Origin of the sequence: Pseudomonas sp. NY15437, from assembly GCF_048068435.1 — a bacterium.
Classification (GTDB): Bacteria; Pseudomonadota; Gammaproteobacteria; order Pseudomonadales; family Pseudomonadaceae; genus Pseudomonas; species Pseudomonas nitroreducens_B.
Window position 1 is genome coordinate 112,293 of the sequence record NZ_JBLUQC010000008.1, and the last position, 111,998, is coordinate 224,290.

Below are 111,998 nucleotides of genomic sequence, written 5' to 3' on the forward strand. Positions count from 1 at the left end.
CCCAGCAGGCCATGCTCGGCGACGACTTCTCCACCACCAATGCGCTGCTGGCGATCATCACGCTGGTGGTGATGGACGTGCTGTTCTCGCTGATGAAGCTGCGTTTCCCGCGCGTGGACCGGGTGCTCGAAGGCTCGCCGACGCTGATCGTCGAATACGGCCGGCCGTTGAAGAAGCGCCTGGCCGAAGCGCGGCTGCGCGAGGAGGACATCCTGCTGGAGGCGCGGCAGTCCCAGGGGCTGGAGCGTATGGAGCAGATCCGCTTCGCCGTGCTGGAGAAGAACGGCAAGATTTCCATCATCCCCGAGCCCGAGTGAGCGCCACCGGGCAGGAAATCTGAACAGCCGCCCTGCCCGCCTTTCCCACCTACAGGCGCCCGCCCGCCTGCCCCGCCGCGAGCGGCCCCGTCCGCTCGGCCACTCTTCTCGCGCCAGAAGGAAACCACTACCGTGTCACGGCTGATCACCTCGCCGCAGGACCCTCCCGATACCGAGAACACCCATCTGTTCGGCACGCCCAAGGAGCGCCTGGATTTCTACCGGCGCGAAATCCACCACGAAATCGGCCTGCTCTCCAGCCGCACCAACGCCTACCTCACCGCGCAATCCTTCCTGGTCATCGCCTACGCCTCGTCGATGTCCAACCTCAACCCGGCCTGGGGCGAGGTGTTCACCCTGGTGATCCCCGCCGTGCTGGCCCTGCTCGGGCTGGTCAACTCGCTGCATGCCTGGCCGGGCATCCGCGCCTCCTCGGAGATCATCCACCACTGGCACTTCAAGCAGACCCAGTTGCTGCGCAGCGACCCGAGCATGGGCCGCGCCTACGACGAGTCGCCACTGTTCAGCGAGCGCGAGTCGGACCGCGCCAGTTTCGACAAGTCGCTGCTGTTCTCCCGCCGCACGCCGTTCCTGTTTTCCGCGTTCTGGGGCGTGCTCGGGCTGTTCTCGCTATGGGTGCAACTGAGCTAGCGCGTGACCGCCGGGAAAGAAATCTGAACAGCCGTGCCACCCCTCTTTCACAACTGCACGAGCCGGCCTCCCGGTCGACCGCCCGGCGCACCCGCGCCCCATCCGGCACGCGCCTTGCGCCTGCCCCTGCGACAGGAGACTGTCATGCGAGCACTGACCTACCACGGTAGCCACAACGTCAGCGTCGACAACGTTCCCGACCCGGTCCTCCACGAGGCCGACGACATCATCCTCAAGGTCACCGCCACCGCGATCTGCGGCTCCGACCTGCACCTGTACCGCGGCAAGATCCCGCAGGTGGAAAGCGGCGATATCCTCGGCCACGAGTTCATGGGCGTGGTCGAGGAAGTGGGCAGCGGCGTCACCGCCGTCCGCCCCGGCGACCGCGTGGTGATTCCCTTCGTGGTCGCCTGCGGGCAATGCTTCTTCTGCCAGATGAACCTGCACGCGGCCTGCGAGACCACCAACGACGGACGCGGCGCGATCCTCAACAAGAAGCAGATTCCCCCAGGCGCCGCGCTGTTCGGCTACAGCCACCTGTACGGCGGCATACCCGGCGGCCAGGCCGAGTACGTGCGCGTGCCCAAGGCCAATGCCGGCCCCTTCGTGGTGCCCGACGCGCTGGAGGATGAACGCGTGCTGTTCCTCACCGACATCCTGCCCACGGGCTACCAGGCGGTACTCAACGCCGGTGTCGGGCCGGGCAGCAGCGTGGCCATATACGGCGCCGGACCGGTGGGGCTGATGTCCGCGGCCTGCGCGCGGATGCTCGGCGCCGAGCAGATCTTCATGGTCGATCACCACGCCTACCGCCTGCACTTCGCCGAGCAGACCTACGGCGTCATCCCGATCAACTTCGATCAGGACGACGACCCCGCGGCCACCATCATCTCCAAAACCGCCGGCCAGCGTGGCGTCGACGCGGTGATCGATGCGGTGGGGTTCGAAGCCAAGGGCAGCACCACCGAGACGGTGCTCACCGCCATCAAGGTGGAGACCAGCAGCGGCAAGGCGCTGCGCCAGTGCATCGCCGCCGTGCGGCGCGGCGGCACGGTCAGCGTGCCGGGCGTCTACGCCGGCTTCATCCACGGCTTCCTGTTCGGCGACGCCTTCGACAAGGGGCTCACCTTCAAGATGGGCCAGACCCACGTCCACCCGCTGCTGCCGGAGCTGCTGGAAGCCATCGGCGAGGGTCGCCTGCGGCCGGACGAGATCATCACCCACCGCCTGACGCTGGAGCAGGCGGCGCACGGCTACGACATCTTCAATCGCAAGCAGGAGGATTGCCGCAAGGTGGTCCTGCGGCCTTAGCAGGACAACGGCCCGGCGCAAGGCCGGGCCGTTGGTGGTATCAGCCGGGGCGGTTCTCCTCGCCGATGCCGGCGATGTCCGGGTCGCTGGGCGAGACTCCCGGTTCGTCCTGCGGCGGCTGGTCGGCGCGGTCGCCGCCCTGGCGTTCCCATTCCGGATGCAGTTCGCCGGGGATGTTCTGCCGGCCACCCTCGGTGCCCGTGCGCGGTTCGTCTTGCGGGTTCATGTCGGTTCTCCTTCGTTCGGGCCATGCGTGCGCCCGGCACAGCCGGGCAGCGCCGCGTCAGGGCCGTTGGATCTCGATGTCGGTGATGTCCGCCGGGTTCGCCTCGGCATGCCGGGACTGCACGTAGAAGCGCGCCTGGTCCGGCGTCAGCGAGCCGGAAAAGCTGTTCACCTCGATGCTGTAGGGCTGGTCGTGCAGGCGGTAGTTGACGGTGAAGGTGCGGGTTTCGCTCATGGGTGGTCCTCCGTGCGGGCTGTGATCGGAGGACTGGCGCCCCGGTGCAAGGTTCAGCTTGCTGGCTCGGCGGCAACCGCTCGTGCCATCCAGCGGAACCCGGCCGGCGCAAACGCCTCGCAAGCACATGCCCGCGAAACCGAGGAAGCGCCATGAACCTTCGTCCCCGCCACGGCGAAGCGCCAGAAAAGATCGATCGCCAGACCTTCTCCCGGCGTTTTCGCGAGCGCTTCACCGACCCGGCCTTCCGCGCCGAGGATGCCGCCCTGGAACGCATCGAGGCCATCGCCTGGGAGGCCTACCAGGACAGTCGCAAGGCCCCGCTCACGCGCAAGGCGGGCCCCGGCTACGCCGACCCGGACTACGACCTGGCGCTGGACTGGCTCGAGGCCCACCAGGCGATACGCGCCGCCGAGCGGCAACGACTGTCGCGCACCCGGCCCGGCCGCGCTCTGGTGGTCACCGGCTCGGCGCGCAACGACGGCAGTTGCCCCGGCGAGCTGTCCAAGAGCTGGCGCCTGGCAAGGCTGGCCGAGGTGGAACTGGCGATTGCCGGCATCGAGGTCGACCTGCTCGACCTCAGCTTGCTGACCTCCGAGTACGGCCAGCGCATCTTCCCGTGCAAGGCCTGCGTCTCCACCGCCATGCCGCTGTGCCACTGGCCATGCAGCTGCTACCCGAACCACTCGCTGGACCAGGTGGGCGACGTGATGAATGCGCTGTATCCGCGCTGGGTCGCCGCCGACGGCGTGCTGCTGATCACCCCGGTGTACTGGTACCAGTCGCCCAGCCCGCTGAAACTGATGATCGACCGCCTGGTCTGCGCCGACGGCGGCAATCCCGATCCGACCAGCACCCACGGCAAGGACGCCGCCCGCGCCAAGCAGCTGGAGCTGGACGGCTGGGACTACCCCAAGCACCTGGCGGGACGCGCCTACGGCGTGGTAGTGCACGGCGACGTGGCAGGCATCGAGTCGGTACGCCACGCGCTCTGTGACTGGCTGGACTGGATGGGCCTGGTGGATGCCGGGCACAAGGCCCGCCTGGAGCGCTACATCGGCTACTACCGGCCCTACGCCACCAGCCACGGGGAACTCGACGCAGACCAGGACCTGCAGGAAGAACTGCGCAACGTGGCGCGAGCGCTGGCGGTCGCCGTGCGCGACCTGCGCGCGGACAGCCTGTCGCGCCCCGATGCGCGGCTGCGCGACCCTCGCCCCAAGTAGCGCTCACCGCTCGGGGTCGGCCGCCTCGAAGGACACCTCCTCGACGTTGTGCGCCTCCACGCTGCTACGAATGGCGTGGTAGAGCTTCTGGAAACCCTGCAGGTCGTTGATCGGGATGTGCAGGTAGCGCGCCACGTGGCACCACGCGCGGGCCTCGCTCATCGCATCGTCGGCGACCTCGAACTCGAATGCCTGGCCGTCCCGATCAAAGCGCACGCGGTAACGCTTGGCCAACGACTGATCGCCCATGGAGCCTCCGATTCATGCCTGTGCTTGAGCACTGACTGGCGCAGCCCGCAGCGGGTTCCGGGAAATTGCCCGGCGCCGGCTCGCCTGGCTGAACCGCGGAACCACCGGCGGCCGCGGCCGGTCGTCCAGTCATACCCCACACAGGAGCGCCCACCATGGAATCGACCCCGCCCACCCAGACCGGCAGCGGCAACCGCCTGCTCGACGAACTGCTGCTCGCCCGCGGCCCCGGTGGCCAGGAGGACGAAGTACGGGCCGTCTGCCACCGGGAGCTGGTCAAATCCTGCGACCGCGTCTGGACCGACGCGGCAGGCAACCTCATCGTCCTGCTGGACGCGGGCAAGCCCCAGGGGCCGGCGGTGAAGATCATGGCGCACCTGGACGAGATCGCCATGATCGTCAAGCGCGTGGAAAGCGACGGCGCCCTGCGCGTGGTGGCGCTCGGCGGGGCCAACCCGGTGAACTTCGGCGTGTGCCCGGTGGACATTCTCGCCGAAGGCCAGGCTTTGCCCGGCGTGCTGTCCTTCGGCTCGATGCACATCACCAGCGAGTCGCCCCAGGGCAAGGACGTGCAGACGGGCGCGGTGACCTGGCAGGACGTGCATGTGGTCACCCGGCTCAGCGCGGAACGCCTCAAGGCCGCCGGCGTGCGCCCCGGCACCCGCGTGGTGCTGTCGCGCCACTGGCGCCAGCCGTGGCGGGTGGGCGATGCCATTGCGGCGCACTTTCTCGATGATCGCGCGCCACTGGCCGCGTGCATCGAGGCGGCGGCGCTGACCGCCGTGCGCCGCGAGGAACTGGACGCGAACGTCTACTTCGTCTTCACCACCATGGAGGAAGAATCCAACTCCGGAGCGATGTACGCCGCGCGCGCGCTGCCCGGCGAGGTGACCATCGCCGTCGAGGTGGCTCCGGTGATGCCCGAGTACGCCACGCAACTGAGCGTCGACCCGATCATCAGCACCGGCGACCAGAAGGCCTATTACACCCGCGCGGTGGCCGAGCAACTCAACCGCGCCGGCGTGCGCTGCGGCTACCAGCCGCAATTCGCCCTGCTGCTGGATTTCGCCTCCGACGCCAGCGCCGTGCTCGCCAGCGGCGTCTGCCCGCAAAGCGGCTGCCTGGCGATTCCCACGGAAAACACCCACGGCTACGAGATGGTGCTGGCGGACGGCATCAGCGCCTGCGCGCGCACGCTGTCGCAGTACCTGGTGGATTTCAGCTGACCGTTGCGCCTGTATCCCGGCTCGCATGCAGGATGCAATGCAACGCCGCGCTCATCTTGCAGATTCCCGCGGCCGGCGACGGTGCAATGGCCCTTCGCGGGCGGCACCGTCCTGGCCTGCGCTTTGCTGCCTAGAAGGTTTCCACGCACACCTGCCCATCCACCAACGCCGACAAACAAGGGGGCAATCATGCAGGAGTTCATGCTGGCAAAGGACGTACTGGAGGCGTGTTTCGCCCACCTGCAGTGTGAATGCCGGCTGGAGGGCGACACCACGCTGTCGGTGCGCCTGGTCAACAGCCACACCGGGGAGCTTCTGCTGTGCGCCGCGCGGATCCAGCCCGAACACTGGGCCAGCGTCAGCGCGGTGGCCTCACTCGCGCTGACGCTGCGTCGGGCCCTGGCGCTCACCGATTCCGGCGCCGGGCTCGACCTCCCTCACTGACCCGCTCTCAGGCGGCTTGGAGCGCCTTGACCAGCGCCTCGTTGAAGGCCGGCAGGTCGTCCGGGGTGCGCGAGGTGATCAGCGTCCAGCCCTGCGCCGGGCACACCTGCACCTGCGCATCCACCCAGTCCGCGCCGGCGTTGACCAGGTCGGTGCGCACGCTGGCGTAGGAGGTCAGCGACTTGCCGTCGGCCACGCCGGCGTCGATCAGCAACCAGGGTCCGTGGCAGATCGCGGCCACCGGCTTGCCGGCCTCGCGGAACGCCTTCACCAATTGCTGCGCGTCGCCATCCTGGCGCAGGGTGTCGGCGTTCACCGTGCCACCGGGAATCACCAGCAGGTCGTAGTCGCTGGCATCCAGGCCCTGGATCTTCGTATCGGAGTCCACCGTCACGTCCTTCTCGCTGTCCTGCACCCAGGTCTGCGCCTGGCCGCCCTTGACGGTGGCGTAGGTGACGGTGGCGCCCTGCTCCTGCAGCGCCTGCAACGGCTTGAGCAACTCGTCGCGCTCGATGCCGGCGTTGGCGGTGATGATCAGGACGTTCTTGCCTTGCAATTGTGCACTCATGGGAATTTCTCCATTCGGGCGTCGGGCGACGCCGGCCAGGGCAGCGCGGGAAGCACTGCCGACACCAGAGTGGAAACCACGCCGGGCGGAGGAGTTCGAAACAGTTGCCCGAAGGCGTCGTTGGCGCGGACGATGGGACCGGCTATGCTCGCGTAACGCGTTACCAGAATATGCCATGAATAGTCGTAACGCGTTACCAGCCAATCCAGGGGAGTGCCATGAAAGACGCCAAGGACAGAGCCACCCGCGACGCCTTCGAAGCCCCGCGCAAGGGCCGTCCGCGCAAGGAAGGCGCGATGACCAATGCCCAGAAGCAGGCCGCCTACCGCAAGCGGAGGGCCGAGGCCGGCGGCGGCGCGGTGATGCTCAATAACGAGGAAATCTGGCTGATCTGCCATGCCCTGGACGGCAAGGTCTGGGAGGCGGACGCCGAGCAGCGGCAGAAGCTGATCGCGCGGCTGCGCAAGCGCGTGGTGTGAGGGGCTTACATCAGCCCGCAGATGAGTTCCAGGCCCAGGTCCTTCACCTGTCGGTCGGTACGCAGCTCATGGCCATGGATGCCGATCACGGTGGTCGGCGGTGTGGAGGTGTAGCGGCTCTGCAGACTGATGAGATAACAGCCGTCGTCCTGGCGGTCACAGGTGAAATCGAACAGCGGATAGCTTCGATGCAGCAGTTCCGCGACGGATTTTCAGCTGGGCGGGTTCATGGCTTGCTCCTGCGTTGACCTGATCATCCTGAAGCCTTGCCGCCAAAATGGAACCGTGGCCGATGGCCATCGCTTACAGCCTGCCGGCCGCGCCCGACGCAAAAGTCACTCCGTATTAAGCGCTTGCGCCACCCGCTGCCCGCGTTTGCGCCGTTTGCCAATTTAATCACCCTGACCAACGGTCGCGCTTCCGGCTCCGGCACCTTGCTGCATCGGGCCAGCCCCTCTCCCGTCGCGGAAAGGGGCTGAAGTGCCGTCAATGCGCCCGCGCCACCCCGCGCAGCAGGTTGGCGCTCACCTTGTCGGCATTGCAGCTCGCCACGTTGGCGAGGGAGACGATGCCCACCAGGCGTTTTTCGCGGTTGACCACCGCCAGGCGGCGTTTCTCGATCTGCGCCATGTTCTTCGCCACATGGTCCACGGACTCGTCGTCGAAGCAGTAGCAGACGTCCTCGCTCATCACCTCGCTGACCGGCGTGCGCAGGTCCAGCCCGTCGGCCAGGGCGCGCACCACCAGGTCGCGGTCGGTGAGGATGCCGCTGAGGTGGTCGTTGTCGTTCACCAGCAAGGCGCCGACGTCCACCTGGCGCATCAGCAGCGCCGCTTCCTGCAGGGTGGTGTCCGGGCTGATGGTGCGCACTTCGCGGCTCATGATCTCGCGCACGGCCATCGAGCTGCGTTCGGCGGAACGGTCGCTTCGGGCGTGATCTCTCATGACAGGTCCTCCTGTGTCGTGGGTGTCGTTCGGTGGAAAGGTCGATTGGGTGATCGTTCGATGTTTCCGCCGCGGCGACTCAGGAGTGCACGCTCCACTGGCAGCCGTCGAGCGGAATCGGTACGTCGTCGATGGCGTGGATCAGCCCGAAGGCCAGCGCCTGTCGCGGTTCGACGATGTGCGCTTCGGCGGTCAGGGCGTGGCGCACGTCCAGCCGCTGTGGCGCATCGAGGGTGCGCTGGCGGACGATGTCCTCGTACAGCGCCAGGTCATGCTGCAGGCTGGCGGCGTACTCCACCATGCGCGTGTGGTCCACCGAGCCGTGCAGCGTCCAGTGGAACGGGTGGAACAGGAACTTGCTCAGCGGGCAGGCCGTGCGGCGGGCGCCGGCGAGGAAGAGGATGTTGCCCATGGACTCGACGGTGCCGAGGTTGTGGGTGTCCACCGGGATCGGCAGGGCCAGCAGGTAGTTGTACAGGGTGAAGCCATAGGCGCAGTCGCCGCCCATGGTGGCGATGTTCAGCTGCAGGTGGCTGGCGCCCTGCTGCAGCGCCTTGGTGCAGGTGCCGATGAGGTTGCCGCAGGTGGACGAATTGATCGGGCCGGTGAAGTGAATGATGTGCCGGGCCATGGCGGACTCCTGTTCTGGCGGGCGGGGTTTCTTCTGCTGAGTCCCCGCGCGGCGCCGGCACACCATCATCACGACGAACGGTCCCGCGTCACTGGGTGCAGAGCACCTCGCTGACCTGGATCTGCGCCCGCGAATCGCGCCCCAGCGGGCCATGCAACGCCTGGACGAACTTCTGCGCCTGCTCGCGGCTCAGACTCTCCTGCAGCAGCACCGTGCTCATGGGCTGGCCGTCGCGGCGGTAACGAATCAGGTAGGCGTGCATGGCGATTCTCCTGGATGTCAGGGTGGCGGCAGACTCTGTGGCGGGGACTGCCTGTCGACACCGTGTTGCCGGTTGGAATTCGCGGACAAGGTCCGCTCCTACGCCGCCGCAGGGCGCATAACCCGGTTATGCGCCGAAGCCTCGCGGCGCCCCGCCGTCCTTGTAGGAGCGAGCTTGCTCGCGAACCCTGCCCAAAATCCGCTCATAACCGTGGGCGCATAACCGGAACGGGTTACCCGCCGATGCCTGTGGCGGATGACGCTGGCGCGTCATGCGCCCTGCGAATCAACTCGGTACCCGCCGTCCCTGTAGGAGCGAGCTTGCTCGCGAACGCTCTCCCAAAATCCGCTCAGTTAAGCAACCACGGCTGCACCGGCGGATTGCGCAAGGTGCGCTGGATGGCGCCTTCCAGCTCGTCCAGGTCCACCGACTTGGGCAACACCGGGTAGGGCGCGCCCTCCTCGCCTTTTTCCGCCCAGGGCGACATCACCAGCACGCGCATGCGCGGGCGCAGCGGCAGGCAGGCTTCGATCAGCGCGGCGCCGGTCAGCGGGCCGGTGAGCTGTTCGTCGATGAGGAACAGGTCGATCACCGACGACGACACCAGGTGCTCGATGGCCTCCTCTTCGCTGAGGGCGCTGAGCACCGCGTGGCCTTGGTCGAGCAGGTGGTTCTCCAGGCGCTGGAGCTGTTCGGGGGTCTCTTCGAGGACCAACACCATCTTGTTGCTGAACGTCTGCATGTTGCACATCTCCCATGTCGAGGACGGGAGTACAGCAAGTTCCACGCCGCCTTGGCGCTCAGCCGCAAACGCCTGCGGCACAAGGGTTCTAGGGCAACAGGCGGATGACAGACAGCGGCAGAATGCCCGATTGCCCGCGCCAGGCCATGCAGATTGCCTGAGCGCGACGACTCAATCGTCGCTGCCGTCATGGCGCTCCTGGCGCGCTTCTTCACCCTCGGCCACTTTCTGCGGCGAGCCTTCGGCGCCTCGGCCCATTTCCTCGTAGGTCTTGCGCAGCTTCTGCAGCTCTTCGCTGCCCATGTCATCCAGGCACATCAGCACGCTATGGGCGTGGCGCGTGGTGCGCAGCAGTTCGTCGATCTTGATGTGCAGCGCATCGGTATCGCGGTTCTGCGTGCTCTGGATGAGGAACACCATGAGGAAGGTGATGATGGTGGTCGAGGTGTTGATCACCAGCTGCCAGGTGTCGTTGAAATGAAAGAACGGCCCACTCAGCGCCCAGCCCACCAGCAGCACGCAGGCCAGGGCGAAGGTCAGCGGCCGGCCGCTCCATTGCGAGAGCGTCTGGGCGAAGCGCGAGAACCCCGCGTCGGCCTTGTGTTGCTTCTCGGGCTTCTGCCCCTTCTCCGGCCTGCGTTCCTTCGGCGTCCCGGCGCCCTCGGCCTTACTCGGCTGGCGGGACATGGCCGAGGCGCTCAGGAACAGTGATGGTGACATGGCGCGGCGGCGTGGCCGGGGTGGACGGCCGGCGAGTCGGCTGGCCGGCCGGGACGGCGGACGGGGTTCGGGTGGCGGTCATGGTGGGTTCTCCGCAATCGAGGTGCCTATCCGATAGAGGCATCCGCTGGGGGCGGAGTTCAGAAAACCGCAGGGTCTCCGTTGCCGTGCCGATGGGTCGTCTTTTTCCTTCGTAGGAGCGGACCTTGTCCGCGAAATCCAACCGGCGATTTGGCGTTGGCACGAAGGCCTTGTGGTTAGCGTTCCCTGAAAGACCTGCGTTGCGTCGCCCCTCCCCCCCGCCCTGACTGCGCGCCCCGCTCCGAAGGGAGAGGGAGCTATCCGTGCCGCGAAGGGAGCTATCAGAGCGAGCTTCAATGCTGGCGTTACAACGGCGTCCGGCGAGCTGAGTTGATACCCTTTACTCCTACTCCGAACGGTTCCCTCTCCCTTCAGGGAGAGGGTTAGGGAGAGGGCAAACCCGAGCGCCGGGGGTCATTGTAGGAACGGACCTTGCTCGCGGAATCCAACCGGCGGTTTGGCGTTGGCAAGAAGGCCTGGACGGACAGGGCTCCCTGACATATCCGCGCTGCGCCCCCTCTCCCCCGCCCTCTCCCTGAAGGGAGAGGGAGCAATCCGTGCCGCGGGCCAGCAAGGTGTTTCGCTTGACGCCGCTCAGCCCCCTCTTCCTTCGGAGCAGGGCGCGCAGCCAGGGTTAGGCAGCGGGAGGCCCCGACTTCAACGGATGCCAGATGCTTCTGGCGAACAGCGAGGGGCGAGCGCTCTACTATGCCATTGCATATTCCCCCAACCGCAACGGCCTATGCCGACAAGTTGCTTGGCACCCGGCCTCAGCCTGTTAGTCTGGAGGGGCTCCAAGTCTTTCCCCTGGCCCCTTCCGACGGGGCCTTCTTTTTGCCCGACGTTCGGAGCCTGCGCTCAATAGGACTCGGGCGTCGTGCCCTTGTGCTGGGTGTCGTCGTGGGTCTTGCTCTTCTGCTTGTCCTTGCTGTCCTGGGACTGCACCTGGCTGTTGTCGTCGGTGCGGCCCTCATCCTTCTGTTTCTGCTGCGACGCCGGCGGCGTAGGCGCCTGGCCGGGGCTCTGGCCGTGGGATTTTTCGTTGGTGGGCACCTGTGGGGCATCGGCAGCCTGGGCTGGGATCAGGCCGAGGGACAGCCACGCGAGCAGCACGGCGGCGAAAGGACGGGTGAGTCGGGTCTTGTTCATGGTGTCTTCTCCTTGGGGTGGGTCATCGACGCGCCAGCAGTTGCCGCGCGCTCTGGCGCAGCACGCCCCAGCGATGGGGGTCGCCGGGCAAGGCGCCCAGCAGGTTGCGCGCCTGCTCGAAGCTGATGTGTGGCGGCAGCGGTGGCACGTTCGGATCGGTGAGAACCTCCAGCACCACCGGACGGTCGCTCTCGAACGCCTCCTGCCAGGCGGATGGCAGGCGCGCCGCATCGGTCACGCGGATGCCGCGAAACCCCAGCAGCTCGGCGTATCGCGCGTAGGGGAAATCGATCACTTCCTGCGCCGCGGCGAATTCGGGGTCGCCGGCCAGGGCGCGCTGCTCCCAGGTCACCTGATTGAGGTCGCCGTTGTTGAGTACCAGCACGATGAAGGTCGGGTTGTCCCGCCAGCGCCGGTAGTACTGCTGCACGCTGACCAGCTCGGCGTTGCCGTTCATCTGCATGGCGCCATCGCCCACCAGTGCGATCACCGGGCGCTGCGGGTGCGCAAGCTTAGCCGCCAGCGCGTAGGGCACGCCGCTGCCCATGCTGGCCAGCTTGCCCGACAGCGAGCCGAGCATGCCCTGCCGCACGCGCAGGTCGCGGGCGTACCAGTTGGTGTGCGAGCCGCTGTCGCCGGCGAGGATCACATCGTCAGGCAACTGCGCGGACAGCTCCCAGAACACCCGCTGCGGGTTGATCGGTTCGGCGCCCTGCATCGCCTGGGCTTCCAGTTCCTGCCAGCTGTCCTCCACCGCCTTCTCGATGCGGATGCGCCAGGTGCCGTGGCGCTTGGGCTTGAGCAGCGGCAACAGGCGCCGCAGGGTTTCCCCGGCGTCGCCCAGGAGCACCTGGTCGATGGGGTAGCGCATGCTGACGTTGCGCGCGTGCAGGTCGATCTGCACGGCTTTCGCCTGCCCCGGCCTGGGCAGGAACTCGCTGTAGGGGAAGGTCGTGCCGACCATCAGCAGCGTATCGCAGCGTTCCATCAGCTCGGCGCTGGCGCGGGTGCCGAGCAGGCCGATGGAGCCGGTCACGTAGGGCAGCTCATCGCTGATCGCCATCTTGCCCAGCAGCGCCTTGGCGACCCCGGCGGACAGCGCCTCTGCCACCGCCTCCACCTCGGCATGGGCGCCCAGCGCACCGGCGCCGACGAGGATCGCCACCTTGCGCCCGGCGTTGAGAATCTCCGCCGCGGCCACCAGGTCGTCCTCGCGGGCATACGGACGCGGCGCGCTGAAGCCCACGCCTGAATACACGTGGCCGTGCTTGTGCGGCGGCTTCTGCGCCGGCATCTGCTGCACGTCGTTGGGGATGATCACCGTGGCCACCTGGCGTTCGCTGAAGGCCACGCGCAACGCCCGGTCGATCACGTGCAGCAACTGGCCGGGGTGGGCGACGGTCTCCACGTAGTTGCTCACGTCGCGGAACAGGGTGTGCAGGTCGACCTCCTGCTGGTAGTCGCTGCCCAGCGAGGTCACCGCCTGCTGGCCGACGATGGCGACCACCGGCTGGTGGTCCATGCGCGCGTCGTACAGGCCGTTGAGCAGGTGGATGGCGCCGGGGCCGGAGGTGGCGAGGCACACACCCACCTCGCCGGTGAACTTGGCATGGGCGCCGGCCATGAAGGCGGCCATCTCCTCGTGGCGCACGCGGATGTAGTCGAAGTCCTCGGCGCGGCGGCCGAAGGCGCCCATGATCCCGTTGATGCCATCGCCGGGGTAACCGAAGACGCGTTGCACGCCCCACTGCGAAAGGCGTTCGAGCAATTGATCGGCGACGGTCTGGGACATGTTTTCCTCCTGTCGAGATGCGTCTGCGGGCCATGCGCCCCTGTTGCACCGACCGGTGTACGGCAGTGGCGTTCAGAACAATTCCCCGACGGTGCGCCCGGACGCTTGGGCTGAACTCCGCCGCGTCCGGGCGGACGAAACCTTCAGAAGACGCACGCCAGACGACGAACAGAAGGAGCCGCGCCATGCCCGTCACCGCCACGCCGACGTCCGCTTCCGCCATCAAGGCCGTCCTGCGCCGCTACGCCGAACCTCTGGCCGACCCCGGCACAGCGGAGTTCGCCGCCCCCTTCGCGCGGCTGGCCGATGCCCGCGTGGTGCTGCTGGGCGAAGCCAGCCACGGCACGGCGGAGTTCTACCAGGCGCGCGCGGCCATCACCCGGCTGCTGGTGGAGCACCATGGCTTCGAGATCGTCGCCATCGAAGGCGACTGGCCGGACGCGGCGCTGGTGGACCGGCAGTTGCGCGGCAAGGCGCAACCGGCCAGCGAGCCGCCGTTCACCCGCTTCCCGTCGTGGATGTGGCGCAACCGCGAGGTGAAGTCCTTCCTCGCCTGGCTGCGCGAACACAACGCCGGCCTGTCGGCGGACCGCCGCGTGGAGTTTCGCGGGCTGGACATCTACAGCCTGCGCGGCTCGATCAACCAGGTGCTGCGCTACCTCGACCAGCACGACCCGCAGCAGGCCGCCGACGCGCGGCGGCGCTACGCCTGCCTGACGCCCTGGCAGGACAACCCGGTCAGCTACGGCCGCGCCGTGCTCGAAGGCGACGAATCGCCCTGCGAGGAAGCGGTGATCACTCAGCTCAACGAACTGCTGATGGCGCGGCTGGAAGCCCTCGACCCGCACGAGGACTCCTTCGACGCCGCGCAGAACGCGCGGGTGGTGCGCGCCGCCGAGCACTACTACCGCGCCATGTACCGCGGCGGCTCGGCCTCCTGGAACCTGCGCGACAACCACATGTTCGACACCCTGCGCCAGGTGCTGCGTCGGCGCGGCCCGCAGGCGCGGGCGGTGGTCTGGGCGCACAACTCGCACATCGGCGACGCCTCGGCCACCGAGATGGGCTGGAACGGCCAGTTCAACCTCGGCCAGCTGTGCCGCACGCACTGGGGCGACGCCGCGGTGCTGCTGGGCATGGGCACCGACAGCGGCATGGTGGCGGCGGCCGATCACTGGGACGGCGAGATGCAGCTCAAGCCGGTGCGCCCGGCCCGCGCGGACAGCTGGGAGCACCAGTTCCTGGAAACCGGCATACCGGCGTGCCTGGTGGACTGGCGCCACCGCGAGGCCTTGCGTCAGACGTTGGAGGAGCCGCTGCTGGAGCGCGCCATCGGGGTGGTCTACCGCCCCGAAAGCGAACGCCAGAGCCATTACTTCCCGGCGCTGCTGGGCAGCCAGTTCGACGCCTTCCTGTGGTTTGCCCGCACCCGCGCCATCACCCCGCTGGACCGCCACAGCGCGCCGGGCGAGGACCAGACCTACCCCTTCGGGCTGTGATCCGCGAGCAGGCGGGCCAGCGCGGCGCGGTCCACCGCCTGGCTGAAGAGGAAGCCCTGCACCTCGCCGCACTGCTCGTCCTCGAGGATGCGCAGCTGGCCTTCGGTCTCCACGCCCTCGGCGGTGACCGCCAGGTTCAGCGCCTTGCCCAGGCCGATGATGGCCTGGACGATGGAGCGGTCGCGGCCGGTGGTGTCGAGGGTGGCGATGAAGCGGCGGTCGATCTTGATGCTGTCGAACGGGTAGGAACGCAGGTAGCCCAGGGATGAATAACCGGTGCCGAAGTCGTCCATGTTCAGCTTCACGCCCAGCTCCTTGAGCGCCTGCATGGTCTGCAAGGCGCCTTCGACGTCGCCGAGCATGCTGTTCTCGGTAACCTCCAGCTCCAGACGCTCAGCCGCCAGGCCCGACTCCACCAGCGCCTGCTGTACCTGGCCGACGATATCGGCGTGGGCGAACTGGCTGGGCGAGATGTTCACCGACACCAGCATCGCCTCTGGCCAGCCGGCCGCCTCGCGGCAGGCTTCGCGCAGCACCCAGGCGCCGATCTCGACGATCAGGTCGCTCTCCTCGGCCAGCCGGATGAACTCGTCCGGCCCCACCAGCCCTCGCTGCGGATGGTTCCAGCGCAGCAGCGCCTCGGCGGAGACGATGGCGAGGTCGCCGACCCGGTAGCGCGGCTGGTAGTACAGCTCCAGTTGCCCCTCGCGCAGGGCCTGGCGCAGTTCGATTTCGCTGCGCTTCTTGGCCCGCAGCTGCACATCCATGCTCTCGGAATAGAAGCGCCACGCGTTACGCCCGGCGGTCTTGGCTTCGTACATGGCGACGTCGGCGCAACGCAGCAGGTTCTGCGCATCGCCCCGGGCATCGCCGGAGAGCACGACGCCAATGCTGGTGCCGACGTGCAGCAGGTGGCCGTTGTAGTCGATGGGCTGGTTGATGAGGGCCACCAGGCGCCGGCAGAAGGCCTCGGCGTCCTCGCGGCCGTGGGACTGGCTGTCGACGATGACGAACTCGTCGCCGCCCAGGCGCGCCACCAGGTCCTCGCCGCGGATCGATTCGCGCAGGCGCTCGGCAACCATTTGCAGCACGGCATCCCCGGCCGGGTGGCCGAGCGTGTCGTTGATCGGCTTGAAGCGGTCCAGGTCGAGCATCAGCACCGCCATCTGCTGCTCGCGGCCGCTGCCCAGCAGGTCGTCCATGAAGCTGGCGAGCTTGCTGCGGTTCGGCAGGCCGGTCAGGGCGTCGTGCAGCGACAGGTGCTGGATGCGCGCGTGGGCCTCGACCTCGTGGGTGATGTCCGCACTGGTGCCGCGGTAGCCGCGCCCGCCGGCCCCGGAGGCGGTGAACTTGCAGATGCGCCGCAAGCCGTGGGCATCGCGGAAGCCGCAGGTCAGGGTGCTGGAATGGCCTTCAGGGGGGATCTTCTCCAGCCAGGCGATCAGGCTGGTGGTGTCGCAGGTGATCAGGTCGTCGATGCGCCGTCCCACCCACTCGGCGATGCGGTAGCCGGTAAGGATCTCGAAGCGTGCGGACAGGTAGCTCAGGCGGAAGCTCTCGTCGGTTTCCCAGATCCAGTCCGAGCTAGCCTCGGCGATGGCCTTGAAGCGCTGCTCGCTGGTTTCCAGCGCCTGGTTGCTGTCCTTCAGGCTGCGTTGGTAGTGATCCACCACACGGGCGTTGGCCAGGGCGGCGCGGATCAGCCAGACCAGGAAGATCACCACCAGCACCCCCACCGCGGCCCAGGCCCCGGCGAGGCGCCGGAGCATGTCGCTGCCGGGCGTGGGCGTGTGCCAGCTGAGCTCGTAGCCGGAACTGCCCAGGGCCACGGCATTGCCCAGGTTGGGCCGCCGGTCGTCGGACAGGACCTGCAGGCCGTCCACGCCGAAGTCCCGCGCCAGCTTCTGCAGCTTGGTGGGCGTCAGGCGGTCCACCAGGATCATCAGCGGGCCGTCCAGCGCTCCGCCGTCGCGCACCGGCTTGACCAGCGCTGCGCTGGCAATCGCCGGCCCCCCGGCGAGGCTGACGTAGCGACTCACCGCCTTGTCGCGCCGGGCGGCGGCACTGGCGTCGTCGCGCAGCTCGTCGAGGTTGGCCGGCATCAGGCTGGTGCAGTGGCTGCGCGATGGCTTGCCTTCCACCAGCACGTACTCCTCCCCGCCCTGGTTCAGCACGCACACCAGTTCGTAGCCGTTGGCGGTGTACAGCTGCGGGCCGATGTTGTCGTCGTCGAAGGCCCAGGCGAAGTTCAGCGGCGGGCTGAGGTGGCGGTAGGCGTCGTTCCAGAAGGCGTTGCTCTTGAGCAGCGACTCGGACGTGGCGATGCGGTTCTGCAGCGCCTTGCCGACGTAGAAGCGCGTCTGCTCGCGGGCGAGCTGGTCCTGCAGCGAGGCGATATGCGCCATCACCGCACCGCTCACCCCCATCGCGCCGATCAGGAGCAGGATGAACAGCGTCAGGTGCCAGGTGACGGTGCGCTGCGCGGAAATCTCGCGCGGCGCGGCTAGCCGGGTGACATGGGTATTCATCGGCGTGCTTCCGGGAGGACTTATCCGTAGGAGTGGCGCGGCGTTTGGACGTTCAACCCGAAGGCGCGATGGTGAATTTCGTCTGAACCCAAGCGCGGGACTCGCAGTCCGGATGAGTAAGGAACCTGCCTCGGGGATCACCATGACTCAGGATCGTCTGCTCGCCCTGCGCGACCTTCTGCGCGACTTCGAATTGCCGCTGGAGCACGCCCATCAGGGGCCGTTCCTCGGCGCCGCCCTGCGACAGCTCCGCGATGACGGGCTGGACCGCCTGCCGCTGCCCGGCGGCGGCGACACCCTGCGCCGCTGGCAGGCGCTGGCCACGGTGGCCGGCGCCGACCTGTCGCTGCTCAAGCTCTACGAGGGGCATACCGATGCGCTGGCGATCCTCGCTGAACTGGACAGCGACGCGCTGCCCGGCACCTGGGCGGTATGGGCCGCCGAGCCGCCGGGGGTGAGCGTGCGGATCGACACCCGCGAGGACGGCCAGGTGCGCATCAGCGGCAGCAAGGCCTGGTGCTCCGGCGCCGCCGTGGTGGAGCACGCCCTGGTCACGGTGAAGGATGAGCAGCAGCGCTCGCAACTGGTGGCGGTGACCCTCGCCCAGCCGGGGGTGAGCGTCGGCTCGGGCGGCTGGAACGCCGTGGGCATGGCCGCGACCCACAGCGTGACGGTGGACTTCGACAACGCCCTGGCGCGCTGCGTCGGCGGCCCGGAGGAATACCTGCAACGCCCCGGCTTCTGGCATGGCGGCGCCGGCATCGCCGCCTGCTGGTATGGCGCGGCCAGCCGCCTGGCCAGCTACCTGCGCTACGGCCATAGCGACGACCCGCATGCCATGGCCCACCTCGGCGCGGTGGACGCCGCGCTGGCCGGCGCGGCCGGAGCGCTGCGCGAATGCGCCGGGTGGATCGACGTGCATCCCGCCGCGCCCTCGGAGCTGGCCGCCCGGCGCGTGCGGGCGCAAGTGGAAGGCGCGGTGGAGGCGGTGCAGTGGCACGTCGGCCGCGCCCTGGGCGCCACGCCCTTCTGCCGCGACCGCCGCTTCGCCCGGCTGGCCGCCGACCTCCCGGTATTCCTGCGGCAGAGCCACGGCGAGCGCGACCTGGCGCACCTCGGCTTGCACCTGAAGGCGGGCCATGAAGAGGCCTGGGCGCTGTGAACCAACCCGTCAACCTGATTGCCGATTCCTCCGGCACCCCGGCAGCGGTATGGCGCGCCGCGTCGCACCTGCAGCGGCTGCCGCGCCTGCGCCCGGAAGACCTGCTGCCGCCCGGCGAGCGCCTGGTGGTGGTCGCGCCCCACCCCGACGATGAAGTACTGGCCTGTGGCGGTCTGCTCGCCCTCCTCGCCGCCGAAGGCAGGCCGGGCGTGCTGGTGTCGGTCACCGATGGCGAAGGCAGCCACCCCGGCTCGCCGCACTGGACGCCACAACGCCTGCGCACCACCCGCGCCGTGGAAAGCCGCACCGCCCTCGCCCGCCTCGGCCTGAACCTGCCGCGCTGGGACTGGCAGCGCCTGCACCTGCCCGATGCCGGGGTGGACGCCACCGCCCTGGCCGAACGCCTGCGCGCGCTGGTCCGCCCCGGTGACCGGCTGATCAGCACCTGGCGCGGCGACGGCCATTGCGACCACCAGGCCACCGCCCTCGCCTGCGCCGAGGTGGCCGCGCAGTGCGGCGCCCGGCATATCGAAGCGCCGGTCTGGGCCTGGCACTGGGCCGTGCCGGGCGATCCCCGGCTGCCCTGGGAACGGGCGAAGCGCCTGGACCTGACGCCAGCGGCGGCGCAACGCAAGCGCGAGGCCATCCAGGCCCACGCCAGCCAGCTGGAGGGCCCTGACCCGGTGCTCGGCGAGCATCTGCTGGAAACCCTGGCGCAACCCTTCGAGGTGTACTTCACATGAATCCCTCCCACGGGCTGCCGGCCAGCTATTTCGATGAACTGTACGAAGGCGACCCCGACCCGTGGTCGTTCCGCACCCGCTGGTACGAGCAGCGCAAGCGCGAACTGATCCTCGCCAGCCTGCCCCGTCCCTCGTTCCGCCATGGCTACGAGCCCGCCTGTGCCAATGGCGAAACCAGCGCCGTGCTGGCCCAGCGCGTGGACTGGCTGCTGTGCAGCGACTACAGCGCCGCCGCCGTGGCCCTGGCCCGCGAGCGGCTGGCCGCCCTGGAGAACGTGCGCGTGGAGCAGCACAGCCTGCCCGAGGACTGGCCGAGGGCGCGCTTCGACCTGATCGTGCTCGGCGAAGTGGGTTACTACCTCGCCCCGAAGGCCTGGCAGCGCACCGCCGAGCAGGCCCGCGAGAGCCTGTGCGAGGGCGGTGTGCTGCTCGCCTGCCACTGGCGCCACCCCATCGACGGCTGCGCGCGGGCCGGCGACGCGGTGCATGAGGAACTGGCCGACGCCCTGGGCAAGCGCCCGGCGGTGCGCCACCTGGAGCGGGATTTCCGCCTGGAGCTGTGGTTCGACGAGGAGGCTGGATGATCGGCGTGCTGGTACCCGCACACAATGAAGAAAAGGTCCTGGGGGACTGCCTGCGTTCGCTGCGCGATGCCGCCCGCCATCCAGGCCTGAACGGCGAGGCGGTGTGCATCCTGGTGGTGCTCGACGCCTGCAGCGATGCCAGCGAAGCCGTGGCCCGCGCCGCCGGCGTGGAGGTGCTGCAGGTCAGCGCGCGCAATGTCGGCCAGGCTCGCCGCGCCGGCGCCGAATGGCTGCTGCAGCGCGGCGCCCGCTGGCTGGCCTGCACCGACGCCGACAGCCAGGTGAACCATGAATGGCTGGTGCGCCAGCTGGCCTTCGAGGCCGAGGCGGTGTGCGGCACGGTGCAGGTGGGCGATTGGTCGGCCCATGCGCCGCAGGTACGCCGTCGCTACGAGGCGCATTACCAGAGCCGCGAGGACCACCGGCACATCCACGGCGCCAACCTGGGCGTCTGCGCGCGGGCCTACCGGCGCGCTGGCGGCTTCCGCCCGTTGCCCAGCGACGAGGACGTGCACCTGGTGCGCGACCTGGAGCGCAGCGGCGCGCGCATCGTCTGGACGCACCAGACCTGCGTCACCACCAGCGCCCGGCGCGATTACCGTGCGCGCGGCGGTTTCGGCGAGTTCCTCCAGGCGCTTGCCACGCCCTGACCGCTCACCCGGATTTTCCGAACCATCCTCGCGGCCCTCACTCACAGCACAGGCAAGCCACCCAGACTCCGGAGGCACCATGCCCGCACACCGCGAGCCGCCCATGGCGGCGCAGAGCATCAGCCTGATCCTCAATGGCGAAGAACGGCGGCTGGACGTGCTGCCTTGGACCACCACCCTCGACCTGCTGCGCGAACAACTCGGCCTGGTCGGCAGCAAGAAAGGCTGCGACCACGGCCAGTGCGGCGCCTGCACCGTGCTGCTGGACGGCCGCCGGGTGAACGCCTGCCTGCTGCTGGCGGTGATGCTCGACGGCCGCCGCCTGACCACCATCGAAGGCCTGGCCCGGGGCGAGCAACTGCACCCGATGCAGGCCGCCTTCATCCGCCACGACGCCTTCCAGTGCGGCTACTGCACGCCGGGGCAGATCTGCTCCGCCGTCGCCCTGGCCCACGAGCCTGCTCCGTCCGATCGCGCCGACCTGCGCGAGCGCATGAGCGGCAACCTGTGCCGCTGCGGCGCCTACCCGAACATCCTCGATGCCATCGAGGAGGCCCTGCCCGCCAGCCGCCTGGAGGAACTATGACGCCCTTTGCCTACAGCCGCCCTGCCGGCATCGACGAGGCCGTGGCGCTGGCCGGCCCGCACAGCCGCTTCATCGCCGGCGGCACCAACCTGGTGGACCTGATGAAGGAAGAGGTCGAACGCCCCGAGCGGCTGATCGACATCAACGCCCTGCCGCTGCGCGAGATCCGCGACACCGACGCCGGCGGGCTGAGCGTCGGCGCGCTGGTGGACAACGCCAGCCTCGCCGCGCACCCACAGGTCACCGCGCGCTACCCGCTGATCAGCCGCGCCATCCTCGCCGGCGCCTCGCCGCAGTTGCGCAACATGGCCAGCACCGGCGGCAACCTGCTGCAACGCACGCGCTGCCATTACTTCTACGACCGCGCCGTGCCGTGCAACAAGCGCGAGCCCGGCAGCGGCTGCCCGGCGAGGGACGGCCTGAACCGCCAGCACGCCATCCTCGGTGCAAGCGAGCACTGCGTGGCGGTGCATCCCTCCGACCTCTGCGTGGCGCTGGCCGCGCTCAACGCCCTGGTTCACGTGCGCGGCCCGCAAGCTCATCGTTGCCTGACCTTCGAGCAGTTCCACCGGCTGCCCGGCAGCCGCCCACAGGAGGACAACATCCTCGCCGCCGATGAGCTGGTGCTGGGCATCGAACTGCCCGGCGAGGGCTTCCCGCAGCATTGCGCCTACCTCAAGGTGCGTGACCGCGCATCCTACGCATTCGCCCTGGTGTCGGTGGCCGTCGGCCTGCTGCTCGATGGCGACGGGCGCATCGCCCAGGTCAACATTGCCCTGGGCGGCGTAGCGCACAAACCCTGGCGCGACGCCGAGGCGGAAGACCTGCTGCTGGGCTGCCGGCCCGAGGCGACGCACTTCCAGCGCTGCGCCGACCACCTGCTGCGCGGCGCAAGACCCCTGCGCGACAACGCCTTCAAGATCGAACTGGCGCGGCGCAGCATCGTCCGCGCGCTGCACATGGCCGCAGGAGGTGCGCAATGAACCGTCATCCGCACCGCTCCATCGGCACCCCGCTGGACCGCGTCGACGGCCCGTTGAAAGTCACCGGCGGCGCGCGTTACGCCGCCGAATACGGCGCCGAGGGTTTGCTCCATGGCACGGTGGTCAACAGCCGCATCGCCCGCGGGCGGATCATCGCCATCGACAGCGACGCCGCCTGCGCCGTGCCCGGCGTGCGCCTGGTGATGAGCCACCTGAACCGCCCGCCGCTGGCCGCCGACGATGACAGCTACGAGGACGAGGATTCCGCCGACGGCTCGTCGTTCCGCCCCCTGTTCAACGACCGCGTGCTGTACAACGGCCAGCCGGTGGCGCTGGTGGTGGCCGACGACCTGCAGACCGCCCGTTACGCCGCCGCCCTGGTGACCGTGGAATACGCGCCCGAGCCGCACGCCACCGACCTGCGCCGCCAGCTGGACGATGCCCTGCCCGCGCCCGCCGAATTACCCGGCCCGCGCGGCGATGCCGATGGCGCGCTGGCCAGCGCGCCGGTGCGCATCGAGGCCGAGTACGAGCTGCCGGTGGAGCACCACAACCCCATGGAGCCGCACGCCTCCACGGTGATCTACCAGGCGGACGGCAGCCTGCTGGTGCACGACAAGACCCAGGGCTCGCAGAACAGCCAGAGCTACCTGTGCCACGTGCTCAAGCTCGAACCCACCCACGTGCGCGTGCAGGCGGCGTTCGTCGGCGGCGCCTTCGGCTCCGGCTTGCGCCCGCAGTACCAGTTGCCGCTGGCGGCGATGGCCGCGCTCATGCTCAAGCGCTCGGTGCGCGTCGCGCTGACCCGCCAGCAGCAGTTCACCTTTGGCTATCGGCCACGCACGGTGCAGCGCCTGAGCCTGGGCGCGGACGCCGAGGGCCGCCTGCTCGGCCTGGTGCACCAGGTCACCGGGCAGACCTCGCGCTTCGAGCAGTTCACCGCCCACGTCGCCGAATGGTCGGGGATGCTCTACCACTGCGACAACGTCCGTCTCACCTATCGCCTGGTGCCGCTGGACGTCTACACGCCGCTGGACATGCGCGCCCCCGGCGCCGCCGAAGGGGTCTACGCCCTGGAGTGCGCCATGGACGAACTGGCCTGGGCCGCCGGGCTCAACCCGCTGCACCTGCGCCTGATCAACTTCACCGCGCTCAACCAGAACCTCGGCAAGCCCTATTCCAGCAAGGCCCTGCGCGACTGCTACAGCGAAGGCGCCCGGCAATTCGGCTGGCCGACGCAGATGCCCGCGCCCGGCACCTTGCGCGAGGGCGAGCAGCGCATCGGCCTGGGCATGGCCACCGGGGTCTGGGAGGCCATGCAGATGCCCGCCAGCGCCAGTGCCGCGCTGGCACCGGACGGCAGCATTGTGGTGGCCAGCGCCACCACCGACATCGGCACCGGCACCTACACCGCCATGACCCAGATCGCCGCCGAAACCCTCGGCCTGCCGCCGGAGAAGGTGCGCTTCGTACTGGGTGACTCCTCGCTGCCCAAGGCCCCGCTGCAGGGCGGCTCGTTCACCGTGTCCTCGGTGGGCAGCGCGGTGCGCGAGGCCTGCCTGGCGCTCCGGCAAACCCTGCTGGAAGCAGCCCGGCAACTGCCCTCCGGGCCTTTCCAGCACATCGCCGATGACCAGGTGCAGTGCAGCGAGGGCCACTTGCAGGCGGCGTCCAGCAGCCAGCGCATCGCTTTTGCCGAGCTGTTCCAGCGCTACGGCAGCTTGCAGGCCAGCGCCACCGCCCATCCCTCGGCGCTGCGCCAGCGCTACGCCACGGCCACCCACTCGGCGGTGTTCGTCGAGGTGGCGGTGGACGAGGCACTGGGCACGGTGCGCGTGCGCCGGGTGGTCAGCGCCATCGCCGCCGGGCGCCTGGTCAACCCCAAGACCGCGCGCAGCCAGATTCTCGGCGGCGTGGTCTGGGGCGTGAGCATGGCGCTGCACGAGGCCAGCCTGATGGACCACGGCCTGGGGCGTTTCATGAACCACAACCTGGCCGAGTACCACATCCCGGTGCAGGCCGACATCGGCGATATCCGCGTGCTGTTCGTCGACGAGCCGGATGCGGTGGTCAATCCGCTGGGCTCCAAGGGCGTCGGCGAGATCGGCGTCGTCGGCGTGGCGGCGGCAGTCGCCAACGCGGTCTACCATGCAACCGGTAAACGCATACGCGAGCTGCCCATCACCCTGGACAAGCTGCTGTAACTCGGCAAAGGAGGTGCAGATGCCCAGTCCGCGCTATACCAATCGGCGCCACGCCGGCATCGCCCTGGCCATGGTCCTGCGCGACATGCCGCTGGTCGCCCCGCTGATCCTTGCCCTGCCCCGTGGCGGCGTGCCGGTGGCCAAGGAAATCGCCCGTATCCTCGCCGCGCCGCTGGACGTGCTGCTGGTGCGCAAGATCGGCGCACCGGGCAACGAGGAATATGCCCTGGGTGCCATTGTCGACGGCCCCGAGCCGAACTGGGTGGTGGACGAACAGATGCTCGCGCGCTTCGACCCGCCGGCGGAGTGGTTCGAACAGCAGGTGATGGAACAGCTGCGCGAACTGGAGCGCCGCCGTCTGCTCTACCGCGGCGTGAAGGCCCCGGCCCGGGTGGAAGGCCGCGACCTGGTCGTGGTCGACGACGGCCTGGCCACCGGCAGCAGCATGCGCGCCGCGTTGCAATGCCTGCGCGCCCAGCACCCGCACAGGGTGGTGCTGGCGGTGCCGGTGGGCCCGGCGGAAACCGTGCAGCGGCTGCGCGAGGAGGTGGACGAGCTGGTCTGCCTGGACACGCCCTCGCCCTTCCGCGCGGTCGGCGACCACTACCGCGACTTCCACCAGCTCAGCGACCAGGAAGTGATCGACCTGCTGGTGAAATGACCGCTCGCCACCTGTAGGAGCGGGCCATGCCCGCGATCCGTGAGCAGGGCTCACGGAACCGTCGCCGGGTTGCGCGGACTTCGTCCGCGGATCGCGGGCGTGGCCCGCTCCTACACGGGGGCATTCAGCCGCTTTCGCGCTCCAGCACCCGGCAGCCGAGCAGGTTCAGGCGCTCCACCGCGCCCTCCAGCGGCAGCACGCCGATGGATTGCAGCACCCGCAGCGCGGCGATCTCGCCGATCTCGCGGGCCGGCGGCTTGATGGTCGAAAGGCTCGGCAGCAGCATCGGCGCAAAGGGATAGTCGCCGAACCCCAGCACCGCGCACTCCTCGGGAATCTTCAGCCCGGCGCGCTGGCCGGCGAGCAGGCCGCCGGCGGCGAGGTTGTCGTTGGCGAAGACGATCGCCTCGGGGCGCTTCGCACCGCGGGCCATCAGTGCTTCCATGGCCTGGCGCCCGGCCTCGAAGGGCGCGCTCTCGGTGGGCACGAACATCCACGGTTCGCCACCCAGGTCGCGCAGGGTGTCGGCGTACCCGTCGCGGCGGTCCAGGGCGCTGAAGTCGCCAGGCGCGCTGTTCTGCACGAAGGCGATGCGCCGATAGCCCTTGCCGTGCAGGTAGCGCACCGCGTCCACGCCGACCTGGTAATGGGAAAAACCGACCTGGATCGGCGCGCGCTCGGGTTGGTAATCCCAGACCTCGACCACTGGCATGTCCGCCGCGGCGATCAGCTTCTGCGTCGCGGCGGTGTGGAAGTGGCTGGTCAGCACCAGCGCCGCCGGGTTCCAGCCGAGGAAGGCGCGCACGGCGTTCTCCTCCCTGTCCTCGGAGAAGTAGCTGGAGGCCAGCAGCAACTGGTAGCCGTGGGCGGCCAGGGTGTCGCTGACGGCCTGGATGGTGTCGGCGAAGATCGGCCCGGAAATGTTCGGCACCACCATTCCCACCACCCTGCCCCGCGCCGACGCCAGCCCGCCGGCCACCTGGTTGGGCACATAGCCCAGCGCCTCCACCGCCGCGCCGATGCGTTCGCGCAGGTCATCCGACAGCTGCGCCGGCTGGTTGAAATAGCGCGACACGCTGATGGCGGAAACGCCGGCGCGATCGGCCACCGCGGTCAGGGTCACACGGCCTGCGCCACGGCGTTTGCGGGGTGTCTGGTTGGCCAAGCCGGCTCTCCTGCCTGTCGGTCGTGATCTGTGATGTCAGGAATATAAACGTAATTTTTAATTATTTGACGTTCTATCTGGTGATTCAGGATACTCGCCGATGTTAGCGCTAACAACACATACTGTCCGCAACGATTCCAGCCACTCGCACGAGCGAGCGCTCGTGACAGTCCCGCAGATAAAAGGCGCCCCGGCAAAAGACCCGGGGCGGACCAGGGCAAGAAGGAGTGGCTATGCAATCGCAACATCGGGGGACGCTCGGCCGTCCGCACTTCACGGGTCGGCGCAGCGCGCTGGCCCTGGGCATCGCCAGCGTGATCGGCGCCCTCGCCTGCAGCGTGCAGGCCGCCGAATCCAGCGGCGGCGACACTCCATCGGCCGAGGCGGCACCGACGCTCAAGGCCGTGACCGTGACCGCCACCCGCCGCGAGGAATCGCTGCAGAAGGTCCCCGTGGCCGTTTCCGTGCTCGATGGCGAGCAACTGGAACGCGACAACCGCAACAACGTATCGAGCATCGTCCAGCAGGTGCCGACGCTGAACTTCCGCACCGGCGCCTCGAACAAGGACACCTCGCTGTTCGTCCGCGGCGTGGGGACCATCTCCACCTCCCCCGGCGTCGAGCCGAGCGTGTCGACGGTGATCGATGGCGTGGTGCTCGGCCGTCCCGGCCAGGCCACCCTGGACCTGCTCGACGTCGAGCGCATCGAAGTGCTGCGCGGCCCGCAGGGCACGCTGTTCGGCAAGAACGCCTCGGCCGGCGTGCTCAACGTGGTCACCCGCGAGGTGCCGGACGACACCACCGGCTACATCGATTATTCGCATTTTGGCGGCGGCAACGAGAACCGCACCCGCTTCGGCATTGGCGGCACGCTGATCCCCGGCAAGCTCAAGGCCAGCGTCACCACCCTGGTGGGCAGCTACGACGGCAACGTCGACAACGTCTACAACGGCCACGAGGTGAACGGCTACAACCGCGCCGGCGCCCGCACCAAGTTCGAGATCACGCCCAACGACGACCTCAAGGTCACCCTGATCGCCGACTACATGCAGGGCAACGACGACAGCCCCAGCGGCGTCATCACCAGCACCACCAGCCCGGCCTTCGCCAACGCGCTGCGGCCGGTGACGCCGGACAGCGACAACCGCAAGATCAACAGCGACTACCGCACCCACGTCGACGACACCAACAAGGGCCTGTCGGCGCAGCTGGACTGGAACCTGGGCGACTACACCCTGACCTCCATCAGTGCCTGGCGCGGCTGGGACAACACCCAGTGGCAGGATGGAGACCGCCTGTCCCAGGTCACGGCGAGCATCCCCAGCTCCCACGACAAGGGCGAGCTGAACTACGACCAGTACTCCCAGGAGCTGCGCCTGGCCTCGCCCAAGGGCGAGTTCCTCGAATACGTCGGCGGTCTCTACTACATGCACGCCGTGGACGACGAGACCTACCGCCGCGTCGTGACCTCCACCACCGCGCAGAATACCGGCGTGGCCGACTACGGCACGCGCAGCGACACCTACGCGGTGTTCGGCGAGAGCACGCTGAACTTCACCGACGATTTCCGCGGTATCGCCGGCCTGCGCTACACCCACGACGAGCTGGAATATGACCACCGCCGCCGCTCCACCTCGGCCACCGCGGTGACCGGCATCCAGCCGTCCACCTCCAGCTCCGGCGCCACCGACGAAGACGGCTGGTCCGGCCGCCTGGGCCTGCAGTACGACCTCAGCGAGCAGCTGACCAGCTACCTCACCTACTCGCGCGGCTACAAAGGCCCGGCCTACAACGTGTTCTTCAACATGCAGCCGCGCGACACCGAGGCGCTCAAGCCGGAGACGTCCAACTCCTGGGAAGCGGGCCTCAAGGCCACCGCGCTGGACAACCGCCTGACCGCCAACCTCGCGGTGTTCCACACCGTGTACGACAACTACCAGGCGAACTTCTACGACACCGTCGCCGGCCAGGTGGTGACCCGCCTGATCAACGCGGGCAAGGTGAAGACCGAGGGCGCCGAGCTGGACTTCAGCTACCAGGCTACCCGCCAGCTCAAGCTCTCCGGCGCCCTCGCCTACACCAAGGCGCGCATCGACAGCTTCGCCTGCCCCGCCGGCGCGGCGGCGGCGTGCAACGTCAACGGCAAGCCGCTGCCCTTCTCGCCGGACTGGAAGAGCTACGTGCGCGCCGACTACGGCATCCCGCTGGACAACGGCCTGGATGTGGAGCTGGGCACCGACTACAGCTGGCAGGACAAGGTGCAGTACGACCTCAGCCAGAACCCCGACACCATCCAGGGCGCCTACGGCCTGTGGGGCGCCAGCGTCGCCCTGGCCGACTACAACGAAGGCTGGCGCGTGGCGGTGGTGGGCAAGAACCTCACCGACAAGTCCTATTCGCCCCTGCTGGCCAGCGGCGGCAGCTACATCTACCGCATGGTGCCGCGCGACGACGGACGCTACTTCGGCGTCGAGCTGCGCAAGGACTTCTGATCGCTTGAAGCAAACGGCGCCGGCTCGCCCCGGCGCCGCCGACAAGAACGGCACGCCGCCTTGCGTCCCTCCCGACGGACACACAGGAACACCGACATGACACGCACCCTTTCCCTTGGCGCCTTCCTCATGGCCACCGGGCACCACGTTTCGGCGTGGCGCCACCCGGACGTGCCGGCCGACGGCGGTCTCGACTTCCGCCTCTACAAACGCCTGGCGCAGGTGGCCGAAGCGGCGAAGTTCGACGCCGTCTTCGTCGCCGACAGCGTGGCCGCGCCCACCGCCGAGATCGCCAGCCGCATGGCGCGCTCCGACCACTTCGAGCCGTTGACCCTGCTCGCGGCCCTGGCGGCGGTGACCGAGCGCATCGGCCTGATCGGCACCGTGACCACCAGCTACAACGAGCCCTACCACGTGGCGCGCAAGTTCGCGTCCCTCGATCATCTTTCCGCCGGCCGCGCCGGGTGGAACCTGGTGACCTCCGACGCCGCCGCCGAGGCGCTGAACTTCAACCGCCAGGAGCACTTCGGCCACGCCGAGCGCTACGCCCGCGCGCGGGAATTCCATGAGGTGGTCACCGGCCTGTGGGACAGCTGGGAAGACGACGCCTTCACCCGCGACAAGGCCAGCGGTCAGTACTACGACCCGGCCAAGCTGCATGTGCTCAACCACGAGGGCGAACACTTCCGCGTGCAGGGCCCGCTGAACGTGGCGCGCACGCCCCAGGGCCGGCCGGTGATCGTCCAGGCCGGCAGTTCCGAGACCGGCCGCGAGCTGGCCGCGCAGACCGCCGACGTGGTGTTCACCGCGCAGACGTCCCTGGCTGCCGCCCGCGACTTCTACAACGATCTGAAAGGCCGCCTGCCGCGCTTCGGGCGCGGCCCGGACGAGCTGCGCATCATGCCCGGCGTGTTCGTGGTGGTGGGCCAGAGCCAGGCCGAGGCGCAGGAGAAGTTCGAGCAATTCCAGGAGCTGGTGGAGCCGCGGGTGGGCGTCGCGCTGCTGTCGCGCATGCTCGGCAACTTCGACCTCTCCGCCTACCCGCTGGATGGCCCCTTGCCCGAGCTGCCGCTCACCGACAGCGGCCAGCGCAGCCGCCAGTTGCTGCTCACCGAACTGGCCGGGCGGGAGAACCTGACCCTCGCCCAACTCGGCCGAAGCATCGCCGGCGGACGCGGGCACCACAGCCTGATCGGCACGCCGACGCAGATCGCCGACGAATTGCAAGCCTGGTTCGAAGGCGGCGCCGCCGACGGCTTCAACGTGCTGGTGCCGCACCTGCCCGGCGGCCTGGAAGACGTGGCCAACCACGTCGTGCCGGAACTGCAGCGCCGCGGGCTGTTCCGCCGCGAGTACAGCGGCAGCACCCTGCGCGAGCACCTCGGGCTCACGCGCCCGGCCAACCGCTACACGATCTGACGATTCACCGGCCGCCCCCTCTGCGGCCCGCTTTCCAAGGAGTTTGCATGACCTACCTCGCCCACCCCGACCGCTACCAGCGCGTCCCCTACCGCCGCGTCGGCCGCAGCGGGCTGGTGCTGCCCGCCCTCTCCCTGGGTCTGTGGCACAACTTCGGCGACAGCGTTCCGCTGGACCGCCAGCGCGCCCTGCTGCGCACCGCCTTCGACCTGGGCATCAACCACTTCGACCTGGCCAACAACTACGGCCCGCCCTACGGCAGCGCCGAGATCAACTTCGGCCGCCTGCTGCGCGAGGACTTCGCCGCCTACCGCGATGAGCTGATCATCTCCACCAAGGCCGGCTGGGACATGTGGCCCGGCCCCTACGGCCAGGGCGGCAGCTCGCGCAAGTACCTGCTCGCCAGCCTCGACCAGAGCCTGAAACGCCTGGGCCTGGACTACGTGGACATCTTCTACTCGCACCGCTTCGACCCCGACACGCCGCTGGAAGAAACCGCCGGCGCGCTGGCCAGCGCCGTGCAGCAGGGCAAGGCCTTGTACGTCGGGATCTCGTCCTACTCCGCCGGCAAGACCGCCGAACTCGCGGCGTTGCTGACGCAATGGAAGGTGCCGCTGCTGATCCACCAGCCGGCGTACAACCTGTTCAACCGCTGGGTGGAAAAGGACCTGCTGGCCACCACCGATGAGCTGGGCGCCGGCGTCATCGCCTTCACGCCGCTGGCCCAGGGGCTGCTCACCGACCGTTACCTCAATGGCGTGCCGGCCGATGCGCGGGTCAACCAGCCGGGCGGCGCCTCGCTGCGCCCGGAGCACCTGTCCGAGGACAACCTGCGCCGCGCCCGCGCGCTCAACGAGATCGCCCAGCGTCGCGGCCAGAGCCTGGCGCAACTGGCGCAGGCCTGGGTGCTGCGCGATGCGCGGGTGACCTCCGCGCTGATCGGCGCCAGCCGGCCGGAGCAGATCATCGAGAACGTCGCGGCGCTGGACAACCTCGCGTTCAGCGCCGATGAGCTGGCGGAGATCGATCGCCACGCGGTGGAAGGCGGCATCAACCTCTGGGAAAAACCCTCCCACGACTGGAAGGACTGAGCCGGTGAGATTGTTCAATCGACTGCTTGCGGCAATGCTGCTCATCGCGGCCAGCGCCGCCCACGCGCAGGACCCGGCGCAACTGCGCATCGGCTACCAGAAGGCCTCGGTCAGCCTGGTGCTGGCCAAGGAGCACGGGCTGCTGGAAAAACGCTTCCCGCAAACGCAGGTCCAGTGGATCGAATTTCCTGCGGGGCCGCAGATGCTCGAAGCGTTGAACGTCGGCAGCCTGGACATCGGCTCCACCGGCGACATCCCGCCGATCTTCGCCCAGGCCGCCGGCGCCGACCTGCTCTACGTCGGCGTGGAGCCACCCAAGCCGCAGGCGGAAACCGTCGTGGTGCCCACGGACAGCCCGATCCGCAGCGTCGCCGACCTCAAGGGCAAGCGCGTGGCCTTCCAGAAAGGCTCCAGCTCGCACAACCTGCTGCTGCGCCTGTTGCAGAAGGAAGGACTGACCCTCAAGGACATCCAGCCGCTGTACCTGACCCCAGCCGACGCCCGCGCCGCCTTCGAAAGCGGCCGGGTAGATGCCTGGGCGATCTGGGACCCGTGGTATTCCGCGTTGCTGCTGGACGGCCATGCGCGTTTGCTGGCGGATGGCTCGGCGGTCGGCCTCAGCGGGCCGTTCTATCTGTCCAGCCGCGAATACGCCGGCGCCCATCCAGCGTTCATCCACCAGGTGCTGGACACGCTCAACGAGGCCGAAGCCCTGACCCGCAGCGACCAAGCCGGCAGCGTGGCGATCATGGCGCGCGTCACCGGGCTGGCGCCGGCGGTGATCGAGGAAACCTTCAAGCACCGCCCCGCGTCGCCCATCCAGCCGGTGAGCGATGCCGACATCGCCGCGCAGCAGCGCACCGCCGACCTGTTCCTCGCCGAACGCATCCTGCCGCGCGCCGTGGATATCGGCGCGGCGCGCTGGAAGCCCTGACGGGGCGGAGCTCGTAAGAGCAAGTGTCGTCTTCTGAAAATCCGTGCCTGGATTTTCCCTCTCCCCCGCCCTCTCCCTGAAGGGAGAGGGAGCCGACCGTGCAAGTTGGCACCCTGTTTCATCCTGCACCTAACTCGACCCGCTCCTTCGGAGCGGAGCGCGTAGCCGGGGTCAGGGAGAAGGCAGCCCTTGTGCAGGTCATTGTAGGAGCGGGCCATGCCCGCGATCCGTGAGCAGGGCTCACGGTTCCGTCGCCCCGGCTTGCGCGGACTTCGTCCGCGGATCGCGGGCATGGCCCGCTCCTACAGGGTTCGATGCAAAAGGTTATTCAACCATGAGTTTATATTTCTTCCAGTTATGAGCTAGACCAATTCATTCCTTCTCCGCGCCACCGCCTCGCTGCCACACTCGGCGTCGCCGGTGGGCCATCCCCGCCGCTCTGGAACGGGCCTTTGACACCCTCGAAGGCCCGCACTCGATCATCACGGGAACCCGTCGCACGAACGGGGCCCGAGAAGGAGCTGGATGTTCATGAAGAAACTCACTGCCGTTACCGCCCTCGCCCTGGCCGTCCTGTCCGGCCTGGCCCACGCCGACCGCCTGGAGGACATCAAGAAAGCCGGCGTGCTGCGCGTCGCCGCGTTCGACAGCAACCCGCCGTTCGGCTTCGTCGATGCCAAGAGCAAGCAGATCGAAGGTCTCGACGTGGATTACGCCAAGGCCCTGGCCGACAAGCTGGGCGTCAAGCTGCAGGTCCTGCCGACCAACCCGGCCAACCGCATCCCGCTGCTGACCGCGAACAAGGTCGACCTGGTGCTGGCCAACTTCACCATCACCCCCGAACGCGCCCAGCAGGTGGATTTCAGCATCCCCTACTTCTCTTCCGGGCAGCAGTTCATCGTCCGCAAGGGCAGCCTCAAGTCGCCCGACGACCTGAACAAGTGGCGCGTCGGCGTGGACAAGGGCACCGTCAACGAAGGCGTGCTGCGCGAGAAATTCCCCGGCGCCAAGGTCGTCGCCTACGACGACACGCCGTTCGCCTTCACCGCCCTGCGCAACGGCCAGGTCCAGGCCATCACCCAGGACGGCCCGAAGCTGATCGGCCTGCTGGCCAACGTGCCGGACAAGGACAAGTACGAAGTCCCGCCCTTCACCATCTCCAACGACCTGATCGGCGTCGGCATTCCCAAGGGCGAGAAGGCCCTGGGCGAGTTCGTCAACCAGAGCCTCACGGAGCTGGAAGCCAGCGGCAAGGCCCAGGCCATCTACGACACCTGGTTCGGCCCGACCACCAAGACGCCCCTGGCGCGCCTGTACAAGATCGGCGACAAGAGCTGACCTTCGCCGCGCGCTGCGTTCCACCGCACGCCCCACGCTCGTGGGGCGTTGCCGTTCCTACCCTTGATGGATTCCCACGATGTTCGGCGAACTGCTCGCCCCGACCTACCTGAGCTGGCTGCTCGACGGTTTTCTGCTCACCCTCGGTATTTCCCTGTTCTGCTGCGTGGTCGCCACGCTGCTCGGCGCGCCGCTGGCCATCGCCCGGCAGGCGGCGACGCGCTGGCTGTCGTGGCCGGCGCGGGCCTATCTCGCGCTGTTTCGCAACACGCCGCTGCTGGTGCAGCTGTTCTTCTGGTACTTCGGCGTGCCGGCGCTGCTGCCCGAGGACCTCGTTGCCTGGCTGAACACGCCCCATGAGCTGGGTGCCCTGGCGTGGCCGTCCTTCGAGTTCATCGCCGCCGCCTGGGGCCTGACGCTCTACACCAGTGCCTTCATCGCCGAGGAATTTCGCGCCGGCATCGCCTCGGTCCGCCCGGCGCAACGCGAGGCCGGCATGGCGCTGGGCCTGCGCCCGCTCCAGGTGTGGCGCTGGGTGATCCTGCCGCAGGCGCTGCGGACGGCGCTGCCGCCGCTGATGGGGCAATACATGAACGCGCTGAAGAACTCCTCGCTGGCCATGGCGATCGGGCTGGCCGAGCTGTCCTACGCCTCGCGCCAAGTGGAGACGCAGACCTTCAAGACCTTCCAGGCCTTCGGCATCGCCACCCTGCTCTACATCGGCGCCATCGCGCTGATCGAGGCACTGGGCCAGGCGCTGCAGCAGACGCGCCGCTACCGCCAGGGAGCCTGACATGGACTTCACCGTCATCCACGACAACCTGTCCTACTTTCTCCTTGGCGCCTACCCGGACGGCCCGCTGGGCGGCGCCGCGCTGACCGTCATCCTGGCCCTGGCCTCCGGTATCGCCTCAGCGGTCATCGGCCTGGCGCTGGGCATCGCCCTGTCGGTATTGCGCGGCAGGCCGCGCCTCGTGCTGGTGGCCTTCCTCGGTTTCTTCCGCGCCATCCCGGTGCTGATGCTGATCTTCTGGACCTACTTCCTGCTGCCCATCGTCTTCCAGATCGACGTGCCGGCGCTGGCCACGGTCGTCTGCGCGCTGTCGCTGATCGGCGGCGCCTACCTCGCGCACTCGGTGCATGCCGGCATCGACAGCCTGCCCAAGGGCCAGTGGGACGCCGCCCGCGCCCTGGGCCTGCGCCCCTGGCAGGTGCTGACCCTGGTGATCCTGCCGCAGGCGCTGCCGATCATGCTGCCGTCCTTCCTCAACCAGTGGGTGTCGCTGATCAAGGACACCTCCCTGGCCTACGTGATCGGCGTCGGCGAGCTGTCCTTCGTCGCCACCCAGGTGAGCAACCGGGTGATGGTCTACCCCACGGAAGTCTTCCTGTTCGTCGCGCTGCTCTATTTCCTGCTGTGCTCGACGCTGGACCTGGCGGCGGCACTGCTGGCGAGGCTGCGCCCGGCGTATCGCAAGGCCGGGTAAGCGTCGCGCCCGCCGTGGCGATGCCGTGCCCACGCTTCCCGCACCGGCCGCGCGGCCATGGCTAGACTAGCCAGCAGGCCGGCTTGAGGGGAGCGATACGGGTGGCGGGATTTCCATGGATTCGCTGATCACGGCGGCGGCCAGCGCGCTGGCGGCGGGCGACCCGTTCGCGGCGCTGAACCGCGTGGCGCTGCGCGAGGACCCGCCCGCACTGGCCCTGCGCGGCATCGCCATGGCCCAGCTGGGCGACTTCCCCCGTGCGCGCGCCCTGTTGCGCCGTGCCGCCCGCGGCTTCGGCAACCACGAGCCCGTCGAGCGCGCGCGTTGCCGAGTCGCCGAGGCGGAAGTGGCGCTGGCCAGCCGCGAGCTGAACTGGCCGACCGCGCCGCTGGAGCAGGCTACGCAGGTGCTGCAACACTACGGCGATGCCGACAATGCCGCCCACGCGCGCTACCTGCTGATCCGCCGCGCCCTGCTGATCGGCCAGCTCGACGCCGCCAGTGCTGCGCTGGCCACTCTCGAACCGGCAGCGCTGCCGGCGCACCTGCGCGCGGTGCATTGGCTGATCCTTGCCGGCATCGCCGTCCGCCGGCTACAGGCAGCCCAGGCGCGGGCGGCGCTGGGTCAGGCCGCCGACGCGGCTGCTGAATCCGGCATTGCCGCCCTGCGCGCGGAGGTCGACCAGGCCGCGCAGCTGCTTGCCGCCCCGGCCGCCCGGCGCATCGATCGGCAGGCCACGCTTCTGCTGTCGCTGGACCAGGTGGAAGCCCTGCTGCACAGCGACGCGCTGGTGATCGATGCCTGTCGCCACCGCGTCGGCCACCTGTCGCTGGCCAGCCGCCCACTGCTCTTCGCCCTCGCTCGCGCCCTGGGCGAAGCCTGGCCGGACGATGTGGCACGCACAGACCTGATCAACCGGGTGTTCCGCACCCGCCACCCGGACGATACCCACCGCGCCCGCCTGCGCGTGGAAATCGGCCGGCTGCGGCGTCTGTTGCAACCCTTGGCGGGCATCGAGTCGACCCCGCGGGGGTATCGGCTGGTCGCCGCCAATCCGCTGGTCCTTGCGCCACCGCGGGAGGAAGCCAACGCTGATGTGCTGGCGCTGCTCAGCGATGGCCAGGCCTGGGCCAGCTCCGCCCTGGCGTTGGCCCTGGGTACCAGTCAGCGCAGCGTGCAGCGCGCCCTCGAAGCGCTCGCAGGCGCCGGCCAGGTGCAGGCGCTGGGCCAGGGGCGCACGCGGCGCTGGACGCTGCCGCCGGCACCGGGATTCGCGACGACCTTGTTACTCCCCGCGCCCTTCGGTGTCTGAATAGGCTGAAGGCTCCCACCCACCACGTGCAGGGCTACACCATGACCACCCACTACAAGCAATCCCCGGCGCAAGTGTTGCAGGAGTACGGCCCGTTCCCCGGCGTCAGCACCGTCCATGGCCTGACCTTCGATGGCCGGCGCGTCTGGTTCGCCGTCGGCGAGCGGCTGCAGAGCCTTGATCCGCAGGACGGCAGGCTGGAGCGCGCCATCGAGGTGCCCGCTCACGCCGGCACCGCCTTCGACGGCACGCACCTGTACCAGATCGCCGAACGCCGCATCCAGAAGATCGACCCGGCCAGCGGGCAGGTGCTCTCCACCATCCCCGCGCCCGGCAACGGTGGCGATTCCGGCATGGCCTGGGCGGAAGGCTCGCTCTGGGTCGGCGAATACCGTGCGCGGAAGATTCATCAGATCGACCCGGAAACCGGTGAAGTCCTGAGGACGATTGATTCAAATCGTTTCGTCACCGGCGTGACCTGGGTCGAAGGCCAACTCTGGCACGGCACCTGGGACCCGGAATCGACCTACAGCGAGCTACGCCGCGTTGACCCGCAGTCCGGCGCGGTGCTGGAGCAACTGGACATGCCCGAGGGCATGCACGTCTCCGGCCTGGAAGCCGATGGCGGCGAGCGTTTCTACTGCGGTGGCGGCACCAGCGGCAAGGTGCGCGCGGTGAAACGGCCGCGCTGATCGCAACGATCTGGGCTAGTGTTGGCACCTCACTGGACATGGCCGCACTGGCCCGGAGATACCCATGGATTGGCTGGAACACCGTATTCCCCCGCCCCTGGTGGCGATCGTCAGCGGCGTGCTGATGTGGCTGGCGGTGCGTCCCATCGCGCCGCTGGGCGGACGCCTGTGGTTGGCGCTGCTGGTCGTGCTGGCGGGCGCTGCGGTCTGCCTGGCGGGCGTGGCGTCGTTCCGCCGCGCGCGCACCACGGTCAACCCGCTGAAACCGGAAAGCGCCTCGGCGCTGGTGATCAGCGGCATCTACCGGCACACCCGCAACCCGATGTACCTGGGCTTCGCCATCATCCTGCTCGGCTGGTGCGTTCTTCTCGGCTCGGCGTGGGCGGTGCTCGGCGTCGCGGCCTTCGTGCTGTACATCGGACGCTTCCAGATCCGCCCGGAAGAACGGGCGCTGCGCGAGCTGTTCGGCGCCGAGTTCGATGCCTTCTGCAGCCGGGTGCGCCGCTGGGTCTGAGACGGCGTCGCTGAGGCATTGGCAGATCGCCATTGCCTTCCGGCCGCCGGGAGTGAGATATTTGCAAATGCTAAGTATTCTCACCAAAGAAATTCTCAAGGCTCATCGTGTCCCCTTCGCTCTTGCTGGTGGAAGACGATTCCCGTCTTCGCCTGGACCTCGAACGTCATTTCTGTCAGCGCGGTTTTGCTGTCACCACCTGCGCCAACGGTGACCAGGGCCTGGTGGCCGTCCACCAGAACGACTTCGACCTGGTCCTGCTGGACATCCTCCTGCCCGGCATCGATGGCCTGGCGCTGCTGGATACCCTGCGCCGCGCGCGCACCACGCCGGTGATGCTGATGTCCGCCCTCGGCGCGGAACAGGACCGCATCACCGGCTTCACCCGCGGGGCCGACGACTACCTGCCCAAGCCGTTCAGCCTGGCGGAGCTGGATGCGCGCATCGATGCGCTGCTGCGCAGGGTGAGCCTGGATCGCGCCCGCGAAAAACCGCGGCCCCGGGGTTCGCTGCACTTCGACGATGAGCTGCAGGATGTTTCCCACAACGGTGAACAGGCAGGCCTGACGCATTCCGAATACCGCCTGCTGGCCACACTGAACGCACATGCCGGGGAGGCGCTGAGCAAGAGCTACCTCTACCAGAGCGTGCTGCACCGCACCTATACCCGGCTGGATCGCGGGCTGGACGTGCACGTCTGCAACCTGCGCCGCAAGCTGGCGGCCATCGGCGCGCAGCAGGTGCAGATCCAGGCGGTGCGTGGCCAGGGCTACATCCTGGTGGACGCGGACCGTCACTGATGCGCCGCCATCCCCTGCTGTGGAAGATCGCCGCGCTGCAAATCGGTTTCTGCCTGTTGCTCACCTGGCTGATCTGGAGCTGGGGCCTGTCGCTGGAGCGCAGTACGTACTTCCTCGGCCCCGAAGACCGCAGCTACCTGGCGCGTTACGCCGAACAGGCCGAACGGGTCTGGGAGCAACAGGGCACCTTGGGCGTGGAGCGCTTCCGTCGGGAGCTCGCCGCCGCCGAGGACACCTGGGTCGCGGTGATCGACGACCACCTGCGGAGCCTGGGCACCACCCCGCTGACGGCGGAGGAATTCAGCCACCTGACCTTCATGCGCAAGCTGGACTGGCCCATGAGTCGCCGGCTGCAGGACGAGCTGCCCTACGTCAGCATCGAATTCCCTCGGCATCCCGAGCGCGGGCGGCTGGTCATGCAGTTGCCCGAACGCCTGCTGCCCGGCGGCCTGACGCCCTGGACGCACCTGTTCAGCCACGGCGTGGTGCCTGCCCTGCTGGCCGCCCTCCTGGGCCTGTTGATCTACCGTCACCTGGTCGTGCCGCTCAACCGCCTGCGCGCTCGCGCCGATGCCCTGCGCGCCGACGACCTGGACAGCGAAGGCCCCGGCACGCCGCTGGCCCATCGTCGCGACGAACTGGGCGAACTGGCGCTGGCCTTCGACCACATGGCCGACCGCCTGCGGCATAGCCTCGCGCAGCAACGCCTGCTGCTGCGCACGCTGTCCCACGAATTGCGCACGCCGCTGGCGCGCCTGCGCATCGCCCATGACAGCGACCTGCCGGCAGGGCAGTTGCGCGAGCGGCTGGACCGGGAAATCCAGGACATGCAGCGCCTGCTGGAAGACACCCTCGACCTCGCCTGGCTGGACACCGAGCGCCCGCAGCTGGAGCGCGAGCCGGTGCTGGTCCTGTCGGTGTGGGAAGCCTTGCGTGAGGACGCCTGCTTCGAAAGCGGCTGGGAGCCCGGGCGGCTGCCCTGTTCGCTGGGCACCGACTGCGTGGTGCAGGTGCACCTGGACAGCTTCGCCCAGGCCATCGAAAACCTGCTGCGCAACGGCATTCGCCATTCCCCGCGCGGCGGCAGCGTGCGCCTGGATGGCTGGCGCGAGGGCGAATTCTGGCACCTTCGCGTCAGCGACGACGGCCCCGGCGTGGCCGAGCAGGATCTGGAGCGCATCTTCCAGCCCTACCAGCGGCTGCAACCGTCCGAGTCCAGCGGCTTCGGCCTTGGTCTGGCCATTGCCCGGCGCGCCGTGGAGCTGGCGGACGGGCGTTTGTGGGCCGAGAACGGCAGCGGGAACGGCACGGCCGGCCTTTGCCTGCACCTGCTGCTGCCGGCCGCCGCGGCCCGCCAGGACGTGGCAAGTGTTTAGAAAGTTAATGCGCTTTACTAGCAAATAGCATTAATTATCATTTGGCGATCTTTCAGTTGTCGGAGATCACCGATGCCGTCCCGCCCGATGCACTTCCTGCCGCCCTTCCTGCTGCTCTCCAGCAGCCTGCTGTCTTTCGCCGTGCAGGCCGCCAGCGCCGATTCCGAGCCCGTCGAACTCGACAGCGAGACCATCGTCGCGACCGCCGCGGAGGAAGCCAAGCAGATGCCGGGCGTGTCGATCATCACCGCCGAGGACATCAAGAAGCGTCCGCCGGCCAGCGACCTGTCGCAGATCATCCGCACCATGCCGGGCGTCAACCTGACCGGTAACTCCACCAGCGGCCAGCGCGGCAACAACCGCCAGATCGACATCCGCGGCATGGGCCCGGAGAACACCCTGATCCTGGTGGACGGCAAGCCGGTGTCCAGCCGCAACGCCGTGCGCTACGGCTGGCGTGGCGAGCGTGATTCGCGCGGCGACACCAACTGGGTGCCGGCTGACCAGGTGGAGCGCATCGAAGTCCTGCGCGGCCCGGCGGCGGCGCGCTACGGCAACGGCGCGGCAGGCGGCGTGGTGAACATCATCACCAAGCAGGCGGGCCAGGAAACCCACGGCGACGTCACCGTCTACAGCAACTTCCCGCAGCACAGCGACGAAGGCGCCACCCAGCGCATGACCTTCGGCCTCAACGGCCCGCTGACCGACAACCTGAGCTACCGCGTGTACGGCAACGTCGCCAAGACCGACTCGGACGACTGGGACATCAACGCCGGCCATGAATCCAACCGCACCGGCAACCAGGCCGGCACCCTCCCCGCCGGCCGCGAAGGCGTACGCAACAAGGACGTCAACGGCCTGCTCAGCTGGCACCTGACGCCGGAGCAGACGCTGGACTTCGAGGCCGGCTTCAGCCGCCAGGGCAACATCTACACCGGCGATACGCAGAACACCAACAGCAACGCCAACGTGAAGTCCATGCTCGGCCACGAGACCAACCGCCTGTACCGCGAGAACTACTCGATCACCCATCGCGGCGAGTGGGACTTCGGCAGCTCCATGGCCTACCTGCAGTACGAGAAGACCCGCAACAGCCGCATCAACGAAGGTCTGGCCGGCGGCACCGAGGGCATCTTCAGCAACACCGATTTCTACACCGCCACCCTGCGCGACCTGACCGCCCACGGCGAGGTGAACCTGCCGCTGCACGCCTGGCGCGACCAGACCCTGACCCTGGGCAGCGAGTGGGTGCAGCAGAAGCTCGACGACCCCAGCGCCAACACCCAGACCACCAGCGAAGGCGGCTCGGTGCCGGGGCTCACCAGCACCAACCGCGACACCACCTCCCAGGCGCAGATCTTCTCGCTGTTCGCCGAAGACAACATCGAGTTGCTGCCCGGCACCATGCTCACCCCGGGCCTGCGCTGGGACCACCACAGCATCGTCGGCGACAATTTCAGCCCGTCGCTGAACCTGTCCCACGCGCTCACCGACAGCGTCACCCTGAAGGCCGGTATCGCCCGCGCCTACAAGGCGCCGAACCTGTACCAGCTCAACCCCGACTACCTGCTCTACAGCCGCGGCCAGGGCTGCTACGGCCAGAGCACCAGCTGCTACCTGCAGGGCAACGAGGACCTCAAGGCGGAGACGAGCGTCAACAAGGAACTGGGCATCGAGTTCCAGAAGGACGGCCTGATCGCCGGCCTGACCTACTTCCGCAATGATTACAAGAACAAGATCGAGTCGGGCCTGTCGCCCATCGACCAGGCCAGCGGCGGCACCGGCAGCTATGCCAACGCCGCGATCTACCAGTGGGAAAACGTGCCCAAGGCGCTGGTCGAGGGCCTGGAAGGCACCCTGACCATCCCGCTGCTGGAGCAGCTGAAGTGGAGCAACAACTTCACCTACATGCTGCAGTCGAAGAACAAGGAAACCGGCGACGTGCTCTCGGTGACGCCCAAGTACACCCTGAACTCCATGCTCGACTGGCAGGCCACCGATGCGCTGTCGCTGCAGGCCAGCGTCGCCTGGTACGGCAAGCAGACGCCGAAGAAGTACGACTACCACGGCGACCGCGTCACCGGCAGCGCCAACAACCAGCTCTCGCCCTACGCCATCGCAGGGCTGAGCGGCACCTATGTGTTCACCAAAAACCTGAGCTTCACCGCCGGGGTGGACAACGTCTTCGACAAGCGCCTGTTCCGCGAGGGCAACGCCCAGGGCGTGAACGGCATCGAGGGCGCCGGCGCCGCCACCTACAACGAACCGGGCCGAACGCTGTACACCAGCCTCACCGCGTCGTTCTGATTTGTAGAACGAGAAAAGCCTGATGAGAATCCGCCTCCTGGCCCTGGCACTGGCTATCGCCGTGCCGGGGCTGGCAGCGCACGCCGCGCCTGCCCCCGACCAGAAAATGGACACCCACCTGCTGCAACGCCACGACCTGGCCTACCGCTTCAGCGAGCTGAAACTGGACTCCGCCGACGGCCAGCGTCACTACCAGCTGTGGATCGCCCGCCCGAACCATCCCGCCCCTGCCACCGGCTACCCGGTGGTGTGGATGCTCGACGGTAACGCCGCCCTCGGCGCACTGGACGACAAACTGCTGGCCGAACTGAACGACGGCCGCGCCCCGCTGCTGGTCGCCGTCGGTTACCAGACGCCTCTGCGCATCGACCGGGCGAGCCGCACCCGCGACTACACTCCGCCGCGCCCGCAGCTGGCGGAGCAGAAAGACCCGCTCACCGGCGACCCCAGCGGTGGCGCCGACGCCTTCCTCGACCTGATGCGTGACCGGATGCTGCCGGCGGTGGCCGCGCAGGCGCCCATCGACCGTGCGCAACAGACGCTCTGGGGCCATTCCTACGGCGGCCTGCTGACGCTTCACGCGTTGCTCACCCGGCCGCAACAGTTCAGCTTCTACGCTCCGGCCAGCCCTTCACTGTGGTGGGGCGACGGCGCCATCCTCGAGGAGCAGGACGGTTTCGCCCAGCGCCTGGCCGGCCACTCTGCGCAACTGTTGCTGATGCGCGGCGGCGAGGAACCCTTCCGGCCGCGCGAAGGCATCACTCCCAGCGCACCCCGAGCCGCCCAGCAACTGGTGGAAGACGTCGGCAAGGTGCCCGGCATGCAGGCGCAGTTCCATGCCTTCGACGGCCTGAGCCATGGGCAGACGCTGGAGGCGTCGCTGAAGTACCTGTTGCGGCTGCGGTTCGTGGAGTGATACGGCAAAAGGCCCCTGCCTGGCGGCGTTGTTCGCGAGCAAGCTCGCTCCTACAACAGCGCGCGGAGTTTCCCTGTAGGGGCGAGCTTGCTCGCGAACCCGCCCAACGCCCCGCGTAGGAGCGCGCTACGCGCACGGTCGCGGGCATGGCCCGCTCCTACAGGCGTGAATCGCCGTCAGACCGATGCGGCAATCTGCTCCCGCAGCCACCGGTGCGCCGGATCGCGGTGCGAGCGTTCGTCCCAGAGCATCGACATCTCGTACCCCGGCACCTCCACCGGCGCCTCCACCACGCGCAGCGCCGGGTTATCCCGCACCAGCCGCGCCGGCACCATGGCCACCAGGTCGCTGCTGGCCAGGGCGGAGATGACGAAGAGGAAATGCGGCACCGACAGCGCCACGCGCCGGCTCAGGCCGACCGCCGCCAGCGCCTCGTCGGTCACGCCGCTGAAGCCGCCGCCATCGGGCGACACCATCACGTGCTCCAGCTGGCAGAACTGCGCCAGGCTCGGCTTGCGCTTGAGCCTGGGGTGGCCGGCGCGGCCGGCCAGCACATAGCGCTCGCTGAACAACGTGCGGCGGCGCATGCCCGGCGGGCTGCCGTCGGTGGTGTGGAACGCCAGGTCGATCTCGCCCTGCTCCGCCTGCCGGGCGATGCGCGGCGGCGACAGCTCCAGCAGGGCCAGACGGGTGCCCGGCGCGCTGTGGCGAATGGCGTTCAACGCCGGCAGCAGGATGGTGGACTCGCCATAGTCCGTCGCGGCGACGCGCCAGGTGGTTTGCGCCTGGGCCGGGTCGAAAGGCGCGGCGGGCGCCACCGCCTGCTCCAACGCCTCCAGGGCGAGGCGCAGCGGTTCGCGCAGGGATTCCGCCCGCGCCGTAGGACGCATGCCACGGGGGCCAGGCAGCAGCAGCAGGTCGTCGAAGATGTCGCGCAGCTTGGCCAGGTGGACGCTCACCGATGGCTGCGAGAAATTCAGCCGCTGCGCCGCGCGCGTCACGTTGTGCTCGGACAGGAGCACGTCCAGGGTCACCAGCAGATTGAGGTCAAGCCTGCGAAGATTATTCATCCCTATACCTGGAATACCGGATATTCATTTCTACTATACCGGCGGCCATCGCATCCTGCGCGCATCCCTTCTCAACGGAAGCCGCCAGCATGAACGTACTGATCGTCTACGCCCACCCCGAGCCGCGCTCGCTCAACGGCTCACTGAAGGACTTCGCCGTGCGCCGCCTGCAGGCCGCCGGGCATGACGTGCAGGTCTCCGACCTCTACGCGATGAACTGGAAAGCCACGCTGGACGCCGCCGACAGCCTGGACCGCGACCCCGAGGCGCGCTTCGACCCCTCGCTGGACTCCAAGCGCGCCTACGCGGCCGGCCGGCAGAGCAGCGACATCGCCGCCGAGCAGGACAAGCTGCGCTGGGCCGACACGGTGATCCTGCAGTTCCCGCTGTGGTGGTTCAGCATGCCGGCCATCCTCAAGGGCTGGGTTGAGCGGGTGTACGCCTACGGATTCGCCTATGGTGTCGGCGAGCACTCCGATGCCCGCTGGGGCGACCGCTACGGCGAAGGCAACCTGGCCGGCAAGCGCGCCATGCTGGTGGTCACCACCGGTGGCTGGGCGTCGCACTACGGCCCGCGCGGCATCAACGGGCCGATCGACGACCTGCTGTTCCCGATCCATCACGGCGTGCTGTTCTACCCGGGCTTCGATGTCCTGCCGCCCTACCTGGTGTACCGCACCAGTCGCGTGGACGCGGAGCGCTACGCGCAGATCGAGCAGGAACTGGGCGCGCGCCTGGACAGCCTGCAGACCACCGCGCCCATCCCCTTCCGCCGGCAGAACGGCGGCGACTACGACATCCCCGCGCTGACCCTGCGCGAGGAGATTGCGCCGGAGGTCAGTGGGTTTGCCGCGCACCTGGCCTGAGCGCAGTTCGCCAGCACGTTCGCTCCTGCCGGGGTGCGAGCGGGACCCTGCGCAGGCGCCCGCCTGCTGGCGAACCGGGGAGGCGGCCATCGCCTGAACCCGCGGGGCGCTTGCAAAGGCCGGGTTTTCCTGCGAAAACGCACGCCCTTGCGGCACCGCGCCGCCCGTTTCCCCGGAGAACGCCATGAGCAGCGAACTGCAGATCGAAGATATCGTCGTCGGCGACGGCAAGGCCGTGGTCAAGGGCGCCCTGATCACCACCCAGTACAGGGGCACCCTGGAGGACGGCACCGTGTTCGATTCGTCCTACGACAAGGGCCGCCCGTTCCAGTGCGTGATCGGCACCGGCCGGGTGATCAAGGGCTGGGACCAGGGGCTGATGGGCATGAAGGTCGGCGGCAAGCGCAAGCTCTTCGTGCCCGCGCACCTGGCCTATGGCGAGCGCCAGGTGGGCGCACACATCCAGCCCCACTCCAACCTGCTGTTCGAGATCGAACTGCTGGAAGTCCTCACCCGCGACGACTGACTGACGCTCCCCCAGGCTCAGGCCGGAACCGTTTCGACGGTGCGCCGCATCGCCAGGATCGCCGTCGGCCCCTGGGCCTTGCGGGTGAACCAGAACACCCGGCTCACCCCGCGGGTGATCGCCACGTAGGCCAGGCGCAGTTGTTCATCCTGCTGGGCCTGGTCATAGCTGCTGGCGAAGAAGCCCGAGGCCGCGTACAGCGCGCTGCGCAGCGGATGTTTCTCCGGCGGCGCACAGTCATCGACGATGATCGCCACTTCCGCCTGCAAACCCTTGGCGCGGTGGATGGTCATGCCCTTCACCGGCAGTTTGCGGTCCAGCTCGCCGAGGATGCTCTGCAGGGTTTCGTTGCGCCGGCTGAGCACCAACACGGCGGTTTTCTCCCGCGAACCGCGCGCGGCGACGTGCTCGCACTGCTTGCGGATTTCCTCGAGCAGGATCGGCAGGCTGTTGCGCGCGTCGAAGCGCTGCACCAGCTTCACCCCGTGGTCGCCCGGCTCCGCCGACTTGAAGGCGCGACAGGTCTTGGCCTGCTTGTTGGCCACGCCCACCAGCACCCGCTCGCCGTCGCGGATCACCGGGTCGATGCTGCGGTAGTTGGTTTCCAGCAACAGCACGCGGCTCTTGCGCCGGCCCTTGCTGGGGAAGTGCCGGTCGAAATCCATGAACAGCTCCGGCGAGCTGCCGCGCCAGGCGTAGATCGACTGCCAGTCGTCACCGATGGCCATCAGGCTGACGCTTTCGCCGCGCTTGGCCAGGTCGCGGTGCAGCGCCTGCAGCCATAGCACGATCTGTGGCGAGACATCCTGGAACTCGTCGATCAGCAGATGCTGGAACGGCGCCAGTGCCTGTGCCAGCAGCGCACCGTCGCCGAGCTGGTCGGTGAGGCGCTGGAAGGCCAGGTTGAAGGTCAGCAGGCCCTGCGCCTGCAAGGCGCTGTCGAAGGCTGCCCAGAACAGCTGCAATGCCTCGATGAACTGGCGCTCGCGCGGTGGGCAGGCGAGCCTCGATGGCTGCAGCTGGGCAATGCGCAGGCCGATGCTCTCGATGAAGCCCGACTGCGCGTAGAACGCCTCGAACAGCGGCAGCGCCACGAACTCGCCCGGCAGCTTGAAGGCGTCCAGCGGCGCCTTGCCGATGCGCGGTGGCTTGCCGTCCTCGCCGGCTTCGGGCGCTGGCGGCAGCTCCAGCAGCTGGTGCACCAGCGTGCGGAACGCCGGCTGTTCGGCGTAGCACTGCTGGTAAACCTGCTTGAGCAGACGCTGCTGCGCCGGGCGCAGGCGCCCGGCAAGCAAGGGGTTGTCCAGCTCATCGGCCGGGGTGCGCTCGTCCAGTTGCTCGAACCAGCGCGGGTTCTTCAGCGCCACCTTGGCCAGGGTGCCCATGGCCGAATGGAAGGTGCGCACGCACTGCCGCGCCTGGGCCGCGTCGAAGGGATGCCCCCAGTAGCCGAGCACCTTCACCAACTGCTCGCGCAGCTGTGCGCAGGAGGCGTTGGTGAAGGAGATCACCGTGACCTTTTCCGCGTCGATGCCCAAGTGGCAGAGCATGTAGACCACCCGCAGCACCAGCGTGGTGGACTTGCCGGAACCGGCGCCGGCGAAGATGCGCGTCAGCGGCTCGGGCGCAAGGATCATCGCCCATTGCTCGTCGGACGGCAGGCTGACGATCCCGTGGGCCGCCGCCTGGGCCACGCGCTGGCGCATATCCATGGCGTGCTGCTCGTCGGGCGCGGTGGCGCTGCCGTAGATGCCGGCCGCCGCTGCGCGCGGGCGTTTGGGCGCCGGCGCATCGCCGTCCGGTTTGGGCTTGGCGCTGCGCTTGGCCGGCGCCTTGGCCTTGCCTTTCGCCTTGCCGCGGGTGCCAGGCTTGGGCTGCGAGGCTTCGCGCTCGGCGCGCAGGTATTCGGTGGTACGGGGGAAATAACGCGCAAGGGCTTCGGCGACCAGCCGCTTGTAGCGTTCGACAGCAGACTCCATGGGTCCTACCAGATCGTGTACGACGTTGAATCATAAGCGGTTTGCGACAGGGACAGGCAACCCATCCAGCAGTTCCGCGACGCCTTGGAAAATTGATAACCATTAGCGATTGCATTAGAGTCAGGCTCCCGCTTTTTCCGGCCACGCCGCCGAGATGGATGACCCCATGTTCGAACTGGAAAACGTCAGTTTCAGCGTCCCCGGCCGCACCCTCCTGCATCCGCTGAGCCTGCAACTGGGCGACGGCAGGATGATCGGCCTGATCGGTCACAACGGTTCGGGCAAGTCCACCCTGCTCAAGCTGCTGGCCCGCCAGCAACAGGCCAGTGGCGGCAGCATCCGCCTGGATGGCAAGCCGCTGCAGGACTGGGGCAACCGCGATTTCGCGCGCCAGGTGGCGTATCTGCCGCAGCAGCTGCCACAAACCGATGGCCTGACTGTGCGCGAGCTGGTCGCCTTCGGCCGCTACCCGTGGCACGGCGCGCTGGGGCGCTTCACCGGCGAGGACAGACAGCAGATCGACCGCGCGTTGGACCTCACCGACACCCTCGCCTTCGCCGAGCGCCCGGTGGATCTGCTCTCCGGCGGCGAACGCCAGCGTGTCTGGCTGGCCATGCTGCTGGCGCAGAACAGCCGCTACCTGCTGCTGGACGAACCCACCTCGGCACTGGACATCGCCCACCAGGTGGAAGTGCTCTCCCGCGTCCACGACCTCAGCCGCGAACTGGGCCTGGGCGTGCTGGTGGTGCTGCACGACATCAACATGGCGGCGCGCTACTGCGACCACCTGATCGCCCTGCACGGCGGCCGCCTGCTGGCCCAGGGCTCGCCGGCGGAGCTGATGCGCGGCGAGACGCTGGAGCATATCTACGGCATCCCCATGGGCGTGCTGAGCAACCCGGTGGACGGGTCGCCGATCAGTTATCTGCGCTGATATCGGCACTTCGTGCAGGAGCGGGCCATGCCCGCGATTGCCCCACGGGCACGCCTGCACGTCCGCTGCGCACGTGAGCGGACGTCGGCCATGCCGACGGATCGCGGGCATGGCCCGCTCCTACGCAACGCGATGCTTCGGCGCTCTGGCTCCGCCACGCAGGGTGGATAGCGCCTGCGGCCGCAGCATGGCGTCGGTGCCGGGCGGTTCGCGAGCAAGCTCGCTCCTACGAAAAGCGATGTTTCAGTGTTTGCCTGCAGTTGCACATTCCGCCGCGATGGGATTCGCGGACAGGGTCCGCTCCTACGAAACGCACTCCGGCGCCCCCCCTGTAGGAGCGAGCTTGCTCGCGAACACAGCGCCTGCAGACGCGTGATTCACAGGTCGCTGGGTTCGGGCGGCGGCTCGTCGATCAGCGGGCAGTTGTCGCAATGCCCGAGGGTGTCCAGGCGATAGCGGATGCAGCAGGTCCGCCGCTGCCGCCAAAGGCCATCTGGCCGCTGCGCGCAGGACACCTCGACATACCGGACCGGCTGGTACAGCGGGTTGCGCGTGCCATCCGGGCGGCGTTCGGTCGCCAGCAGTTCGCGGCCGTGGCCGAGCAGCGGGGCCAGCGGCGGCAGCTTGGCCATCTCGCCGATGAACCATTCGAAATAGTTGCCGGCATTGCTCCAGAGCACCCTTGGCGACAGGCGCGCCTCGCCGGCGAGGGTCTGGATGAAGGGCTGCAGATGGTCTTCCAGCAAATGGGCGAAGCGCTGGAACGGATCCTGGGGCGGCGCGGCGAACGCTGCGCCCTCCCCCGGCAGCTTGAACGCCTCGGGGATGCCCTGGGCATCCAGCACCACCTCCACCTCATCGAACGCCAGCGGCAACCGGCGGCCAAGCACCAGCGCGGCGGCGACCACGGGCGGGACGAGGCGCACCAGGTACCACTTGGACCACTGCGACGCCAGGGCACGCCTGTCACTGTCGGCGTTGGGAGGGTCGAAGCGGCGCAGCACGCTGTCGAGCATTTGCCGTTCCAGCAGGGCGCGCGCCGGGATCGAAGCACGGGGGTCGTCGCGCGTCACCAGCACCTCGCGGTAGCTGGCGAACTCGCCGAAATACAAGGGTGAGAGGGCTGCGATCACCGGCCGCCCTCGACCCAGCGGCGTACCGCCGTCAGCACAGGCGGCAGCGCTCGAAGAAGGTTTCCCGGCTCTGCACCATCAGGGCGGCGCGCTTGTGCGGGAAGTTGAATTCCTTCTCGCGCCAGAAGCCCAGGCGCTGCATGTGGCCGATCATCTTCGCGTTGTCGGCGCGCGGTTCGGCGACGATGCGCCGGGTGCGCGGGTCGTCCAGCAGCAGGTAGTGCACCAGGGCGGTCATCCAGCTTTCCACCTTGTGCGGGCCGCGATGAGTCTCCTCGCCCACCAGCATGTGGATGCCACGGTCGTAGTCGTCCACCTCATAGAAGGGTGCGATGCGGTCTTCCTTGGCCCAGTAGGCTTCGTAGTAGGCGAAGGGTTCGTCGTCGATGCAGCCGATCAGGGCAGTGGTGTGCGGGTCGGAAGCGCCTTTTTCCAGATAGGCGCGGTGCTGCTCCAGGGTGCCGCCTTCCTGCCAGAACTCCAGCACGCGCGGGCTGTTCTGCCAGCGGTTGAAGCGCTCGAGGTCACGTTCGATATCCAGCGTGCGCAGGGAAATCCACTGGCCCAGCTTGGCGTCGAAGCGGCGATAGACCTCGCCCTGGGGCTTTGGAGCACGCAGCGGATGACGGCGGCCGCCGCTCATGCGGTAGACCAGCGGGTAGTCGGCACGGGCCGCGCCCTTGTGCCACGCAGCGGGCAGTTGCCAGAAGGCGGCGCGCTCGATCTGCAGGCGCCCGCCGACCTCATCGCGATTGACCAGCCCGTGCGCGAAGGCCTCGGCCGGCACATCGGCAGCCGCGAACGGCACCCGCTCGCTCAGCGCGTCGCCGGCAAACGTCCAGTAGGCGAGCGCCCACAGCGCCTCCATGGTGGGCTCGGAGGTCAGTTGCCAGCACTCGCCGTCGCGCTGCGCGCTCAGCAGCGGCTGGCCGTCCAGCAGCAGGGTCAGGCCGTGGGTGCCGGCATCGGCGCCGAGTGTGCGGCCATCGGGCAGCGGCAGGGAAAAATTGGGCGTCATGGTAGGTAGCCTTTGGGTGAATGCAACGACCCCGCTCGTATGACGAGCAGGGTCGGCCGGAATTTAGTCGCCCGGATGTCGATGCCGGGCGCCGTGGGTCAGGCGCTTTCCGCCGCCAGCGGACGCGCCGGCTTGTGCGCGGCTTCCTGGGGCGGCAGGTGCTCGAACAGCGAGGCGGCGATTTCCTGCGCACGCATCGGCAGCACCGACAGCAGCGTGTCGCTCAGGCCGTGGCTGTCCTGGGTGAAGCCCTGCAGGTAGATGCCGGCGTGCAGGCGCTCGTCGGCCAGCACGCGGTAGTCGCGGCCCACCTCGAAGTCCCCCAGGTATTCCTGCAGCGGCGCAAGCAGCTCGCGGTGCGAGGTACGCTCGTAGCCGGTGGCGAGGATCACCGCGTCGTAGCGGTGTGTTTCCACCGCGCCGGTGGCACTGTCGCGCAGGGTGAGCTCGATGCCGTCGGCGTCGGCCCTGGCGGCTTCGACATGGCGGCGGCAGAGGAAGGCGTGGCGGTCCACCCCGGCGACTTTCTGCCGGTAGAAGATGCCGTAGATGCGCTCGATCAGGTCCAGGTCCACCACCGAATAGTTGGTGTTGTGGAACTCCTGGATGAGCTTCTCGCGCTCGGCCTTGGGCTCGTTGAACACCAGGTCGGTGTAGCGCGGGGCGAAGATTTCGTTGACGAAGGGGCTGTCGTCGGCGGGCTTGAGCACCGCGGCGCGCAGCACCATGTCGACCTGCACCGAGGGGAAACTGTCGTTCAGGTCGATGAAGGCTTCGGCGGCGCTCTGCCCGCCGCCGATCACCGCGATGCGCATCGGCTCGTTCTGGTTGCAGCGCTGCTTGGCGATGCACTCCAGGTAGCGGGCGTGGTGGAACACCCGCGGGTCGTCGCGCAGGTGGCTGAAAGCCGACGGGAAGCGCGGCGTACCGCCGGTGCTGACCACCACGCTGCGCGCCAGGCGGAAGCGCTCGTGGCCGCGGGCATCGGTGGACAGCACCTTGACCAGCTCTATGCCGTCCGGCCCCTGCACCGGCTCGACGCGGCTGACGGTCTCGCCGCAGACGCGCTGTTCGGCGAACTGCTCGCTGACCCAGCGCAGGTAGTCGTTGTACTCCATACGGCACGGGTAGAAGGTGCCCAGGTTGGTGAAGTCGATCAGCCGACCCATGGCGTGCAGGTAGTTGACGAAGCTGTACGGGCTGGTGGGGTTGCGCAAGGTCACCAAGTCCTTGAGGAAGGAAATCTGCAGCTCGCTCTGCGCCACCAGGGTATTGCCGTGCCAGCGGTAGTCGGCCTGCTTGTCGAGGAACAGGGCATGGTAATGCCGGCCCTCGCGTCGCGCCTGCTCCTGCAGGGCGATCGCCAGCGCAAGGTTCGAGGGGCCGAAACCGATGCCGAGCACGTCGTAGGTCGGGGTGATCATCTGGGTCATGGTGCCAATGTCCTGTATCGCGATGGCCGAGGGGCGTGACCACGCGGGAGCCGGCGGCTTACTGCTGAGCCCTGCCTGGAGCGCCCCGCCGCGTGGCGGCCGGCACTCGATCCTGCGTGTCGCCGATGATGTGCGCTGTCGAGAGCGCGTTATCTGGAGAGACGAGACAGGTGCGGAGAAATTTAGAATGATTCTCAATAAGTCATGAAAATTTCAGAATGACGAGCCGAGATCGGCAGGGACAGCGGGTGGGGCACGCGGGACTAAATCCGGACGGAGGTGGCGCGTCTTTTCTTCTGGGTGACGGGCTCTCGCAGAGCAGTGGACGGAGTGTGCTCCTGCCTGAACAATCGCGCCGCGGCGTGCCCTCTCAACCGCCCTGGCTGCGCGCCCCGCTCCGAAGGGAAAGGTAGCTAAAGCAGCCGGCTGACACGGCGGGCGCAACCTGCACCGACCGGTCCCCTCTCCCTTCAGGGAGAGGGTTAGGGAGAGGGAAACTCAGGCACGGACTTTCAGAAGGAGACAGTTGCTCCTACCTGAAAATCGAGCCGGGGCGTGCCCTCTCCCCCGCCCTCTCCCTGAAGGGAGAGGGAGCTGTCCGTGCCGACTGAGACCATGGATTCCTCCTGCACCGACCTGCCCCTTCCCTTCGGAGCGGGGCGCGCTGCCAGGGCGAAGAGAGGGCTGAGGCCAGCGCAGGACTATCCAGGTAGGAGCGGACTCCGTCCGCGATGTTTCAGTCCAACTCACCGTCGCACATAACTGCAGTGAGTCGATCGCGGACGAAGTCCGCTCCTACGCACAGGGATGGGCCCTGGCGATCGCGCCTGAAGCCTCGTGCTGACAGCGCCCACCTGGCTTATTTATAATCAGTCGCATCAACACACGAAGAAATTGCGATATCGGCCGCCAGCGGCCCTAGCGGAACACCTGATGACCACCTCCCCCGCCCCGTTCGACGACGACCGCATCAGCGCCGAAGCTGCGCACTGGTGCGCGCGCCTGCACGACGAGGGGTGCAGCGACGCCGAACGCGAGGAATTCGCCCAATGGCTCGCGCGCGACCCGCGGCACGCGGTGGAGTACCAGGCGATGCTGGAGATCTGGGAGCTTTCGGCACGCCTGCCGGCGTCGCCGCCTGTTGCCGTCGCCCCTCTGGCGCATGAGCTACGGCACGGCGCCCGTTCGCGCAGCCGCCGCCCGCGCAGTGGCAAGCGCATCGCCGCGGTGGCCGCCGGCGTGCTGGCGGCCATCGGCGCCGCGTGGTCGGCGGGCTGGTCCGCCGGGTGGCTGCCCTCGCAGGTCGGCTACTACGCCGCCCAGCCCAGCCCCCGCGAAGTCGAGCTGGCCGACGGCTCGACGGTCGAACTCAACAGCCACTCGCAACTGTTCTTCGCCCACTTCCGCGACCGTCGCAGCGCCTGGCTGAAAAGCGGCGGCGAGGCGTATTTCCACGTCACCCACGACACCCTGCAACCCTTCTCGGTCTACACCGACAACGGCAACGTGCGCGTCACCGGCACGCGTTTCAACGTCTGGACCGATCCCCAGCAAATGCTCGTCACCCTGCTCGAAGGCTCGGTGGTGGTCAGCCCGCCGGACAGCGTCGACGGCAACAGCGCCCAGCTCACCCCGGGCATGCAGGCGCGCTACAGCCGCGGCGCCGAGCGCATCGAACTGGCCCAGGTCGCCCCGGCCGGCGCCATCGCCTGGCTCGACGGCAAGCTGGTGATCGACGACCTGACGCTGCAATCGGCCATTCCGCTGATCAACCGCTACCTCCCGCAACCGGTGTACCTCGACGACGCCACCGTTGCCGCCCTGCGGATCGGCGGCATCTACCGCACCGACGACCTGCAGGCGTTGGTGGAGTCGCTGCCCAAGGTCCTGCCGGTGGAGCTGCGCAAGGACAGCCAGGGCCGCACCCTGCTCGCCAGTCGTTACGTGCAGCTCTAACCGGGCTGGCGGATGACCCGGTCCAGGTCATTTGCCCTGCGCCTGGGTTCGGTGCCACGCCCGTTCGCGAGCAAGCTCGCTCCTACTGGGTCCGGGTTAGCCGGGTGCGCAGGAGCGGACTCTGTCCGCGATGTTCTCCGGCGCGATGCGAACCTATCGCGGACGGAGTCCGCTCCTACGCGCGATCCGGCACCGGGCAGGAGCGAAACCTGCGCAGATCACCGGGGCGGTTCATCTCATTTGCGAAAAATTCGCAAATTCTCTTCAGTTTTTCCCGCGCTCATTCGTCTTGATAGGAACGATTCGGATTTGCCGATGATTTCCTGATTCGCGCGCCGTCTCGTCCCGTAGTGCGGCCTGCTCCTTCGCAGGCCGGGTCCAGGAAAAGACGATGCAAACACCCGCTCCAAGCGCCTTTGGCGAGATGCTCAAACTGCTGCGGCCGCACTGGCTGCCGCTGACCGTCGCCACCGTGTTGGGCATGCTCGGCGGCGCCGCCATCACCGCGCTGCTCGCCACCATCAACTACAGCCTGCACTCCGAGGGCGGCATGCCCGCCGGCCTGCTGCTGGGCTTTGCCGGGCTGTGCGTGCTGGCGCTGCTGGGCTCGATCATTTCCGACCGGGGCACCAACTACGTTGGCCAGCATGTGATTGCGCGGCTGCGCAAGGACCTGGGCCGCAAGATCATCGCCGCGCCCATCGAGCAGATCGAGCGCTACCGCAGCCACCGGCTGATCCCGGTGCTGACCCACGACATCGACACCATCAGCGATTTCGCCTTCGCCTTCGCGCCGCTGGCCGTCGCCCTGACCACCACCCTGGGCTGCCTGGGCTACCTCGCCTGGCTGTCGCCGCCGATGTTCCTCGCCACCGCCGTCGCCATCGTCATCGGCAGCGCCGTGCAATACGTCGCGCGGGCCAAGGGCATCAAGGGCTTCTTCGAGGCGCGGGACAAGGAAGACGAGCTGCAGAAGCACTACCGCGCCATCGCCGAGGGCGCCAAGGAGCTGCGCATCAGCCGGCCGCGCCGCTTCCAGCACTACAGCGAGCGCCTGCAAGGCACCGCCGACGAGATCTGCGACATCCAGCTGCGCTCGATCAACCTGTTCAACCTCGCCAAGGGCTTCGGCTCGACGCTGTTCTTCATCGTCATCGGCGTGGCCCTGGCCTACCAGTCGCTGTGGCCGAGCACCGACCGGGCGACGCTGTCCGGCTTCATCCTGGTGCTGCTGTACATGAAGGGCCCGCTGGAAGGGCTGATCGGCCAGCTGCCGGTGGTGAGCCGCGCCCAGGTCGCGTTCCGCCGCATCGCCGAGTTGTCGGTGCGCTTCTCCTCGCCGGAACCGAACCTGCTGCTTGCCGACGACGGGCGCCCGGCGCTGGACTTCCAGCGCCTCGAACTGCGCGACCTGGCCTACCACTACCCCACCGATGACGGCGCGCGCGGCTTCGGCGTCGGCCCGCTGAACCTGACCGTCAACCGCGGCGAGATCCTGTTCATCGCCGGCGAAAACGGATGCGGCAAGACCACCCTGATCAAACTGCTGCTGGGGCTCTACGCGCCGCGCGGCGGCGAGCTGCTGCTCAACGACGCGCCGGTGACCGACGCCAACCGCGACGACTACCGCCAGCTGTTCACCACCATCTTCGCCGACTACTTCCTCTTCGAGGACCTGCTCAAGGGCAGCCAGGATATCCCCGCCCAAGCCAGCCGCTACCTGGAGCGCCTGGAGATCGCCCACAAGGTCAGCCTGGAAGGCCAGGCGTTCTCCACCACCGATCTGTCCACCGGCCAGCGCAAGCGCCTGGCGCTGGTGCAGGCCTGGCTGGAAAAACGCCCGGTGCTGGTGTTCGACGAATGGGCGGCGGACCAGGATCCGGAGTTCCGCCGGATTTTCTACACCGAGCTGCTGCCCGAGCTGCGCGCCCAGGGCAAGACGCTGATCGTGATTTCCCACGACGACCGTTACTTCAACGTCGCCGACCGCCTGTTGCGCATGAGCGCCGGGCAGATCGTGGCGATCGAGGACCATCGCGCCGCATCGCCGCCCCATGGCGGCTCCGACGTGGCCATGGGTTGAGCGCCGGGCGGTGCGGCTTGCCGCCCTTCACCCGGTCTTTACCCGGCAGCAACAGAGCGAACGGATTGTTCCGGTGCCTGCACCGGCGTGCCACCTAGCTGAATCATTCTTATTAGAAACTGCAACACGATCATAGGAGCAACACACGTGAGTCGCACCCGCACTGCGCTTCAAACCCGGCACAGGGTCAAACCGCTGGCCCGCCTGGTCCGCGCCACCGCCCTGGGCATGGTCCTCACCGCCACCGCCGCGCAAGCGGCGCCGGTCCGCATCGACATTCCGGCTCAATCGCTGGCCTCCGCGCTGACCAGCCTGGGCGCGCAGTCGAACCTGCAGATCGTCTTCAACCAGACCCAAGTGCAGAACCTGCGCGCGCCCGGCGTGCGCGGCGAGATGGAGCCGACCCAGGCGCTGGAGCGCCTGCTGCAAGGCACCGGCATCCAGTACCAGGTCGATGGCAGCCGCGTGACCCTGCTGGGCGCAGACGCCGCGGGCGGCGATACCCTGAACCTCTCGTCGCAGACCATCACCGGCGCCGTCGAAGGCGAGGACAGCTACGTGCCGCGCACCTCCACCAGCGGCAGCAAGACCGACACGCCGCTGCTGGAGATTCCCCAGTCGATCTCGGTGATCACCCGCAAGCAGATGGATGCCCAGGGCGCGCAGACCGTGACCGAAGCGCTGCGCTACGTGCCCGGCGTCAAAGTGGAAGCCTACGGCCTGGACCCGAAGGGCTTCGACTGGATGTACATCCGCGGCTTCAACGCCCAGGCCACCAGCGACTACCTCAACGGCCTGCGTCAGCAGAACAACAGCTACGCGTTCTTTCGCAGCGAGCCCTATGCCTTCGAGCGCATCGACGTGGTCCGTGGCCCGTCTTCCAGCCTGTTCGGCCTGGGCGACGCCGGCGGTATCGTCAACCGCGTGAGCAAGAAGCCCACTGCCAACCACGTCAACGAAGTCCAGCTGACCGGCGGCAACCATGACCGCAAGCAGGGCCAGTTCGACCTCGGCGGCGCGCTGGACGAGCAGAACCAGTTCCTCTACCGCGTGGTGGGCCTGGCCCGCGACGCCAACACCCAGGCCGAGTACGACGACGGCCACGAGGTCGAGGACGACCGCTACTACATCGCCCCGTCCTTCACCTGGGCGCCGGACGAAGACACCAGCCTGACCGTGCTCACCGACTTCCTGCGTGACCGCAACTCCGGCTCGATCTTCGACTACAGCGTCAATGGCCACACCACCGGCACCCTGCTGGGCGACCACAGCTACAACCACTTCAGCCAGGACCAGTACACCCTCGGCTACGAATTCCGCCATCGCTTCGACGATGTCTGGGAGTTCCGCCAGAACGCGCGCTACGGTCAGGTCGACCTGGTCTTCGCCAACCTGCTGCCGCAGGCCCAGGTGGGGCGCAACATCATCCGCACCGCGGATCGCTTCGACCAGCACCTGGACACCTTCAACCTGGACAACCAGTTGCAGGCCAACTTCGACACCGGCGCCATCAAGCACACCCTGCTGATGGGCGTGGACTACAGCTGGCAGGACGCCGACATCGCCCGCTGGCGCACCCTCGGCCCGTCGCTGAACCTGGACAACCCGCAGTACGGCCAGAGCGTGCAGCGCCCGACCAAGGACACCACCCTCCCCGGCCAGGCCATCGACTACGACCAGAACATCGAGCAGATCGGCGCCTACCTGCAGGACCAGGTCAAGTTCGACGACCACTGGATCCTCACCGCCGGCGGCCGCTACGACTATGTGCGCAACGACCTGGACAGCCACACCGGCGCCCACAGCATGCAGAAGGACAACGCCTTCACCGGCCGCGTCGGCCTGACCTACCTGACCGACTTCGGCCTCGCCCCCTACGTCAGCTACTCCGAGTCGTTCGTGCCCAACTCCGGCATCGGCCCGGATGGCGGCGCATTCAAGGCCAGCGAAGCGCACCAGTACGAAGCCGGCGTGAAGTTCCAGCCGGACGACACCCTGCTGATCACCCTGGCCGCCTACGAGCTGACCAAGGAAAACATCCTCACCCCGCAGCTCAGCGCCAACGGCGTGCCCACCGGCTTCAGCGAGCCGACCGGCGAGCAGCGGTCGCGCGGCATCGAGGCCGAGTTGAAGGCCAAGCTGGACCAGAACTGGGACCTGCTCGCCTCCTACACCTACACCAAGGCCAAGATCACCCAGAGCAACGACGGCAACGAAGGCAACCGCCCGGCCAACGTGCCCGAGCACATGGCCAATGGCTGGCTGAACTACACCTTCCACGAAGGCGCGGTCGACGGCCTCTCCATCGGCGGCGGCGTGCGCTACACCGGCTCGCTCTACGGCAACAACGCCAACACCTACCACGTCGACAACTACACCCTGTTCGACGCCGGCGTGAGCTACCCGCTGAACAAGAACGTGACCCTCTCGGTGAACGCCCAGAACCTGCTGGACGAGGACTACGCCGCGACCTGCGACAGCCCGATCTCCTGCTACCCGGGCCTGCGCCGCACCGTCATGACCAGCGTGAAGTACAGCTGGTAAGGCGCTCGCGGAGCGGGCCACGGGCCGGCTCCGCCAGTCGCTGCCGGGCTCCCTGTTCGCAGGGGGCCCTTTGTTGTTTCAGGAGCCTGTCGTTTGATCGAGCGGAGAAGTCCCATGTCCCTCACCCGTCGCCACCTGCTGCAGGGTCTCGCCATCGGCGGGCTGGCCTGCGCCTCCGGCCTGCCGGTATTAGCCGGCGAGCGTCTGACGCGGATCGTCGCGCTGAACTGGGTGGCCGCCGAGACGCTGCTGACACTGGGCGTACCGCCCCTGGCGATCTCCGACGACCGCTACTACCGGGTGCGCATGCCGACCCTGCCGCTGCCCGACAGCGTGCGTGACGTGGGCCCGTACTGGGAACCGAACCTGGAGCTGATCCAGCAGTTGCAACCGCAGCTGATCCTCAGCGACCCGATGACCCCGACCCTGGAGCGCCGCCTGAACGGCATCGCGCCCACCGAGCGGGTAGCTATCTATCCGGCCGCCAACGGCGCCTGGCGCGCCACCACGGACTTCATGAACGACCTGGCGCAGCGCCTGGGCGTCGAGCAGGCCGCCAGCGAGTACATCGCCGCCGGTGAACGGCGCCTGGCTGCACTGCGCGCCACGCTGGCGAAGCGCACTCTGCCGCCGGTGTGCGTCGCCGTGCTCAACCAGGACGGCCGCCACGCCGCCGTATACGGCAAGAACAGCATGGTGCAGGACGTGCTCGACCGTCTCGGCGTGGAAAACGCCTGGCAAGGGCCGGTCGGCCCGGTGGGGCTGGCCATGGTCAGCATCGAGCGCCTGGCCGAGCGGCCGGACGCGCACCTGGTCTACGTCGACATTCCCACCACCTCCGCGCGCCTGCAGAGCCTGCGGCAGCCCAACGACCTGTGGGCCAACCTGCCCGCCGTACGCCGCGGCCACACCCTGACGCTGCAACGCTTCTACCCCTACGCCGGCGCCGCTTCGGTGCTGGACCTGGCCGAGCGCATCGCCGCCTACCTGGACAGCGCCACGGAGCTCGCCCATGTCTGAATCGACCCTCGGCCTCGCCACCGCGCGCCCCCGCCTGCAATGGGGCCCGGCGCTGTGCACGCTGGCCCTGGCAATCCTCGCGGGGTTGCTGGTGCTCCACGGCCTGCAGGGCGCCCTGCCCCGCGACCTCTGGTGGCAGGCGCTATGGGCGCCGGACCTGGACGACGTGCGCCAGGTGCTGCTGCACTTCAGCTTCTTCCCGCGCCTGGTGGTGAGCCTGATGGCCGGCGCCGCGCTGGCCCTGGCCGGCACGCTGTTCCAGCAGATCCTGCGCAACCCGCTGGCCGAACCGGTGACCCTGGGCGTCTCCGCCGGCGCCAACCTCGCCCTCTCGGCGGCCACCATCTTCGCCCCCGCACTGCTGGTCCACGGCCTGGAGGCCGTCACCCTGGCCGGCGCGGCGCTGGCCGCCGCCCTGCTGTTCGCCTTCGCCTGGGGCCGCACGCTGTCGCCGCTGCGCTTTATCCTCGCCGGCATGGTCATCAGCCTGTACTGCGTGTCGCTCAACGCGCTGCTGGTGCTGTTCAACCACGACTACCTGATCGATCTGCTGCTCTGGCAGGCCGGCTCGCTGAACCAGAGCGGCTGGGATGGCGTGCTGTATCTCGCCCCGCGCCTGGCGCTGGCGATGGTGATTGCCCTGCTGATGGTGCGCCCGCTGGCGGCGCTGGGCCTGGAAGACGAAGGCGCCGCCGCGGTGGGCGTGAACCTGTTGCGCACCCGCGTGCTGGGCCTGGCCGTGGCCGTGGCGCTGAGCGCGTTCGTCACCAGCGCCGTGGGCATGCTGGCCTTCGTCGGCCTGGCCGCGCCGGCGATCGCCCGGCTATGCGGAGCGCGCACGCTGAAGCAGCGCTTGATCTGGGCGCCGCTGCTGGGCGCGGCGCTGCTCTGCGGGGTGGACCAGATCGCCCGCGAGCTGTCGCGCTTCGCCGGGGAGATCCCCGCCGGCATCCTCACCGGCATCTTCAGCGTGCCCCTGCTGCTGTGGCTGCTCAGCCGCCAGCGCAGCGGCGGCATCGTCCCGCGGCCGGCGCCGGCGAAACCGCAGCGCGAGCATCCGTGGCGGCTGATCATCGGCGCGGCGATCCTGCTGGGCCTGCTGACGCTGCCGGCAATCTACTTCGCCGTGGACGCCAACGGCTGGCACTGGGGCGACGCCGGCCTGGGCGACGCCATCGCGCAATGGCGCCTGCCGCGCGTGCTCGGCTCCCTGGCCGCCGGCGCCATGCTCGCCGTGGCCGGGCTGCTGGTGCAGCGCCTGACCGGCAACCCGATGGCCAGCCCGGAAGTGCTGGGCGCCACCTCCGGCTCGGCGATCGCCGTGCTGGTGCTGTTCCTGGTGATGCCGCAGCCGCAGGCCTACATGGTCCCGGCGGCCAGTATCGGCGCGCTGCTCGCCCTTGGCCTGCTGCTGTGGTTCGCCTGGCGCAAGACCTTCAACGCCGAACGCCTGCTGCTCACCGGCGTGTGCCTGACCACCCTGCTGCACTCGCTGAGCACGCTGCTGCTGGCCAGCGGCGACCCGCGCATGACGGCGATGATGAGCTGGATGACCGGCTCGACCTACCAGGTGGACACGCTGTCGGCGAGCACCGGCCTGGTGGTGGGCGCGCTGATGATCGGCGTCAGCCTGCTGCTGGCGCGCCCGCTGGACCTGCTGACGCTGGGCAACGGCACGGCGACCGCGCTGGGCCTGCGGCTGCGCCTGAGCCATTTGGCGATCCTGCTGACTGCCGCGGTGCTCACCGCCACCGCGACCATCATCGTCGGCCCGCTGAGTTTCGTCGGCCTGATCGGCCCGCACATCGCCCGCCACCTGGGCGTGCGCCGCGCCGCGCCGCAGGTGCTGCTGAGCGCGGTGGCCGGTGCGCTGATCATGGTGGTGGCGGACTGGCTGGGGCGCAACATCGCTTATCCCTGGCCGGTGTCGGCGGGGCTGCTGGCGGCGTTCATCGGCTGCCCGTACTTCCTGTGGCTGATGCATCGGGAGCGCAAAGGCTGAGCGAGTGCCTGCGGTGGCGCGGACCCTGTCCGCGGATCGCGAGCATGGCTCGCTCCTACAGTGAGCGCGGGATTGCCCTGTAGGAGCTGGCCATGCCGGCGACAGCCCGAGCGCCACAGCACCGCGGACGCAGTCCGCTCCTGCGCCTGGGCTGACATCGGCGTTCGGTGCGGGCGCGGACGTTGTCCGCGGATCGCGAGCGTGGCTCGCTCCTACAACCGTGCGCCGAGCCAACCCTGTAGGAGCTGGCCATGCCTGCGACGGCCCGGGCGCCAGAGCATCGCGGACGGAGTCCGCGGATCGCGAGCGTGGCTCGCTCCTACAGGGGGAACAGCATTGACCTGTAGGAGCTGGCCATGCCTGCGACGGCCCGAGCACCAGACCATCGCGGACGGAGTCCGCTCCTACGCCTGGATTGGCATTGGCGTTCGGTGCGGGCGCGGACCCTGTCCGCGGATCGCGAGCATGGCTCGCTCCTACAGTGAGCGCGGGATTGCCCTGTAGGAACTGGCCACGCCTGCGACGGCCCGAGCACCAGACCATCGCGGACGGAGTCCGCTCCTACGTATGGATTGGCTTCCGCGTTCGGTGGCTGGCGCGGACGTTGTCCGCGGATCGCGAGCATGGCTCGCTCCTACAGGTCCGGCATCAGGCCTGCTGCAACGCGCGCGGGCGGCTGCTGCGGTCCTGGGCATCGGCGGAGGCGGCCCGCTGCAGTTGGAAGTCGAACTCGATCTCGGCAAAACGCCCTTCCACGCCGCGCGCCTGGGCGGCGGCTGCGTCCTCGATGAAACGCACCTCGCCGATCAGCCCATCGCGGGTGGCGTAGGCGAAGTCATCCCACAGGTATTGGTCACCGGCCAGGTTGATCTGCGTGGTCAGGTGGCGATGCCCCGGCGCGGAGATGAAGAAGTGGATGTGCGCCGGGCGCTGACCGTGGCGGCCGAGCTGGTTCAGCAGTTCCTGGGTCGGGCCGTCCGGCGGGCAGCCGTAGCCGCTGGGCACGATGCTGCGCGCCTGGTAGCGCCCTTCGGCATCCGTGACGATGCGCCGGCGCAGGTTGAACTCGGACTGGGTGCTGTCGAAGTACGAGTAGGTGCCCTGGGTGTTGGCGTGCCAGAGATCGACCACCGCGCCGGCCAGCGGCGTCCCCTCCGGGTCGAACACGCGGCCGGAGAGGAACATCACGGTGCCCGGGTCCTTGCCGTCGTCCATCCGCGCCTCTCCTTCGGACACCGGCGCGCCGGCCACGTACAGCGGGCCTTCGATGGTGCGCGGGGTGCCGCCGCCGATGCCGGCCGCCGCGTCCTGGGCGTCCAGCAGCAGGTCGAAGTAGTGCTCGATGCCCAGGCCCGCGACCACCAGCCCAGCCTCCTGGCGCGCGCCGAGGCGGTTGAGGTAGTCCACCGCCTTCCAGAACTCGTCGGGGGTGACGTTCATGTCTTCGATGAGCCGGGCCGTATCCTGCAACACCCGCAGGACCAACTGCTTCACCCGCGGGTTGCCGCTCTCGCTCAACGCGCCACTGGCTTCCTGGAAGAACGTCTGGATCTCGGCAGTCTGGGAAATCTTCACGGTCATGGTCTTACCTCGTTTTTGTTGTGGGACGGCTCAGCTGGCGCAGCGCACCGCCTCACGCTCGACGCGGTGGAATACGCGGTTGAAGTACACCAGGCTGTCCTGGCGCTCGCGCACCGCGACCTTCTCCAGTTCGACGAACATGACGGTGTGGGAGCCGACCTCCTTGCAGTCGCTGATCCGCCCTTCCAGGCTGACCAGCGCCTGGCGCAGCACCGGCAGGCCGGCGTAGCCGTCGTCCCACAGGTCCCAGGCGAAGCGCTCCTCCATGGAGACCTTGGTCATCCCGGCGAAATGCCGGGCCAGCTCTTCCTGCTCGCCGCACAGCACGTTGACGCACAGGTGGCCGTTGCTGCGGAACACGTCGTGGGTGGCGCTGCCGCGGTTGACGCAGACCAGCACGGTGGGCGGCGAGTCGGTGACCGAGCACACCGCGCTGGCGGTGATGCCGCAGCGGCCTTCGGGGCCGTTGGTGGTGATGATGTTCACCGCCGCCGGCAGCTGCGCCATGGCGTTGCGGAAATCGATCTGAGTCTGGCTGAGGGTGTTGGCCATTTCGTCGCCCCTTGTTCTGCGGTGGCCGGCACGCCCGGCCTTTCCTGGATGGGGCCAGCGTAGGGCAGCACGACGGCGCGCCATATTCAGACGATCACCACGCCAGCGGGTGGAGTCCGCTAGTCATGTAGGTGGTTTCTTTATCGTCAGCGTCGACGACTATGGGTATGCTCCGGGCAAGACCTTGCGGCGACCGCGGCAAAAAGCCCGGCGTACCGCGGCCTACGTGCAGCTTCACAACGATAAGAAAGACAGTGGCGACGCCTGATGGAAGCTAGAAAACCCGTGGTCTACATCGTCGACGACGACAAGGACCTGCGCACCTCCCTCGCCTGGCTGCTCGATTCGGTCAGCATCGAATCGCTGTGCTTTGGCGGCGCCGAGGAGTTCCTGCGCGAATACGACCCGAAACTCCCCGCCTGCCTGGTGCTCGACGTGCGCATGCCCGAGACCAGCGGCTTCCAGCTGCAGGAGATGCTCAACGACAGGGGCATCGCGCTGCCGACCATCTTCGTCAGCGCCCACGGCGACATTCCCATGTCGGTGAAGGCGATGAAGAACGGCGCGCTGGATTTCGTCGAGAAGCCCTACAACCCGCAGCAGATGCTGGACCGCATCCAGGCGGCGCTGAAAAGCGCGGTGCAGGTGCATGCCGGCCAGGAGCAGCGGCAGCACCTCAAGCACAAGCTCGACCTACTCACCGGGCGGGAACGGGAAATCCTGATGATGGTGGTGGACGGCAAGGCCAGCAAGGTGATCGCCCGCGAGCTGAACATCAGCGTCAAGACGGTCGATGTGCACCGCACCAAAATCAAGGAAAAGATGGGCGTGAGCAGCATCGCCATGCTGGTGCGCGAAGTGCTCAACGTACCGCTGGAAGAATCGCGCCCGTAAGCGGGGCGCGCTCCTTGTCGTTCAGTCGACGCGCTCGCCGCACAGGTCGAGGGCGAACAGGCGCTCCACGTCCGCCGCCGCCAGGCCGCAGCCCAGCAGGCTGAACAGCTTGCCCAGCGCCGCTTCGCGGGTCATGCCGCCACCGGACACCAGCCCCGCGTCGCGCAGGCGGCTGCCGGCGGCATACACGTCGAAGGCCACGTGGCCTTGCGGGCATTGGCTGATCGCCGCCAGCACCACGCCACGGGCATGGGCTTCACGCAGGACGGCGAGCAGCTCGTCGTTGTCCGACGGGCCGGTGCCGCTGCCGAAACACTCCAGCAGCAGCGCCTGCACGCCACTGCCCAGCAGCGCGCGCAGGTGCTCGGCGCGCAGGCCGGGGAACAGCGGCAGCACCGCGAGGTTCACCGGTTGCCGCGGCTGGCGGTAGTCCAGCTCGGCGGGCAGCGATTGCGCACGCTCGCCCTGGCGCTCGCGCGGCAGCACGGCGAAGGCATCGAACGCCTCGCTGCGCAGCTTGGTGACGCGCGCGCCGTGCATCATCGTGCCGTTGAAATACAGCCAGACGCCGGTTTCGACACCGCTTTCCAGCGCCTTCAGCGCGCCCAGCAGGTTGCCCGGCGCATCGCTGCCCGGCACGCCCATGGGCTGCATGGCGCCGGTCAGCACCACCGGTACGTCCAGGCCCAGCAGCAGGAAGGACAGCGCGGCGGCGCTGTAGGCCAGCGTGTCGGTGCCGTGCAGCACCAGCACGCCGTCATGGCCGCCCTGCTCCACCGCATGGACGATGGCATCGCGCATGGCCAGCCAGTTGGCCTGGGTCATGTTGGCGCTGTCGAGCAGCGGCTGCAGCTCGGCGAAGCGCCAGTCGAGGCGCAGCTGGTGCTCGCCCTGCAGTTGTTCGCGCATGCGAGCTTCGAAGCCGCCCGCCGGGGCCAGGCCTTCGGCGGTCTGCAACATGCCGATGGTGCCGCCGGTATAGAGGACGAAGAGGTTCTTCACTCGACGCATGCCAGTGCTCTTGTAGGAAAGTTCACAGGATAAACCGCAAGGCCGGGAGAAGTCCCGGCCTTGCGTGTCAGACCTTGCTTAGGAAGCGGTCCGGGAGGGATCAGCCCTGGGCCGGCAGGCTGCCGTGGGCCGGAGCGGTCGCGTTGATCTTGTGGGCATCGCGCCAGGCGTCGTGGTCGATGTCCAGATCGGCGAACTTGCTGGCGTCGAACACCGGGCGCTCGATGCCGGCGCGGCGCTGCTCGTCGTAGTCGCGCATCACGCGCAGGCCGGTCTTGATCAGCAGCGCCAGGGCCACCAGGTTGACGAAGGCCAGGCAGGTCATGGTGATGTCGGCGAAGGCGAACACGGTGCCCAGGTTCTGCATCGAGCCCCAGAGGATCAGGCCCAGCACCAGCACGCGGAAGGCGATCAGCGCGGAACGGCTACGGCCGACGATGAACTGCAGGGCGTTCTCGCCGAGGTAGTAGTTGTAGGTGATGCAGGTGAACACGAACAGCGACAGCGCGACGCTGACGAAGATGCGGCCCCAGTCACCGACCACGGCGGCCAGCGAGTTCTGGGTCAGGGTGATGCCGTCGCCTTCGAAGCCGGGGGTGTAGAAGCCCGAGAGCAGGATCAGCAGCGCGGTGCAGGTGCAGATGACGAAGGTGTCGAGGAACACGCTGAACGCCTGGACCACGCCCTGGGACGCCGGGTGACGCACGGCGGCTACGGCGGCCACGTTCGGCGCGCTGCCCAGGCCCGCTTCGTTGGCGAACACGCCACGCTTCACGCCCATCACGATGGCGCTGCCCAGCAGGCCGGCGAAGGCCGGTTCCAGGCCGAAGGCGCTCTTCACGATGGTGGTCAGCATGCCCGGCACCAGTTCGATCTGGGTGACGATCACGTACAGGGTGACGGCGATGTAGGCCAGGGTCTTGACCGGAACCAGCAGGTCGGAGACCGCGGCGATGCGCTGGATGCCGCCGAAGAACACGATGGCCAGCAGCACGGCCAGCGCGATGCCGGAGTACAGCACCGGAATGTCGAAGGCGTTCTGCAGCGAGTGGGTCACGGTGAAGGCTTGCAGGCCGTTGAAGGCGAAGCCGTAGGTGACCAGCAGCAGGACCGCGAAGGTCAGCGCCATCCAGCGCAGCTTCAGGCCGTGCTGGATATAGTAGGCCGGGCCGCCGCGATACAGGCCGTTGCCGTCGCTGCGCTTGTAGACCTGGGCCAGGGTGCACTCGAAGAAGCTGCTGGACATGCCCACCAGTGCGGTGACCCACATCCAGAACACGGCGCCGGGGCCACCCAGGGTCACGGCGATGCCGACACCGGCGATGTTACCCGCGCCCACGCGGCCGGCGAGGCTCAGCATCAGTGCCTGGAACGAGCTCAGTTGGCCGGACTGGCCGCGGATCGACTCCTTGAACACGCCGAACATGTGGCCGAAATGGCGGAACTGGACGAAACGGGAGCGGATGGTGAAATACGCGCCGAGTCCGACGATGAGGACGATGAGGACTTTCCCGGAGAGGAAATCATTGATCGCGTCGAGCATGTGCTGGGGCCTCGATTGTTATTGTGGGAGCACGGACCTGGGGCTGGCCCGCTCACTGGGGGCGCATGGTTGCGCCCGAAGCGTCTCGAAACAATTTCGCGGCTTGCTACGAATTGATGCTACCTGACGCTATAATGGCGCCACTCGCATCACCTGGACCTGGTACGCATGTCCGAGAACCTCGGCCCCAATCTCAAACTGCTGTGCGCGCATTACCGCTCTATCTCGGAGGTTTGCCGCAAGCTTTCGATCAATCGTGCGCAATTCAACAAGTACCTCGGCGGGCAGAGCCAGCCCACGGCGTACAACCTCAAGCGCATCGGTGATTTCTTCGGCGTCGAGGACTACGAGCTGCAACTGCCGCCGGAGCAATTCGCCCGCCTGATCGGTGCGCGAGGCACCTCGCCGGCCAACGTGCAGCGTGACGATCCGCTGATGGAGATGCTGCGCCCGCTGCGCGATCACGCCGGCAACCTGTCGCGCTACTGCGGCTACTACTTCGAATATTCCAACTGCATGTCGGTGCCCGGCTCGATCCTGCTGTCGCTGGTGCACCTGTACGAGCAGGACGGCAATTTCCTCTTCGAGCGCCAGGAGCGTCAGGAGCGCTCCAGCAGCACCGACGTGCAGGCCGAAGACTGGGTGCGCTGCCGCTACCTGGGCGCGGCCTTCCAGCTGCAGGACCGGGTGTTCCTGCTCGACTACGAGTCGCTCACGGTCAACGAGATGAGCCAGACCATCCTCATCCCCAGCTTCAAGAGCCGCATCACCCGCCTCAACGGACTGAAGACCGGCGTCTCCAGCGGCGACCGGCGCACACCGGCGTGCACCCGCGTGGTCTGGGAATACCTCGGGCCGGAGATCAACCGCATCAGCGCCTACCGCCAGGTGAAGCTGTACCAGCCGGACGACCCGCGCATCGACGACGACGTGCGCCAGCGCCTGCAGGTCGGGCCGATCCGCCACGGATTGTTCGAGATCGAGTAACCCCGGCTTTTGTAGGAGCGAGCTTGCTCGCGAACGGATTCTCCGGCGACTCCATTGCTGGGCTGTTCGCGAGCAAGCTCGCTCCTACAGGCTGGAAGCTATTTTCTGCGGCTCTGCAACCACGCCGCCGCCAGCCCGCTGCCGCAGATCACCGCGATACCCAGCAGCGCAGACGGCTCGGGCGTATGGCCGAAGATCACGAAGCCGAGCAGCCCGGCGAAGACGATCTGGCAATAGCTGAACGGCGCCAGCAGCGCCGGGGCGGCATGCTTGAAGGCCTGGGTCAGGAACAGGTGCGCGGTCATCCCGCAGGTGCCCAGGGCCAGCATCATCAGGCCATGAACCAGCCCCGGCCATTGCCAGAAGAACGGCACCAGCGCACTGACCACCAGGGTGTTGCACAGGCCGGCGAAGAAGTTGCTGGTGGTCGGGCTGTCCACCTGGCTGAGCTTGCGGGTCAGCAGCTGGTAGAAACAGAAGAACAGCGCCGAGCCAAACGGCAGCAACACCGCCGGGGTGAACAGTTCGCCGCCGGGGTGGACGATGATCAGCACACCGATGAAGCCGACGATCACCGCCGCCCACTGCCCCACCGTCACCCGCTCTCCCAGCAGCGGCACAGACAACGCCGTCACCAGCAACGGCGCGAGGAAGTTCACCGACGTCGCCTCGGCCAGCGGGATGTACTGCAGCCCGGTGGTGAACAGGAAGCTGGTGCCCAGCAGGCACAGCGCGCGGGCCGTCTGCAGGAAGGGACGGCGGGTACGCAGCACCGCCAGGCCCGCCCGCGGCAGGAAGATGCCCGCCATCAGCAGCGTATGCACCACATAACGCGCCCACACCACCATGACGATGGGATAGATGCTCGCCAGGTACTTGGACAACGCGTCGTGGCTGGAGAACAGGAACGTCGCCAGGACGATGAGCAGGATGCCCTTGAAGGGCTGGTGGGCGCCGGACAGCGGCGATTGGCGGGTACTCATCGACTCAGGGATTCACAAGGCAGGTGCGGCAGACACGAGGAGCACGACAGCCTAGCAGGACGCAGCGCAGAAAGAATCCGCCACGCCGCGGCCGGAGCACCTCGCGGGTCCGCTGGAAGGCCGGGCGATACACGTCCCGCCCAGCATTGTGTGGGTCATCCTACGCGCAATGGCGCGCGAGGAATGTTCCGTTTGGTTAATTGGTGTTCGAACAGCGAACAATTATGCCTCGGGCGAATTGCGGCGCGCCCTGCGCGCGCACCACTATGGCCCCAGCCGCCGCCTCGATGCGGCGCCAACAACTATAAGAAAGGTCCGTTCACATGCTCATGCTCACCCTCGCATGCCGCCGCGCGTGCATCGCCCCAAGCTCCCCTCCTCGCATCCCCGTCGCGCCTGGCTGATCGCCTGATCCGCGCTCGCTGACCACGTCTGCATCGCTATCCGCCGCTCCCGACAGAGCTCCGCGGAGGCCCCCGTTCGCCCGAACAACGACAAGAATGCCGAGGGAACACCCATGCTCCGCCACCTGCCCCACTTCACCATCAGCGCCTGCCTGCTGCCCGTCCTGCCCGCTCTCGCCCAGGCTGGCGAAGGCGGCTTCCTCGAGGATGCCAAGGCCAGCCTGCTGCTGCGCAACTTCTACATGAACCGCGACTACGTCGGCACCGCCCGGCAGAACAAGGCCGAGGAGTGGACCCAGAGCTTCATTCTCGACGCCCGCTCCGGCTACACCCAGGGCACGGTGGGCCTGGGCCTGGACGTGCTCGGCCTCTACAGCCTCAAGCTCGACGGCGGCAAGGGCACCGCCGGCACCCAGTTGCTGCCGACCCACGACGACGGCCGCCCTGCCGACGAATTCGGCCGCCTGGCGCTGGCTGGCAAGGCCAAGGTGTCGAAGACCGAACTCAAGGTCGGCGAATGGATGGCGGTGCTGCCGATCCTGCGTTCCGACGATGGCCGCTCGCTGCCGCAGACCTTCCAGGGCGCCCAGGTCACGTCGAAGGAAATCGACGGCCTGACCCTCTACGGCGGCCAGTTCCGCCAGAACAGCCCGCGCAACGACGCCAGCCTGGAAGACATGTCGCTGTTCAACCGCCCGGCGTTCACCTCCGACCGCTTCAACTTTGCCGGTGGCGAATACCGCTTCAATGGCGACCGCACCCTGGTGGGCCTGTGGAATGCGCAGCTGAAGGACATCTACCAGCAGCAGTACCTGCAACTGCAGCACAGCCAGCCCGTGGGCAATTGGGTGCTCGGTGCGAATATCGGCTACTTCTGGGGCAAGGAGGATGGCAGCGCCCGGGCCGGCGACCTGGACAACCGCACCTTCTCCGGAATGTTCTCGGTCAAATACGGCGCGAGCACCTTCTATCTCGGCCTGCAGAAGGTCATGGGCGAGGACGAGTGGTTCCGTGTCAACGGCACCAGCGGTGGCACCCTGGCCAATGACAGCTACACCGCCAGCTACGAAAGCGCGAAGGAACGCTCCTGGCAACTGCGCCACGACTACGACTTCGCCGCGCTCGGCGTGCCCGGCCTGACCCTGATGAACCGCTACATCCATGGCAGCAACGTGCACAACGCCAGCACCGACGACGGCAGCGAGTGGGGACGCGAGAGCGAGCTGGCCTACACCGTGCAGAGCGGCACCTTCAAGACGTTGAACGTCAAATGGCGCAATTCCACCATGCGCCGCGACTGGGGCAGCACCAACAGCTTCAACGAGAACCGGCTGATCATCAGCTATCCGCTGTCGCTGCTGTAATCCGGCGAGCCGATGCACCCCCTGTAGGAGCGGGCCATGCCCGCGACCCGTCGGCAAGGGCGACGTTCAGCGCTCAATGGAACTGTCCGTGCTGCGCCTGTCGCGGGCATGGCCCGCTCCTACAGGGACTTCCCTCCCCATGAAAAAAGCCCCGGCATGCCGGGGCTTTTTCTATCGATGGCGAATCATCAACCGGCCGGCTTCTCGGCGTCTTCCGCTTCGATTTCTTCCAGCGCCAGTTCCAGCCCCCAACTGGAGGCTTCCACCGGTGGCGTGGTCACGGGCGGTGCGGCCGGAGCCGGCGCGGCGGGTTTGGCGGCTGCGGGAGTAGCCGCGCTGCCAGGGTTGTCCTTGTACAGCTTGAGCTTCAGACGCAGGTTGTTCGCCGAGTCGGCATTCTTCACCGCCTCTTCCTCGGTAATCGCGCCTTCCACCGCCAGGTCGAACAGCGCCTGGTCGAAGGTCTGCATGCCCAGCGCGCGGGACTTGTCCATGATCTCCTTGATCGAACTGAAATCGCCGCGCTTGATGATGTCGCTGATGGTCGCCGTGCCCAGAAGTACTTCGACCGCCGCACGCCGCTTGCCGTCCTGGGTACGCACCAGCCGCTGGGAGACGAAAGCCTTGAGGTTGTTGCCCAGGTCATTGAGCAACTGCGGCCGACGCTCCTCGGGGAAGAAGTTGATGATGCGGTCCAGCGCCTGGTTGGCGTTGTTCGCGTGCAGTGTGGAGATCGCCAGGTGGCCGGTGTCGGCGAAGGCCAGGGCGTGCTCCATGGTCTCGCGGTCGCGGATCTCGCCGATCAGGATCACGTCCGGCGCCTGGCGCAGGGTGTTCTTCAGCGCGGCGTGGAAGCTGCGGGTGTCCACGCCCACCTCGCGCTGGTTGATGATCGACTTGCGGTGCCGGTGCACGTATTCGATCGGGTCTTCGATGGTGATGATGTGGCCGCCGCTGTTGCGGTTGCGGTGGTCGATCAGCGCCGCGAGCGACGTGGACTTGCCCGAGCCGGTGCCGCCGACGAACAGCACCAGGCCGCGCTTCTCCATGACCACCTTGAGCAGCACATCGGGCAGTTTCAGATCGGCGAACAGCGGGATGTCCAGCTTGATGTTGCGCGCCACGATGGACACTTCGTTGCGCTGCTTGAACAGGTTGATACGGAAACGGCCGACACCTGCGACGGAAATCGCCAGGTTCATCTCCAGCTCACGGTCGAATTCCGCGCGCTGCTCCTCGTCCATCAGCCCATAGCCGATTCGGGCGACGTCACCGGCCTTCATCGGTTCGTTGGTCAGCGGCTTGAGCACGCCGTTGAACTTGGCACAGGGCGGCGCACCGGTGGAGAGGTAAAGATCCGAACCATCCTGGGTGGCCAGGATCTTGAGCATCGCTTGGATATCCATTGAACTGCATCCGTACGCAAGGTGGCGGCGGACGCTGTCTGCAAGCAGCGTCCTATAAATAAGAATTTGCTTATTGACTCTATGGAGCGCTCCTACGCCAGACAATGCAACCCATCGCGAAATGCGACCTGCATCACTGCTGCCGTACAATGCCGCCCAGACGCTTTCATTGAAGGACACGAACCAATGCCCGTCGCCATGGCCCGCCACATCCTGGTCAAGACCGCCGCCGAAGCCGAGCAGATCAAGCAGCGCCTGGCCAAGGGCGAGGACTTCGCCGCCCTGGCGCGCAAGCATTCCACCTGCGCTTCCGGCAAGCGTGGCGGCGACCTGGGCGAAGTGCGCCCCGGCCAGATGGTCCGCAGCATCGACCAGGTGATCTTCAAGAAGCCGGTCGGCGTGGTGCACGGGCCGGTGAAAAGCCAGTTCGGCTACCATCTGGTCGAAGTCTATTTCCGTGACTGATCCCATGCGCGCCTGAACAGAACGCGACCGAACGAAGGAACGCCCATGACGCCGCAACAGATCGCCCGCTTCTGCCTGGACCTGCCCGGCGCCCGCGAAGACATCAAGTGGGGCAGCAACCGGGTATTTTCGGTGGCCGGCAACAAGATGTTCGCCATCCTCGACTTCCTCGACAGCGGCAACGGCGGCCTGGCCTTCAAGGTCGGCCCGGAGCTGTTCCTGGGCTACGTCGACCGCCCCGGCATCCGCCCGGCGCCCTACTTGGCGCGAGCCTTCTGGATCGCCATGCAGCGCCCCTACCCCATGGGCGACGCCGAACTGCGCGAGGCGCTGACCCGCTCGCACCAACTGGTGGTTGCCCGCCTGCCTAAGCGCCAGCGCCTCGGCCTCGTACTGGAGGCGCCCTGATGCGCACGCTGAATTGGGAAGGCATCTGGCACGCACCGACCGCCAGCTGGGAATCGCTGCAACTGGGCAAGCGGCGTGCCGACAGTCAGTTGCGCGCCATCGACGAGGCGGGTGGGCCGTCCTATCAGCTCGACTACCAGCTGGAATGGGACGACCACTGGCGCCTGCGGGAGGCACGCTTGTGCGTGGAAAGCGCCCGCGGCACGCATCCGTTGCACCTGCTGACCGATGGCGAGGGACACTGGCGCACCGGCGAAGGCCAGGCACTGCCCGAGCTGGACGGTTGCCTGGACATCGACATATGGCCCTCGCCATTCACCAACACCTTCCCCATTCGCCGCCTGCAACTGGCCGACAACGAGCGCCGCGAACTGGCGGTGGTCTACGTGGAAGCACCGAAGCTGAAACCCGTCCGGATGCGCCAGGGCTACACGCGCCTCGATGCCCATCACTACCGCTACGAAAACCTGGAGGGCACGAACTTTCAGGCGCTGCTGACAGTGGATGACGACGGCCTGGTGATCGATTACCCCACCCTCTTCCGCCGGGTCTGAAGCCCCGCTGCCTGGGGTTGGTGCTTTTATGTAGGAGCGAGCTTGCTCGCGAACCGTAACAATCTCGATGCTCACCGAAGAAAAGCGTTCGCGAGCAAGCTCGCTCCTACAGGTGCTGCGCCCCGTTGGCGGCAAGATCTTGTAGGAACGGGCCATGCCCGTGATCGCGGGCATGGCCCGCTCCTACACGTTCGCGCCCGACCTGAGCGTAGGAGCGGATCCGCCAGCACAGGAAAAGTAGTTCGTTAGCTAGCTTTCCTACAGGCCCTGCGCGGTCCATCATGTAGGACCACCCGCCGTACCGAACCGCTGCACATGTCCGCCGATTCCCGCTCGTCCTCGTCCACCACCCTGCAGGTGGTGTCCGTCGTCCTCTTCACCTTCATTGCCTACCTGACCATCGGCATTCCGCTGGCGGTGCTGCCCGGCTACGTGCACAGCGACCTGGGCTTCGGTTCGGTGATGGCCGGCCTGGTCATCAGCATCCAGTACCTCGCCACCCTGCTCACCCGGCCGTACGCCGGCAAGGTCATCGACACCCTCGGCCCCAAGCGTGCGGTGCTCTACGGCATGCTCGGCTGCGCCGGCAGCGGTGCGCTGATGCTGGGCTCCTGGGCCACGCAGGGCCTGCCGTGGATCAGCCTCGGACTGCTGATGGTCGCGCGCCTGGTGCTGGGCACGTCCGAAAGCCTGGTAGGAAGCGCCTCGATCGCCTGGGGAATCGACCGCGTGGGTGCGGCGAATACCGCCAAAGTGATCTCCTGGAACGGTATCGCCAGCTATGGCGCCCTTGCCATCGGCGCACCGCTGGGCGTGCTGATGGTCGGCCAGCTCGGGCTGGCCAGCCTGGGTGGCAGCGTGGTGCTGTTGGCCGCACTCGGCTTCGCCCTGGCCTGGCCCAAACGCGCGGCCGCGCTGGTCCACGGCGAGCGGATGCCCTTCCACCACGTGCTCGGCCGCGTATTCCCCCACGGCATGGGCCTGGCGCTGGGTGGCATCGGCTTCGGCACCATCGCCACCTTCATCACCCTGTACTACGCCAGCCTGGGCTGGAAGGACGCGGTCTACTGCCTGACCGCCTTCGGCGGCTGCTTCATCGGCGCGCGGCTGATCTTCGCCAATGCCATCAACCGCCACGGCGGCTTCCGCGTCGCCATTGCCTGCCTGTCGGTGGAAAGCCTCGGCCTGCTCCTGCTGTGGAGCGCCCCAACGCCGTGGATCGCCCTGGCCGGCGCAGCGCTGACCGGTTTCGGCTTCTCCCTCGTATTCCCCGCGCTAGGCGTGGAAGCGGTCGGCCTGGTGCCAGCGTCCAATCGCGGCGCGGCGCTGGGCGCCTACTCGCTGTTCATCGACGTGTCCCTGGGCATCACCGGGCCGCTGATGGGCGCCGTTGCCAATGGCTTTGGCTTCGGCACCATCTTCCTCTGCGCCGCGCTCGCGGCATTCAGCGGACTGATACTCAGCCTCTGGCTGTATCAGCGCTCCTGAGGCCAGACGTGACCGATGTCGCGCGGCATTTCGCCGCGACTGCGCCCATTGGCAGCGAGCGCCCTTGATCCGGCGGGCATCGCCGTTGATCAGATCAATATGACCGCCGCGTGACAGGGGCTGGACGAAAAAGTTCGATCCTCTGTTATGATCCGGCGGCGCCGGGGCGACCACGCCCCGAATACAACCAAAAGAATAGGCCAGCACAGACTCCCCTACCCCGTTCACGCACTTCGGGGCGGAGAGCTTTTTTCTATCTGTTCGCTGGCGCTGCACCATTAAGGAAATCAAGATGCTGAACCACCGGATCAGTCTGCTCGCACTGGGGATCCTCGCGTCGACCGCCGCCATGGCCGAAGACCAGTCCACCGCCAAGGGCTTCACCGAAGACAGCCATCTGGACCTGTTCTTCCGCAATGCCTACATGAACCGCGACTACAAGCATGGCCGCGACGACAAGGCCGAGTGGGGCCAGGCCGCCACCGCGACCTTCACCTCCGGCTTCACCCAGGGCACCGTGGGTTTCGGCGTTGACGCGTTCGGCATGTACGCCCTGCGCCTGGACGGCGGCCAGGGCAAGAGCGGCGCTGCCGGCATCGACTTCTTCAAGCAGGGCGACAGCGGCGAAGCCGCCAACGACCTGGCCCGCGCCGGTGGCGCGGTGAAGGCGCGCTTCTCCAACACCGTGATCAAGTACGGCGACCAGATGCCCGCCCTGCCGATCCTCAGCTACGACAACTCCCGCCTGCTGCCGGAAAGCTTCACCGGCACCCTGATCACCTCCAAGGAGATCGAAGGCCTGGAGCTGAACGTCGGCCGCTTCACCTCGGAAACCCGCAAGAGCGCCGAAGGGCGTGACAGCGGCGGCCTGAAGCGCATCGACGTGTTCGGCGGCAGCTACAAGTTCACCGACAACTTCAGCGGCTCGCTGTACGGCTACGAGAGCGAAGACGTCGCCCGCAAGCAGTACATGAACCTGAACTACGTCATCCCGGTCGCCGACAAGCAGTCCCTGACCCTGGACTTCAACGGCTACCGCACCCGCGTCAACGAAGACTTCGCTGCCGACAACGGCATCGACGGCACCAAGAACACCATCTGGAGCCTGTCGGCCGCCTACAACATCGGCGCGCACACCTTCATGGTCGCGCACCAGCGCAACAACGGCGATTCCGGCTACAACTACGGCTGGTACCAGAACCAGGGCGGCCTGGGCGACGGCGGCACCACCATCTGGCTGGCCAACTCCTACTGGTCGGACTTCAACGGCGAGGACGAGCGCTCCTGGCAGGGCAGCTACAGCCTGGACTTCTCCGAATACGGCGTCCCGGGCCTGAGCTACACCGTGGCCTACGTCTACGGCGACAACATCAAGACCGCCGAGACCAGCAACGGCAAAGAGCGCGAAATCTTCAACCAGCTGAAGTACGTCGTACCGAGCGGCCCGGCCAAGGACCTGTCGGTCAAGCTGCGCGGTTCCTGGCTGCGCGTGTCCAACGACGCCCGCTCCTACAACGACGACGGTAACGAAGTGCGCGTCTTCGTCGAGTACCCGGTCAACATCTTCTGATGACCTGAGCAGGCTCGACACAAAACGCCCCGGGGCATCGCTGCCCCGGGGCGTTTTTCGTTCAGGCGCTTATTCCAGGCTGCGCCGCCGGCCCAGCCACGGCATCGGCGGCAACGCCATGCGCAGGATGTGCAGGCACAGCAGCAGGATCAGACCGCCCGCCAGGAAGGAGCCCAGGCGTTGGGCCGGATCGAGCGTGTCGTTGAGCACATTGAGGAACAGCATCGCGCTGCCGCCCAGCATACAGGCCAGCAGGAATACCGAGAGGATGTAGATCTTCAGCGTCAACAACCGCCAATGCCAGCGCATGCGGCGGCGAACGGGGACTTCATCGGGGGGAAGTGGCGGCATGATCCTTTGCCTCCTGACAGGTTTCTGACGGGCTCACGCACGAACGGCATGCGACGTCGAGATACTGGCAGGATGCTAGTCGGCATCGTGCAAAATGCCAAGCCGCGCAGCGCGCGACCGTCGGGTCACGTGCTGCGCGCCGATGAACGGTTACTGCGTCAGCGCACCACGCTGTTGATGTCGTGGCGGTTCAGCGAGGTGCGCATTTCCTCGTACCAGTCGGGGATGACATCGCGCAGGCGCTCTTTCGCGTCCTCCAGCTTGAACGGCTGGGTGTAGCGCTTCTTGCGGTACGAGTAGATGTAGTAGGTGCCATCGCGGTAGAGGATGCGGTCGAAGGTGTAGAAGGCGATGTGCGTGCCGTTGCAGCGCGCGGTCAGCACCATGTCGCCCTCTTCGTACGGCAGCACGCCCTCGGCGCATTCGTAGGTGAAGAACTCGCGCACGTCGTCCCAGGCCACGCCGTCGCTGCTGGCGCGCAGGAAGGCTTCGGCCTTTTCCTCGGAGTCATCGGAATGGTCGCTGTACCAGATGAACAGCGGAATGCTCTGGTTGGTTTCATCGCCCAGCCAGCTTTCGCCGTCCAGGTACTGCGCACTGCGCGCCAGGCTCGCCTGCACGCGGCGATGGCTCTGGCGGTACTCCTCCAGTTGCTCGTCGAAGGCTGGCGAGTCCTCGCCCAGCACCACGCCCGGCATGCCCTTGATCTCGCTGACGCGCGCCAGGTAGTCGGCGTACAGCGCCGCGTCCTGGATCACCGTGCAGCTGTCGCGGGTCAGGCTCAGGCCGATCTCGGTGAAGTTGGCGCTACCCAGGATGACCACGTCGGGCTCGATCAGGATCAGCTTCCAGTGCACGCTGTTCTGCGCGCGGAAATCGACGTGCAGGGTGACATCGGCGCCGGCATCGCGAACGCAGAAATCGATGAAGTCCGGCGAGGTGAAGGAGTTGATGGTGCCCACCAGCAGGTCCAGGCGATTGCCCTTCTCCACCAGGGTCTGGATCAGTGACTCGGTTTCACTGGCGGAGGCCGAGACCACGGTGATCAGCTTGCCGCTGACTTGCTCCAGGTACTGCTTGAGCGAATGTTGAGCGTTAAGGATTTTCATACAGCCCCCACCAGAATTCTGAACACCGAATTCTGATGCAGGACACTGGCGGCTTTCAACTGTCTGATACCGTCGCACGCCCGAATAACGGGCGCTACAGCGGCAAACATGCACGCCGGCCCCGGCCTGTGGCATAATAGGCGGCTTTGTCGGAAGCGCACTTCAGCGCCCGCCTTCCCTGCCCGCCCGCGCCGTTCGCGCCCGGCGCGCACCATGTTCCAGCCAAGGGTTACCCAGTTGATTTCCACTGCGAATATCACCATGCAGTTTGGCGCCAAGCCGCTGTTCGAAAACGTTTCCGTCAAGTTCGGCAACGGCAACCGCTACGGCCTGATCGGCGCCAACGGTTGCGGCAAGTCCACCTTCATGAAGATCCTCGGCGGTGAGCTGGAGCCTTCCAGCGGCCAGGTCATGCTGGAAAACGGCGTGCGTCTGGGCAAGCTGCGCCAGGACCAGTTCGCCTACGAAGACTTCAGCGTGATCGACACCGTGATCATGGGTCACGAGGAACTGTGGAAGGTCAAGGCCGAGCGCGACCGCATCTACTCGCTGCCGGAGATGAGCGAGGAAGATGGCATGGCCGTGGCCGAGCTGGAAGTCCAGTTCGCCGAGTTCGACGGCTACACCGCCGAATCCCGCGCCGGCGAGCTGCTGCTGGGCCTGGGCATTCCGCTGGAACAGCACTTCGGCCCGATGAGCGCCGTCGCTCCGGGCTGGAAGCTGCGCGTGCTGCTGGCCCAGGCGCTGTTCTCCGATCCGGACCTGCTGCTGCTCGACGAGCCGACCAACCACCTGGACATCAACACCATCCGCTGGCTGGAAAACATCATCACGGCGCGTAACAGCACCATGATCATCATTTCCCACGACCGTCACTTCCTGAACAGCGTCTGCACCCACATGGCGGACCTGGACTATGGCGAGCTGCGCCTGTTCCCGGGCAACTACGACGAGTACATGACCGCGGCCGAGCAGGCCCGCGAGCGCCTGCTGTCGGACAACGCCAAGAAGAAGGCGCAGATCGCCGAACTGCAGACCTTCGTCAGCCGCTTCTCGGCCAACGCCTCCAAGGCCAAGCAGGCCACCAGCCGCGCACGCCAGATCGACAAGATCCAGCTGGAAGAGGTCAAGCCCTCCAGCCGCGTCAGCCCGTTCATCCGCTTCGAGCAGCACAAGAAACTGCACCGCCAGGCGGTGACCCTGGAGAAGGTCAGCCAGGGCTTCGACGGCGTGGATCTGTTCAAGAACCTCAGCCTGCAGGTGGAAGCCGGCGAACGCATCGCCATCATCGGCCCCAACGGCATCGGCAAGACCACCCTGCTGCGCACCCTGGTCGGCGACATGCCGCCGACGTCCGGCGAGGTGAAGTGGACCGACAGCGCCGACGTGGGCTACTTCGCCCAGGATCACGCCGAGGACTTCGAGGACGACTACAACCTGTTCGACTGGATGGCCCAGTGGACCCAGGGCGGCGAGCAACTGGTGCGCGGCACCCTTGGCCGCATGCTGTTCTCCAACGACGACATCAAGAAGTCGGTGAAGGTGATTTCCGGTGGCGAACAGGGTCGCATGCTGTTCGGCAAGCTGATCCTCAAGCGCCCGAACGTGCTGGTGATGGACGAACCGACCAACCACCTGGACATGGAATCCATCGAGGCACTGAACCTGGCGCTGGAAAACTACCCGGGCACGCTGATCTTCGTCAGCCATGACCGCGAGTTCGTGTCCTCCCTGGCGACCCGCATCATCGAGCTGTCGGAAAACGGCGTCACCGATTTCAGCGGCACCTACGACGACTACCTGCGCAGCCAGGGCGTGATCGTCTGATCGCTTCCACGCAGCGATGAAAAAGCCCCGCCAATGCGGGGCTTTTTCTTTGGCGTTGTGTAGCGAACCCGCCTGACGCCGGCCCTGCCGGCGGTGTCGCGGGCAGGGCCCGCTCCTACACGGGCGCGATGCTGCGAGGATCGGAGCCCGCCAAGGGGGATTTCGCGGACAAGGTCCGCTCCTACAGGAGATATCGCACCGAGAGCTGCCCTCTCGCGCGCCCCGCTCCGAAGAGAGAGGGAGCTGTCCGTGCCGGCTGACGCGGTGGATTCCTTCTGCTCCGAACAGTCCCCTCTCCCTCTGGGAGAGGGCTAGGGTGAGGGCAAACCCGAGCCAGGCGTCTGGTTGCAGGAGTGGCCCTGTTCGCGAGCAAGCTCGCTCCTACAAGGCGGTCGTCGGCAAGGCGGTCAGCGGCCGGAGGTCTGCATCGTTGCGCCGCCTAGACTCTCATCGAAGAACCGGGCCGCCGAGGCCGCCAGGTCGTGGTGGATGATCTTTCGGTCGGCATCCTGGCCATCGGTGCACAGGTCCGCCTGCACCTCCTCCTCGGAACAGGGCGACATGAAGACGCCGTGCCCGACGCCGTCCAGCACCCGCAGGTCCGCCGGCTGCGGCAGCTTGCGCGCCAGGGCGCCGGCATTCTTCTTCCAGTCCAGTACGTGGTCGTCGTTGCCGGTGTAGATCAGCACCGGCACCCGCACGTCCTCCAGCTCATGGGTGCCATACATCAGGCTCAGCGGCGCCAGCAGCAGCAAGGCGCCGACGCGCGGGTCGGCCATGGGCGCCAGGTCGTTGCGATCGGCGCGCACCTTGCCGTTTTCGCTGCACGCATCCCTGTCGTCCGGGCGCTGCTGGCAGTACTTGATCAGGCGGTCCAGTTTGGGCTGGGCGCCGGCGAGGATCAGCGCGGTTTCGCCGCCAGCGGAATAGCCGATCACCCCGACCTTGCGCGGATCGACGATGCTGGCGACCTTCGGATCGAGCAGCGCGGCACTGAGGGTTTCGGACACCTGCAACGGCCGCCCGTAGAGATTGCTCACCGCCCCCAGGCGGCTGTGGTCATGCAGATTGTCGCCGGGGTGCAGCAGCGCGACCACCACGAAGCCCTTGCGCACCAGCGCTTCGATGAGGTCACGGTGGGCCAGCGGCGTGCCGTAGTTGCCGTGGGAGATCACCAGCAGCGGGAAGCGGCCGTTGGCCGTCTGGCCCTCATAGGCGACATCGAGGATGAAATTGCCCAGGTGCATCGGCTGCTCGGCGGCCCGCGTCGGATAGAACGCGATGGCTTTCATCGGCTGCTGGTCCAGCGGGTCGCTCACCTGCAGGCGGTGGAACCCCACGTTCCAGCCGGGCGCCGCCCAGCCAGGGGTACTGAACACGGTACCGAAAGTAACGAGCAAGAGAACCCAGAGCAGCCGCCTCGCCATGGTGCAGTCCGTCCCGATACGACTCCTGATCAGGCACCACGGGGACTTGTTGCAGGAAAAAAAGCCGCCGGGCACCGCCTAACGGAAATATCTGCATAGTACGCGCCAGTTTTCGGACGTTCGAACCAGCGGACGGACGGCCAATGAAAAAGCCCCGCAGTGCGGGGCTTTTTTACGGCAGTGCAGCTCAGGCAGCGGCGAACTGGCTGGCGATGCTCGCCTGGGCGCCGGCGATGGCGTTGCGGCGCGGTTCGTCGCCGTAGGCCAGGCCCTCAGCGCGGACCACCTCGATGTCGGTGATGCCGAGGAAGTTCAGCACCAGTTCCAGGTAGTTCTCATGGGCGATGCCGGTCGGCTGGCCGGCATGGATGCCGCCCGCGGTGGAAACGATGATCACTTTCTTGCCACCGGCCAGGCCTTCCGGGCCGTTCTCGGTGTAGCGGAAGGTCTTGCCGGCCACGGCGATGCGGTCGATCCAGGCCTTCAGCTGGCTGGGGATGGAGAAGTTGTACATCGGCGCGCCGATGACGATGGCGTCGGCACCGAGGAATTCTTCGATGCTCTGCTCGCCCAGGGCGGCTTCGTGCTTCTGCGCGGCGTCGCGCAGTTCAGCCGGGGTGCCGGCGGCTACCAGGCTGGCGGAGGACAGGTGGCTGATGGCGTCGGCGGCCAGGTCGCGGTAGGTCACTTCAACGCCCGGCTCGGCAGCAGCCCAGGCGGCGACCAGTTCGGCGCTCAGTTGGCGGGAAGCGGAGTTGTCGCCGAGGATGCTGGAATCGATGTGCAGCAGTTTCATCTGTGTTCTCCGGGAAAGGGGCCAAGTGGTTTGGCGGAGGAATTCGTCGTTGGTGGCAAGACTACGCATGTAGCCAATTCGAGATAAGTCGGCAAAAATGCAATGATTCGTCTCACCAGTAGGACAATCCCATGCAGGACCTCAACGACCTTTTCTATTTCGCCAAAGTCGTGGAGGCCGGCGGCTTCGCGGCGGCCGGGCGCCTGCTGGGCTTGCCGAAATCCCGCCTGTCGCGGCGCGTGGCGGAGCTGGAAGCGCGCCTGAACGTGCGCCTGTTGCAACGCACCACGCGCAAACTGGCCCTTACCGACCTGGGCGAGCGGTATTACCGGCACTGCCAGGCGATGCTGGTGGAAGCGGAAATGGCCGACGAAGTGGCCGCGCAACTGAGCGCCGAGCCGCGCGGACGGGTGAAGTTGTCGTGCCCGGTGGCACTGGCGGAAACGTCCCTCAACGAGATGCTGCCGGGCTTCCTGGCGGCCTACCCGCAGGTGAACCTGGAGCTGATGCTGACCAACCGCCGCATCGACCTGGTCAACGAAAGTGTCGACGTCGCGCTGCGGGTGCGTGCTCCGGGCGATGAGGACCTGTCGCTGATCTCGCGACGCCTGCGCCGGGCGCAGACCGCACTGGTGGCCGCGCCCGCGCTGCTTGAGGGCGTCAAGCTGCGCACCCCGGAGGACCTGGCCACCCTGCCCGTGCTGGGCGCCATCGAGAGCGACCGCCGCGTGCACATGAAGCTCACCGGCCCGCAGGGCGAAGTGAAGGAAGTCGCGTTCGAAGCGCGCCTGGCCGTGGAGGACTTCAACCTGCGCAAGAACGTGGCGCTGGCGGGGCTGGGCGTCACGATCCTGCCCCTGCATTACTGCACCCAGGAGCTGGAGGACGGCCGCCTGGTGCGCGTGCTGCCCGCCTGGAACGAGCCGGAAGCCTATCTGCAGGCCGTGTACCCGCACCGGCGCGGCGTTCTGCCGGCGGTGCGGGCGTTGCTGGATTATCTGGAGGAAGGCTTTTCCAAGGACGACTGGCCGGTCTGACCGGTCGTTCTCCCGGCGAGGCGCTTACGCCGGGTGGGTGCCCAGCCCCATCAGCGCAGCGATCCAGCCCAGCAGGCGGCCGCCGCTGAGCCAGTCGATCCAGAACAGCTGGTGCAGCACGACGATGGCCCAGAACACCAGTTGGAAGGAAACCTTGCGCGTCTTGTGGCGGAACACCTGCTGCGCGAGGTAGGCGCCGGGCCAGCCGCCGAGCAGTTCCAGCAGATGCAGGCTCTGTTCCGGGGTACGCCATTCATTGCGCTCGGCACTGCGCTTGTCGCGCCAGTAGGCGAAGAATGCCAGCACGCTGAAGACCGGATAGAGCAGCAGGAACCAGACGACGTAGGCATCTCGCAGCCAGAGCAGCGAGCCGATGACGGGCAGCACCAGCAGCGCGGCGAGGATCGCCAGCGCCCGGTTGAGCGAGGTTTTCGGTGCGCTGGGGAAGGCCACTTCGCGGCCGCTGCGCACCCGTTCACGGGTGGCCGCCGGCGCGGGTTTGCGGCGAATTGCCGGGGTATCGATGGCCAGCCCCGCCAGGCGTGCGTGAGCGGCGCGCGGGCGGCCGTCCTTGCCGGTGCCCTCGACATAGCGGACCTGGTCGCCCGCTTCCGGGCGGCGGTCGCCGCGGAAGTCGGAGATGTGCAGGAAGACTTCCTTGCCGCCGGCCTGGGGATGGATGAAGCCGAAGCCCTTGTCATCGTCCCAGCGGCTGATGGTGCCGTTCTTTTCCACGTTCACTCGCAATCGGATCAGGGTTTGGCGCTGCTCCAGTCGATCAGGGCGAACTGCCAGGTCGCCAGGATCAGCAGGCCGAACACGATACGGTACCAGGCGAAGGCCGCATAGCTGTGGTTGGCGATGAACTTGAGCAGCCCGCGCACCGCGATCATGGCGAAGATGAACGAGGTGACGAAACCGACGGCGAACACCGGCAGGTCGGCGGGCTGGAAGATATCGCGGTACTTGTAGCCGGAGTACACCGCGGCACCGACCATGGTCGGCATCGCCAGGAAGAAGGAGAACTCCGTGGCGGCCTTGCGCGACAGGCCGAACAGCAGGCCGCCGATGATGGTGGCGCCGGAACGCGAGGTGCCCGGGATCAGCGCCAGGCACTGGCAGCAGCCGACCTTCAGCGCGTGCTTCCAGTTCATCTCATCGACGCTCTCGGCCTGGATCACGTGCTGGCGCCTTTCCGCCCAGAGCATGATCACGCCGCCCACCACCAGGGCCACCGCCACGGTGATCGGGTTGAACAGGTAGTGGTGGATGTAGTCGGCGAACGCCACGCCCAGCACCACGGCCGGGAAGAAGGCGATCAGCAGGTTGACCGTGAAGCGCTGCGCGTTGCGCTGGGTGGGCAGGCCGCAGACGATGTCGAGGATCTTGCGGCGGAACTCCCAGACCACGGCGAGGATCGCCGCCAGCTGGATGATGATGTTGAAGGCTTCGGCACGTTCGCCGCCAAAGCCGATGAGGTCTGCCACGATGATCTGGTGACCGGTGCTGGAGATCGGCAGGAACTCGGTAAGCCCCTCGACGACGCCAAGAATGAAGGCCTGAAAGGCGCTCCACAGATCCATATACTTCCCCCGCGAGGCACGCTGGCTCGCACACTTCTAATGATTGTTGCTCCGCTGCCTGCTCCTGGCGCCATGGGCGCCGCAGCGGCGTCGGCATGCTAAAGCATTGGCCGTCGGGCGCTACGAAATTCACAAAAATTTCTCGAACTCGGCACTGGCAGTGGCGGTGTTGGCACTTCGGCAAAAAGGCTTTGCGTTCCACCCGCCAGGCAGATGCAGACAGCGGTGATCCGGCCGGGTTCGCGCCATCATGCAGAATGCCTATTGCCCTGAAAAGCCGGCGGCACGCACGTACCCGAAACGATACCAATCCCTTGTTCGTGTTAGCCCGGCGAAACACCCGGCGCTGCGCAAACGCAGACGGGTGCTGCGTCGAGCCCTCCCCGCCCGCGCCCTGTATCAGGAGCGCAACAGAATTCTCCGCCTTGCCGATACGGCCCCCGTGCCAGGGCCTTCGCGCGGGTTTTGCCCGCGGGCGCTGTAACGGCGCCGAGACACGCGCGCCGCGATGGCTCGCATGGCGCAACGCCATGTCATTGATTCTCAAAAGCGGATCAAAAGCGGCACGTCCCCTGCTCCACATTGGAACCGCTGATCAGGGCTCAGCGCACCAAGAAGGAACCGCCATCATGGGGAACATGGACACACGGACAGTCGGCCTGCTGTTCACGCTGGCGTGCAGCGCGGCCAGCGTACCGCTGCTACCGCCCGCGCACGCCGGCGACGGCACCATCGTCCTGCAGCGCCAGGTGCAGCCGCGCGTCGCCACCCGGCCGACGGACATTCCCGATCCGCACCCGGTCACCGTCAACCCGAACATCTCCGAGCAGGTCGTGCGCCAGACCGGCAACGCCGAGCTCAGCGACAGCGACTTCGCCGGCGTGACCAGCGGCTCCAGTCTGCAGCGGCACATCCTGCCCGGCGGCCAACTGGTCGGCATGGACAACGGCGCCAACCAGAGCCTCAACGGCAACAGCCTGGGCGCCGGCGCGGCGGGTGGCGGCGCAGGGATTGCCAACTCGGTGAACCGCACCGTGCAGCAAGGTCTGTCGCCCCTGCGCATGCTGACCGGAGATCGCTGAGATGGACGCCCGCCTGCTCACCCTTCCCCTTCTGTTCTGCTGCGTCACGGCCCTTGCCGAGGATGCCGTCGCGGTCAACAGCGCCGGCATCGACAGCGCCGTGCGCAATTACCGCGGCGTCGCCAGCGTCAACCAGGCTGCCGGCGACTCGCAGCAGCAGGCCAACGGCCGTGCCATCGCCATCGGCAGCAACGCCCAGGCCACCACGCAGTTCCGGCAGACGGTCAACGTCGCCGTCGATCCGAGCCAGGCGGCGTCCGCGCGCATCACCGGCAACGCCTTCAGCAACGGCAGCGGCGCGCTGGGCGTGAACCAGGCCGCCGGCACCGCCAACCAGCAAGTGAACGCCATGCGCATCAGCGTCAGCGCTGTGCCGCAAAGCGTCGATGACAGCGTGCTGTCCCAGCAGAACGTCGCGCTGCCAGTGAACTCAGGCTCGATGCACTCCGCCACGGGCAGCCGGCAGGTCGTTACCAGCGACCAGGCCTTCGCCGGCAGCCGCGGCGTGGTGCAGATGAGCCAGAGCGCCGGGGTGGGCAATCGCATTGCCAACACCCTGAGCATCCGGGTCGCGGATTGACCCACGCCAACTCCTAAAAACACTAAGCACGCCAATCAGCAAGGAGATACACCATGAAACCGAGAATGGCCCTCAAGCCACTGGTTTTCGCCGTCGCAGCGGTCATGGCTGTAGCAGTGCACGCGGATAACCGTAACAACAACGGGCATGGTCACGGTCACGGCAATGGCCACGGTCATGAACAACATCAACCCAAGCCTCCATACGATCCCTACAAGGACCCTAGGGTCGAGGCCGGCGCCAGCGCCGTCGTGGAGGACACCCAGGAAAGCAGCGACAACACCGTCGTCAACATGGGCACGAAGAACACCGCGAACGTGGACGGATCGCTGGGGAGCGCATCCGGCAACGTGGGTGTCAACGTGGCCGGCGGCGACCTGAACCAGCAGGCCAACGCTGCCGCCCTGGCCACCGCGGATGAGAAATTCATCTTCGGCTACGCCCACGCCTCGACGGAGGTCACCCAGACCAACACCGGCAACACCGCCCTCAACCTCTCCACCACCAACAAGGCGACGCTTAACAACTCGGCCAACGGAGCCTCGGGCAACATCGGCATCAACGTCGCCGCCGGCAACTACAACCAACAGAAAAACGACATGGCCGCCGCCGTCTCCGGTGGCGCCACGGCCGATTCCTACAGCGGCGCCACGCAAACCTCCACGGGCAATACGGTGGGCAACGTCGCCTTCCTGACGTACGAGAAGGAAACCCTGAAGTCCGACTTCAAGGCCCACGGCACCTACAAGGGCGCCGGCACCGGCTACGTGGTGGACGAGTCCGGCTATGGCGGGCACGACAGCCGCAACGGCGGCGGCAAGACCGACAAGGACCCGCTGTTCTTCGTCGAGGCCGGCACCGTCGACCTCAAGGGACAGGCGACCTACCAGGTCCTGGTTCCCACCGGCTGGAAGGACCCGGTCAAGAACGACGCCAACCTGACCAATTCCCTGAACAACGTGTCGGGTAATGTCGGGGCCAACGTCGCGGCCGGTGTCGGCAACCAGCAGAGCAACTCGCTGTCCATCGCCGCAGGCTGCAAATCCTGCCTGTAGCGACACGGCGTCGTACCGGAGGCTCCGGCGACGGAGCCTCCTTCTTTCCAAAGCCACTCCAGGCGTCACGATCATGCGTACGTCCGCCCTGCTTTTGCTCGCGCTGTGCAGCCTCACGACGCAGGCCGCGCAACTCCCCTTTGCCATCCTTCCCGGCGGATCGTTGGCCTACAAGCACGTCGAGAGCATCCGCGAGCGCAAGTTCAGCAACCTGGTCCAGCAGAAGACCGACTTCAGCTGCGGCGCCGCCGCGCTGGCGACCATCCTCCGACAGGCCTACGCGCTGGACGTGGACGAAGAGTTCGTGATCAAGGGCATGCTGGTCCGGGCCGACCCGGACCTGGTGCGCACCCAGGGATTCTCCATGCTGGACATGAAGACCTACCTGGAAGGCATCGGCATGCGCGCCCGCGGCTACCGCATCCCGGCGGCGTCGCTGGAGAAGCTGACGATCCCGGTGATCGTGCTGATGGACATCCGTGGCTACAAGCACTTCGTCGTGATGCAACGCGCCTACAAGGGCTACGTCTACATCGGCGACCCGGTGCTGGGCCACAAGCGCTTTACCCAGGACGATTTCCTCAAGGGCTGGAACGGCATCATCTTCGCTGTCATCGGCCCGGGCTACCAGCAGGCCAACGCCCTGATGAACCCGCCCGACCCGCTGACCGCCAGGGACCGCATCGATGCGTTCAGCCCGGTCAAGGACGCGGAACTCATGGAGTTCGGTTTCATCCAGAGCGACTTCCTGTGAGGCCGCACCAGCACGGAAGGGAGGAATCCTTCCGGGGAGAACCCTCATGAAAGCGATCCCGCTGCTTGCCGCCACCTGCCTGGCGGCCTGCCTGCCGGCCCAGGCGGAAAGCATCTTCAGGCCGATAGAGCTGAAGGATCAGGAACTGGCCCAGCTTCGCGGCAAATACGTGATGCCCGGCCGCGTCATCAGCTTCGGCATCGTCATGAGCAGTACCTGGAAGAACGCCGTGGGCGACAACATCGGCGCCAGGGTCAGCATGCAGGTCCAGGAGTCCACCCTCAAACCGCAGTTCTACGTCTCCACCATCGACGAGAAAGGCAGCGGCGCCGCACCGGCCGCGGGGACCGGCAGTGTCAGCGGTGGCGCCGGTCTCAACCAGACCCAGGGGGTCACCCAGAGCGTGCGTGCCGCCGGCGACTACAACACCGCCTCCAACCACGTCAGCATCGACGTCAAGGAAGCCGACCAGGCACCGCCCCTGGCCGCGCCGCAGGGCACGCCACTGGAGGCCGCCCCGGTGGTCGCCAGCAACGGCGCCGGCAGCGTCAGCGTGTCGCCCGGCAACGGCGGCGTGCAGATGGCGATCAACGCCAACGGCCAGGGTGTCGCGATGCAGCAACTCGCCGCCGGTGGCTTGCTCCAGGCCGCGCAGATGGTGGGCGGGAACAATGCCGTCAGCAACCTCGCGCAGCTCTCCGTGGTGCTGAAGAACAACATGCCGTCGACGGGAGCGCTGGACTGCAATCTCGATCAGCTCAAAGGGCTTCGCACCATGGGGATGTGATGCTTCCCCGCGTGCGACCGTGAGGTCCCACCTACACGTCAAGGACAGCGCGCCATGCACCGATCGCTCTCGCTAGGCACTGCAATCTGTGTATCCGCCTTACTCCCCTCGCCCTTCGCCGCCGCGGCGACGGAAGCCGAAGTGGAGGCGTTGAAGCAGGAACTGCTCGAACTTCGCCAGCGCTACGAGGCCCAGCAGAATGCGCTGATGGTGCTCGAGCAACGGGTCCGCCAGGTCGAGGAGGCGCCGGCCTCGCCCGCCCAGCCCAGGCGCCTGGTCACCTCCACCGGCAAGCCCACACCGCCGGGCACCGGCAACACCGTGGCCGCCAGCGGCAGCTCCTACGGCGAGTCGCTCAAGGACGACGCCAGCCCGCCCAAGAGCGTGGAGAACCTCTACGACGAGGCCAGCGGCTTCTTCGGCAACGGCACCTTTAGCGTCGAGACGGGCATCACCTACACCCACTACGACACCAAGCAGCTCATCCTCAACGGCTTCCTGGCGCTGGACACGATCTTCCTGGGCAACATCGGCGTGGACAACATCAACGCCGACAACTGGACCCTGGACCTCACCGGCCGCTACAACTGGAACAACCGTTGGCAGTTCGACATAAACGCCCCGGTGGTGTACCGCGAGAGCACCTTCGAATCGGCCGGCGCCGGCAACTCCACGGCGCAGTCCACCGACGAGAAAGTCACCCGCGACCCGACCCTGGGCGACGTCAACGTCGGTATCGCCTACAAGTTCATGGACGAAACCGAATCGCGCCCCGACGCGGTGGTCAGCGTGCGCATCAAGGCGCCGACCGGCAAGGAACCGTACGGCATCAAGCTCAAGCGCGCCTCGGACAACGACAACCTCAACGTGCCCGAGTCCCTGCCCACCGGCAACGGCGTCTGGTCGATCACCCCCGGCATCTCGCTGGTCAAGACCGTCGACCCGGCCGTGCTGTTCGGCAGCTTCTCCTACACCTACAACCTCGAGGAATCCTTCGACGACATCAGCCCCACGCAGGGCGTGAAGCAGAAAGGCAAGGTCGACCTCGGCGACTGGTTCCAGCTCGGTGCGGGCGTGGCCTTCGCCCTCAACGAGAAGACCAGCATGTCGTTCTCCTTCTCCGACCTGATCGCCCGCAAGAGCAAGATCAAGGCCGACGGCGGCGACTGGACCACCGTCACCGGCAGCGACGCCAACGCCGCGTACTTCAACTGGGGGCTGACCTACGCGTGGAGTCCCAACCTGACCATCGTGCCGAACCTGTCCATCGGCATCTCGCCGGATGCCCCGGATTTCAGCTTCAGCGTGAAATTCCCGTATTACTTCTGAAGGGCTCGTTGTCCTGACGCAATGGCCCCCTTCGGGGCCATGGTCATTCCCTGTAGGAGCGGGCCATGCCCGCGACTGCTCCAGTCCCTCTCCCATCAGGGAGAGGGCCAGGGTGAGGGAACCGTGCAGACAAGGACGTTCAGAAAGCGGCAATCGCCCCGGGGCGAACCGAAAGCCGGGAGCCCAAGGGAATGCCGTGCCGTGGGGGTTCGCGAGCAAGCTCGCTCCTACACAGGTCGGCCGGTGTCGCTCTTCGTAGGAGCGAGCTTGCTCGCGAACCCAACCAACGCCGGAGCTGCCGGCGGGTCGCGGGCATGGCCCACTCCTACACGGGGAGACAGTCAAGCGGGAAGGTGATGGCAGGCCGAATCGGTCCGCGCCGGCCACGCCCGCCTAGCGCAACTGATGCTTGTGCAACAAGCGATAGAACGTCGGCCGCGAGATGCCCAGCATCCGCGCTGCCACGCTGAGGTTGTCGCCGTGGCGGGCCAGCGCATCGCACATGGCCTGGCGCTCGGCGCCGAGCTTGTACTCCTCCAGGGTCACCAGCGGCAGGTTCGCCGTGCGTCCCTTGTCCCGCTCAAGGCCCAGGTCGCGGGCCTCGATCTGTCGGCCCTCGGCCAGCACCAGGCCGCGCCGCACCCGGTTCGCCAGTTCGCGCACGTTGCCCGGCCAGCTGTGCTCGGCCATCGCCGCCAACGCGTCGTCCGAGAAGCGCCGCGGCCGTCTGCCGGTCTCGACGCTATAAAGGTGGGCGAAATGATTGGCCAGCAACGCCAGGTCGCCATTGCGCTCGCGCAGCGGCGAGGTGGACACCTGCAGGACGTTGAGCCGGTAGTAGAGATCCTCGCGGAACTGCCCGGCGCGGATCGCCTGTTCCAGGTCGACGTGGGTCGCCGCCAGTACCCGCACATCCACATCGATGGGCTGGCTGCCGCCGACGCGTTCGATCTGCTTCTCCTGCAGCACCCGCAGCAGGTTGGCCTGCAGTTCCAACGGCAAATCCCCCACCTCGTCGAGGAACAGCGTGCCGCCGTTGGCCTGTTCGAAGCGGCCGATCTTGCGCTGGTGCGCACCGGTGAAGGCGCCCTTCTCGTGGCCGAACAGCTCCGACTGGATCAGCGCGTCGGGCATCGCCCCGCAATTGATCGCCACGAAGGGCCGGATCGCCCGCCGCGACTGGCGGTGCAGCGTGCGCGCCACCAGCTCCTTTCCGGTGCCGCTCTCGCCGCGGATCAACACCGGCGACTCGGTCGGGGCGAACTTCGCCAGCAGCTTGCGCAGCTCGCGCACGTCACGGCTTTCGCCGAGCAGTTCGTGCTCATGCTCGTCGCTGTGCACGCTGCCGCGCCCGCGCAGGCGCGCCATGCCGAAGGCGCGGCCGAGGGTGACCTGCACCCGCGCCACGTCGAAGGGCAAGGTATGGAAATCGAAGAACCACTCGCTGACGAAATCACCCACTTCGGTCAGGGGCAAGGTGTCGGGGCTGAGCACGGCGATCCATTCCGTCCCGCTGCGGCTGATGAGTTCCTTGACGGACTCGCGGCGTTCGAGATGCCGCGGTTGCAGGCGCAGCAGGCCGACGTCGCAGCCGCGATTGCTGGCGTTATCCAGCTCGCAACTGTCGACTTCCCATCCTGCGGCCCGGAGTCCGGGTAAAAGCCTGCGGCAGTCGTCGCACGGGTCGACCACCAGCAGGCGACGAAAATTCGCGGCTGCCTCGAGCATGCTCCCTTCCTTGGCGCCATTATTTTGAAAAACTTTTAAAAACAGACGGTTGGCGCTCCAATTTGTAACGCTAGCAATATATTGACGCCGCCCTCGACCGATTTCCTATAAGGTCAATGCCGAATCGGTCTTACCAGCCATGCCCGCGCCGCTTGGCCTCCAGCCGGCGCACGAACTCTTCCAGCACCAGCTTGTAGAGGTCGTCCCCCAGGTAGACGTCCTCCACCCCGCAATCGATGTTCGGGTTGTCGTTCACCTCGATCACCACCACGCGGTCACCGGCCTGCTTCAGATCCACGCCGTAGAGCCCGTCGCCGATCAGGTTGGCGGTCTTCACCGCCAGCTCCACGACCTTGCGCGGCGCCTCGTGGACGGCCATGGTGCGGAAATCGCCGCTCACTTCCTCGGCGTCCGGGCTGTGGTCGTAGATCTGCCAGTGCCCCTTCGACATGAAGTACTGGCAGGCGAATATGGGTTTCTGGTTCAGCACGCCGATGCGCCAGTCGTATTCGGTATAGAAGAATTCCTGCGCCAGCAGCAGCACCGAACGCTCGAACAGTTCGGCGCTGGCCTTGAGCAGCTCCTCCTGGTTGCTCACCTTGATCACCCCGCGGGAAAAACTGCCGTCGGGGATCTTCAGTACCAGCGGGAAGCCCAGCCGCTCGCCGACCTTCTCCAGCTCCTGCGGGTTGTCCTTGTAGAGTATCTCGGTGGCCGGCATGCCCAGCTTGTGGCTGCGCAGCAGGTCGGCGAGGTAGACCTTGTTGGTGCAGCGCAGGATCGACACCGGGTCGTCCATCACCACCATGCCCTCGCTCTCGGCCTTCTTGGCGAAGCGGTAGGTGTGGTCGCTGACGCTGGTGGTCTCGCGGATCAGCAGCGCGTCGTACTCGGCCAGGCGCGAGTAGTCCTTCTTCTCGATCAGCTCGACGTCGATGCCCAGGCTGCGGCCGATGCGGATGAAGTTCTTCAGCGCCTTGGGGTCCGAGGGCGGGAAGGCTTCCTGCGGGTCATGCAGGATCGCCAGGTCATAGCGGTACTGCTTGCGCGAGCGTGGCTTGCGCCAGACCTGCCGGCTGAAGCCTTCCAGGGCGTTGGCGAACTGGTCCTCCTGGTCTTCGCGCAGCTTGTGGATGTTGCCCGGCTTCACGCCTTCGATGTGCCAGCCACGGTTCTTGCGGAATTCCACCAGCAGCATCGGGCACGGCAACGCCTCGAACAGCTGGCGCGCCAGGTCCTGCAGCGGCTCGATGTCGGTACGGCCGAAGTACAGGGTCAGGGTGAAACCGTCGGTGCTGCCGTAGGGGTGATCGGCCAGCGCCTTGTCGAGGGTTTTCTCCAGGTCTTCCAGGGCCAGGCTGTACAGCGACTTCTTCGCCAGCTCGCTGATGCTGCGCACCGACGGGATCACCTTGTGCCCGCGCGCTTCGGCCAGCAGCGAGCAGTAATAGCCGTGGCCCAGGTACTTGTAGTTGCGGCACAGGTTGATGACCTGCACGCGCTTGCCATTGTCGTCGTCGATGGGCATCTCCAGGTATTCCTGGGCGGTGACCACGTCGTCGCTGGGATAGTACGAGGCCCAGTCTTCCTTGCGTTCCACGATGATGAACAGCTTGCTCACGAGACCTCCGAACCTGGCTGGCGCGCTTGCCGCGCCCTGCCCCTGGGACAATACTGGTTGCAGCTTCGACCACGCCTCACAGCGCCCGTTCGCCGCCAGCAGCGCACACGGTGCGCCCTCACCGATTAACGAATGCTTACCCTATGAAACTCCAGTTCCGCGCCGCCACCGCCGACGACCTGAACGCCCTGGTCGAGATGGAAAACCGCTGTTTCGAGCATGATCGCCTGTCCCGCCGCAACTTCCAGTGGATGATCACCCGCGCCCACGCCAGCCTGACCGTGGCCGAATCCGATGGCCAGTTGCTGGGCTACGCGCTGGTGCTGTTCCACCAGGGCACATCGCTGGCGCGCCTGTATTCCATTGCCGTGGACGAGCGCGCCCGGGGCATCGGCCTGGGCCAGAAACTGCTGGACCGCGCCGAAGCCGAAGCGCGGGAAAACGACTGCGCCTACCTGCGCCTGGAGGTGCGCCCGGACAACCGCGGCGCCATCGCCCTCTACGAGCGCAACGGCTATCGCCCGTTCGCCACGGTGCGCGACTACTACGAAGACCATAGCGAAGCCCTGCGCTTCGAAAAGCGCATCCGCCACCTCAACGAGCGCAACCACCGGCACGTGCCCTACTACCGGCAAACCACCGAATTCACCTGCGGCCCCTCGGCCCTGCTGATGGCCATGGGCGCGCTGCAGCCCCAGCGTCGCCTCGAGCGCCGCGAGGAGCTGCGCCTGTGGCGCGAGGCGACCACTATCTATATGACTGCCGGGCATGGCGGCTGCAGCCCCCAGGGCCTGGCGCTGGCGGCGCTGCGCCGGGGCTTTCGCGTGCGCCTGCTGCTCTCGGAGGATGGCCCGCTGTTTCTCGAGGGGGTGCGCAGCGAAGAGAAGCGCGAGGTGATGCGCCTGGTCCACGAGGACTTCAGCGCCGAGCTGGCGCAAAGCGACGTCGAGCAACTGCTGGTCAGCCAACTGGACATCCAGGGCGCGCTGGAAGCCGGCGGCCAGCCGCTGGTGCTGATCAGCAGCTACCGCCTGACCCGCTCCAAGGCGCCGCACTGGGTGGTGGTCACCGACAGCGACGAGGACTTCGTCTACCTGCACGACCCGGATGTCGACCACAGCCAGCACCGCGAGCCGCTGGACTGCCAGCACATCCCGGTGAGCCACGCCGAGTTCGAGCAGATGAGCCGCTTCGGCCGCAGCAAGCTGCGCGCCGCGGTGATCCTCTACATCCGCTGAGGGCTGCTACGGCGCGCCGCGGCACGGGGTGAAGCAGCTCACTGGCGCCAGCGGCGCGCGCAACTCCGCCGCCGGCAGGTAGCCGTTGCGGGTGTAGAGGAAGTCGAAGCCGAACAGGCTGAGCATCAGCAGGATCGGCAGGACGAGGGTGACGGCGATACGCATGGCGACGCTCCTCTTCTGGTTCTTGTAGCGCCATCCTAGGGCGCGGGCGCGCCGCGCCACCTACTACCTTGGTACTGCCCCAACCGCTACTTTCTGCATATTTGCCGCGCCGCGGGCGCTTCCTATGCTGGCCGCACAAGAACGTGCCGACCCACAAAGGAGTCGCCCCATGCGCCAGTTCGTCCTGCACGGCATGGCCTACCTGCTCGCGGTTGCCTGCGCCGCGGCGTTCAGCCTGGACGTGCGTGCGGCGGATGCCCCTGCGCTGGACATCCGCATCGGCTACCTGGGCTACACCCCCGATCCCGGCCCGCTGCTGTCCAACGTCATTCCCGAGCCCACCGATGCGGGGCTGCGCGGCGCGGAACTGGCGATCACCGACAGCAACAGCACCGGACGCTTCCTCAAGCACCGCTACCGCTTGGACGCCGCCAGCACCGACACCCCGGAAAAGCTGCTCAGCCAAGCCAGGCGACTGCACGACGCCGGCCTGCGCCTGTTCGTGGTCAACGCCCCGGCCGACACCCTGCGCCAACTGGCCGCCGCGCTGCCGGACAGCCTGCTGTTCAACGCCGGCGCCGCCGACGACGAGCTGCGCGCCAGCCAGTGCGCGCCGAACGTGCTGCACACACTGCCCAGCCGTCTGATGCTGACCGACGCCCTCACCCAGTTCCTGGTGCTGCGCAAATGGACGCGCTGGCTGCTGATCGTCGGCCAGCGTCCGGAAGACGCGCAGTACGCCACCGCCCTGCGTCGCTCGGCCAAGCGCTTCGGCGCGAAGATCGTTGAGGAAAAGCCCTTCACCTTCGCCAACGACCAGCGCCGCAGCGCCCAGGCCGACATGGCGCTGTTCACCCAGTCCAGCCAGGACTACGACGCCGTGCTGGTGGCCGACGAACATGGCGACTTCGGCGAATACGTGCCCTACAACACCTGGCTGCCGCGCCCGGTCGCCGGCACCCAGGGGCTGGTCGCCACCGGCTGGCACAAGACCGTCGAAACCTATGGCGCCGCACAGTTGCAGAAGCGCTTCGAGGCGCACGCCGGGCGCTGGATGAACGACCGCGACTTCGCCGCCTGGATCGCCGTGCGCAGCATCGCCAGCGCCGTCACCCGCCTGGGCGACGCCGACCCGCTGGCGATCCGCAGGCTGTCGCTGTCCCCCGACCTGCCGCTGGACGGCTTCAAGGGCTACAAGCTCGGCTTCCGCCCCTGGGACGGCCAGCTGCGCCAGCCGATCCCCCTGGTGCAGCCGCGCGCGCTGGTCAGCACCTCGCCGCAGGAAGGCTTCCTGCACCCCGCCAGCGAACTCGACAGCCTCGGCCTCGATGCGCCGGAAAGCCAATGCCGCCTCGCCGACGCCCCGCCACAACCGGAATGACCCTGAGGAACCTGCCAATGCCCCGCCTCTTTGCCCTCTCCTGCCTGGGCCTCGCCCTCGGCCTTGCGCCCACGGCCTTCGCCGCCACCGCCTACGTATCCAACGAGAAGGACAACAACCTCAGCGTCATCGACCTGGACAGCATGACCGTCACCGGCACCATCGACACCGGCAAGCGCCCCCGCGGGCTGGCGCTGTCCCACGACAACACGCTGCTGTACATCTGCGCCAGCGATTCGGACACCGTACAGGTGCTCGACCTCGCCACCCGCAAGATCATCAGGCAGCTGCCTTCGGGGGCCGACCCCGAGCAGTTCGCCCTGCACCCCAATGATCGCTGGCTGTACATCTCCAACGAGGACGACGCGCTGGTGACCGTCGTGGACACCCAGACTGCCCAGGTGCTCGGGCAGATCGACGTCGGCGTCGAACCCGAGGGCATGGCGGTGAGCCCGGACGGCAAGTGGGCGGTGAACACCAGCGAAACCACCAACATGCTGCACTGGATCGACACCGCGACGCAGACGCTGGTGGACAGCACCCTGGTGGACCAGCGCCCGCGCCACGCCGAGTTCACCCGCGATGGCTCGCAGGTGTGGGTTTCGGCGGAGATCGGCGGCACGGTCAGCGTGGTCGACACCGCCAGCCGCAAGATCCTCAAGACCCTGCGCTTCGCCATCCAGGGCGTGCACCCGGACAAGGTGCAGCCGGTCGGCGTGCAACTGACCAGCGACGGCACGCTGGCCTTCGTCGCCCTCGGCCCGGCCAACCACGTGGCGGTGGTGGACGCCAGGACCTTCGAAGTCCTCGACTACCTGCTGGTGGGCCGCCGCGTCTGGCACCTGGCGTTCACCCCCGACGAGAAGACCCTGCTGGCCACCAATGGCGTCAGCGGCGACGTGTCGGTCATCGACGTGGCCTCGCGCAAGGTCGCCAAGTCCATCAAGGTCGGCCGCTATCCCTGGGGCGTGGTGGTGACGCCATGAAAGCGCTCACCGTCCGCGACCTGAGCTTTGCCTACGGCCCACGGCGCGCGCTGGACAACCTGGCCTTCGAGCTGCCGGCCGGGCGCTTCACCGCCCTGCTGGGCCCCAACGGCGCCGGCAAGTCCACCCTGGTGGCCCTGCTCACGCGCCTCTACGACCTGCAGCAGGGCGAGATCGACGTGCTCGGCTGCAGCCTGCGCCGCCAGCCGCGCCTGGCCCTGCGCGCGCTGGGCGTGGTGTTCCAGCAGAGCACCCTGGACCTGGACCTGAGCGTGGAGCAGAACCTGCGCTACCACGCCGCCCTGCACGGCCTGCCGCGCAGCGTGGCGAACGAGCGGATCGATGCCGAACTGGCCCGCCAGCAATTGCAGGAACGCCGCCGCGACAAGGTCCGCGCGCTCAACGGCGGCCACCGTCGCCGCGTGGAGATCGCCCGCGCCCTGCTGCATCGCCCGCGCCTGCTACTGCTCGACGAGGCCAGCGTCGGCCTCGACCCGGCGGCGCGCCAGGCGCTCAACGAGCACGTGCGCCGGCTGTGCCGCGAGGACGGCCTGGCGGTGCTCTGGACCACCCACCTGCTGGACGAAGTGCGCGACGACGATGCGCTGCTGGTGCTCGATCGCGGTCGCCTGGTCGCCCGTGGCCAGGCGCGCGACATCTGCGCGCCGGACGCCGGCAACCTGGCGCGCACGTTCGACCGCCTGACCCGCCTGGAGGCCTGCGCATGAGTGCCCTGGAGCAACCACGCTTCGGCCCTGCCGCCTACTGGCAGTGCCTGCGCGGCATCGTCGTGCGCGAGTGGCTGCGCTTCGTCCTGCAGCGCTCGCGCTTTCTCAGCGCGCTGGTGCGCCCGCTGCTCTGGTTGCTGGTGTTCGCCGCCGGTTTCCGCGCCGCGCTGGGCATCTCGATCATCGAGCCGTACGACACCTACGTCACCTACGAGACCTACATCGTGCCCGGGCTGTGCTGCATGATCCTGCTGTTCAATGGCATGCAGGGCTCGCTGTCGATGGTCTACGACCGCGAGATGGGCAGCATGCGCGTGCTGCTAACCAGCCCGCTGCCACGCGCCTTCCTGCTGGCCAGCAAGCTGCTGGCCACGGCGCTGGTGTCGCTGCTGCAGGTCTATGCCTTCCTGCTGATCGCCTGGCTGTATGGCGTGCAACCACCGGCCATGGGCCTGCTCGCCGCCTTGCCGGCGCTGCTGCTGGCCGCCCTGCTGCTGGGGGCGCTGGGGCTGCTGCTGTCCAACGGCATCCGCCAGCTGGAGAACTTCGCCGGGGTAATGAATTTCGTCATCTTCCCGCTGTTCTTCCTCTCCTCGGCGCTCTATCCGCTGTGGAAGATGCGCGAAGCCAGCCAGTGGCTGTACTGGCTGTGCGCGTTGAACCCGTTCAGTCACGCGGTGGAACTGGTGCGTTTCGCCCTCTACGAGCGCTTCAACCCCCTGGCGACGGCCGTCTGCCTGGGGCTGACCGTGCTGTTCGCCGGCCTCGCCGTGCTCACCTTCAACCCGCAGCACGCCGCCCTGCGCAAGGGGTGAAACCTACTACTTTGGTACGGGTTCGCCCCTCCTGACGTCGAATTTCCAAAGCCGCAACAGCAGCATCTAATGGCCATTACAAGAAGAACGACAAGAGATTTCGCCATGCCTCGCCTTGCTTATGTTGTGCCCGGCTGCCTGGCCGCCTGCCTGCCCGGCCCGCCCCGGATACCGCCGACCGCCCCGAGCCACGGCACGCCGCTGTGGCGGGCCTGCCCGGCACAGCCTCTCCGCCGCCGCACCGCCGGCGCTGCCAGGCGCCCGCTGCGGTTCGACTGCCGTTCCGATTGCCGGGCGCGCGGAAACGCCAACCGCCGCGCCCGCGCACTGGGCGCCACCCGCCTCTACTGGTACCGTGACGGTATCCATGCCCGGGAACGGGCCGGGCTGCCCCTGCCAGGCGCCCGACCGCACCCTCTTTCGTGACTCCTGAAGTAGCCTGCGACCGCAAGCCGCTCGCCACCCATAACGACAACAACGAGGTGTAGGCCATGTACAAGATTCTGATTGCCGACGATCACCCGCTGTTCCGCGAGGCCATCCACAACGTCATCGCCGACGGCTTCCCCGGCAGCGAAGTGATGGAGACCGCCGACCTCGACAGCGCCCTGGGCCTGACCCAGGAACACGACGACCTCGACCTCATCCTGCTCGACCTGAACATGCCCGGCATGCACGGCCTCAACGGCCTCATGAGCCTGCGCAACGAAGCGCCGACCATCCCGGTGGTGATCGTCTCCGCCGAGCAGGACAAGCAGGTCGTGCTGCAGGCCATCACCTACGGCGCGGTGGGCTTCATCACCAAGTCCTCGCCGCGCGTGCAGATGACCGAGGCCATCGAGCAGATCCTCAACGGCAACGTCTACCTGCCGTCGGACATCATCCGCACGCAGAAGACCTCGCCGCGCCGCAGCGGCCAGGAAGATCACAGCATCCCCCCGGAACTGCTGCAGGCGCTGACCCGCAAGCAGCTGCTGGTGCTGGAGCGCATGACCAAGGGCGAATCCAACAAGCAGATCGCCTACAACCTGGAGATCGCCGAGACCACGGTGAAGGCCCACGTCTCCGCGATCCTGCGCAAGCTCAAGGTGCACAACCGCGTGCAGGCGATTCTCTGCGCCAGCGACATCGACTTCACGGCCTACCTGCGCCGCTGAGCCCCTTCGTGCTGCCGCGATCGCTACCGGGAACCCCTCGATGCCTTCCACCCGCACCCTGAGCCTCACCGGCCTGGCGATGATCGCCTTCGCCGGCAACTCCCTGCTCTGCCGCCTGGCCCTGAAGACCACCGGCATCGACGCGGTGAGCTTCACCGGCATCCGCCTGTTCTCAGGCGCCTTGATGCTCACCCTGCTGCTGAAACTGCGTCATCGCGCCGCCAGCGACGGCGGCAACTGGCGCGCGGCGGCGGCCCTGTTCGTCTACGCCGCCGCCTTCTCCTACGCCTACGTGCAACTGGACGCCGGCACCGGCGCGCTGCTGCTGTTCGGCGCAGTGCAGGTGACCATGATCCTCGTCGGCCTGCTGCGCGGCGAAAGCCTGCGCGGCCAGGCGCTGTTCGGCTTCCTGCTGGCCCTGGGCGGGCTGCTCGTCCAGCTGCTGCCCAGCGCCAGCGCCCCGCCACTGGCCGGCGCGCTGCTGATGCTGCTCTCGGGCGTGGCCTGGGGGCTGTACTCGCTGCTGGGGCGCACCGGCAGCGATCCGCTGGCCATCAGCAGCGGCAACTTCGTCCGCGCCATCGCCTTCGCCGCGTTGCTGGCGGCGATCTTCCACACCGATCTGCGGCTGGACGTGCCCGGCCTCATCTACGCCGTGCTCTCCGGCGCGGTGGCCTCGGGGATCGGCTATGCCATCTGGTACAGCGCGCTGCCAGGCCTGTCGGCCATCCAGGGTGCCTCGGTACAGCTGAGCGTGCCGATCCTCGCCGCCCTCTCCGGTGCCGTCCTGCTGGGCGAGGCGATCAGCCTTCGCCTGGCGCTGGTGTCACTGGCGGTGCTGGGCGGCATCGCGCTGATCCTGCTGGCGAAGGTCCGCGCACCGGCCATCCAGCGCGCCTGACCTGGTTCTGCCTTTCGTAGGAGCGAGCTTGCTCGCGAATCGGGCCGCTTTTCGTAGGAGCGAGCTTGCTCGCGAACCCTGGGCCCGCGGGGCCCGTTCGCGAGCAAGCTCGCTCCTACAGGTTCCTCTGCGTTCACCGACGACGGAGTTCCCCTGTTGGCGCGCGCCGTACGTGCGGGTCGCGGGCATGGCCCGCTCCTACAGGGAGCTTCCGTGTAGGAGCGGACCTTGTCCGCGAATCCCACCGGCGGGCACCGCCATCGCGAAGAAGCTCCGCTGCCGCAAAAGCACGCGCCCATGCCGGCATCGCTCAATGGGCGTTATCGATCAAATGGCACAGCGCCGTCTTCAGCTTCATCGGCCGCACCGGCTTATGCATCAGCGTGTGGCCCAGCTCGCGGACCTGCTGTTTCAACTCGTTGCTGTAGTTGGCGGTGATCATCAGCGCCGGCAGCGGCGTGCCACGGCGGGCATTGATCGAGGCGACCGCGTCGACGCCGTTGAGCCCGTCGTCGAGGTGGTAGTCGACGATCAACAGGTCTGATTCGGCGTGGAAGTTGTCCACCTGCCGCGCCAGGTCTTCTTCCGAGAGCGCCGTCACCACCTGGCAGCCCCAGGTTTCCAGCAGCGTGCGCATACCGGCGCAAATCGACGCGTCGTTATCCAGCACCCACACGCGGGAGCCGCGCAGGCGCTCCACCAGGTCGTCGGCGGTGCGCTCAGGCTCCGGTGCGCTGCGCGCCACGCGTCGCGCCAGGGGGACTTCGATGGCGAAGCGCGAGCCCTTGCCGGGCACCGATTCCACGTGGATGCGATGGCCGAGCATGCGCGCGATCTTCTCGACGATGGCCAGGCCCAGGCCCAATCCACGATCCTGGTGGAAGCGCTGCACATCGCCGCGCTTGAACTCCTGGAAGATCTCGCCGAGCTTGTCGGCGGCGATGCCCACGCCGGTGTCCCAGACCTCGATCCACAGGCTGTGCCGGCGCCGCCGGCAGCCCAGCAGCACGCGCCCGGACGGCGTGTAGCGAATGGCGTTGGTCAGCAGGTTGCGCAGGATCCGCGCCAGCAGCTGGATATCGCTGCGCACCTGGGCGCCGCAGGGCACGAAGTCCAGCGCCAGGCCTTCGCTGGCGGCCACCTGGCGGTACTCGGCGGCCAGGTTGCCGAGCAGCTCGCTGACGTCGAACGAGGCGATGTCCGGCTTGATCACCCCGGCATCCAGCTTGGAAATGTCCACCAGGGTCCCCAGCAGCGTCTCCACGTCCTCCAGCGACTGGCTGATGTTGCGCACCAGCGCCTCCCCGCTGCGCTCCTGCAGTGCGCTGGTGAACAGCCGCGCGGCGTTCAGCGGTTGCAGCAGGTCATGGCTGACGGCGGCAAGGAACTTGGTCTTCGACAGGTTGGCCTGTTCCGCCTCGCGCTTGGCCTCGCGCAGCCGCCCTTCGACCTGGCTGCGCTCGTCGATCTCGCGCTTGAGCTGGTCGTTCAGGCTGGTCAGCTCGGCCGTGCGTTCACGCACCCGTTGTTCGAGGTTCTGGTAGGCCTGGTGCAGCGCCTCCGCGGTGCGGCGGCGCTCGGTGATATCGCGGATCAGCACGAACAGCCCGCTCACCGTGCCGTCGGCCTGGCGGTTGGGCACGTAGGAGCGCTGCATGTAGCGCTCCTGCCCGGCGAGGTTGGTCTCGGCGATTTCGAAGGTGACGCTCTCGCCGGACAGCGCGCGCTCGAAGAACGGTTCCAGGCGCTGGCAGTGCTCGGCGCCGTGCACGTCGCGCAGGTTGCGCCCGAGCATCGAGCCACTGGGCCAGCGGTACCATTCCTCGTACACCTTGTTGGTGAAGGCGTAGTCGAGGTCGGCCGTGAGATAGGCGATCAGCGCCGGCACCTGGTCGGTGATCAGGCGAATCCAGCGCTCGCTTTCGCGCAGTGCCTCGGCGTGGCGGTAGCGCTCGGTGATGTCGGTGAAGGTGTTGACGAAGCCGCCGGTGGGCAGCGCGTGGGTGCGGATCTCCAGCATGCGGCCGTCGAACAGGCGCTGCTCGATCACCCCTTCCGCCTCACCCTTGCGCGGCCGGCTGCGCGGGGTCAGCAGCGGCAGCTCGCTATCGGCCATGACCTCGGCGAACGGCCGGTGCGCCTCGATTGGCGCCAGCCCGCAGAGCTCGAGGAAGCGCCGGTTCCACAGCTCCAGCGCGCCATCGGCGCCCACCATGGCCACGCCCTGGGACAGGTTGTCCACGGCCCGCTGCAACAGGTGCGACTTCTGCGCCACCGCCTGCTCGCGGCGGGCCATTTCGCTCTGCTTGATCTCGGTGATGTCGCTGTAGAGCACCACCAACCCGCCGTCGCGGGTCGGCCGCTCGGTCACGCGCACCCAGCGGTCGTTGCGCAGGCGGTAGAGGGTGTGTTCGTCGTCGCTGCTGCGCTGCTCCTCGACGATCAGCCCGCTGCTCTGCGCCAGCCGGCGGACTTCGCTCAGCCGCGTTCCGGCGCCGACGCGGGCGCGGGTCTGCGCCCAGAACGCGCGGAAGCGTTCGTTGTAGAGGACGATGCGCTGCTGCGGGTCGAACAGCACGAAGGCGTCGGAGATGCTCTCGATGGCGTCGAGCAGGTGCTGGTGGGCGGTCTCGGCGCGTAGCCGGGCATCGCTGAGCAACTGGTTGCTGGATTTCAGCTCGACCATCGCCTCGCTCAGCGCATCGGTGCGCTCGCGCACCTGCTCGGCCAGCACCACCGAATGCTGGAAGGCGCCGTAGGCGTTATCGCCCCGGGAAGTGGCCGACTCGACGCGCTCGATCAGCGCCGCGTTGATCCGCTGCAGCTTGCGGTTGTCGCGCTCCAGTTCGTCGAGGCGCGCGCGCAGGTCAGCGTCCGGCGTTGCCGCGAGGACGGCCAATGGCGACACCGGTGAAGGTCTGGTTGATATGCATGCCATTGAAGTGTTCCCCGTAGGTGTTGAAGCCGATCACCTGCTGGCTTCGGAGAAACGCGGCGGTGGGTTCGGTATCGCCAGCCACTTCCAGCTCCAGGCGACGCAGGAAGCAGTCGCAGCCGATGGTCAGCAGCGGCGGCCCGAGACGTTCGTGCAGGCGCTGGAACTGCGCCTGCAGCCCCGGCAGCAGCGGCCCGGTATGCATGACCGTGAGGACGATGCCGTTCTCCACCGCGCAATAGAACGTCAGACTGAGGTCATCGTTGACCTGCTGGATCGAGCGCACGTAGTACTGGTCGCGCACCCGCACCGCCAGCGGACGCGCCGGGAACGACGAGAAATCCAGCTGCTCCAGCGGCACCCCGACCAGCCGGGCGAACTCCAGGGCGGCCGGCTCGGCGTTGAGTTCCAGCACGCGGCGGCTGTCGCTGTCGGCGCGGGTGACCACCAGTTTCTCCTCGCTGGGCAGCACGTGGTGGGTGGTGAAGACCTCGAAGTCCAGCCAGGTGTTGAACAGCACCACCACCGCCGCGCCGGTATGGAACTGGCCCTGGTAATAGACGTGGGTGTGGGTCAGGTGGTTATCGTCGCCGGCCGAGCCGCCGAAATGCGGGATGGCGCCCAGCGCCGCGCTGAGCGCGGCGAGCACCACTTCCTCGCGGCTGGAAAGGCCATCGAGCAGCGTCAGGGCGAAGCTGTGGTCCTTGATCGGCGCAAGCCCGGCGCTGCGGCAGTCGGCCACCAGGGATTCGACCATCTGCTGCGCGTCGATCAGGCTGAAGCGCTCCATCTCGTCCACCAGCGCGCAGGAGATGGCGAAGCTGCGCAGGTCGAAGCCCACGGCGGTGACGCAGCCGCGGCCGTAGCCCTGCGGGGTGATTTCCCCGGCCGTGGTGCAGCCGGCCAGGTCGATGCCGCCGAAGTACTGCTCCAGCGCGGCGGCCAGCGCCGGCAGGTCGTACTCGGCGGAGCAGAAGAACAGCACGAAGCCGAGGTTGGGGTGGAGCAACTGGCGCGCCAGGTCCTGGGCGACGGCCTCGACGTCGCGGGCACTGGACATGCCGCGAACGACTCCTTGTGTTTCGTGCATGGCGTACGCCCGGTGACGGAAATCGACGCTGGCATTCTACGAAGCAGTCGCGGCGCGCCCCATGCTACTTGGGTCGAGGCGGGTTTATCCGAAAGTAGCGGGCAGGAGCTGCGCTCCTCCGCGATTCGCCGGCGGGGCCGGCGTCAGGCGGGTTCGCGAGCATGGCTCGCTCCTACAGGCGGGCCACACACCGGAATGAACCGGGCAGCGCGGCGTCCAGGGTTACCGCTGGGCGCGCAGCCGACCTGTAGGAGCGAGCCATGCCCGCGACCCGCCCTTTACTCTGGTGGTGCAGGCTCCGCCGCTGGGGGTTGGGTGCTTCTGCACCGCTTCGGCGCGCGCGGGGACATTTTGTTTCGCCCCCTCGGGCGAGTTACTTTGCCAAACGACGCAAAGTAACCAAAGGTCTGCGCCCCACCATCCGGCCCCGGCTTCGCCGGGGTTCCCTCGTTCCATCGAAGTTTCAGGGGCACGCGTCGACGGGCCATCCCTGGCCCGGCGACGCTCTCGCGACATCCCTGTCGCTCAACCCCTGAAACTCCGATTCCACTCGGCCTCCTGAAGGGGCATCCGGAGTGCGCGGATATCTCTGTGGAAGTCCTCAGGAGCGAAGAGCTAAAGCGCCCGGCTGGCTATCGTAGGAGCGGACCTTGTCCGCGAAATCCCTCGCGGCGGTATCCACGACCATCGGTTAACACGGATGCTGATAGCGTTACGCAGGCGCGGTCTCTAACCCCTACGCCGGCAGCGCAGTTCGTAGGGCGCATAACCCGGAACGGGTTATGCGCCGATGGCAGCTGGCGGATAACGCTGGCGCGTTATGTGCCCTACGGTATTGAAGACTTCCAGAGAAGTATCCGCGCACTCCGAACGCCCCTTTCAGGAGGCCTCGTTGGGGCGAAGTTTCGGGGGTTGAGCGGCATGGATGCCGCGAGAGCCGCGATGGGCCAGGGATGGCCCTTCGCGGCGTGCCCCTGAAACTCCGCTCCAGCGAGGGAATTTTTCGCCTAAGCGAAAAACCGGATGGAGGGGCAAGACTTTTTGGTTCCTTTTGTGTCGTTTGACAAAAGGGACTCGCCCGAGGGGGCGAAACAAAATCTCTCTGCACATGCCGAAGCGGCGCAGGAATGCCAAGCCCAAAAGCATCGCGGACAAAGTCCGCTCCTACGAGAGCTGATACTTCATCAGTTCGTAGGACGAATAACCGTCGATTGCCACAAAGGCGGATAACGCTGGTGCGCTACCGCCCTGCGGTCTGTGCAATGCGGTTCGCGAGCAAGCTCGCTCCTACAGCTGCGTATCTTCGGGCTCTTCGCAGAACCGAGGGAGCGCGTAGTCCTTGCTCGCAAACCCACCTGGGCGCGAAACCGGCCGGTTCAGCGAGCTGACCCAACCCTTCGGTCAGCCCTCCTTTAGAGAAAGAAAAAAGGCGGGCGACACACCGTGCCGACCCGCCGAACTACAGCCAAAGGAGTGGGGGGAGTTACCAGTTGAGGACGGCGCCCACCGCGAAGGTGTCGGTGTCCTCGCTGACGGTGGAGCCCTTGCGACCGTCGATCTCGTAGACGTTGTATTCGGCCACCAGCTTGAGGTTGTCGTTGATGGTGCGGAAGTAGGCGATGCCCTTGGTGGAGTAGTCCGCCGCGCTGCCCAGGCCGTTGCCGTCGTCGCGGGTCTCGCCGGTGGACAGCGCCACGCGGTTCTTGCCCCAGGTGTAGGAGCCCTGCAGCAGCACGCCGCGGCTGTCCACTTCACGCAGCGCGGCTTCGCCGACGTTGTTGGTGAAGAACGGGTTGATGCCCTTGGCGGTGAAGCCCGAGCCGGTCAGCGAGAGGCCGCCCATCTTCGCCTGGATGCCGTAGCCCAGGCCCTTGGAGGTCACGTCGTCCACTTCGTCGTTGGTGTTCTTCGAGGTCTGGTAGGCGCCGTTGACCCAGCTGTAGATCTTCGCGCCGCCAACGTCGAACTGGTAGCTGATCTCGCTCTCGTAGCGCGGGTTGTCCTGGTAGGCCTTGTCGTCGAGGCCGTCGCTGGCGTCCTTGTCGATCTGGTTGGTGTCGATCGGGTCCATGATGCCGACGGCGACGTGCAGGCCCTCCACCAGGTTGTTGTTGCGGTAGGTGATCTGCGAGGTCGGGAACGGATACGGATAGCCGGTGCCGATGTTGCCGAAGGACACGCCCTTGCCATCCACCAGGCCGAGGGTGTCGCTGGCGTTGCCGAAGCCGGCCAGCAACTCGTCGAGGAAGATGTTGGAGCGGGAGAACAGGCCGAAGTCCTTGCCGATCAGCACCTCGCCCCAGTCGCCGGCGACGTTGCCGTAGAACTGGCGGACGTCGATGGCGGTGTCGGTGCCGTCCTGTTCGCTGTCGTTGATGGTCACCCAGAACGAGGAGCGCCCGGTCAGGGTCAGGCCGTCGATCTTCTTGCCGAAGTTGAAGCCGATGTAGTTGGGCAGGAAGCCCATCTTCACCCGCGACTGGCGGCGGTCGTAGGTTTCGCCGTTGCGGTCGACGTCGCTGTTCACATAGAAGGCGTTGAAGTAGCCATCGGTGGAAAAGGTGGTGTCGTCCTTGTCGTACAGGGTGATGTCGGCACAGGCGGGGCCGGCCAGGGTGAGCAGTGCCAGCGGCAGGAGCTGGCGGCGGACGGCGATGTTGTTCTTGTTCATGGCGCTCTCCGGGTGGGGATCGACTGCGGCTCAGTCGTGTCGGAGGCGATTATCGAAACCGGCAAAGCCCCGCCATACGCTGCTTTGGCGCCATTTCCACGGGCCTTGCAGCGGTCCTGCGGGAGCGCTGCGCAAGGCGCTGAGACTGCTGCGACCTGGGGCGCGCGGCGTTGGTCGTGGGCACTCGGGACCGCCGGACCGCTACCTTCGAGCACGTCCTCGGGCGTAGGGCAAAAGTCGGTCGCGGCACCGTCCTGAGAAGGGCACCGTGGGCCGGAAGTACAAGATTCAGGCGCGGCTGAGCAGCAGCCAGTGCCCGCCCTGGGCGGAGGTCAGTGCGGCAAGCGCAGCGCGCAGTTCGCTGGCGCACAGGCAATCCAGGGCCTGGACCATCGCCGCCCGGTGTGACGGCGTGACACCGGCCAGCTGATCGTCCCACGCCTGCTGCCGGCGCTCCGTGAAGTCACCCGGCGCGCGGGCCAGTTCCGTGGCCAGCGGGCCCCGCAGGCTGTCGATGCGCTGCGGGTCCAGGCGCAGCAGCGCCTCGCCCTGGCGATAGAGGAAGCTGTCCACCTCGGCCTGCAACTCCACGGCGGAGAGCAGCGGCGACTGCACCGCGAAGAGGATGCCGCGGCGCATGCCGACCTGGCGGAAACCGCAGTAAACGGCATAGGCCAACTGCCGCTCACCCCGCAACCAGTGAAAGAACGCCGGCTCCAGCACGCGCGCCAGCAGGCGCCAGGCGGCTTCGTCCGCCGCCGCGCGGGATGCCAGCGGGCAGAACAGCAGCAGCGCCGCTTCGCCCGGCAGTTCGAGCACCTGGCGGTGGCGGCCGGGCGGCCCGCTGCGCGGCGGCAGCGCGCTGGTGGTCGAGTAACCGGCCAGGGAATCGGGCAGCTCGATGCCCAGGGCCAGGGCGTCCCAGTGGGCAGCGGACCAGTCCGGGGCCGCCTCGCCATCACCGGCGAGCGCCTGCGGCAGCAGGTCGAGCAACTGGCGAATGGGCATTTCCCCTTCCCGGCGCCGACGCTCGGCGGCCAGCAGGCGCGTGCCCTGCCCCTGGAGCGTGGCGGATGGATGCCGGAGGGCGTCGATGGCCGACTCGGCCAGCTCGGCGAGGTGGTGCCTGGCGCCATAAAGCAATAGCGCCCAGTCATTCTCCAGTGCGTCCAGCTGCAGACTCGCGCCCTCGTGCCGCGCCGCACCGGCCAACGGGCGCAGCGCCTGGCGCGCGGCGAGGAAGGCTTGCCGTGCGGGCGCGTGCGGGAAGCGCCAGCGCAGATGCAACGCCGCCGGGTCGACGCCGGCCAGGGCCTGCGTCGGCGCGAACGACCATGACAGGCCTCGCAGCGCGTCGACGCTGCGCGGCGGGCAGCGCGCGACGTCGAGGGTGAAGCCGGCGGAGGTCAGCGACTCGCCGATCACCGTCTCGCCGGTGAGCAGGCGGATCATCCGCGGTGCCACCAGTTGATCGAGCCAGACGCTTGGCACGGCGCTCCGGATGCGGCGTTGCAGCTGTTCCAGCACGCTGCCAGGGGCATCGACCGGCGCGCCGGCGAACACCTCCGCCGGCAGCTTGCGCAGCGCTTCCAGCCAGGCAAGGAACGCGGATTCCACACCCTCGGCGGCATCGGCTTCGGCCAGTTCGATATCGAAGCGCAGCAACCCCTGGCCGTTGGCAAACCGGCTCAGGCGCACGCGGGCATTGTCGGCCAGCCCGTTCTGTCCCAGGTGGGCCAGCAGCGAACCGGGCGCCTCGTCGGCCAGCCAGCCCTCGAGCTGCTCCAGCAGCGCACCGCCCTCGCCCGCCAGGCGATCCAGGGCGAAGGCCAGGACCAGGCGCGGCGCGCCCGGCAGGCGCAGCTTCAATGGCTGGCCCCTCAGCGGCAGCAGCGATTCGTGGCTGGCGACCGCCGCCACGTCCCCCGGCGGGAACACGCCCGCTTCGCGCGCCGCCAATGCGGCCAGTTCGTCCAGCGACTGCGGCCCCTGCAGCCAGAGCTGCAGCGCCCCGCCAGCCTGACAGGCGCGGACGAAGTCCCGCAGCGCCTGCTGGAACTCGGCGGTTTCGACCTTGAGGCTGTCGCGCCGCCCGGCGACGAAGCGGCCCAGCGGGTGGCCCGGCGCCACGGCCAGCGCCAGGGCGGCATCGATCAGGGTATCGGGGTCGCGTCCGCGGGCGAGGAACTCGGCCTCCAGCACCTCGCGCTCGGCGATCTGCTGGGCTTCGTCCAGTTGCGCTCGCGCGAGCATGTCCACCAGCCGTGCCAGCCCTTCGCCCAGGTCAGCGGCCGGCACCTCGAAGAAGTAATCGGTGTGCCGCGCCCGGGTGCTGGCGTTGACCCGCCCGCCGCGGGCCTGCACCCAGGGCATCAGCCGCTCGCCGTCGACGAAGCGCTCGCCGCCGAGGAACAGCAGGTGCTCGATGAAGTGCGCAAGGCCGGGATGGGCCTCGGGTTCGTCGTGGCTGCCACGGGCAATGCGCAGCACGGCAGCGGCGCGGCTGGCGTCGGAGTCATGCACGAGGGTGGCGCGCAGGCCGTTGGCGAGGGTCAGGGTCGTGGCGGGAAGACTGTTCATCGGCATCCGGTCCGGCTCAAGGCGCCACCATCGCCGAAAGCGCGGCGACGGGAAATACGGCTTTGGCAGCAACTGCCGGCCAGCATTGGCCTGGGGCGGCGCCCCGGCTACCATTCGTGGCACCACCCGCCTTTCGGAAGTCTTCCACCATGAGCACCGCCCTGCTGATCATCGACGTCCAGTCCGACCTGTGTACCGGCGACAACGCCTGCTTCGACATCGACAACGTGCTGCAGCGCATCAACGGCATGAGCCGCGCGGCGCGGGCGGCCGGCGTGCCGGTGGTGCTGGTGCAGCACGAGGACGATGACCTGCAGTATGGCAGCGCCGGCTGGCAGCTGGAAACGCGCCTGCTCACCGACAGCGCCGACCTCACGGTGCGCAAGACCACGCCCGACTCCTTCCTGCGCACCGACCTGGCGGAACTGCTGCAGGCGCGCGGTGTGGACCACCTGGTGATCTGCGGCCTGCAGACCGACTACTGCGTCGACACCACTACCCGCCGCGCCCTGGCGCTGGGCTACGCGGTGACGCTGGCGGGCGATGCCCACTCCACGGTCGACAACGCCGCGCTCAGCGCCGCGCAGATCATCGCGCACCATAACGCGGTGCTCGGCAGCATCAGCAGCTTCGGCCCCCGCGCCAAGGTGATTCCGGCCACCGACGTGCCGTTCTGACGCCCTTGCCGAGATCACCATGAACTTCGACTGGAACGACATCCCGATCCTCCTCGCCCTCGCCCGCCACGGCAGCATGAGCGCTGCCGGCCGCGCCCTGGGCGTGGACCCCTCGACCATGAGCCGGCGCCTGGTGGCGGCGGAAAGCGCGTTGCAGACCCGCCTGTTCATCCGCGACAACGCCGGCTACAAGGCCACCGACGCCGGCACGGCCTTCCTCGGTTATGCCGAGCGCATCCTCGGCGACGTGCAGAGCATGCTGCTGGAGACGCGCAACGAGGCCAGCGCCATCAGCGGTTCGGTGCGCATCACCGCAGTGGACTTCCTCTTCAGCCACTGGCTGGTGCAGCACATGCCGCACCTGGCGCGCACCTATCCCAACCTGCAACTGCAGCTGATCCCGGCCAACCGCGCGCTGTCCTTCACCCGCCGCGAGGCCGACTTCGCCCTGCGCCTGGCGCGCCCGGCGGAAGACGCCGCGCTGGTGATGCGCAAGGTCGCCGACATCGGCTTCGCCATCTACGCCGCCACGCCGTTTGCCCAGGTGCCGGCCGAGCACTGGCCGCAGCAGCCCTGGCTGGGCTACGGCGAAGACCTCGATGACACCCCAGAAATGTGCTGGCTGCGCCGCTTCGTCCCGAATGCCAATTTCGCCCTGCGCGCCAGCAGCGTGACCACGCTGATCCACGCCTGCGAAAGCGGCCTGGGCATGGCGCTGCTGCCCTGCTTCCTCGGCGAGCGCGAGGGCCTGGTGCGCCTATCCGGCGCGGTGGTGGTGCGGGAAATCTGGCTGCTCGCCCACCGCGACGCCGGGCGCATCGGCCGCTTCCAGGCGGTCAGCGACTGGCTGCGCGAGGTATTCGACCAGGACGCTGCGCAGCTCAGCGGCGAGCACCTGGACGGCCGCGCGCTCGGCGCGGTGGACGTCAGCCGGGGCTGAACGGCGCCCAGCAAAAAGCCCGGAGGTCGCACGACATCCGGGCTTTTTTCAGGGCGGGGTTACGGCTGGATCGGCGGCACGTACTGCAGGGTGGTGCCCAGCGCCCAGAGCAGGAACAGCACCAGCGGCACGTGGACCAGCAACTGGACGAAGCTGAAACCGATCAGGTCGCGGGCCTTCAGGCCCAGCACGCCGAGC

101 protein-coding genes (2 of these 101 cut by a window edge) are annotated in these 111,998 nt (G+C 67.6%); 63 read left to right on the forward strand and 38 right to left on the reverse strand.

Going from position 1 to position 111,998, the window contains the following annotated elements; genetic code table 11:
- The 3 genes from ACNFIA_RS18955 to ACNFIA_RS18965 all read left to right on the forward strand — a co-directional run.
- Positions 1-317 carry the 3' portion of a DUF421 domain-containing protein gene (locus ACNFIA_RS18955; RefSeq protein WP_416787650.1) on the forward strand. It extends 130 nt beyond the left edge of the window, so the window shows 317 of its 447 coding nt (coding positions 131-447); its start codon lies beyond the left edge, outside the window; its stop codon occupies positions 315-317.
- A 132-nt stretch (positions 318-449) separates the two neighbouring features.
- The gene (locus ACNFIA_RS18960) at positions 450-968 is read left to right on the forward strand and encodes a hypothetical protein (protein WP_259754884.1); all 519 of its coding nucleotides are present in this window, start codon (positions 450-452) and stop codon (positions 966-968) included.
- Positions 969-1,112: 144 nt separating this feature from the next.
- Positions 1,113-2,279, forward strand: a complete 1,167-nt coding sequence (locus ACNFIA_RS18965) for a zinc-dependent alcohol dehydrogenase (RefSeq protein WP_259754883.1) — start codon at positions 1,113-1,115, stop codon at positions 2,277-2,279.
- A gap of 40 nt (positions 2,280-2,319) precedes the next feature.
- Here ACNFIA_RS18965 and ACNFIA_RS18970 read toward each other — a convergent pair whose 3' ends face one another.
- Both ACNFIA_RS18970 and ACNFIA_RS18975 read right to left on the reverse strand, forming a co-directional pair.
- Positions 2,320-2,505 (reverse strand): hypothetical protein, encoded by a 186-nt coding sequence (locus ACNFIA_RS18970; RefSeq protein WP_416787653.1) that lies wholly within the window; start codon positions 2,503-2,505, stop codon positions 2,320-2,322.
- 57 nt (positions 2,506-2,562) lie between these two features.
- Positions 2,563-2,739, reverse strand: coding sequence for a hypothetical protein (locus tag ACNFIA_RS18975; protein WP_259754881.1), 177 nt, complete (start codon positions 2,737-2,739; stop codon positions 2,563-2,565).
- A 152-nt stretch (positions 2,740-2,891) separates the two neighbouring features.
- Between ACNFIA_RS18975 and ACNFIA_RS18980 the strand changes: the two genes are divergently transcribed.
- A complete protein-coding gene (locus ACNFIA_RS18980) occupies positions 2,892-3,965 on the forward strand; it encodes a flavodoxin family protein (RefSeq protein WP_416787656.1) in 1,074 nt (357 codons plus the stop codon).
- A gap of 3 nt (positions 3,966-3,968) precedes the next feature.
- On the opposite strand, the gene ACNFIA_RS18985 is transcribed toward ACNFIA_RS18980, so the two are convergent.
- Positions 3,969-4,214, reverse strand: a complete 246-nt coding sequence (locus tag ACNFIA_RS18985; RefSeq protein WP_259754879.1) for a hypothetical protein — start codon at positions 4,212-4,214, stop codon at positions 3,969-3,971.
- A 155-nt stretch (positions 4,215-4,369) separates the two neighbouring features.
- On the opposite strand from ACNFIA_RS18985, the gene ACNFIA_RS18990 reads away from it, so the two are divergent.
- Both ACNFIA_RS18990 and ACNFIA_RS18995 read left to right on the forward strand, forming a co-directional pair.
- Positions 4,370-5,440: a M42 family peptidase gene (locus ACNFIA_RS18990; RefSeq protein ID WP_416787659.1), complete on the forward strand. Its 1,071-nt coding sequence runs from the start codon at positions 4,370-4,372 to the stop codon at positions 5,438-5,440.
- Positions 5,441-5,629: 189 nt separating this feature from the next.
- On the forward strand, positions 5,630-5,884 hold the full coding sequence (locus ACNFIA_RS18995) for a DUF1652 domain-containing protein (protein WP_259754877.1): 255 nt from the start codon (positions 5,630-5,632) through the stop codon (positions 5,882-5,884).
- Between the two features lie 7 nt (positions 5,885-5,891).
- Here the strand turns inward: ACNFIA_RS18995 and ACNFIA_RS19000 are convergent, their stop codons facing one another.
- On the reverse strand, positions 5,892-6,452 hold the full coding sequence (locus ACNFIA_RS19000; RefSeq protein WP_259754875.1) for a type 1 glutamine amidotransferase domain-containing protein: 561 nt from the start codon (positions 6,450-6,452) through the stop codon (positions 5,892-5,894).
- Between the two features lie 218 nt (positions 6,453-6,670).
- Between ACNFIA_RS19000 and ACNFIA_RS19005 the strand changes: the two genes are divergently transcribed.
- On the forward strand, positions 6,671-6,931 hold the full coding sequence (locus ACNFIA_RS19005) for a hypothetical protein (RefSeq protein WP_259754874.1): 261 nt from the start codon (positions 6,671-6,673) through the stop codon (positions 6,929-6,931).
- A gap of 486 nt (positions 6,932-7,417) precedes the next feature.
- Here the strand turns inward: ACNFIA_RS19005 and ACNFIA_RS19010 are convergent, their stop codons facing one another.
- From ACNFIA_RS19010 to ACNFIA_RS19040, 7 genes are all read right to left on the reverse strand, one after another.
- The gene (locus ACNFIA_RS19010; RefSeq protein WP_259759650.1) at positions 7,418-7,831 is read right to left on the reverse strand and encodes a CBS domain-containing protein; all 414 of its coding nucleotides are present in this window, start codon (positions 7,829-7,831) and stop codon (positions 7,418-7,420) included.
- A gap of 124 nt (positions 7,832-7,955) precedes the next feature.
- Positions 7,956-8,507, reverse strand: coding sequence for an ATP-dependent Clp protease proteolytic subunit (locus ACNFIA_RS19015; protein ID WP_416787663.1), 552 nt, complete (start codon positions 8,505-8,507; stop codon positions 7,956-7,958).
- Positions 8,508-8,595: 88 nt separating this feature from the next.
- Positions 8,596-8,769: a hypothetical protein gene (locus ACNFIA_RS19020; RefSeq protein ID WP_259754871.1), complete on the reverse strand. Its 174-nt coding sequence runs from the start codon at positions 8,767-8,769 to the stop codon at positions 8,596-8,598.
- A 349-nt stretch (positions 8,770-9,118) separates the two neighbouring features.
- Positions 9,119-9,511 (reverse strand): response regulator, encoded by a 393-nt coding sequence (locus ACNFIA_RS19025; RefSeq protein WP_416787665.1) that lies wholly within the window; start codon positions 9,509-9,511, stop codon positions 9,119-9,121.
- Between the two features lie 171 nt (positions 9,512-9,682).
- Positions 9,683-10,231 carry a low affinity iron permease family protein gene (locus tag ACNFIA_RS19030; protein ID WP_416787667.1) on the reverse strand — a complete coding sequence of 183 codons (549 nt, stop codon included), beginning with the start codon at positions 10,229-10,231 and terminating at the stop codon, positions 9,683-9,685.
- Between the two features lie 939 nt (positions 10,232-11,170).
- Positions 11,171-11,461 carry a hypothetical protein gene (locus ACNFIA_RS19035; RefSeq protein ID WP_416787670.1) on the reverse strand — a complete coding sequence of 97 codons (291 nt, stop codon included), beginning with the start codon at positions 11,459-11,461 and terminating at the stop codon, positions 11,171-11,173.
- A gap of 22 nt (positions 11,462-11,483) precedes the next feature.
- Positions 11,484-13,253, reverse strand: a complete 1,770-nt coding sequence (locus tag ACNFIA_RS19040) for a thiamine pyrophosphate-requiring protein (protein WP_416787672.1) — start codon at positions 13,251-13,253, stop codon at positions 11,484-11,486.
- A gap of 185 nt (positions 13,254-13,438) precedes the next feature.
- Between ACNFIA_RS19040 and ACNFIA_RS19045 the strand changes: the two genes are divergently transcribed.
- A complete protein-coding gene (locus ACNFIA_RS19045) occupies positions 13,439-14,752 on the forward strand; it encodes an erythromycin esterase family protein (RefSeq protein WP_416787675.1) in 1,314 nt (437 codons plus the stop codon).
- On the opposite strand, the gene ACNFIA_RS19050 is transcribed toward ACNFIA_RS19045, so the two are convergent.
- A complete protein-coding gene (locus tag ACNFIA_RS19050) occupies positions 14,734-17,280 on the reverse strand; it encodes an EAL domain-containing protein (protein ID WP_416787678.1) in 2,547 nt (848 codons plus the stop codon). The genes ACNFIA_RS19045 and ACNFIA_RS19050 overlap by 19 nt on opposite strands.
- Before the next feature lie 136 nt (positions 17,281-17,416).
- On the opposite strand from ACNFIA_RS19050, the gene ACNFIA_RS19055 reads away from it, so the two are divergent.
- From ACNFIA_RS19055 to ACNFIA_RS19090, 8 genes are all read left to right on the forward strand, one after another.
- Positions 17,417-18,442, forward strand: coding sequence for an acyl-CoA dehydrogenase (locus ACNFIA_RS19055; protein ID WP_416788006.1), 1,026 nt, complete (start codon positions 17,417-17,419; stop codon positions 18,440-18,442).
- Positions 18,439-19,185, forward strand: a complete 747-nt coding sequence (locus ACNFIA_RS19060) for a PIG-L deacetylase family protein (protein ID WP_416787680.1) — start codon at positions 18,439-18,441, stop codon at positions 19,183-19,185. Before ACNFIA_RS19055 ends, ACNFIA_RS19060 begins: the two co-directional genes overlap by 4 nt.
- Entirely contained in the window at positions 19,182-19,769 is a 588-nt protein-coding gene (locus ACNFIA_RS19065; RefSeq protein WP_416787683.1) for a methyltransferase, read from the forward strand. The genes ACNFIA_RS19060 and ACNFIA_RS19065 overlap by 4 nt, the downstream gene beginning before the upstream one ends.
- Positions 19,766-20,419 (forward strand): glycosyltransferase, encoded by a 654-nt coding sequence (locus ACNFIA_RS19070; protein WP_416787686.1) that lies wholly within the window; start codon positions 19,766-19,768, stop codon positions 20,417-20,419. The genes ACNFIA_RS19065 and ACNFIA_RS19070 overlap by 4 nt, the downstream gene beginning before the upstream one ends.
- 79 nt (positions 20,420-20,498) lie before the next feature.
- Positions 20,499-21,005 carry a (2Fe-2S)-binding protein gene (locus ACNFIA_RS19075; protein WP_416787689.1) on the forward strand — a complete coding sequence of 169 codons (507 nt, stop codon included), beginning with the start codon at positions 20,499-20,501 and terminating at the stop codon, positions 21,003-21,005.
- Entirely contained in the window at positions 21,002-21,988 is a 987-nt protein-coding gene (locus ACNFIA_RS19080) for an FAD binding domain-containing protein (protein WP_416787691.1), read from the forward strand. The genes ACNFIA_RS19075 and ACNFIA_RS19080 overlap by 4 nt, the downstream gene beginning before the upstream one ends.
- The gene (locus tag ACNFIA_RS19085) at positions 21,985-24,192 is read left to right on the forward strand and encodes a xanthine dehydrogenase family protein molybdopterin-binding subunit (protein WP_416787693.1); all 2,208 of its coding nucleotides are present in this window, start codon (positions 21,985-21,987) and stop codon (positions 24,190-24,192) included. Before ACNFIA_RS19080 ends, ACNFIA_RS19085 begins: the two co-directional genes overlap by 4 nt.
- A 19-nt stretch (positions 24,193-24,211) precedes the next feature.
- Entirely contained in the window at positions 24,212-24,853 is a 642-nt protein-coding gene (locus tag ACNFIA_RS19090; protein WP_416787696.1) for a phosphoribosyltransferase, read from the forward strand.
- A gap of 124 nt (positions 24,854-24,977) precedes the next feature.
- Here the strand turns inward: ACNFIA_RS19090 and ACNFIA_RS19095 are convergent, their stop codons facing one another.
- A complete protein-coding gene (locus ACNFIA_RS19095) occupies positions 24,978-26,018 on the reverse strand; it encodes a LacI family DNA-binding transcriptional regulator (protein ID WP_416787698.1) in 1,041 nt (346 codons plus the stop codon).
- Between the two features lie 233 nt (positions 26,019-26,251).
- Here ACNFIA_RS19095 and ACNFIA_RS19100 point away from each other — a divergent pair, with 233 nt between their 5' ends.
- From ACNFIA_RS19100 to ACNFIA_RS19165, 14 genes are all read left to right on the forward strand, one after another.
- Positions 26,252-28,510: a TonB-dependent receptor gene (locus tag ACNFIA_RS19100; RefSeq protein ID WP_416787700.1), complete on the forward strand. Its 2,259-nt coding sequence runs from the start codon at positions 26,252-26,254 to the stop codon at positions 28,508-28,510.
- 96 nt (positions 28,511-28,606) lie between these two features.
- Positions 28,607-29,929 (forward strand): LLM class flavin-dependent oxidoreductase, encoded by a 1,323-nt coding sequence (locus tag ACNFIA_RS19105; RefSeq protein ID WP_416787702.1) that lies wholly within the window; start codon positions 28,607-28,609, stop codon positions 29,927-29,929.
- A 47-nt stretch (positions 29,930-29,976) separates the two neighbouring features.
- Entirely contained in the window at positions 29,977-31,020 is a 1,044-nt protein-coding gene (mgrA, locus tag ACNFIA_RS19110; RefSeq protein ID WP_416787705.1) for an L-glyceraldehyde 3-phosphate reductase, read from the forward strand.
- A gap of 34 nt (positions 31,021-31,054) precedes the next feature.
- Positions 31,055-31,954: a sulfonate ABC transporter substrate-binding protein gene (locus ACNFIA_RS19115; protein ID WP_416788009.1), complete on the forward strand. Its 900-nt coding sequence runs from the start codon at positions 31,055-31,057 to the stop codon at positions 31,952-31,954.
- 531 nt (positions 31,955-32,485) lie between these two features.
- A complete protein-coding gene (locus ACNFIA_RS19120; protein WP_416787707.1) occupies positions 32,486-33,292 on the forward strand; it encodes an ABC transporter substrate-binding protein in 807 nt (268 codons plus the stop codon).
- 79 nt (positions 33,293-33,371) lie between these two features.
- Positions 33,372-34,085, forward strand: a complete 714-nt coding sequence (locus tag ACNFIA_RS19125; RefSeq protein WP_416787709.1) for an amino acid ABC transporter permease — start codon at positions 33,372-33,374, stop codon at positions 34,083-34,085.
- 1 nt (position 34,086) lies between these two features.
- A complete protein-coding gene (locus ACNFIA_RS19130; protein WP_416787712.1) occupies positions 34,087-34,779 on the forward strand; it encodes an amino acid ABC transporter permease in 693 nt (230 codons plus the stop codon).
- A 115-nt stretch (positions 34,780-34,894) separates the two neighbouring features.
- Positions 34,895-36,091: a helix-turn-helix domain-containing protein gene (locus ACNFIA_RS19135; protein WP_416787715.1), complete on the forward strand. Its 1,197-nt coding sequence runs from the start codon at positions 34,895-34,897 to the stop codon at positions 36,089-36,091.
- A gap of 41 nt (positions 36,092-36,132) precedes the next feature.
- Positions 36,133-36,783, forward strand: coding sequence for a glutamine cyclotransferase (locus ACNFIA_RS19140; protein ID WP_416787718.1), 651 nt, complete (start codon positions 36,133-36,135; stop codon positions 36,781-36,783).
- A gap of 64 nt (positions 36,784-36,847) precedes the next feature.
- Positions 36,848-37,297, forward strand: a complete 450-nt coding sequence (locus ACNFIA_RS19145) for a methyltransferase family protein (protein ID WP_416787720.1) — start codon at positions 36,848-36,850, stop codon at positions 37,295-37,297.
- Positions 37,298-37,404: 107 nt separating this feature from the next.
- On the forward strand, positions 37,405-38,097 hold the full coding sequence (locus ACNFIA_RS19150; protein WP_416787723.1) for a response regulator transcription factor: 693 nt from the start codon (positions 37,405-37,407) through the stop codon (positions 38,095-38,097).
- Positions 38,097-39,473, forward strand: coding sequence for a histidine kinase sensor domain-containing protein (locus tag ACNFIA_RS19155; protein WP_416787726.1), 1,377 nt, complete (start codon positions 38,097-38,099; stop codon positions 39,471-39,473). The genes ACNFIA_RS19150 and ACNFIA_RS19155 overlap by 1 nt, the downstream gene beginning before the upstream one ends.
- Positions 39,474-39,560: 87 nt before the next feature.
- Entirely contained in the window at positions 39,561-41,780 is a 2,220-nt protein-coding gene (locus tag ACNFIA_RS19160) for a TonB-dependent siderophore receptor (protein ID WP_416788011.1), read from the forward strand.
- 22 nt (positions 41,781-41,802) lie between these two features.
- Entirely contained in the window at positions 41,803-42,696 is an 894-nt protein-coding gene (locus tag ACNFIA_RS19165) for an alpha/beta hydrolase (protein WP_416787729.1), read from the forward strand.
- Between the two features lie 176 nt (positions 42,697-42,872).
- Here the strand turns inward: ACNFIA_RS19165 and ACNFIA_RS19170 are convergent, their stop codons facing one another.
- Complete coding sequence (locus tag ACNFIA_RS19170) at positions 42,873-43,766, reverse strand: LysR family transcriptional regulator (protein WP_416787731.1); 894 nt, start codon at positions 43,764-43,766, stop codon at positions 42,873-42,875.
- A gap of 89 nt (positions 43,767-43,855) precedes the next feature.
- Here ACNFIA_RS19170 and ACNFIA_RS19175 point away from each other — a divergent pair, with 89 nt between their 5' ends.
- Together ACNFIA_RS19175 and ACNFIA_RS19180 are read left to right on the forward strand one after the other, a co-directional pair.
- Positions 43,856-44,632 carry an NAD(P)H-dependent oxidoreductase gene (locus tag ACNFIA_RS19175; protein WP_416787734.1) on the forward strand — a complete coding sequence of 259 codons (777 nt, stop codon included), beginning with the start codon at positions 43,856-43,858 and terminating at the stop codon, positions 44,630-44,632.
- 184 nt (positions 44,633-44,816) lie between these two features.
- A complete protein-coding gene (locus ACNFIA_RS19180; protein WP_259754836.1) occupies positions 44,817-45,158 on the forward strand; it encodes an FKBP-type peptidyl-prolyl cis-trans isomerase in 342 nt (113 codons plus the stop codon).
- 17 nt (positions 45,159-45,175) lie between these two features.
- Here ACNFIA_RS19180 and ACNFIA_RS19185 read toward each other — a convergent pair whose 3' ends face one another.
- Positions 45,176-47,137 carry a UvrD-helicase domain-containing protein gene (locus ACNFIA_RS19185; protein ID WP_416787737.1) on the reverse strand — a complete coding sequence of 654 codons (1,962 nt, stop codon included), beginning with the start codon at positions 47,135-47,137 and terminating at the stop codon, positions 45,176-45,178.
- A gap of 166 nt (positions 47,138-47,303) precedes the next feature.
- Between ACNFIA_RS19185 and ACNFIA_RS19190 the strand changes: the two genes are divergently transcribed.
- Positions 47,304-48,071 (forward strand): ATP-binding cassette domain-containing protein, encoded by a 768-nt coding sequence (locus tag ACNFIA_RS19190; RefSeq protein ID WP_416787739.1) that lies wholly within the window; start codon positions 47,304-47,306, stop codon positions 48,069-48,071.
- Between the two features lie 377 nt (positions 48,072-48,448).
- Here ACNFIA_RS19190 and fhuF read toward each other — a convergent pair whose 3' ends face one another.
- From fhuF to ACNFIA_RS19205, 3 genes are all read right to left on the reverse strand, one after another.
- Positions 48,449-49,204: a siderophore-iron reductase FhuF gene (gene fhuF / locus ACNFIA_RS19195; RefSeq protein WP_416787743.1), complete on the reverse strand. Its 756-nt coding sequence runs from the start codon at positions 49,202-49,204 to the stop codon at positions 48,449-48,451.
- Between the two features lie 31 nt (positions 49,205-49,235).
- The gene (locus tag ACNFIA_RS19200; RefSeq protein WP_416787745.1) at positions 49,236-50,222 is read right to left on the reverse strand and encodes a GNAT family N-acetyltransferase; all 987 of its coding nucleotides are present in this window, start codon (positions 50,220-50,222) and stop codon (positions 49,236-49,238) included.
- 98 nt (positions 50,223-50,320) lie between these two features.
- Positions 50,321-51,655, reverse strand: a complete 1,335-nt coding sequence (locus ACNFIA_RS19205) for a lysine N(6)-hydroxylase/L-ornithine N(5)-oxygenase family protein (protein ID WP_259754829.1) — start codon at positions 51,653-51,655, stop codon at positions 50,321-50,323.
- Between the two features lie 933 nt (positions 51,656-52,588).
- Here ACNFIA_RS19205 and ACNFIA_RS19210 point away from each other — a divergent pair.
- The 5 genes from ACNFIA_RS19210 to fhuB all read left to right on the forward strand — a co-directional run bounded on the left by ACNFIA_RS19210 (position 52,589) and on the right by fhuB (position 61,260).
- Positions 52,589-53,611: a FecR family protein gene (locus ACNFIA_RS19210; protein ID WP_416787747.1), complete on the forward strand. Its 1,023-nt coding sequence runs from the start codon at positions 52,589-52,591 to the stop codon at positions 53,609-53,611.
- Positions 53,612-54,002: 391 nt separating this feature from the next.
- A complete protein-coding gene (locus tag ACNFIA_RS19215; RefSeq protein WP_416787750.1) occupies positions 54,003-55,694 on the forward strand; it encodes a cyclic peptide export ABC transporter in 1,692 nt (563 codons plus the stop codon).
- A gap of 147 nt (positions 55,695-55,841) precedes the next feature.
- Positions 55,842-58,238 carry a TonB-dependent siderophore receptor gene (locus ACNFIA_RS19220; RefSeq protein ID WP_416787753.1) on the forward strand — a complete coding sequence of 799 codons (2,397 nt, stop codon included), beginning with the start codon at positions 55,842-55,844 and terminating at the stop codon, positions 58,236-58,238.
- Between the two features lie 114 nt (positions 58,239-58,352).
- Complete coding sequence (locus ACNFIA_RS19225) at positions 58,353-59,258, forward strand: ABC transporter substrate-binding protein (protein WP_416787755.1); 906 nt, start codon at positions 58,353-58,355, stop codon at positions 59,256-59,258.
- Entirely contained in the window at positions 59,251-61,260 is a 2,010-nt protein-coding gene (gene fhuB, locus ACNFIA_RS19230; RefSeq protein WP_416787758.1) for a Fe(3+)-hydroxamate ABC transporter permease FhuB, read from the forward strand. The genes ACNFIA_RS19225 and fhuB overlap by 8 nt, the downstream gene beginning before the upstream one ends.
- Before the next feature lie 648 nt (positions 61,261-61,908).
- Here fhuB and catA read toward each other — a convergent pair.
- A complete protein-coding gene (gene catA, locus ACNFIA_RS19235; RefSeq protein WP_416787761.1) occupies positions 61,909-62,841 on the reverse strand; it encodes a catechol 1,2-dioxygenase in 933 nt (310 codons plus the stop codon).
- A 30-nt stretch (positions 62,842-62,871) separates the two neighbouring features.
- Positions 62,872-63,393 carry a 4-hydroxyphenylacetate 3-monooxygenase, reductase component gene (gene hpaC, locus ACNFIA_RS19240; RefSeq protein ID WP_259754822.1) on the reverse strand — a complete coding sequence of 174 codons (522 nt, stop codon included), beginning with the start codon at positions 63,391-63,393 and terminating at the stop codon, positions 62,872-62,874.
- Between the two features lie 267 nt (positions 63,394-63,660).
- On the opposite strand from hpaC, the gene ACNFIA_RS19245 reads away from it, so the two are divergent.
- Positions 63,661-64,287: a response regulator transcription factor gene (locus ACNFIA_RS19245; RefSeq protein WP_259754820.1), complete on the forward strand. Its 627-nt coding sequence runs from the start codon at positions 63,661-63,663 to the stop codon at positions 64,285-64,287.
- A gap of 21 nt (positions 64,288-64,308) precedes the next feature.
- On the opposite strand, the gene ACNFIA_RS19250 is transcribed toward ACNFIA_RS19245, so the two are convergent.
- Together ACNFIA_RS19250 and ACNFIA_RS19255 are read right to left on the reverse strand one after the other, a co-directional pair.
- On the reverse strand, positions 64,309-65,298 hold the full coding sequence (locus ACNFIA_RS19250; RefSeq protein WP_416787764.1) for an asparaginase: 990 nt from the start codon (positions 65,296-65,298) through the stop codon (positions 64,309-64,311).
- A gap of 100 nt (positions 65,299-65,398) precedes the next feature.
- On the reverse strand, positions 65,399-66,841 hold the full coding sequence (locus ACNFIA_RS19255; protein ID WP_259754818.1) for an alanine/glycine:cation symporter family protein: 1,443 nt from the start codon (positions 66,839-66,841) through the stop codon (positions 65,399-65,401).
- Between the two features lie 168 nt (positions 66,842-67,009).
- Here ACNFIA_RS19255 and ACNFIA_RS19260 point away from each other — a divergent pair, with 168 nt between their 5' ends.
- On the forward strand, positions 67,010-67,828 hold the full coding sequence (locus tag ACNFIA_RS19260) for a helix-turn-helix domain-containing protein (protein ID WP_416787766.1): 819 nt from the start codon (positions 67,010-67,012) through the stop codon (positions 67,826-67,828).
- Between the two features lie 98 nt (positions 67,829-67,926).
- Here ACNFIA_RS19260 and ACNFIA_RS19265 read toward each other — a convergent pair whose 3' ends face one another.
- Complete coding sequence (locus ACNFIA_RS19265; protein WP_416787769.1) at positions 67,927-68,811, reverse strand: DMT family transporter; 885 nt, start codon at positions 68,809-68,811, stop codon at positions 67,927-67,929.
- 517 nt (positions 68,812-69,328) lie between these two features.
- Here ACNFIA_RS19265 and ACNFIA_RS19270 point away from each other — a divergent pair.
- On the forward strand, positions 69,329-70,579 hold the full coding sequence (locus ACNFIA_RS19270; protein WP_416787772.1) for an OprD family porin: 1,251 nt from the start codon (positions 69,329-69,331) through the stop codon (positions 70,577-70,579).
- Positions 70,580-70,767: 188 nt separating this feature from the next.
- Here the strand turns inward: ACNFIA_RS19270 and ACNFIA_RS19275 are convergent, their stop codons facing one another.
- On the reverse strand, positions 70,768-71,985 hold the full coding sequence (locus tag ACNFIA_RS19275) for a PilT/PilU family type 4a pilus ATPase (RefSeq protein ID WP_416787774.1): 1,218 nt from the start codon (positions 71,983-71,985) through the stop codon (positions 70,768-70,770).
- Between the two features lie 186 nt (positions 71,986-72,171).
- Between ACNFIA_RS19275 and ACNFIA_RS19280 the strand changes: the two genes are divergently transcribed.
- The 5 genes from ACNFIA_RS19280 to ACNFIA_RS19300 all read left to right on the forward strand — a co-directional run bounded on the left by ACNFIA_RS19280 (position 72,172) and on the right by ACNFIA_RS19300 (position 76,470).
- Positions 72,172-72,450 (forward strand): peptidylprolyl isomerase, encoded by a 279-nt coding sequence (locus tag ACNFIA_RS19280; RefSeq protein ID WP_138523972.1) that lies wholly within the window; start codon positions 72,172-72,174, stop codon positions 72,448-72,450.
- Between the two features lie 45 nt (positions 72,451-72,495).
- Positions 72,496-72,858: an MmcQ/YjbR family DNA-binding protein gene (locus ACNFIA_RS19285; protein WP_259754812.1), complete on the forward strand. Its 363-nt coding sequence runs from the start codon at positions 72,496-72,498 to the stop codon at positions 72,856-72,858.
- Positions 72,858-73,412, forward strand: a complete 555-nt coding sequence (locus tag ACNFIA_RS19290; protein ID WP_416787777.1) for a putative glycolipid-binding domain-containing protein — start codon at positions 72,858-72,860, stop codon at positions 73,410-73,412. The genes ACNFIA_RS19285 and ACNFIA_RS19290 overlap by 1 nt, the downstream gene beginning before the upstream one ends.
- A gap of 315 nt (positions 73,413-73,727) precedes the next feature.
- Entirely contained in the window at positions 73,728-74,900 is a 1,173-nt protein-coding gene (locus ACNFIA_RS19295; RefSeq protein WP_416787780.1) for an MFS transporter, read from the forward strand.
- Between the two features lie 292 nt (positions 74,901-75,192).
- Complete coding sequence (locus tag ACNFIA_RS19300) at positions 75,193-76,470, forward strand: OprD family porin (RefSeq protein ID WP_259754808.1); 1,278 nt, start codon at positions 75,193-75,195, stop codon at positions 76,468-76,470.
- Positions 76,471-76,539: 69 nt separating this feature from the next.
- Here ACNFIA_RS19300 and ACNFIA_RS19305 read toward each other — a convergent pair whose 3' ends face one another.
- Positions 76,540-76,821 (reverse strand): hypothetical protein, encoded by a 282-nt coding sequence (locus tag ACNFIA_RS19305; protein ID WP_259754807.1) that lies wholly within the window; start codon positions 76,819-76,821, stop codon positions 76,540-76,542.
- 158 nt (positions 76,822-76,979) lie between these two features.
- Positions 76,980-77,930, reverse strand: coding sequence for a phospholipase D-like domain-containing protein (locus tag ACNFIA_RS19310; protein ID WP_259754806.1), 951 nt, complete (start codon positions 77,928-77,930; stop codon positions 76,980-76,982).
- A gap of 237 nt (positions 77,931-78,167) precedes the next feature.
- Between ACNFIA_RS19310 and ACNFIA_RS19315 the strand changes: the two genes are divergently transcribed.
- Positions 78,168-79,757 (forward strand): ABC-F family ATPase, encoded by a 1,590-nt coding sequence (locus ACNFIA_RS19315; RefSeq protein ID WP_259759647.1) that lies wholly within the window; start codon positions 78,168-78,170, stop codon positions 79,755-79,757.
- A 407-nt stretch (positions 79,758-80,164) separates the two neighbouring features.
- On the opposite strand, the gene ACNFIA_RS19320 is transcribed toward ACNFIA_RS19315, so the two are convergent.
- Together ACNFIA_RS19320 and ACNFIA_RS19325 are read right to left on the reverse strand one after the other, a co-directional pair.
- Positions 80,165-81,184 (reverse strand): alpha/beta hydrolase family protein, encoded by a 1,020-nt coding sequence (locus tag ACNFIA_RS19320; protein ID WP_416787785.1) that lies wholly within the window; start codon positions 81,182-81,184, stop codon positions 80,165-80,167.
- A 187-nt stretch (positions 81,185-81,371) separates the two neighbouring features.
- On the reverse strand, positions 81,372-81,980 hold the full coding sequence (locus ACNFIA_RS19325; protein WP_259754804.1) for an FMN-dependent NADH-azoreductase: 609 nt from the start codon (positions 81,978-81,980) through the stop codon (positions 81,372-81,374).
- A 131-nt stretch (positions 81,981-82,111) separates the two neighbouring features.
- Here ACNFIA_RS19325 and ACNFIA_RS19330 point away from each other — a divergent pair, with 131 nt between their 5' ends.
- Positions 82,112-83,017, forward strand: coding sequence for a LysR substrate-binding domain-containing protein (locus tag ACNFIA_RS19330; protein WP_416787789.1), 906 nt, complete (start codon positions 82,112-82,114; stop codon positions 83,015-83,017).
- 24 nt (positions 83,018-83,041) lie between these two features.
- On the opposite strand, the gene ACNFIA_RS19335 is transcribed toward ACNFIA_RS19330, so the two are convergent.
- Complete coding sequence (locus ACNFIA_RS19335; protein ID WP_259754801.1) at positions 83,042-83,752, reverse strand: DUF1294 domain-containing protein; 711 nt, start codon at positions 83,750-83,752, stop codon at positions 83,042-83,044.
- A 17-nt stretch (positions 83,753-83,769) separates the two neighbouring features.
- Positions 83,770-84,600: an undecaprenyl-diphosphate phosphatase gene (locus tag ACNFIA_RS19340; protein WP_416787791.1), complete on the reverse strand. Its 831-nt coding sequence runs from the start codon at positions 84,598-84,600 to the stop codon at positions 83,770-83,772.
- Between the two features lie 629 nt (positions 84,601-85,229).
- Here ACNFIA_RS19340 and ACNFIA_RS19345 point away from each other — a divergent pair.
- From ACNFIA_RS19345 to ACNFIA_RS19370, 6 genes are all read left to right on the forward strand, one after another.
- Positions 85,230-85,682 carry a hypothetical protein gene (locus ACNFIA_RS19345; protein ID WP_416787794.1) on the forward strand — a complete coding sequence of 151 codons (453 nt, stop codon included), beginning with the start codon at positions 85,230-85,232 and terminating at the stop codon, positions 85,680-85,682.
- Between the two features lies 1 nt (position 85,683).
- Entirely contained in the window at positions 85,684-86,262 is a 579-nt protein-coding gene (locus tag ACNFIA_RS19350) for an adhesin (protein WP_416787797.1), read from the forward strand.
- Positions 86,263-86,315: 53 nt separating this feature from the next.
- Entirely contained in the window at positions 86,316-87,317 is a 1,002-nt protein-coding gene (locus ACNFIA_RS19355; RefSeq protein WP_416787800.1) for a heme utilization protein, read from the forward strand.
- Between the two features lie 73 nt (positions 87,318-87,390).
- Positions 87,391-88,071, forward strand: coding sequence for a C39 family peptidase (locus ACNFIA_RS19360; RefSeq protein ID WP_259754796.1), 681 nt, complete (start codon positions 87,391-87,393; stop codon positions 88,069-88,071).
- 46 nt (positions 88,072-88,117) lie between these two features.
- Complete coding sequence (locus ACNFIA_RS19365; protein WP_416787803.1) at positions 88,118-88,858, forward strand: hypothetical protein; 741 nt, start codon at positions 88,118-88,120, stop codon at positions 88,856-88,858.
- A gap of 54 nt (positions 88,859-88,912) precedes the next feature.
- On the forward strand, positions 88,913-90,187 hold the full coding sequence (locus tag ACNFIA_RS19370) for a hypothetical protein (RefSeq protein WP_416787805.1): 1,275 nt from the start codon (positions 88,913-88,915) through the stop codon (positions 90,185-90,187).
- Positions 90,188-90,580: 393 nt separating this feature from the next.
- Here the strand turns inward: ACNFIA_RS19370 and ACNFIA_RS19375 are convergent, their stop codons facing one another.
- Positions 90,581-91,915, reverse strand: a complete 1,335-nt coding sequence (locus ACNFIA_RS19375; protein ID WP_259754793.1) for a sigma-54 dependent transcriptional regulator — start codon at positions 91,913-91,915, stop codon at positions 90,581-90,583.
- 130 nt (positions 91,916-92,045) lie between these two features.
- Positions 92,046-93,536: a RimK family protein gene (locus tag ACNFIA_RS19380; RefSeq protein WP_416787808.1), complete on the reverse strand. Its 1,491-nt coding sequence runs from the start codon at positions 93,534-93,536 to the stop codon at positions 92,046-92,048.
- A 143-nt stretch (positions 93,537-93,679) separates the two neighbouring features.
- Between ACNFIA_RS19380 and ACNFIA_RS19385 the strand changes: the two genes are divergently transcribed.
- A complete protein-coding gene (locus ACNFIA_RS19385; RefSeq protein WP_416787810.1) occupies positions 93,680-94,774 on the forward strand; it encodes a peptidase C39 family protein in 1,095 nt (364 codons plus the stop codon).
- 6 nt (positions 94,775-94,780) lie between these two features.
- Here ACNFIA_RS19385 and ACNFIA_RS19390 read toward each other — a convergent pair whose 3' ends face one another.
- Entirely contained in the window at positions 94,781-94,939 is a 159-nt protein-coding gene (locus tag ACNFIA_RS19390) for a hypothetical protein (protein ID WP_416787813.1), read from the reverse strand.
- A 169-nt stretch (positions 94,940-95,108) separates the two neighbouring features.
- On the opposite strand from ACNFIA_RS19390, the gene ACNFIA_RS19395 reads away from it, so the two are divergent.
- From ACNFIA_RS19395 to ACNFIA_RS19420, 6 genes are all read left to right on the forward strand, one after another.
- The gene (locus ACNFIA_RS19395; protein WP_416787815.1) at positions 95,109-96,320 is read left to right on the forward strand and encodes an ABC transporter substrate-binding protein; all 1,212 of its coding nucleotides are present in this window, start codon (positions 95,109-95,111) and stop codon (positions 96,318-96,320) included.
- Positions 96,321-96,337: 17 nt separating this feature from the next.
- Positions 96,338-97,306, forward strand: coding sequence for a YVTN family beta-propeller repeat protein (locus ACNFIA_RS19400; protein WP_416787817.1), 969 nt, complete (start codon positions 96,338-96,340; stop codon positions 97,304-97,306).
- Positions 97,303-98,034: an ABC transporter ATP-binding protein gene (locus ACNFIA_RS19405; protein WP_416787819.1), complete on the forward strand. Its 732-nt coding sequence runs from the start codon at positions 97,303-97,305 to the stop codon at positions 98,032-98,034. Before ACNFIA_RS19400 ends, ACNFIA_RS19405 begins: the two co-directional genes overlap by 4 nt.
- On the forward strand, positions 98,031-98,849 hold the full coding sequence (locus ACNFIA_RS19410; protein ID WP_416787822.1) for an ABC transporter permease: 819 nt from the start codon (positions 98,031-98,033) through the stop codon (positions 98,847-98,849). Before ACNFIA_RS19405 ends, ACNFIA_RS19410 begins: the two co-directional genes overlap by 4 nt.
- A 491-nt stretch (positions 98,850-99,340) precedes the next feature.
- On the forward strand, positions 99,341-100,006 hold the full coding sequence (gene agmR / locus ACNFIA_RS19415) for a response regulator AgmR (RefSeq protein ID WP_259754784.1): 666 nt from the start codon (positions 99,341-99,343) through the stop codon (positions 100,004-100,006).
- Positions 100,007-100,046: 40 nt separating this feature from the next.
- Positions 100,047-100,907 carry an EamA family transporter gene (locus ACNFIA_RS19420; RefSeq protein ID WP_416787824.1) on the forward strand — a complete coding sequence of 287 codons (861 nt, stop codon included), beginning with the start codon at positions 100,047-100,049 and terminating at the stop codon, positions 100,905-100,907.
- Positions 100,908-101,217: 310 nt separating this feature from the next.
- On the opposite strand, the gene nahK is transcribed toward ACNFIA_RS19420, so the two are convergent.
- The 4 genes from nahK to pqqF form a co-directional block, all read right to left on the reverse strand.
- A complete protein-coding gene (gene nahK, locus ACNFIA_RS19425) occupies positions 101,218-103,845 on the reverse strand; it encodes a hybrid sensor histidine kinase/response regulator NahK/ErcS' (RefSeq protein ID WP_416787827.1) in 2,628 nt (875 codons plus the stop codon).
- Positions 103,775-104,932, reverse strand: coding sequence for a nitric oxide-sensing protein NosP (gene nosP, locus ACNFIA_RS19430; protein ID WP_416787830.1), 1,158 nt, complete (start codon positions 104,930-104,932; stop codon positions 103,775-103,777). The genes nahK and nosP overlap by 71 nt, the downstream gene beginning before the upstream one ends.
- A 1,483-nt stretch (positions 104,933-106,415) precedes the next feature.
- The gene (locus tag ACNFIA_RS19435) at positions 106,416-107,603 is read right to left on the reverse strand and encodes a porin (protein WP_259754780.1); all 1,188 of its coding nucleotides are present in this window, start codon (positions 107,601-107,603) and stop codon (positions 106,416-106,418) included.
- A 288-nt stretch (positions 107,604-107,891) separates the two neighbouring features.
- Complete coding sequence (gene pqqF, locus ACNFIA_RS19440) at positions 107,892-110,183, reverse strand: pyrroloquinoline quinone biosynthesis protein PqqF (protein ID WP_416787833.1); 2,292 nt, start codon at positions 110,181-110,183, stop codon at positions 107,892-107,894.
- Positions 110,184-110,332: 149 nt separating this feature from the next.
- On the opposite strand from pqqF, the gene ACNFIA_RS19445 reads away from it, so the two are divergent.
- Together ACNFIA_RS19445 and ACNFIA_RS19450 are read left to right on the forward strand one after the other, a co-directional pair.
- Positions 110,333-110,860 carry a cysteine hydrolase family protein gene (locus ACNFIA_RS19445; RefSeq protein ID WP_416787836.1) on the forward strand — a complete coding sequence of 176 codons (528 nt, stop codon included), beginning with the start codon at positions 110,333-110,335 and terminating at the stop codon, positions 110,858-110,860.
- Positions 110,861-110,879: 19 nt separating this feature from the next.
- Positions 110,880-111,800, forward strand: a complete 921-nt coding sequence (locus ACNFIA_RS19450; RefSeq protein ID WP_259754775.1) for a LysR family transcriptional regulator — start codon at positions 110,880-110,882, stop codon at positions 111,798-111,800.
- 59 nt (positions 111,801-111,859) lie between these two features.
- Here the strand turns inward: ACNFIA_RS19450 and ACNFIA_RS19455 are convergent, their stop codons facing one another.
- A protein-coding gene (locus ACNFIA_RS19455) for a short-chain fatty acid transporter (RefSeq protein ID WP_259754774.1) crosses the window boundary here: on the reverse strand, positions 111,860-111,998 show its end. 1,301 nt of this gene lie beyond the right edge of the window; only the last 139 of its 1,440 coding nucleotides appear in the window; its start codon lies beyond the right edge, outside the window; the stop codon is at positions 111,860-111,862.

Excerpts from the sequence above, each read along its gene's own strand:
- ACNFIA_RS18965 (WP_259754883.1), top strand. The coding sequence starts at position 1,113 with ATGCGAGCACTGACCTACCACGGTAGCCACAACGTCAGCGTCGACAAC.
- ACNFIA_RS18970 (WP_416787653.1), bottom strand. The coding sequence starts at position 2,505 with ATGAACCCGCAAGACGAACCGCGCACGGGCACCGAGGGTGGCCGGCAG.
- ACNFIA_RS18975 (WP_259754881.1), bottom strand. The coding sequence starts at position 2,739 with ATGAGCGAAACCCGCACCTTCACCGTCAACTACCGCCTGCACGACCAG.
- ACNFIA_RS18980 (WP_416787656.1), top strand. The coding sequence starts at position 2,892 with ATGAACCTTCGTCCCCGCCACGGCGAAGCGCCAGAAAAGATCGATCGC.
- ACNFIA_RS18985 (WP_259754879.1), bottom strand. The coding sequence starts at position 4,214 with ATGGGCGATCAGTCGTTGGCCAAGCGTTACCGCGTGCGCTTTGATCGG.
- ACNFIA_RS18990 (WP_416787659.1), top strand. The coding sequence starts at position 4,370 with ATGGAATCGACCCCGCCCACCCAGACCGGCAGCGGCAACCGCCTGCTC.
- ACNFIA_RS18995 (WP_259754877.1), top strand. The coding sequence starts at position 5,630 with ATGCAGGAGTTCATGCTGGCAAAGGACGTACTGGAGGCGTGTTTCGCC.
- ACNFIA_RS19000 (WP_259754875.1), bottom strand. The coding sequence starts at position 6,452 with ATGAGTGCACAATTGCAAGGCAAGAACGTCCTGATCATCACCGCCAAC.
- ACNFIA_RS19005 (WP_259754874.1), top strand. The coding sequence starts at position 6,671 with ATGAAAGACGCCAAGGACAGAGCCACCCGCGACGCCTTCGAAGCCCCG.
- ACNFIA_RS19010 (WP_259759650.1), bottom strand. The coding sequence starts at position 7,831 with ATGGCCGTGCGCGAGATCATGAGCCGCGAAGTGCGCACCATCAGCCCG.
- ACNFIA_RS19015 (WP_416787663.1), bottom strand. The coding sequence starts at position 8,507 with ATGGCCCGGCACATCATTCACTTCACCGGCCCGATCAATTCGTCCACC.
- ACNFIA_RS19020 (WP_259754871.1), bottom strand. The coding sequence starts at position 8,769 with ATGCACGCCTACCTGATTCGTTACCGCCGCGACGGCCAGCCCATGAGC.
- ACNFIA_RS19025 (WP_416787665.1), bottom strand. The coding sequence starts at position 9,511 with ATGCAGACGTTCAGCAACAAGATGGTGTTGGTCCTCGAAGAGACCCCC.
- ACNFIA_RS19030 (WP_416787667.1), bottom strand. The coding sequence starts at position 10,231 with ATGTCACCATCACTGTTCCTGAGCGCCTCGGCCATGTCCCGCCAGCCG.
- ACNFIA_RS19035 (WP_416787670.1), bottom strand. The coding sequence starts at position 11,461 with ATGAACAAGACCCGACTCACCCGTCCTTTCGCCGCCGTGCTGCTCGCG.
- ACNFIA_RS19040 (WP_416787672.1), bottom strand. The coding sequence starts at position 13,253 with ATGTCCCAGACCGTCGCCGATCAATTGCTCGAACGCCTTTCGCAGTGG.
- ACNFIA_RS19045 (WP_416787675.1), top strand. The coding sequence starts at position 13,439 with ATGCCCGTCACCGCCACGCCGACGTCCGCTTCCGCCATCAAGGCCGTC.
- ACNFIA_RS19050 (WP_416787678.1), bottom strand. The coding sequence starts at position 17,280 with ATGAATACCCATGTCACCCGGCTAGCCGCGCCGCGCGAGATTTCCGCG.
- ACNFIA_RS19065 (WP_416787683.1), top strand. The coding sequence starts at position 19,182 with ATGAATCCCTCCCACGGGCTGCCGGCCAGCTATTTCGATGAACTGTAC.
- ACNFIA_RS19070 (WP_416787686.1), top strand. The coding sequence starts at position 19,766 with ATGATCGGCGTGCTGGTACCCGCACACAATGAAGAAAAGGTCCTGGGG.
- ACNFIA_RS19075 (WP_416787689.1), top strand. The coding sequence starts at position 20,499 with ATGCCCGCACACCGCGAGCCGCCCATGGCGGCGCAGAGCATCAGCCTG.
- ACNFIA_RS19080 (WP_416787691.1), top strand. The coding sequence starts at position 21,002 with ATGACGCCCTTTGCCTACAGCCGCCCTGCCGGCATCGACGAGGCCGTG.
- ACNFIA_RS19085 (WP_416787693.1), top strand. The coding sequence starts at position 21,985 with ATGAACCGTCATCCGCACCGCTCCATCGGCACCCCGCTGGACCGCGTC.
- ACNFIA_RS19090 (WP_416787696.1), top strand. The coding sequence starts at position 24,212 with ATGCCCAGTCCGCGCTATACCAATCGGCGCCACGCCGGCATCGCCCTG.
- ACNFIA_RS19100 (WP_416787700.1), top strand. The coding sequence starts at position 26,252 with ATGCAATCGCAACATCGGGGGACGCTCGGCCGTCCGCACTTCACGGGT.
- ACNFIA_RS19105 (WP_416787702.1), top strand. The coding sequence starts at position 28,607 with ATGACACGCACCCTTTCCCTTGGCGCCTTCCTCATGGCCACCGGGCAC.
- mgrA (WP_416787705.1), top strand. The coding sequence starts at position 29,977 with ATGACCTACCTCGCCCACCCCGACCGCTACCAGCGCGTCCCCTACCGC.
- ACNFIA_RS19115 (WP_416788009.1), top strand. The coding sequence starts at position 31,055 with ATGCTGCTCATCGCGGCCAGCGCCGCCCACGCGCAGGACCCGGCGCAA.
- ACNFIA_RS19120 (WP_416787707.1), top strand. The coding sequence starts at position 32,486 with ATGAAGAAACTCACTGCCGTTACCGCCCTCGCCCTGGCCGTCCTGTCC.
- ACNFIA_RS19125 (WP_416787709.1), top strand. The coding sequence starts at position 33,372 with ATGTTCGGCGAACTGCTCGCCCCGACCTACCTGAGCTGGCTGCTCGAC.
- ACNFIA_RS19130 (WP_416787712.1), top strand. The coding sequence starts at position 34,087 with ATGGACTTCACCGTCATCCACGACAACCTGTCCTACTTTCTCCTTGGC.
- ACNFIA_RS19135 (WP_416787715.1), top strand. The coding sequence starts at position 34,895 with ATGGATTCGCTGATCACGGCGGCGGCCAGCGCGCTGGCGGCGGGCGAC.
- ACNFIA_RS19140 (WP_416787718.1), top strand. The coding sequence starts at position 36,133 with ATGACCACCCACTACAAGCAATCCCCGGCGCAAGTGTTGCAGGAGTAC.
- ACNFIA_RS19145 (WP_416787720.1), top strand. The coding sequence starts at position 36,848 with ATGGATTGGCTGGAACACCGTATTCCCCCGCCCCTGGTGGCGATCGTC.
- ACNFIA_RS19155 (WP_416787726.1), top strand. The coding sequence starts at position 38,097 with ATGCGCCGCCATCCCCTGCTGTGGAAGATCGCCGCGCTGCAAATCGGT.
- ACNFIA_RS19160 (WP_416788011.1), top strand. The coding sequence starts at position 39,561 with ATGCACTTCCTGCCGCCCTTCCTGCTGCTCTCCAGCAGCCTGCTGTCT.
- ACNFIA_RS19165 (WP_416787729.1), top strand. The coding sequence starts at position 41,803 with ATGAGAATCCGCCTCCTGGCCCTGGCACTGGCTATCGCCGTGCCGGGG.
- ACNFIA_RS19170 (WP_416787731.1), bottom strand. The coding sequence starts at position 43,766 with ATGAATAATCTTCGCAGGCTTGACCTCAATCTGCTGGTGACCCTGGAC.
- ACNFIA_RS19175 (WP_416787734.1), top strand. The coding sequence starts at position 43,856 with ATGAACGTACTGATCGTCTACGCCCACCCCGAGCCGCGCTCGCTCAAC.
- ACNFIA_RS19180 (WP_259754836.1), top strand. The coding sequence starts at position 44,817 with ATGAGCAGCGAACTGCAGATCGAAGATATCGTCGTCGGCGACGGCAAG.
- ACNFIA_RS19185 (WP_416787737.1), bottom strand. The coding sequence starts at position 47,137 with ATGGAGTCTGCTGTCGAACGCTACAAGCGGCTGGTCGCCGAAGCCCTT.
- ACNFIA_RS19190 (WP_416787739.1), top strand. The coding sequence starts at position 47,304 with ATGTTCGAACTGGAAAACGTCAGTTTCAGCGTCCCCGGCCGCACCCTC.
- ACNFIA_RS19200 (WP_416787745.1), bottom strand. The coding sequence starts at position 50,222 with ATGACGCCCAATTTTTCCCTGCCGCTGCCCGATGGCCGCACACTCGGC.
- ACNFIA_RS19205 (WP_259754829.1), bottom strand. The coding sequence starts at position 51,655 with ATGACCCAGATGATCACCCCGACCTACGACGTGCTCGGCATCGGTTTC.
- ACNFIA_RS19210 (WP_416787747.1), top strand. The coding sequence starts at position 52,589 with ATGACCACCTCCCCCGCCCCGTTCGACGACGACCGCATCAGCGCCGAA.
- ACNFIA_RS19215 (WP_416787750.1), top strand. The coding sequence starts at position 54,003 with ATGCAAACACCCGCTCCAAGCGCCTTTGGCGAGATGCTCAAACTGCTG.
- ACNFIA_RS19225 (WP_416787755.1), top strand. The coding sequence starts at position 58,353 with ATGTCCCTCACCCGTCGCCACCTGCTGCAGGGTCTCGCCATCGGCGGG.
- fhuB (WP_416787758.1), top strand. The coding sequence starts at position 59,251 with ATGTCTGAATCGACCCTCGGCCTCGCCACCGCGCGCCCCCGCCTGCAA.
- catA (WP_416787761.1), bottom strand. The coding sequence starts at position 62,841 with ATGACCGTGAAGATTTCCCAGACTGCCGAGATCCAGACGTTCTTCCAG.
- hpaC (WP_259754822.1), bottom strand. The coding sequence starts at position 63,393 with ATGGCCAACACCCTCAGCCAGACTCAGATCGATTTCCGCAACGCCATG.
- ACNFIA_RS19245 (WP_259754820.1), top strand. The coding sequence starts at position 63,661 with ATGGAAGCTAGAAAACCCGTGGTCTACATCGTCGACGACGACAAGGAC.
- ACNFIA_RS19250 (WP_416787764.1), bottom strand. The coding sequence starts at position 65,298 with ATGCGTCGAGTGAAGAACCTCTTCGTCCTCTATACCGGCGGCACCATC.
- ACNFIA_RS19255 (WP_259754818.1), bottom strand. The coding sequence starts at position 66,841 with ATGCTCGACGCGATCAATGATTTCCTCTCCGGGAAAGTCCTCATCGTC.
- ACNFIA_RS19260 (WP_416787766.1), top strand. The coding sequence starts at position 67,010 with ATGTCCGAGAACCTCGGCCCCAATCTCAAACTGCTGTGCGCGCATTAC.
- ACNFIA_RS19265 (WP_416787769.1), bottom strand. The coding sequence starts at position 68,811 with ATGAGTACCCGCCAATCGCCGCTGTCCGGCGCCCACCAGCCCTTCAAG.
- ACNFIA_RS19270 (WP_416787772.1), top strand. The coding sequence starts at position 69,329 with ATGCTCCGCCACCTGCCCCACTTCACCATCAGCGCCTGCCTGCTGCCC.
- ACNFIA_RS19275 (WP_416787774.1), bottom strand. The coding sequence starts at position 71,985 with ATGGATATCCAAGCGATGCTCAAGATCCTGGCCACCCAGGATGGTTCG.
- ACNFIA_RS19280 (WP_138523972.1), top strand. The coding sequence starts at position 72,172 with ATGCCCGTCGCCATGGCCCGCCACATCCTGGTCAAGACCGCCGCCGAA.
- ACNFIA_RS19285 (WP_259754812.1), top strand. The coding sequence starts at position 72,496 with ATGACGCCGCAACAGATCGCCCGCTTCTGCCTGGACCTGCCCGGCGCC.
- ACNFIA_RS19290 (WP_416787777.1), top strand. The coding sequence starts at position 72,858 with ATGCGCACGCTGAATTGGGAAGGCATCTGGCACGCACCGACCGCCAGC.
- ACNFIA_RS19295 (WP_416787780.1), top strand. The coding sequence starts at position 73,728 with ATGTCCGCCGATTCCCGCTCGTCCTCGTCCACCACCCTGCAGGTGGTG.
- ACNFIA_RS19300 (WP_259754808.1), top strand. The coding sequence starts at position 75,193 with ATGCTGAACCACCGGATCAGTCTGCTCGCACTGGGGATCCTCGCGTCG.
- ACNFIA_RS19305 (WP_259754807.1), bottom strand. The coding sequence starts at position 76,821 with ATGCCGCCACTTCCCCCCGATGAAGTCCCCGTTCGCCGCCGCATGCGC.
- ACNFIA_RS19310 (WP_259754806.1), bottom strand. The coding sequence starts at position 77,930 with ATGAAAATCCTTAACGCTCAACATTCGCTCAAGCAGTACCTGGAGCAA.
- ACNFIA_RS19320 (WP_416787785.1), bottom strand. The coding sequence starts at position 81,184 with ATGGCGAGGCGGCTGCTCTGGGTTCTCTTGCTCGTTACTTTCGGTACC.
- ACNFIA_RS19325 (WP_259754804.1), bottom strand. The coding sequence starts at position 81,980 with ATGAAACTGCTGCACATCGATTCCAGCATCCTCGGCGACAACTCCGCT.
- ACNFIA_RS19330 (WP_416787789.1), top strand. The coding sequence starts at position 82,112 with ATGCAGGACCTCAACGACCTTTTCTATTTCGCCAAAGTCGTGGAGGCC.
- ACNFIA_RS19340 (WP_416787791.1), bottom strand. The coding sequence starts at position 84,600 with ATGGATCTGTGGAGCGCCTTTCAGGCCTTCATTCTTGGCGTCGTCGAG.
- ACNFIA_RS19345 (WP_416787794.1), top strand. The coding sequence starts at position 85,230 with ATGGGGAACATGGACACACGGACAGTCGGCCTGCTGTTCACGCTGGCG.
- ACNFIA_RS19350 (WP_416787797.1), top strand. The coding sequence starts at position 85,684 with ATGGACGCCCGCCTGCTCACCCTTCCCCTTCTGTTCTGCTGCGTCACG.
- ACNFIA_RS19355 (WP_416787800.1), top strand. The coding sequence starts at position 86,316 with ATGAAACCGAGAATGGCCCTCAAGCCACTGGTTTTCGCCGTCGCAGCG.
- ACNFIA_RS19360 (WP_259754796.1), top strand. The coding sequence starts at position 87,391 with ATGCGTACGTCCGCCCTGCTTTTGCTCGCGCTGTGCAGCCTCACGACG.
- ACNFIA_RS19365 (WP_416787803.1), top strand. The coding sequence starts at position 88,118 with ATGAAAGCGATCCCGCTGCTTGCCGCCACCTGCCTGGCGGCCTGCCTG.
- ACNFIA_RS19370 (WP_416787805.1), top strand. The coding sequence starts at position 88,913 with ATGCACCGATCGCTCTCGCTAGGCACTGCAATCTGTGTATCCGCCTTA.
- ACNFIA_RS19375 (WP_259754793.1), bottom strand. The coding sequence starts at position 91,915 with ATGCTCGAGGCAGCCGCGAATTTTCGTCGCCTGCTGGTGGTCGACCCG.
- ACNFIA_RS19385 (WP_416787810.1), top strand. The coding sequence starts at position 93,680 with ATGAAACTCCAGTTCCGCGCCGCCACCGCCGACGACCTGAACGCCCTG.
- ACNFIA_RS19390 (WP_416787813.1), bottom strand. The coding sequence starts at position 94,939 with ATGCGTATCGCCGTCACCCTCGTCCTGCCGATCCTGCTGATGCTCAGC.
- ACNFIA_RS19395 (WP_416787815.1), top strand. The coding sequence starts at position 95,109 with ATGCGCCAGTTCGTCCTGCACGGCATGGCCTACCTGCTCGCGGTTGCC.
- ACNFIA_RS19400 (WP_416787817.1), top strand. The coding sequence starts at position 96,338 with ATGCCCCGCCTCTTTGCCCTCTCCTGCCTGGGCCTCGCCCTCGGCCTT.
- ACNFIA_RS19405 (WP_416787819.1), top strand. The coding sequence starts at position 97,303 with ATGAAAGCGCTCACCGTCCGCGACCTGAGCTTTGCCTACGGCCCACGG.
- ACNFIA_RS19410 (WP_416787822.1), top strand. The coding sequence starts at position 98,031 with ATGAGTGCCCTGGAGCAACCACGCTTCGGCCCTGCCGCCTACTGGCAG.
- agmR (WP_259754784.1), top strand. The coding sequence starts at position 99,341 with ATGTACAAGATTCTGATTGCCGACGATCACCCGCTGTTCCGCGAGGCC.
- ACNFIA_RS19420 (WP_416787824.1), top strand. The coding sequence starts at position 100,047 with ATGCCTTCCACCCGCACCCTGAGCCTCACCGGCCTGGCGATGATCGCC.
- nahK (WP_416787827.1), bottom strand. The coding sequence starts at position 103,845 with ATGGCATGCATATCAACCAGACCTTCACCGGTGTCGCCATTGGCCGTC.
- nosP (WP_416787830.1), bottom strand. The coding sequence starts at position 104,932 with ATGCACGAAACACAAGGAGTCGTTCGCGGCATGTCCAGTGCCCGCGAC.
- ACNFIA_RS19435 (WP_259754780.1), bottom strand. The coding sequence starts at position 107,603 with ATGAACAAGAACAACATCGCCGTCCGCCGCCAGCTCCTGCCGCTGGCA.
- pqqF (WP_416787833.1), bottom strand. The coding sequence starts at position 110,183 with ATGAACAGTCTTCCCGCCACGACCCTGACCCTCGCCAACGGCCTGCGC.
- ACNFIA_RS19445 (WP_416787836.1), top strand. The coding sequence starts at position 110,333 with ATGAGCACCGCCCTGCTGATCATCGACGTCCAGTCCGACCTGTGTACC.
- ACNFIA_RS19450 (WP_259754775.1), top strand. The coding sequence starts at position 110,880 with ATGAACTTCGACTGGAACGACATCCCGATCCTCCTCGCCCTCGCCCGC.